Source organism: Kitasatospora sp. NPDC092286 (assembly GCF_044755565.1).
Lineage (GTDB): Bacteria > Actinomycetota > Actinomycetes > Streptomycetales > Streptomycetaceae > Kitasatospora.
In genome coordinates this window covers 1-109,388 of record NZ_JBIVRD010000012.1, presented here as the reverse complement: position 1 = coordinate 109,388, position 109,388 = coordinate 1, and the positions used below count along the sequence as shown (strand labels likewise).

Genomic DNA, 109,388 nt, shown 5'->3' with positions numbered 1-109,388 from the left:
ACCACCTCGACGAGGACGTCGTCCTGATCTGCCGCTCGGGCGCCCGCGCCACGCAGGCCGGGCGGGCCCTCGCCGAAGCCGGCCTCGCGAACCTGCGCGTGCTCGACGGCGGGATGACCGCCTGGGAGGCGACCGGCGGCCCGGTCAACCGCGGCCCGGCCCGCTGGGAACTGGAGCGCCAGGTCCGGCTCGTCGCCGGAACCATCGTCGCGGCCTCCGGCCTGGTGGGTCTGGCGGTGCCCGGCCTGCACCTGGTCGGTACCGCCGTCGGCGCGGGCCTGGTCTTCGCCGCGCTCACCAACAGCTGCGCCATGGGCACGATGCTCTCCAGGCTCCCGTACAACCGCGGGCCGCGGGTGGACGCCCGTACCGTCATCGCCGGTCTGCGCGAGCGCCCGTGACCTTGTGTCACCACCGGCGGCGCCCTGTTCGGCCGCTGCCGGTGGTGGCGTCCCCCGCCCCCGGGATGTACAGCGCCGAGGAGCCCCCTGCCCGCTGTTCCCGCGGTCGGCGCAGCGCCCCGAGCGGGACAGGGCCGCGCTGTAAGGTGGGCCGGATGGACGGTCTTCGGGGGAGCCGGGGCGTGCGGGCGGCCGCCGGCGCGGCCGCGGTGCTGACGGTGGCGGCCGGGCTCGGGGTGCGGGCGGTGGCGGGCGGCGAGGTCGCCAAGTACGCCGGGGACGCGCTGTACACGGTGCTGGTGTACGCCCTGGTGGTGCTCGCCGCGCCGCGGCTGCGGCCGGTGCGCGCGGGCGCGTGGGCGGCCGGTCTGAGCTGGGCGGTCGAGTTCTTCCAACTCACCGGTGTGCCGGACGATCTGGGCCACCGCAGTGCGCTCGCCCGGCTGGTGCTCGGCTCCACGTTCAACCCGCCGGACCTGGCCTGGTACCTGGTCGGCGCCGTGCTCGCCGGCGCGGCGCACACCGGCCTCGGCGCGGTGCGCGCGCCGTCGGCGAACCGCCGGCCGGCGCGAACGCGCTGAAGCCCGCGCACACCGGCCTGCCCCTCGACCCCCTCGACCCCCTCGATCCGCCCGGCCGGTCGCCCGCGTGGGCGGCCGCTCATCCGTCCCCCGGCGGCACCTTCCGCACCAGGGTGTCCGCCGGGGCGAGCGGGCGGCCGTCGGCGGCGTGCACCGCGAGCGGGCCCAGCGGGCGGTCGTCCCGGCGGTCGAGGAGTTCGGAGTGGGGCTCGTCGGGGTCGAAGAAGTGGCGCTCGCCCCACTGCCGGAGGGCGACGACGACGGGGAAGAGGTCCTCGCCCTTGGGGGTGAGCACGTACTCGCGGTAGGCGCTGCCGTCGGAGGCGGGGACGACGGCGAGCACACCGCCGTCGACCAGGGCCCGCAGCCGGGCGCTGAGGATGTTCTTGGCCACGCCGAGGCTGCGCTGGAACTCGCCGAACCGCTGGCTGCCGTCGAAGGCGTCGCGCACGATCAGCAGGGACCACCAGTCGCCGATCGCGTCGACCGAGCGGGCGACCGGGCACGAGCTGTCGTCGAAGCGGGTCCGTTTCACCATGGCTGCCTCCGGCGCTCACCCTTCCTGGTTGCAACATGCTACCGCAGCGGGCTACCGTGCGGCCATGAAGGTAGCAACTTGCAACCAGAGTCCGCCGCGGGCGCTGCCCCGGCACCTCACCCTGCTGTTCGCCCTCGCCTGCGGGGTCGCGGTGGCCAACGTGTACTTCGCCCAGCCCCTGCTGGTCGCCATCGCCGACGAACTCGCCATCGGCCGGGCCGCGGTGGGCGCCGTGGTGACCCTGACCCAGGTCGGCTACGGCCTGGGCCTGATCCTGCTGGTACCGCTCGGCGACCTGCTGGAACGCCGCCGCCTGGTCACCGCGCAGGCCGTGCTGCTGGCGCTCGCGCTGACCGTGGTGGCCACGGCCGGCAGCGCGCCCGTCCTGCTGGCCGGCCTCGCGGGCGTCGGGCTGCTCGCGGTGCTGACGCAGTCCCTGGTGGCGTTCGCCTCGGTGCTCGCCCCGGACGGCGAACGCGGGCGGGTGGTGGGCCTGGTGACCAGCGGTGTGGTCGTCGGCATCCTGCTGGCCCGGACGGTCGCCGGTCTGCTGGCCGGCCTCGCGGGGTGGCGGTCGGTGTACGCGTTCTCGGCCGTGCTCTCGCTGCTCGTCGCCGGGGCGCTGCGCCGTGCCCTGCCGCGCACCCTCCCGCGGCCGGACGCGGCCGGTTACCGGCCGGCGCTCCGCGCGCTCGTCCGGCTGCCGCTGCGCGAACCCGTCTTCCGACGGCGGGGGTTGATCACCATGCTGGTGTTCGCGTCCTTCAGCACGCTGTGGAGCTGCGTCGCGCTGCCGCTGAGCGAGGAGCCGCTGTCGCTGTCGCCCGCCGCGATCGGCGCGTTCGGCCTGGTCGGCGCGGCGGGCGCGCTGGCCGCGGCCCCGGCCGGACGGCTGTACGACCGGGGGCGCGGCCAGTGGACGGTCGGTCTCGGTCTCGGCCTGCTGGCGCTCTCCTGGCTGCCGCTGGCGCTCACCCGGCAGTCGCTCTGGGCGCTGGCGCTCGGCGCGATCCTGCTGGACCTCGCGGTGCAGGCCGTCCACGTCACCAACCAGACCATGGTGCTCGCCCTGGACCCGGCCGCCGGAGGCCGGCTGATCGGCGGCTACATGGTGTTCTACTCGGTCGGCAGCGCGGTCGGTGCCATCGCCTCCACGGCGGTGTACGCGGCGGCCGGCTGGCCGGGTGTCTGCCTGCTCGGCGCGGCGTTCAGCCTGCTCGCGCTCGCCGCCTGGTCCTGGACGCTGCGGCCCCGTGCCCGATCTGCCGATTCGAGCGGAGGGGCCGCCGCGCCGGGGTGCTGAAGGGCGCCCGAACGGGCGGCCGGCCGGGTGCCGCAAGGGTGGTCCGCGGCCCGACGGTCCGTCAGAGGGGGAGCAGTTCCGGTCGCTTCGCCTCGACGTGGTCGCCGGAGGACTCGCCGCGCAGCCGTCGGCCGACCCACGGCAGCAGGTACTCGCGGGCCCACTGGATGTTCTCCCGGCGCTGTTCGGCGGGGGACTGCGCGGGCACCGTCGGCCAGGGCGCCTCCGGGTCCTGCTCGGTACGCAGCCCCAGTGAGCGGGCGGCCAGCAGGGCGACCCGCTGGTGCCCCTCGCCGGACAGATGCAGCCGGTCCTCGCTCCAGGCCTGGCGGTCCTGCACGGCGCGCAGCGACCAGAGGTCGGCGACCTCGCAGCCGTTGCGGTCGGCGACGGCCCGCATGTGGCCGTTGTAGGTGGCGATCTTGCCGCGCAGGTGCTTCAGCAGCGGCACGCCCCGGGTGTCGAAGCCGGTGCAGATCAGCACCGTACCGGCGGAGGCGGCGAGTTGGACCACGGCCGCCTCGAAGCGCTCGGCCACCTCGTCGGGGTCGCTGCCCGGGCGCAGGATGTCGTTGCCGCCCGCGCAGAAGGTGACCAGGTCGGGCTGGATCCGGCGGACCTGCGGCACCTGCTCGGCCGTGATCTGGTCCAGCAGCCGGCCGCGCACCGCGAGGTTGGCGTAGCGGAACCCGCCCGGCGGCCGCCCTTCGGCGAGCAGGCCGGCGAGCCGGTCGGCCCAGCCGGCGAAGGCGCCGTCGGCGCCGGGGTCGTTCAGCCCCTCGGTGAAGCTGTCGCCGAGGGCGGCGTACGAACTGAGGTCAAGGGTCTCCTGGAGGTTCGGCATGAAGGAGATAGTTCACTGTCTCAAGTGACCTACGCCACCGTAGGTGGCTCGTCGCGGTACGTGAGATCGGCCACGTGGGCGCGGAGGGCGGTCCGGTCGGCTTCGCGGCGGTGCGCTGGTAGCGGGTCTCCCGCGGCGGTCCACCCAGCGCGCCCCCGCACCCCGTGCGCCGGGGGCCGCGCCGGTGCGCTGGGGGCTTGCGCCCACCGGGGGTGTCCGCGTGTGCGTGCGAACGGCCCGGCCTGGGCAGCCCGCCCTCTGGACCGTACTTCCGTACGAACGTCCTCCCGCACTCCGGACGGCGGAGGCTGCCGTATGCCGAACCGAACCCCCGACCGCACCGCCCGGCCGCGGCGCTATCTGATGTGCCGCCCGACGTACTTCACCGTCGGCTACGCGATCAACCCGTGGATGGACCCGGCGCGGCCGACCGACACCGCGCTGGCCGTGCGCCAGTGGGAGCGGCTGTACGCGCTGTACCGCGAACTCGGCCACACCGTCGAGCTGATCGACCCGCTGCCCGGCCTGCCCGACATGGTCTACGCCGCCAACGGCGCCACCGTGCTGGGCGGCCGGGCGCTGGTCGCCACCTTCCGGCACCCCGAGCGGGCCGGCGAGTCGGACGCCTACCACGCCTGGTTCCGGGCCCGCGGCTACCGGGAGGTGCGCCGTGCCGGGTACGTCAACGAGGGCGAGGGCGACCACCTGGTGGCCGGCCGCCTGGTGCTGGCCGGGACGGGTTTTCGCACCGACCGTGCCGCGCACGCCGAGGCCGGCGCGATGTTCGGCGTCCCGGTGCTCAGCCTGACCCTGGTGGATCCGCGCTTCTACCACCTGGACACCGCGCTCGCCGTGCTCGACGACGACCACATCATGTACTACCCCGGGGCCTTCGCCCCCGACAGCCGGGCCGCGCTGCGCGCGCTCTTCCCGGACGCGATCCTCGCCGACCGTGCGGACGCCGAGGTGTTCGGTCTCAACGCCGTCTCGGACGGCCGCCGGGTGCTGCTGCCGGAGGCCGCCGGGAGTCTGGCCGCCCGGCTGGCCGGGCACGGCTACGAGCCCGTCCCGGTGGACCTCTCCGAACTGCTCAAGGGCGGTGGCGGTGCCAAGTGCTGCACCCTGGAGCTCAGGCCGGAGTGACCAGCACGACCTCCAGGGTGCGCGGGCCGTGCACGCCCTCCACCCGGTCGAGTTCGATGTCGCTGGTGGCGGACGGGCCGGAGATCCAGGTCTGCGGCCGGGCCGGGTCGAGGCGCGGGAGCGCCCGGGGGACGGACGGGACGACCTGCCCGGGCGCCAGGACGACGCAGATGTGGTGGTCGGGGACGAGGGTGAGCAGCCGTCGGCCCTGGGCGGGGCCGGCGTCCAGGACCAGCGTGCCGGTCTCGGCGATCGCCAGGGCGCAGCCGGTGACCACGCTGTCCACGGTGTCGAGGCGGGCGGCGGTGAGGGTGCCGTCGTCCGGCAGCGGCCGTGCGGTGGCGGCGGAGAGCCAGGACGGCGGCAGGCCGGGCGGGGCGGCGACGGTCCGGGAGCCGCGCGCGGTGAGCAGCTCCGCGATCAGCGCCGGGAGCCGGTCGGTGGTGCAGCGGTGGACCAGGGCACGGTAGTCGGCCAGGTTGTGGTGCAGCAGGTCGAGCAGCGCCGCCGGGTCGTCCTCCGGGGTGTGGCTGCTCAGATAGTCGCGGGGCAGCGGCTGTTCGGGCGGCGGGGCGGGCTCGCCCAGTGCGGCACGGATCCGGCCGAGGATCAGCTCGCGGGAGTTCAAAGGTCCTCCGGTGGGCAGGGGTTCTCCGACGGTCACGGGCGGTTCCTCCGCCACCAGTCGCGGAAGGGTTCGGCGGGCAGCTCCGGCAGATCCCGGGTGTCGGTCCAGGCCCGGCCGGGCCCCGGCATCCGGCGCGGGTGCAGCCGGCGGGTGCGGGAGGCCAGCCGCTCGGCCGCCGCGAGCGCCGCCGGGTGGTCCAGCACGTACCCGGCGGCGGTCATCGCCGCCCGTTCCAGCCGGTGCCCGCCCTGTTCGGCGACCCGTTCGCGCAGATGCACCAGCACCTCGGGGATGTCGATCGCCACCGGGCAGACCTCGTAGCAGGCCCCGCAGAGCGAGGAGGCGTACGGCAGCGAGGCGTCCAGTTCGCTCGCGGTGCCGCGCAGTTGGGGCGTCAGGATGGCGCCGATCGGCCCCGGGTACACCGAGCCGTACGCGTGGCCGCCGGCCCGCTCGTACACCGGGCAGACGTTGAGGCAGGCCGAGCAGCGGATGCAGCGCAGTGCCTGGCGGCCGACCTGGTCGGCGAGCGCCGCCGTCCGGCCGTTGTCGAGCAGCACGAGGTGGACGTCGGACGGCCCGTCGCCGTCCGTGGTGCCGGTCCACAGCGAGGTGTACGGGTTCATCCGCTCGGCGGTGGACGACCGGGGCAGCAGCTGGAGGAAGACCTCCAGGTCCCGCCAGGTGGGCACCACCTTCTCGATCCCGACCACCGAGATCAGCGTGTCCGGCAGGGTGAGGCACATCCGGCCGTTGCCCTCGGACTCCACGACCACCAGCGTGCCCGTCTCGGCGACCATGAAGTTGGCCCCGGAGACCGCCACCCGGGCGCGGAGGAACTTCTCCCGCAGGTGCAGCCGGGCGGCCTCGGCCAGCTCGGCGGGGGAGTCGGTGAGGCCCTCGGGCGCGGGCCGGCCCCAGGCGGCCATCCGGTCGGCGAAGATCTCCCGGATCTCGGAGCGGTTGCGGTGGATCGCCGGGACGAGGATGTGCGAGGGCCGGTCGTCGCCCAACTGCACGATCAGCTCGGCGAGATCGGTCTCGTACGCGGTGATGCCCGCGGCGGCCAGCGCCTCGTTCAGCCCGATCTCCTGGGTGGCCATCGACTTGACCTTGACCACCTCGCGCTCGCCGGTCGCGCGGACCAGCCCGGTCACGATCCGGTTGGCCTCGTCGGCGTCGGCGGCCCAGTGCACGGTGCCGCCCGCCGCCGTCACCGCCTCCTCCAACTGGACCAGGTAGCGGTCGAGATGGCGCAGTGTGTGGTCCTTGACGGCCTTGCCCGCGGCGCGCAGCTGGGCCCAGTCGGCGAGTTCGGCGACGGCGCGGGCCCGTTTGTCGCGGATGGTGTGGGTGGCGTGCCGCAGGTTGGCGCGCAACCGCTCGTCCCGGACGGCGCGGGCGGCGGCCTGCGGGAAGGCGGGCATGCCGAGGAAGGTCCTGTCACCGGTGCCTCCGGCGGTGCTGCGGGCGCTGTTCATGCGGGCCTCCACGGGTGCTCCTCGGTGCTCGCCAGGATCTCGGCCAGGTGCAGCGGGCGCAGCGCGTCGCCGCGCCGGCGCAGCGTCCCGCCGAGATGGAGCAGACAGGAGTTGTCGGCTCCGCAGAGGACGTCGGCGCCGGTGCCGAGGGCGTGCCGCAGCTTGTCCTCGGCCATCGCCGCCGAGACCGCCGCGTTCTTCACCGCGAAGGTGCCGCCGAAGCCGCAGCACTCGTCCGCGCCCGGCAGCTCCACCAGCTCCAGTCCCTTGACGGCCCGTAGCAGCCGGGTGGGCCGCTCGCCCAGCCCCAGCATCCGCAGCCCGTGGCAGGACGGGTGGTAGGTCACCGTGTGCGGGAAGTGCGCGCCGACGTCCTCGACGCCCAGGACGTCCGTCAGGAACTCGGTCAGCTCCACCACCCGCGGGGCCAACGAGGTCGCGATGTCGGCGAGTTCGGTACCGCGCCCCTCGGCGGCCGCCTTGGCGCCGATCCGGGGGTAGCTGTCGCGGACCATCGCCACGCAGGAGCCGGACGGCGTCACCACGTGGTCGTAGCCGGCGAACGCCCGGGCCGTCCGCCGCACCAGCGGCTCGCAGGCCCGCCGGTAGCCGGTGTTGAACTGCGGCTGCCCGCAACAGCTCTGCTCCGGCGGGAAGTCGACGTCGACGCCGAGCCGTTCCAGCAGCCGGACGGTGGCGATCGCCGTGGACGGGTACAGCGCGTCGTTGACGCAGGTGGCGAAGAGCGCGACACGCATCGGTCCTCCCGACTGGTCCGCGGGGGCCGCCTGGCCGGCCCGCCCGTGATCGTACCGAGCGGACCGGCCTGGCGGCGGCTTCCACGCCGGGGGATCAGGCGTCCTGGCCGAGCCAGAGGTCCGGGCCGAACACCTCGTAGTGGATGTCCGCGGCCGGCACGCCCGCCGTGAGCAGCTGCGCCCGGACCGAGCGGAGGAAGGGCAGCGGCCCGCAGAGGTAGGCGGTGGTACCGGCCGGGACCGCGACCGCCGAGAGGTCGACCAGGCCGGTGCGCTCGGCGGGCCAGTCGCCGAGCGGCCGCTCGTAGAAGACGTGGGCGGTGGCGTCCGGCAGCTTGGCGGTGAGCTGGGCGAGGTCGGCGCGGAAGGCGTGCGAGAGCTGGTCGCGGTCGCCGTGGACGGAGACCACGCGCCGGGTCGAGCCGGTCGCGGCGAGGTGGGCGAGCATCGCGGTCATCGGGGTGTTGCCGATGCCCGCGGAGGCGAGCAGCACCGGCCCGTCGCCGTCGGCCGGCGCGACGTCGCCGAGCGGCGGGGTGAGCTCGATCGTCGTGCCGGCGTGCAGGTGCTCGTACAGGTGGTGGGAGACCTCGCCGTCCGGCGCGCCCGCGGTCCCGGCGGCCCGCTTGACCGAGAACTGGAGGGCGCCGTCCGGGCTGCCGGAGAGGCTGTACTGGCGGATCTGCCGGGCGCCGTCCGCCAGCACCGTCCGCACCGACACGTACTGGCCGGGGCGCGAGGGCGGCACCGGTCCGCCGTCCGCCGGGCGGACCAGGTACGTCGTCACCTCGTCGGTCTCCTGGTAGCGGGCGACCACCGTGTACGGGCGCCAGAGGCCGTCCTGGCCGTCCTGGCCGAGGGCGGTCTCGGCGCGCAGCCGGTCCTCGACGGCGATCAGCGCGTTGGCCATCAGCCAGTAGACCTCGTCCCAGGCGGCGGCGACCTCGGGGGTGACGGCCTCGCCGAGCACGTCGACGATGGCGGCGAACAGGTGCTCGTGGACGATCCGGTACTGGTCGTTGGTGATGCCCACCGAGACGTGCTTGTGCGCGATCCGGGCGAGCATCGCGTCCGGCCGCTGGTCGGGGTGGGCGATCAGGGCCGAGGCGAACGCGGCTATCGAGCCGGCCAGCGCCTGCCGCTGGCTGCCGTTGGCCTGGTTGCCCCGGTTGAACAGGTCGCGCAGCAGCTCCGGGTGGGCCGCGAACATCCGGTCGTAGAAGAGCGGCGTGATGTCGCCGATCGCACCGCCCACGACGGGCAGGGTGGCTTCGACGACCTCGGCGGACTTGGCGGACAGCATGGGGCTCGCTCCAAATTGGTATCTAAGAGTCGTATTTTAGGGCGTGCGGATGCACGGCCCGGGGTCTGCGGGTTCAGGGGGCTTCGGGCGGGATCGGGTCCGGGTTCAGGTGTGATCGGGTCTGCGGGAGAGGCTGAGCAGCAACGGTCCGGTCGGCGCGGTGACCAGGTCGTCGATGCAGAGCGGGTCGAGCGCCGCGAAGAACGCCTCCTGCGCCCCGCGCAGCGCGCCGCGCAACCGGCAGGCCGCCCGCAGCGGGCAGGGTGGCTCGTCCTCGCAGCCGACCACGTCGCCGACCCCCTCCAGCTCGCGCAGGAGCGGTCCGAGCGAACCGGTCCGCCCGGCGGAGGTGAGCACCAGGCCCCCGCCGCGCCCGCGCCGCGCCTCCACCACACCGAGGTGCTGCAGCCGGCTGACCACCTTGGCGGCGTGGGTGTACGGCACGCCCACCGCCTCGGCCACCTCGCGGGTGGTCGGGTTGGCGCCCTCGTCGAGGACGGCCAGCCGCATGGCGATGCGGAGGGCGATGTCGGTGCTCTTGGTCAGCCTCACGTTCGAAAGGCTAGCGAATGCGACTCTCAGACTCCAATTTTCTGCACACCGCTCGGCGCGCCCCGCCCGGCGGTGCCGAACCGTTACCGCCGAAGCGGTACCGGAAGCTGTCCATGCCGCGCCCCAACTGCTTTACTGTTCCGTCTTGTTGGCATGTCTTCTCCTCGGGGGACGCAATGGACGACAGGGTGCCGCCACCGCCGCTCTACCCGCCGCGACCACCCGGCAGCCCGCCCCGCGACCTCCGGGCGACGCTCGCGGCGACGCCGGAGAACCTGCACAACCAGGCCGGCCCCGTCCCGGGCGACGCGACCCGCTACCTCTGCGCGGCGGCCTGGCTGGACCGCGGCTTCCGTGCCGAGGTGATCGAGGAACTGGTCGAGCAGTCCTTCCGGATTCCGGCCCCCTCCCCGGGCACCGACCTGGTCCGGGTGCTGCACGAGGCGCTCACCGCCCGGCGCTGGGAGGCCTGGACCGGCGCGGCCTGCCTCGCCGTCCTCGCCGCCGGGTTCCCGCTCTTCGGCCCCGAGGCGGGGATCACGGCCGCGGTGGCGGCGCTGGTCCTCGGCGCGGCCGGCGGGTTCGGCGCGGACCGGATGGACCACCGGCTCGGGCTCTCGCTGGAGCGCCTGACCGTCGCCCGCGCCCCGCGCCGCCCCGGTCGCGGGCGCGCCAAGGGCGGCCTCTCCGGCACGCTCACCTTCCTCGTGGCGCTGTCCGCGCTCGCCGTGGCCTTCACCTACCTCCGGGACCAGGCCGGACGGCTGGACCCGGACACGGTGGCCAGGGCCGGGTACGCGGTCGCCGAACTGGTCCTGCTCTGGCTGATCGCGGCCGGGCTGCGCCTCGCGATCCGGCGCCGGCTCGCCGGACCGGCGATGCGCCCGGCGGGCCCGCCCCCGCAGCCGAACGGGAAGCGGGCCGCCTGGCTGTACCAGCGGCTGCGCGAACAGCAGAGCGGGCCGGAACTGCTCTACCGCCGCCGGGCGCCGCTGGTCGGCCTGGGCCTGCCGGGCCCGATCTGGCGGATGACGTTCGAACTGCAGCCCTCGGCCGCGCGGGTGGCCGAAGGGCGGCCGGCCGAGCCGATCGACGCCTCGGCCCTCTACCGGGCGGTCGCCGCGCGGGTCCGGGCGCTGGCCGAGGACACCCGCTACCCGGAGGACCCGCTGCGCGGGCTCTCGGTCACCGACCGGGTGTTCCGGCCCAGCCTGCGCGTCGACGATCCCCGGCACTGGCGCGGCCGGATGTCCGCCCACGCCGGCGACCGGATCCTGCTCGAACCGGCCTGGGCGGACCTGCTGAGCCGCTCCGGCCACGAGCGGCTGCGGCACTACCTGGCGATCAGGGTCGGCTCCTGGCAGGAGGAGGTGGTGGTCACCGTGCTGGTGCGCGCCACCACCCGGGGCGGGCTGCTCCACCTGGAATGGCTGCCGTACGTCCTGCCCCCGGTGGACCCGGCGTACCACGTGATCGACGCGCTCGGACGGCACTCCGGGCCCGCCGACGCCGCCAATGCGCTCGGCTGGGCCGCGCGCCGGCTGGGTGGCGACATCGCCGTCGCGGTCGGCCAGTTGGGCGAGGTGTGGTCCTCGCGCGGGCGTGCCGCGAGCCTGGCGCGACGTTACAGGCAGGTCACCTCCACGGGCTACGCCGTCGACTACGCGCCGAGGCTGAGCGTGCGCGAACTGGGCTCGGCGGCCGAGTACCAGAACATCTTCCAGTCGCACGACGTGCAGCGGTTCCTGGGCACCGTCACCCAGCGGGTCTTCAGCGCGGTGGGGGAGGAGCTGCGGGCGCGCGGCTACGACAGTGCCGCCTTCGAGAAGCAGTCGCAGAGCATCACCAACATCAACAACGGCGTCGTGGTCAGCGGCAGCACCGTGAACGGCCCGGTGGCCGGCGGTGCCGGGTCGTCGGTGCACCTCGAAGTCCCGAAGAGCTGAGACGGGGAAGCGAAGTGACGGACAGTCGGGAAGATCCGGGCGGGTCGGCGCCCGGCGCCGGCGCGAACAGCGGCGTCGTGGTGACCGGCGGCAGCACGGTGTACGGGCCCGTCGCCGGCGGCCGGGGCGCCACCGTCTGGATCGGCGCCGGGGCCGGCGCTCCCGCGGGCGGCCCGGCCGGTCCGGAGGGGCTGCTCACCGCGGCGCGGTCGTTGCGGGCCGCGCTCGCCCGGCTGCGGGACGAGCGGCCGGGCGCGGTGCCGGAGGAGGACGCGGCCGACGCGGATGCGGCCCTGGCCGAGATCCTGGAGGAGGCGGCCCTGGAACAGCCCCGGGAGAGCAGGCTCCGGCGCCGGGTGGGCGCCGTCGTGGACGCGCTCAGGACGGTCGCCCTGCTGGCGGCGGCGGTGGCCGGGCTGGAGAGCGCCTTCGCGGCGCTCGTCGCCCAGGGCTGAGCACCCCCGGACGCCCCGCGCCCGCCCCGGCCCCGCCATCGCGAGGCCGGGGCGGGCGCCTCTGGACGGAATGTCCAGCCCGGACGTACAGTCCAGAGGTGACCGAAGAGACCACCGACCCCCGCGTCCGGACCTGGTCGCCCGTCTGCCAGGCGGTGGCGCTGCTCCTCGGGCCGTACACCGAGGTGGTGCTGCACGACGCCGTCCGCGACCGGGTGCTCGCCATCTGGAACCCGATGACCGGCCGCGCCCCCGGCGACCCGTCGCTGCTCGGCGAACTGGACGCACTGGACCCGGCCGCGCCCGACGTCTACGGGCCGTACGAGAAACTGCTGCCCGACGGGCGGCGGCTCTCCTCGGTCAGCGCCGTGCTGCGCGACGCCGACGGGCGGCCCTCGGCGGTGCTCTGCGTCAACCTCGACCGAGGCCCGCTCGACCACGCCGCCGCCCTGCTGGCCGGCTTCGCCGCACCCACCGCCCCCCGGCCCGAACCGCTCTTCGAGCGCGACTGGACCGAGCGGATGAACGACGTCATCGGCGGCTACGTCCGCGCCCACGGCCGCCCACCGGAGCGGCTCGGCCGCGACGACCGGCTCGCCGTGCTGCGCGAACTCGACCGGGCCGGGGTGTTCGCGGTCCGCCGCGCCGTCCCGGCCGTCGCCACCGCGCTCAAGGTCTCGCGCTCCACCGTCTACACCCTGCTCGCCGAGCTCAGGGCCGAGCCCGCACCACCGGCACACCAGAGGACCGAGAGATGACCAAGCTCCCCGACTTCCGCCTGGAGACCTACTTCTCCCGCTGGGAGTTCACCGCCCGCCACCACCTCACCGCCTCGGACGCCCAGACCATGGCGATGTCCGAACTGCTCGCTCTGGCGGGCCCCGAGGACCGGCACGCCTGGGACACCCTCGCCCTCGGCTACACCGAGACCTTCGGCGACCCGGCCCTGCGGGAGGCGATCGCGGGCATGTACAGCCTGGTGGACGCCGACGACGTGATCTGCTTCGGCGGCGCGCAGGAGGCGCTCAACCTCGCCATGCAGGTGCTGCTCGGCCCCGGCGACCACGCCGTGGTGGTGACCCCCAACTACCAGTCCGCCGAGACCATTCCGCTCTCGCTCTGCGAGGTCACCGGCGTCCCCCTGGACGCCGACCGGGACTGGGCGCTCGACCTCGACCGGCTCACCGCCGCGCTGCGCCCCAACACCCGGGTCGTCTCGGTCAACTTCCCCAACAACCCCACCGGGAAGATCATCGACGCGGCCGACTTCGCCCGGCTCGCCGAACTCTGCGACGAACGCGGCATCCGCCTCTTCAGCGACGAGGTCTACCGCGGCCTGGAGCGCGACCCCGCCCGCACGCTGGCCCAGGCCGCCGACCTCTCCGAGCGCGCCCTCTCGCTCAACGTCACCTCCAAGTCGCTCGGCCTGCCCGGTCTGCGGATCGGCTGGATCGCCTGCCGCGACCGGGAGTTGCGCTCCCGGCTGGAGCGCGCCAAGCACTACACCACGATCTGCAACTCCGCCCCCAGCGAGATCCTGGCCCGGATCGCCATCAACGCCCGCGAGCAGATCCTGGCCCGCAACCGCGCGATCATCGACGCCAACCTGCCGGTCTTCGACCAGTTCTTCACCGAGTTCGCCGAGCTCTTCGACTGGCGGGCGCCGGACGGCGGCTGTGTCGCCTACCCCCGCTACCTGGGCGCGGACGGTGTCGAGGCGTTCTGCACCACGCTGGTCGAGCAGGCCGGCGTCCTGCTGCTGCCGGCGAGCATCTACCGCTCCGAGCTCACCCCCACGCCCGCCGACCGGTTCCGGATCGGCATCGGCCGCCGGGCCCCGGTGCCGGCCCTGGACGCCTTCGCCCGCTGGCTGCGGGACCGCCGGAAGGCCGTTCAGGAAAAATAGAGTCGCACACGCCGGGCGGGTTCGGGGAGGAGCTCGGCGCATGGTTGGCGCGGCCTCGGCCTGGGCGCGTGCCGTGAACTTCCCGAGTGGCGGCTGAGGGCGCCGGGGGAGGGGTGGTCGGCCCGGTCGGCGGTGTCACGAGGGGCGGGCCGGCCGCCGGTTGCGGACCCGGCGACCGGCCCTGGAGAGGGGGCGCGTGGCCCCGGCTCGTGGTGGATCCCCGTTGGGCCGAGGGGGATCAGAAGGGGTTGGTACAGGTGGTGACGCGCTGGGCCACGTCCAGCAGCGGGCCGCCGGTCGCGCAGACGATGGTGAGGTCGCTGGTGACCACCCGCGGCGTGACGGCCTTGGCGAACCCGGCCTGCACGGTGGTCGCGGAGGCGGCGGTCACCCAGGGTCCGCCCCAGGTGCGCTGCGTCCGCACCTCGACCTGAACCAGCGTCAGGTGCGCGGGGTCGGCCGCCGAGACCTGCGCGACCCCGACGACGCCCCCTCCGCCGTCCTTCTCCTGCCAGACGCACGGGTGGTTGGCCACGGCGGCGCAGGCCACCGCCCCGGTTTCGTCCGTCACCGTCGCCGCCGAGGCCGGGGCGGCCAGCCCTGCCGTGATCCCTGCCACCGTGACCATCAGGGCTGCGATTTGAGCGCGCATGATATGAACCTCCTTGGAAAGTAAGGGAATCTCACTCCGTGGGATGAGTCTTGCATAAATCATGGGCATGACATATGTGCGTTGCATCACACTCAAGGTGACCGTTCAACCACATGCAGCGACCAATTGGTGTGATGTTCAGCGGCCCGGCGAACGCCGTTCAGGGAGCCGGTGACAGCACCGTTCGCCAGCCCGCCGTCCACCCGGCAGCGCCTGCCCGACCGGCAACTCCTGCCCGCCGCCACCGCGTTCACTCGTACGAGTGGCGCAGCGGCGCGAGGCCGTTCGGGCCGCTAGGGTCGACCCGACCCATGGAGGTGGCTGCGTGGACACGGTCATCGTGCAACTGCCCGAACCCCGCCCGGGAGCCGCGCTCCGCGGCCGGCCCGAACTGCTGCGGATGGGCCCGGGGGAGGCCGCGGTCTTCGGCCGCGGCGAGCCCGGCCGGCCCGCCGTCATTCCCCTCGCCGACCAGGGCGTCTCCCGCCGTGCGGGGGAGGTCGTCGCCGCCGAGGACTACTGGCGGCTCTCCAACTTCAGCACCTCCGCGACGTACGTGGTGGAGAACCTGGAGGGCGCCGGCGAGCACGTCAAGGTGGCGCCCGGGCGGATCGGCGCGCCGGTGCCGTTCGAGTTCTCCCGGGTCCTGCTGCCGGCCCTCGGCGAACCGGCCGCCTTCAAGGTGTTCGCACCGCAACACGCCTACCTGGAGGCCGGGTCCGGGACCGGCGGCGGCGAGCGGACGGTCAGTCCGTTCGCCCTGGACCCGACCGCCAAGTACTTCCTCGTCCTGCTCGCCCTCTGCGAGCCGCGACTGCGCTCGCCGTCCGCCGCCGTCGTCCCCGGCGCCACCGACGTGGTGGCCCGGCTGCGCGCCCTGCCGTCCTGCCGGGGGCTGACCCGATCCGCCGTCAACTACCACATCGACTACCTGGTGGCCACCAAACTGCGGCTGCGCGAGGCGCCCGAGGACGACCCCGGGGCCGCCCGGGCCGGTGGAAAAAGGGAGGAACTCGTGGCACTGGCACTGAAGTTCGACCTCGTCCGGGAGGAGCATCTGGCGCTGCTCCCGCCCCGGCGCGGCTGCTGACCCCGTGGTGAGGCCCACCACCCGGTCCGACGAACCGCCGTTCGGCATCCCGCCCGGCTACCCCGTGGCCGGCTACCGCACCGGCGAACTCATCGGCGCGGGCGCCTGGGGCAGCGTCCACGCCGCCCGCGCGCCGGGCGGCCGCCCCGACGCCGCCGTCAAGTTCCTCCGCCCCGCCCGGCTCAGCCCGGGCCAGCGCCGGACCATGGCGCAGATAGCCCGCAGCGAGATGAGCTTCAGCCGCCGCGCCGACCACCCCAACCTGATCCGCACCCTCGCCGTGGTCACCATCGACGACCCCGCGCACCCCGACCTCGACGGGGCCGTCGCCCTGGTGATGGAACGCGCCGCCCACAGCCTCCAGGACGTCCTCGCCACCGCCCGCCCGGGCCTGCCCGTCCCCGGCGCCGAGCGCGTCCTCGCCGACGTCTGCGCCGGCCTCACCCATATGCACACCGCAGGCTGGGTGCACGGCGACCTCAAACCCGCCAACATCCTGCTGATGCCCGACGGCACCGCCAAGCTCGCCGACTTCGGCCTCACCGCCGAGCTGGAGGGAACCCACGCCTACGCCCCGCCACTCGGCTCGCCCGACCACGTCCCACCCGAGTGGTGGTCCCAGCGCACCGGCGCCCGCGGTGTCGCGCTGCGCCCGAGCGCCGACATCTGGGCCTTCGGGGTCATCGCCCACCAACTGCTCACCGGCGGCCTGCACCCCTTCCTCGGCGCCACCGCCCGGGCCCGCTCGCTCGCCGCCCAGGCGTACGCGCGCGGCGCGGCGCCGCTGCGGCTGGACGAGACGCTGCGCGAGCCGTGGCGGGCGGCCGTCACCGCCTGCCTCACCCCCGACCGGGCGGCACGGGCGCGGGTCGACCTCGCCGCCCTGCTCGCCGGTCCGCCGACCCGCCCGCCGGCCGCGCGCCGCCGGCCCGGCCTGCGAACCGGGGCGGGCCTGCTCTCCGCCGCCGCCGTCCTGGCCCTCACCGGCGCCCCCGAGCCGGCCGCACCGGACCTCCGCGCGCCGCCGCCCCCGCCGCGCGGCGCGATCCCGGCCGGCTCCGACGTCCCCGAGGCGCTCCGCGGCCCGATCGGGGACGCCGCCCGGCGCTGCCCCGAGCCCGAGATCACCCCGGTCCTGCTGGCCGCGATGATCAAGGGGGAGAGCGGTTTCGACCCGAAGGCCGCCCGCCCCGGGACCAACGAGTACGGCATCGCGATGTGGACGCCCGCGGTGTTCAACGCCTGGGCGCAGGACGGCGACCACGACGGCGTCAAGGACTACATGGACCCGGCCGACGCGATCGCCTCGATGGGCAACTACGTCTGCTGGCTGGACCAGCAGATAAAGCGCCGGGGCTTCACCACCGACCTGCCCGCCCTGGTCACGGCGGCCTACCGGACCAGCGACAAGACCGTGGCCGACGCGGGCGGCGTACCCGACCGGGTGAAGGCGCATGTGACGAAGGTGCTGGCGTACCTCGCCGAGTACGGCGGCTGAGCGGCCCGGGCGGCCGGGCCGTGCCACGGGCCCCGACGGCGGCTCAGCACGGCCCTCTGCGCGGCCCCGTGCGGCCCTTTGCGCGGCCCCGCGTGTCTCCGCGCGCCCCTGCCGTGACCCCGTGGCGGCCCGACACCGGCCGGGCCGCCACGGCGCCGTTGCCCGGCGACGGGGGGTCCGGTCTGGGATGCTCGGCCGCATGATCACGAAGCTCCGTGCAGTCACCGCGCAATGGACCGTCGTCGTTCCGGTGCTCTCCTTCGTCGCCCTCGTCCTGACCTGGCACCGCGACCTGCCCGGATGGGTGGTCGGCGTGGTGGCCTGCTTCCTCGCCGGCGCCGTGCTCGCCGCCGTGCACCACGCCGAGGTGATCGCCCACCGGGTGGGGGAGCCGTTCGGCTCCCTGGTGCTGGCGGTCGCCGTGACGGTCATCGAGGTGGCGCTGATCGTCACGCTGATGGCCGACGGCGGCGACAAGGCCGCCACCCTGGCCAGGGACACCGTGTTCGCCGCCGTGATGATCACCTGCAACGGCATCCTCGGCCTCTCCCTCCTGGTCGCCGCCGTCAAGTACCGGGTCGCGGTGTTCAACGCCGAGGGCACCGGCGCGGCGCTCGCCGGCATCGGCACCCTCGCCACGCTCAGCCTGGTGCTGCCGACCTTCACCACCAGCTCGCCGGGCCCGCAGTTCTCCTCCACCCAGCTGGTGTTCGCGGCGACCGCCTCGCTGGTGCTGTACGGGCTGTTCGTCGCCACCCTGACGGTCCGGCACCGGGACTACTTCCTGCCCGTCAGCGCCGAGGGCGCGGTCCTCGACGAGGAGGACCACGCCGACCCGCCGACCGCCCGGGCGGCGGCGATCAGCCTGCTGCTGCTGGCGCTCGGGCTGGTCGCGGTGGTCGGCCTGGCCAAGGGCGTCTCGCCGACCATCGAGTCCGCCGTCTACTCGGCCGGGCTGCCGTCCTCGGTGGTCGGTGTGGTGATCGCCCTGCTGGTGCTGCTGCCGGAGACCATCGCGGCGCTGCGCGCGGCCCTGCGCAACCGGGTGCAGACCAGCCTCAACCTGGCGCTCGGCTCGGCGCTGGCGAGCATCGGGCTGACCATCCCCGCGGTCGCGGTGGCCTCCGCCTGGCTCCCCGGACCACTGGTGCTGGGCCTCGGCCCGGCGCACCTGGTGCTGCTCACGCTCACCGTCGCGGTGGGCACGCTGACCATCATCCCGAACCGCGCCACCCCGCTCCAGGGCGGGGTGCACCTGGCGGTGCTGGCGGCGTACGTGGTGCTCGCGGTCAACCCCTGAGCCGCGCGCGCCTCCTGTGGCTCCCACGCCGCCGCGTGCGCCGCCTACCGCACCACCCCCTGCGCCCCGGTGGCCGGTAATGACCGGTCCTCGGGGCGGGTCAGCGTGTCGGGGCGCGGCACGGCCGTCGCTGTCCCTATCGTCTGAGACCGCTGAGTCCACAGCCGACCAGACCCGTGGGAGTGCGCGATGCCCGGCCCAGAGCAGCAGTTGTCCGGTAACGGCGGCGTCGGCCGCGCGGAGGACGGCGCGGACGTGATCGTGGTCGGCGCGGGCCCGGCGGGCTCCACCACCGCGTACCACCTGGCCCGGACCGGGCTCGACGTGCTGCTGCTGGAGAAGTCGGCCTTCCCCCGCGAGAAGGTCTGCGGGGACGGTCTGACGCCGCGCGTCGTCAAGCAGTTGACCGATCTCGGCATCGACGTCTCCGAGGAGGCCGGCTGGCTGCACAACCGCGGGCTGCGCCTGGTCTCCGGGCGGCGCCGGCTGGAGCTGGACTGGCCGGAGCTGTCGGCCTTCCCGGGGCACGGACTGGTCCGGCGGCGGGCCGACTTCGACGAACTGCTCGCCCGCCGCGCCGCCTCGGCCGGCGCCCGGCTGATCGAACGGGCCTCCGTGGCGGGCCCGTTGCTGGACGAGCGGACCGGCCGGATCATCGGGGTGACGGCCCGCCTCGGCGAGGAGCGGCGGCCCGTCTCCTACCACGCGCCCCTGGTGGTCGCCGCCGACGGCAACTCGACCCGGCTGTCGCTCGCGATGAAGCGCTACCGCCGCACCGACCGGGCGATGGGCGTCGCCTACCGGACGTACTTCACCACCCCCCGGCACGAGGACCGTTACCTGGAGGCCTGGCTGGACCTGCGCGACCCCAGGGACCCGGCCCGCCGCCTGCTGCCCGGCTACGCCTGGGTGTTCGGGATGGGCGACGGTACCGCCAACGTCGGCCTGGGCGTGCTGGACACGGGCGCCGTGGCCCGCGAGCTGGACTGGCGGGACCTGCTCCGGCGCTGGTGCGCCGAGCTGCCCCCCGAGTACGGCTACACCCCCGACGGCGTCACCGAGCCCGTCCGCGGCTCCGCCCTCCCGATGGGCCTCAACCGCCAACCCCACTACGCCGAAGGCCTGTTGCTGGTCGGCGACGCGGGCGGCACGGTCAGCCCGGCGACCGGCGAGGGCATCGCGTACGCGATGGAGTCCGGCCGCTACGCCGCCGAGACGATCGTCCAGGCGCTGGCCCGGCGCACCGACCGCGGCCGTGAACTCGCCCTGCGCGCCTACCCGCAGGCCCTGCGCTCCGCCTACGACGGCTACTTCGCGCTCGGCCGGGTCGTCGCCGACGTGCTGGGTCGCCCCCGGCTGCTCGGCGCGGCCGGTGCGCTCGGCCTCGGCCACCCGGCCCTGCTGAAGGTGGCCTTCCGGCTGATGGTCAACCTGACCGAGCCCAACTCCAGGGACGCCCTCGACCGGCTGCTGCACGCGCTCGGCAGGATCGCGCCCAGCAGTCGGTGACGGCGGACTTGCGTCCGAACGGGGCGCGCGCCCCGCGTGCGACCTTTCAGTTTCCACGCCCTGATGCAGTCCTGCACGCCGGTTGGCCGAAATCGGAGAATTCGACAGCCATATGGATCAGTCGTATTGACGAAGGATCATCTGATCCGATTGCCTAGGTGCCAGCTCGGACACGGAGGGTGACCAGCCGTCCTTCGATCCGCTCCCACGCTGATACGACGTCACTATGACGCCTTTACGACGGAGACATCGTGCGCCTTCGCCTTCGCCTGCTCGTCGCGCCGCTCGCCGCGGTCGTCGCCCTCCTCGCCCCGGGCGTCCCGGCGTCCGCTGCCGCGGCCGGCGCCACCCCGTCCAACGAGTGCTCGGCCGCCGACCACCACGGCGACCCGCGCCTCGGCCCCGAGGACCTGCCGATCACCGGCCCGGTCGGCCGCGAGCTGATCGGCTACAAGCGCACCGGCAACCTCTCCGAGGACAAGTTCCTCGCCACCTACTACAGCCCCACCGCCAACAACGGCAGCCCGGGCTGGATCTACCCGCCGGCCAACGGCTACGTCACGCTGCCCGACGGCACGCCGATCGAGTTCGAGCTCACCCTCTACCCGAACCAGAACATCGACCGCTACGGCAGCGAGTACGGCTCCTTCCTCGCCCCGGAGGGCCTGCCCTACGCCACCCGCTCGATCCCGCCGCAGAGCCTCGACAGCAACCCGGCGGCCACCTGCAACTACCACGACTACAAGGTGCTGAAGCCGTTCAAGGTGCACGCCGGCCCGATCGCCCCCTGGTTCGGCCAGCCCGGCTACGGCCTGCAGTACCAGCTCGACGCCGCCCTGGTGCCGGGCGGCCCGGCCAGGCTGAACGTGCTCTGGCTGGTCGACAACGGCTACCTCGCCCGGATCTGACGGGCTCCGCGCCCGCACCCGCGCCCGGTGGCGGCACGGCCTCACGGCCTGCCGCCACCGGGCGCCGCCGTGACCGCCCCGCGGGTGTCGCGCCGGGCGGTGAAAAACCGGTGGTGCGGGGGCTCGGGGCGGGGTAGGAAGGGCGGATGAACCCCGTGGAAACCACCGCCGACCACCGTCCCTTCGCCCCGGCCACGCTGGACCTGGGCGACCTCCTGCTGCGCCCGTGGAGCCGGGAGACGGACATCCCGGGCGGTGCGGTGGCCGGTGTGATCGCCGCGGCGGCCGATCCCGCGATAGCCCTGTGGAACCCGATCCGCGCCGCCGACCGGGCCGGGGCCGAGGCGTACCTCGACCGCTGGGCGACCGGCTGGGCGAACGGCACCACGGCCGCGTTCGCCGTCACCGACACCGCCGGCGGCGAACTGCTGGGCAATGTCGCCCTGCGGTGGATCGACCGCGCGGACGGGCTGGCGATGATCGGCTACTGGCTGCTGCCGGGCGCCCGGGGCCGCGGCGTCGCCACCCGGGCCACCCGGGCCGTCACCAGCTGGGGCATCGCCACGGCCGGCACCCGCCGGACAGAGATCGCCCACGCGGTGGGGAACGAGGAGTCCTGCCGGGTCGCCGAGCGCTGCGGCTACCCCGCCGAGGGCATTCTGCGCGCCTCCCACCGCTTCGGCGACGGCGAGTACCACGCCGAGCACCTGCACGCCCGGCTCGCCACCGACCCCGAGCCGGCCGCCCTGCCGGTCCGGTGACCGCCCGGCCCGGGCGGTGTGGTGCCGGGAGCGTCCGCGCCGGGCGCGGGCCGGGGGTAGGGGCCTAACCTGGAAGGGCGCGCCGGTGCGTGGTGCGGGAGCGGGGCCCGCGCGGGACGGAACGGGAACGGTGGGCCATGACGGTCATCTCGGCAGCACTCTTCGGAACCGACTGGTGTGACGCGCTGCCCGGTTCCGCCGAGCTGCTGCACGAGTGCGCCGCCCGTGGCTGGACGGTGGTGCTGACCGGGCCGGGCCCGGCCAGGGCGCCCGCCCTGACCGTGACCGACCCGGGCCGCGACCCCGTTCGCGCCGCCCTCGACCTGGTGGACGGCTCGCCGTCGCACGCCGTCTACCTGGCCGGGAGCGTGCGCGAAGTGTGGGCGGCGCGGCAGGCCGGGGTGATGTGCGTCGCGGTGGAGACCGGTGGTGACGGCGGTCCCGAGCTGCGGGCGGCCGGCGCGGCCGAGGTGCACCGCGACGCCGCCGCCCTGCTCCGGGTGCTGGACGACAGCCTGCTGGCCCGCCCCAGGGCCTTCGGTCCGACGACGGCTCCCGCCGCACCGGCCGGCCGGAGCGGTTAACGCACCACCGCACCGGGCAACCGCCCGGGTGTGAGGACGTCACCGGAAGTGTCGGAGGTGACCGAGATGGACGGACCCGCGTTGAGCGGACGGGAACGCCGGCTCCTCGAGGAGATCGAGTGCGACCTCCGCCAGGACACCCGTCTGGACCGGCGGTTGAGCACGATGGGCGCCAAGCAGTCCGGCCGCTTCCGGGGCGTGCTGCACGGCGCGCCGCACCGGGTGCCGCCTGCTGCGCTGCTGACCGCCCTGGTGATGTCGGCGATCTGCCTCAGCATCGGTGTGCGGACGCCGACCGTGCCGGTGCTGACGGCCCTCGGGGTGGTGTGGGCGGCGTCGGTGGCCGTCGCGGCCGCCGCGGCGGTGCTGCTGCGCCGTCGCACCGCGAGCCGTGACCGGCGCGAGGACGACGCGTACGGCCGGAGCGCCGGGCCCGGCGAGCGCCCGGAGCCCCCCGAACGCCGTCCCTGGGACCAACCGGAGGCGTGATGACCACCGACCTGTGGGAGTACCGTCCGGGCTCCCATCACGCTGCCGATCTGAGCCTGGCGGGCTACGAGGTGGAGGCGACCGACGGTCCGCTCGGCCGGGTGGAGAGCGATGCCGCCGACCACCTGCTGGTGGACACCGGGCCCTGGGTGCCCGGCGCCCGGGTGCTCGTCCCGGTCGGGCTGGTGTCCCGGATCGACCACCTGGAACTGGTGGTCCACCTCGACTGCCCGCGCGCCCGGATCCGCTCCGCCCCGCCGCCCTCGGCCGTCGAGCTGACCGCCCGCGGCCGCTCCGCGCTGGCCGAGCACTACACGGGGTGAACCCCGATGCCCCTGGTCACCCTCACCGGCCGGACGGTCGCCTTCCTGGTCGCGCCGAAAGGCGTCGAGCAGGTCGAACTGACCTCCCCCTGGCAGGCCGTGGCCGAGGCCGGAGGCACGCCGAGGCTGGTCTCCACCAAGCCCGGGCGGGTCCAGGCCTTCCGGCACCTGGACCGCGGCGACACCTTCCCGGTGGACGAGGTCGCCGCCGAGGCGGACCTCGTCCGCTACGACGGTCTCGTCCTGCCCGGCGGGGTCGCCAACCCCGACATCCTGCGGATGGATCCGGCCGCCGTCGCCTTCGTCCGCGCCTTCTGCGCGTCCGGCCGGCCGGTCGCGGTGATCTGCCACGGCCCGTGGACGCTGGTGGAGGCGGACGCCGTGCGCGGGCGGACGCTGACCTCCTGGCCGAGCATCCGGACCGATCTGGTCAACGCGGGCGCCCGGTGGGTGGACGAGGAGGTCCACGTCTGCCGGGCGGGCCCCGGCGTCCTGGTCTCCAGCCGCAAGCCGGCCGACCTCCCGGTGTTCAACGACACCCTGGTCACCGAGTTCGCGCACGCCGCCAGGGCCCGAAGACATTAGGCGTCCTCAGTCGCCCCGGAGCCGGACGAAGGCCGCCGTCGGCGGACGCCCGGGGGTGACGGTGACCTCGGCCCGCAGTGCCGCGGTCAGCGGCAGGATGCTCCCGTGGTCCGGGTCGCGCACCGGTGGGCCCAGCCGGCCGGCCGCCGCCTCCGTGACCCGGTGGGCCTGCACCGGGGTCAGCCGCGGGGCGGAGAGCAGGACCCGGCCGTCGTCGAGTTCCAGGACCAGCGCGAGCGGCCGGGCGGGCGTTCCCACGACGGCGCGCACCGTCGCGTCGACGGTGTCACCGCGCCGGTACTTCACCCAGAGCCGGCCGGCGCCGCGGGCACGGTAGCCGGAGCCGGCGGCTTTGCAGACCAGGCCTTCCACACCGGTGTCGGCCAGCCGCTCCATCCAGCTCATCGCCTCCGCCCGGTCGGTGGTCGCCAGCACCGGCTGGACCGGCGGCGGTACGTCGGCGAGCGCCGCGAGCAGCAGCCGGCGCCGGTCGGTGAGCGGCAGCCGTCGCACGTCGCGCCCGGGCAGGGCGAGGACGTCGAAGGCGATCAGGCCGAGGGCCACGTCGCCGGCCGTCCGGTCCTGCCGGGTGCGGAGCAGTTCCTCGAAGGCGAACCGGCCGTCGTGCCAGGCGACCAGCTCCGCGTCCAGCACCAGCCCGGCGGGCAGCCGGGCGACGGCGGCGGCGATCGAGGGGAAGTCGGGCGCGAGATCCCGCCCGGAGCGGGACTGGAGGTACGGCGGGCGCCGGCCGCGCGCGAAGGCCACACAGCGGAAGCCGTCCAGCTTGAGCTCGTACAGCACACCCGAGCCGCCCAGCCCGTCCTGCGGCGGGACGGCCGGCACGGCGGCCGGGCGCATCACCTCCACCGGCGGCTCCAGGACGACGGGACCGGCGGGCCGGGTGGCGCGAGCCCCGGCGGCCGCCGGGGCAGTGGGGGCCGTGCCAGCAGGGGGAGCCGGGGCAGGGGGAGCCGCCGACCGGGCGGCCGGCGGCAGCGGACGGGCTCGTGCCGGGTCGAGCAGCGGCGCGAGGAGATCCCCGTGCTCGGCCAGCCGCCCCGGCACCTCCGCGATGGTGAACACCAGCTCCTCCGCCGACCGTGCCCGCGCGAGCTCCGCCCAGGAGAGCGGTGCGGAGACCGTCGGGCGGGCCCGGGCCCGGACGGTGTAGGGCGCGGCGGTGGTCTTCCTGGCGGCGTTCTGCGACCAGTCCACCAGCACCCGCCCGGTGCGCCGGGCCTTCGCCATGGTGTGCACCACCAGGTCCGGACGCTCCGCCTCCAGCGCGGCGGCCAGCTGTTTGGCGTACCCGGAGACCCGTGCGCTCGGCGTCGGTTCCAGCGGCACCATCAGGTGCAGCCCCTTGGACCCGGAGGTCTTCACCCAGGCGTCGAGCCCGTCCGCCGCCAGCCGTTCACGCAGTAGCCCGGCCACCGTCCGGCAGGTCAGCACGGAGGCGCCCTCGCCCGGGTCGAGGTCCAGGACCAGCCGGTCGGCGAGCCCGGGCGCGGCGGCGTGCCACTGCGGCACGTGCAGCTCCAGACAGCCGAGGTTCGCCGCCCAGAGCAGGGCGGCGCCGTCGTCCAGGACCACCTGCCGAAGGTCTCCGCCGTCGCTCGGCACCTCCACCGTGCGCACCCAGCGCGGGGTCCCGGCGGGCGGGTTCCTGGCGATGAACACCTCGCCCTCCACCCCGTCCGGGCAGCGCAGGAAGGAGACCGGACGGTCGCGCAGGTGCGGCAGCAGAGCGGTGTGCACGGCCGCGTAGTAGCGCAGTACCTCGCCCTTGAGCGTGCCCGTCCGCGGGTAGTACACCTTGTCGAGGTGCGAGAGCGCGAGGGTGCGCCCGTCCACCACCATCTGCGGCATGGCCGCCTCCGAGCCTCCGCCGGGCCTCCGTTGCCAGTCTGCCCGGCGGGTCCCTACGGCGCGAGCAGGGCCCGGGCGGTCCGGACCAGTTCCTCGTCGGCCGCCGGGTCGCGCTCGCCCGCGATGCCGGAGCGGAACAGCGCCGCGCCCTCGACGAGCATCACGAACACCTGCGCCCGGGCCCGCCGCACCGGCTCCGGCAGCTCGGGCCGGCGCGCCGCGAGGAACGCCGCGACCTGGTCCCGGTACTCGGCGTAGAAGGCCCGGACGGCGCCCGCCACCGCCTCGTCGCGGGCCGCCAGCGCCCACAGTTCGGCGAACAGCCGGACCAGCCGGGCGTCGTCCTGCTCGGCCAGCAGCGCCCGGACCAGCTGGGCCTCCTCGGCCGGCTGCCCGAGCAGCGGCGCCAGCCGTTCCGCCGACCGTCCGAGCACCCGCTCCAGCACGGCGGCGACCAGCGCCGCGTACGTCGGGAAGTAGTACTGCAGATGCCCGAGCCGGACGCCCGCCGCCGCCGCGACCGCCCGCATCGACAGCTCGGTGCCGCCCGCGGTGGCCAGCAACTCCTCGGCCGCGTCCAGCAGTTGCGCCCGCCGCTGTTCGCCCTTGCCGCTCACGCGGCGGCCCCGGTCCGGCTGTCGGCGCCCGTCCGCGCGTCGGCGCGGACGGCGACGGTGACGCCGACCGCCGCGAGATCGGCCAGGACCTGGTCCGGCCGGGGCGTCTGCTCGGGGAACGCCACACCCACCGGCGGCGCGGCGCCGTCCGTGCCCAGGGCCCGGCGCAGGCCCAGCAGTGCGCCGACCGCCGTCAGATGGGCCTGCCCCGCGCGGTCCTCCACCACCGCGCTCAGCCCGTGTCCGCCGTGCCCGACGTCGATCCGCAGCCGGGCCACGCCGCCCGCGCCCGGTGAGTACAGCAGCGCGCGGCGGGCGGGCTCCCAGCGCTCGCCCCGGCCCCAGCGGAAGAGCCCGGCGTGCTTGGCGGCGAGCAGCGCCGTGGTGCTGGCCCGGGAGCTGAAGCCGATCCTGGTGGCGGCCGTGGTGGTGCCGAGGGTGAGCGGGAGGGTGAACTGCTCGGGGGTGTCGATCCCGGCGACCCGGGTGGGGGAGTCGCCGATCCGGACGGTGCGCGGGCCGCTGAGCGGGGCCACCGAACGGCGGCGGCCGTCCCGCACCACCTCGTAGTCGAGGCCGAGCCGGTCCATGAACTCCACCGAGTCGGCGCCGGCCCGGTCCGCGAGGTCCCACCGGATGGCGGTCTCGACCCGGTCGGCCCCGCCGAGCCGCTCCGCCAGGGCGGCCGTGACCAGGCTGGTCACCCCGCCCATCCAGGCGGAGGAGAGCAGCACCGGCGCCGTCGGGCGCAGCAGTGCCGCCACGGTGGCGGCCCGTTGCAGCCGAGCCGTCCAGCGGGTCACGTCGACGTAGGGGACGCCGGACCGGACGGCTGCGCGCAGCACCCGGTCGTCGGGGTCGTTGACCACGCTCGCCACGGCGCGGACGGCGGCGGTGAAGGGCGTCGGGTCGGTGAGGTCCCAGCGCCGGACCTCGGCGCCGCCGAGCTCCTGCGCGAGTGCGGCCCCGCGCTGTTCCGAGCGGCCGGTCAGCAGCAGCGGCCAGTGGGAGGCGGCGAGCCGCGCCAGTTCCGTGCCGACGGTGCCGTAGCCGCCGACCAGGAGGACGGGGCCGTCGGCGTCGAAGGTCAGGTCGTCGTGGACGTCCGTGAGGAGGTTCATGCGACAAAAATAGGTCATCCGACCTAAAGGAGCCGTCAGTGCCGCCCGGACCCGACGCCCCGCTCTGCCCGGCCGCCTCGCCGGACCGGGGCGGGGCGGGGTGCCGGGGTGTCGGGCAGGGCGTGGGAGCCGACGCGCGTAGCGTCGGTGCTCGGGCTGTTGCCGCCCCACCGGCGGGCTTGCGAGGAGCGGGGTATGTGGCGCGACCTGGTGATCATTCAGATGCCGGTCATCGAGAAGATCATTCGCACGGTCGCGGTCTACGCCCTGCTCGTGCTGCTGTTCCGACTGGCCGGAAAACGCGGCCTCGCCGGCCTCAACACCTTCGACTTCGTGGTCATCTTCCTGCTGTCGAACGTCGTGCAGAACGCCGTCATCGGCGCGGACAACAGCCTCCTCGGCGGTGTGGTCGGGGCGGTGACCCTGGTCGCCGTCAACTCCGCGGTGACCCGCTGGCTGGCCGGCGATCCGAGGGCGGCACGGCTGCTGGAGGGGACCGCGACCACCGTCGTCCGGGACGGCGCCCTGGTGCCCGGGGCGGTACGGCGCCTGGCGCTGCGCCCCTCGGAGATCAAACACGCCGTCCGCATGCAGAACGGCGACAGCATCAGCGATGTCCGCACCGGGCGGCTGGAGCCGGACGGACAGCTGGTCATCACGCTCAAGCCCGCGGAGCAGGGCGCCACCCGCGGTGACATCGCCGCGTTGCAGCGGCGGCTCACCGCGATCGAGGAACTGCTGTCGGCCCTCGCCGAGCACAGGGCCGATCCCGACGGCCCGCGGCCGTCGGGATCCTGACCCGGGGGGAGGGACGGCCGGACGCCCCTCAGGACACCTTCAGCCGTCGCGGCCCGGCCGCGCCGCCCTCGTCACGGGGCACGGCCGGCGGGTGGACGGCCTCCGGGAAGGCGGGCGGGCCGGCGGACGCGGCGACCTCGGGAGGAGGCGGCGGCGCGTGATGCGCCGACCGCAGCCAGCGCGCCAGGGTGTGGACGAACCCCGGGCCGAGCGCCGCCACGTGGTGGAGCTGCTGGAGGTCGCCCCTGCCGAGCGGCACGCCGGCCTGGGTGAGAGCGGCCAGGACGGGATGGACGAGGGCCCAGTTCGTCCGGGCTGCGGGAGGGTGGCCGGTATGCGCGGGGTCTGTCACGGTGGGAACAACCCGCGCCGGCCTCCGCTGGTCACGCTCCGCCGCCGATGGACCCGGCCGGGCACGCCCGAAGGTGTGAACCTTCAGTCCGGGTCGCCGTCCGTGACCGAGGCGCGCAACCGGGCGACCACCGCGGCGGCCGCCTCCCGGGTCACCGGGTCCGGATCGCGCAGGCGCTCCCCCAGGAGCTCGATGGCGGCGCCGATCACCGCCGCCGGAAGGACGACCTCCCGGAGCGCGAGCATCTGCGCGGCCGCCCGTTGCCCGGCACTCTCCGGGCCCTGCGGGGGAATCACGGCTGACCTCGTCGTCGAGGAACGGTCGCTCCCGTTGCTCATCGCGTACCTCCGTGTCGTTGTGCGGCCGGCCGTCGGCGGGCCGTGCGCGCCTGCGGGCCCCGCCGGGTCAGGACGGTGGCCTGCCGGCACCACCTGCACAACCGCTGTGGCCGCCGGTGGTTACGGCCGGGCCCGGCCGTAACCACCGGCGGTACCGAACCGGATTCCCGGGTAGGACAGCATTCTTCGAGTAAGACCTGAGGAGGTTTTCTGATGCGGATCGGATTCTCCGTTCCCCAGTTCGGCGTCTTCGCCGACCCGGATCTCGTCGTCGAGTCCAGCCGGGCACTGGAGGCCATGGGATACGACAGCCTGTGGGTCGGTGACCGGATCCTCGGGCCGGTCGAGCCCAGCGACCCGTACCCGGGCGGTGATCCCATGCCCGAGGAGTTCGCCACCAACCTGGACCCGCTGCTCACACTGACCCTGGCCGCCACCGCCACCGAGCGGGTACGGCTGGGCAGCAGCACCCTCAACGCCCTCTGGCAGCCGCCCGTTCTGCTCGCCCGGACCCTGACCACCCTGGACCTGCTGAGCCACGGGCGCCTGGATGTCGGCATCGGCCTGGGCTGGCTGCGCGACGAGTACACCGCGGCCGGCGTGCCCTGGCAGGGCCGGGGCGCCCGCCTGGAGGAGACGCTCGACCTCCTGGAGGCCATCTGGACGTCGGACGTGGTGGCGCACCGGGGGGCGCTGTTCGACGTCCCGGCGTCCCGGATCCCCCGCAAGCCCGCGCAGCGGCCACGGCCGCCGATCCTGCTGGGCGGGTTCGGCCCGGCGGCGTTGGAACGGGTCGGACGCCGGGGTGACGGCTGGCTGGCGGCGGCGATGCCGCTGCCCCATCTGACCGGTCTCTGGGGCCTGGCCCTGCGGGCGGCCGAAGAGGCGGACCGGGATCCGGCCCGGCTGCGCATGGTCGTACGGGCGAATCCGACCATCACCGCGTCCCCGGCCGATCCGGCGCACACCCACAAGCGGGGGACGGTCCGTCAGGTCTGCGACTATCTGCGTTCCGCCGTCGAGGCGGGGGCGGACGAGGTCTTCGTCGACGCCCAGCTGACCACCTCCACGGCGGACGAACTCCTGGATCTCGCCCAGGAGTTCATCACGGTCCTGCGCAAGGGCTAAGGACGATTCCCGGGGCGGTGCCGACCGCCGCCCTGCCGCCGCCCCGTGCCCGGGAAGCCCTGGGCGCGGGGCGGCGGTTTCCGGGGGCCGTCTTCACCCCCGGCCGGGAGCGCGGACGGCCGCCGGTCATCTGCGCGAGTGGCGGCCGAGGGACACGCCGCCGAAGACGAGCGCGACGACGAACAGCACGATGCCGATGATCATCAGCCAGAGCAGGCCCTTGACCAGGGCGCCGACGAAGCCGAAGACCACCGCGAGCAGCACGATGATCAGGAAGAGAATCATCGGGGACTCCTGTCGACGAGGGGACGGGGGGAGGGGGAGGGGGAAGCCGGCCCGGCGCCCGGCGGCGCCCTCGGCCCTGTCGTCCGGCCTGCGTACGATCGCCTCTTCTCACGGTCCGTGGCCGGACCGGAAGCCGACCCGGTGCTCCCGCTCCTTCCGAGCCTTGTCGTCCCCCGGGCCGCCTGCAACCGGAGGGGTGGAAGCGGGGCCCCGGGCGCGCGTACGCCCGCGCGCCCGTCCGGTCAGCCCCGGCCGGCCGCCGGAGGCCGCGGGGCGCCCGGGTAGGTGCCGAAGGACCAGTGGTTGCCCTCCGGATCGGCGGCGGCGAAGTCGCGCGAGCCGTAGTCGGTCTCGTGCGGCCCGGTGGTGATGCGGGCGCCGGCCGCGACCGCACGCGCGTGCACGCCGTCCGGGTCGGCCGTGACCACGTACGCCGTGAAGCCGCCCGTCCGGCCGGGCCAGGGGTGGCTGCCGTCCGGGGTCTCCTGGTCGGAGCCCAGCATCACACCGCCGCCCTCGGGCCAGGCGAGTTCGGCGTGCGCGACGAACTCGCCCTCGCCGTACGTGACGACCTCCTGGAAGCCGAAGGCGTCGACCAGGAAGCGGATCAGGGCCCGGGCGTCGCGGGCGTGCAGGCTGGGCCAGACCTGCGGAGCGGGAGTCGGAGTGTCCATGGCTGCGTGCCTCCTCGGAGCGGGGTCGCCTGGGGTGGGCGGGGCCGACGACTCCCGCCAGGCGGGCGAATCGTCGGACCCGCCCTACTCAGGCCGGGGTGACGGCTCCCACTCTGCCGCCGCCGTGCCCGCCCCGCCTTGGACGTTTCGGAACTTCGCCGCGTCCGGCCCCTCCGCGGCCAGCCAGGCGCTCGGCGCGCACCCGGCCAGCGCCCGGAACTCGCGGGCCAGATGGGCCTGGTCGAAGTAACCGCAGGAGACGGCCGGCTCCGCGAGCCGGGGCCGGGGCCCGGACGCGGCGAGCAGCCGGCGGGCCCGGTCGAAGCGGATCACCCGGGCGGCGGCCTTCGGCGTCAGCCCGGTCTCCTGGCGGAACCGGTCGCGCAGATGGCGGCCGCTCCACCCGGTCTCCCGCGCCAGCTCCGCCACCGGCAGCGTCCCGCCGCTGCGGCGGAGCGCCCGCCAGGCCCACCCGACCTCGGCCGGCACCCGTCCGGACGGGCGGGCGGCCCGCAGCAGCGCCCCGTCCAGCACGGCGAACCGCTCGGGCCAGCCGGCGGCGGTCCGCAGTTCCTCCTGGAGGCGCTCGCCGAACGGGCCGAGGACGTCCTCGGCCGGCAGGCTGATCCCGGCCAGCTCCCCGGCGGGCAGGCCGAACAGCGCCCGGGCGGCCAGCGGGTGGACGGCGAGCTGGACACCCGACTGGCGGCCGTCGTGAGTGATCAGCGCGGGGGAGGTGTGCAGCCCGCCGAGGAGGGTGGCGTAGACGGCGGGAGGCTGCGCGGGATCGGGGTGTCCGGCGATGGTGAGCGGCTCGTCCAGCGTGAGGATGAAGGTCAGGTACGGCGACGGCAGGCCCCGGTGCACGGCGGGCGCGATGCCGCGCCGGCGGTACCCGGAGTACCAGGTCACATACGGGCGCAGCGCCGTCGCGGGCCGGGCCCGCACGGCTTCGTCGACCACCTCGGCGAGATCCTGGGTCACGCCTCCAGTATCGGGCGGTGGGCTCGCGGGCCGCCAAAGTGTTGCTTATGGTGATCGCAGAGGTACACCGAGAGCTCGGGGGAGACCTGTGAAGGAGTCCCAGTGACCACTGCCCGAGACATCATGCACACCGGCGCCCAGTGCATCCGCGCCGACCAGACCCTCGCCGAAGCCGCCATGATGATGCGCGACATGCACGTCGGCGCCCTCCCGATCTGCGGCAACGACCAGAAGCTGAAGGGCATCATCACCGACCGCGACATCGTCGTCCGATGTATCGCGGAGGGCAAGGAACCGGCCGACATGACGGCCATGGAGCTGGCCGGGCACCTGCACTGTGTCCGTGCCGAGGACAGCATGGACGTGGTGCTGAAGAAGATGGAGCAGCACCAGATCCGCCGTATCCCGGTCATCGACGGGGAGCGCCTGGTCGGCATGATCAGCGAGGCTGACCTCGCCATGGGGCACCGCGAGGGACACCGGCTGACGGATCAGCAGATCATCGATTTCATGGACAGCGTCTACATGAAGCGGTAGTTCACCCGCCCGCCCAAGGCGGCCGGGAGCCCTCGCGCGGTGCTGCGCGAGGGCTCCCGGCCGTGGACGGCGGCACGGGCGTCGTCGTCACGCCGATGCCGGTGTGCCGACGGCCTCTGGTCATGCGGGGCGCGGCGGGAGGGGCAGGGGGAGCGCGGGGAGGCCGTCGATGCTGCTGCCGACGTACTCCTTGCCCTCGCAGTAGGTGTTGAACTCGTCCTCCGTCTTGCGGCCGAAGTACTGCTCGTGCAGGTCGCGGTCGGACCGGTAGTCCATCAGCGGGACGGCGAACCCGCAGGAGTCGCTGACCCGGTCGGCCCTCACCAGCACGATCGCACGCAGCCCGGAGCCGTCGGCGCCCTCGTCGAACCGGCCCAGCAGGCCGGCGAAGCGCGGGTCGTCGCGGAACACCGGCTCGCCCCGGCCGTGCACCCGCACCACGGTGGGCGGGCCGTCGAAGGCGCACCACATCAGGGTGATCCGGCCGTTCTCCCGCAGATGGGCGATGGTCTCGGCGGTCGAACCGCCGAAGTCGAGGTAGGCGACGGTGAGTTCGTCGATCACGGCGAGGGTGCCGGACCGGCCCTTCGGTGAGACGTTGACGTGTCCGTCGGCGGCGAGCGGCGCGGTGGCGACGAAGTAGACGGGCTGACTTTCGATGAACTTCCGCAGTCGGCCGTCGATGCGTTCGTAAGTCTTTCCCATGCGGATGATTGTGCCTCATCTCGCCTGCCAAGAAAACTGTTCTCACCTGTCGAGACAAGGCCGCTGCCCTATGATAGGTCGTGCGCATGCCAATCGGTGGGCCGACCATGGGAGTTGCGATGGACCTGGAACACGGGGCGATGGATGCGGAGTGCGAGATGGCGTACGGCGCACCGGCGGAGCCGCTCCGTCCGTACGTCCTCGGCTACCGGGGTTACGACATGACGCTCCGTCAGCCCAGGCGCCGGCTGGAGGTGCCGACCGACGTCGTCACCTTGGCGATCGGCTTCGAGGGCGCCATGCGGCTGACCGACGCGGTGGCCGCGACACCGCCGGAGTCGTTCGGCTCGGTGGCCGCCGGGCTGCGCCGCACGGCGACGATCGCCGAGCACGGCGGCCGGCTCTACGGCCTCACGGTCTCGCTCACGCCCCAGGGCGCCTTCCACCTCCTCGGGCCGGCGGCAGGCGAGTTGGGCGGCCAGTGGGCCGACGCCGGGGAGGTGCTGGGCAAGTCGCTGCGCGGCCTGGCCGGCCGACTGGCGGAGGCCCCCGGCTGGGGCGCGCGGTTCGCGCTCCTCGACGCCTTCTTCGCGTCCCGGCTGGTGGACGGACGGCCGTGGGAGCCCTCCGTCGCCTGGGCCTGGCACGAACTGCGCCGCTCCCACGGGCTGGTGCCGGTCAGGGCGCTGGTGGAGGGCACCGGCTGGAGCCGCCGACGCCTCGAACTGCGCTTCCGCGAGCACCTCGGGGTGCCGCCGAAACAGGTCGCGAAGATCATCCGCCTGCAGCGGACGCTGACGGTGCTGGAGCGGCGACCGGACTGGGACGGCGCCCGGATCGCCTCGCAGTGCGGGTTCTACGACCAGTCGCACCTCGACCGCACCTTCCGGGGGATGGTGGGCTGCTCCCCACGCGAGTTCCTCGCCTCCCGCCGGGCGGCCGTCCCGCCCGAACCGACGGACCGCTTGGCGGGACGGGTGACCAGCGCCGTCCTGGCGGCGGGCCGGCCCCGCCACCACGCGGGCTGACCCCCGGGCTCGTTCTCCGCGGGGGCGTCGTGCGGCCCGCCGCTCCGAAACTGCGCATTCGTACAAGACGACGATTGCGACCGTCCGCCATGCTCGGAGCGACCGGCCGGTACGGGGGACCGGCCGGGCATACGGCAGACGGGCCCGGCGGTCGGCGGCTGAGAGCCGCGCCGGCGGCTCCTGCCCGGCGCTACGCGGCTTCGGGGCGCACTCCGCCCCTGGTGGACGAAGTCCACCAGGGGCGGCATGAGCGGGGTGAGCGAGGTCCAGGGGGCGGAATCGTCCGGTTCCCCGTGGACCCGTCCGCTCGTGTCAGCAGCCGGTCCGGGGCGGGCCGGACGGCGCCTGGAGGCTGAGCAGGCCGATGACGTGGCCGTCGTGGTCCACCACCGGCCACGCGTCCAGGCCCCGGGAGCGCATGGCGGCGGCCGCGACCGTGGCGGGCATGTCGGCGGTGGCGAACGGGGCGCGGTCGTGCACGATGTCGCGGACCGGGGTGCGTTCGGTGTACCAGGACCGGGCCTGGAACGGCGCGAGATGCAGGCGGGTCAGCAGCCCGGCGCAGCGGCCCTCCTCGTCGCGGACCAGGGCGTGGTCGGCGCCGGAGCTCCGGAGGATGTCCATCGCCGTGTCGACCATGACATCGTCGCTGATCTGCAGCTCCGGGCGTGTCATGAGGTCGCCGACCGTGGCGGTGGCGGCGGTGGGGTGTTCGAGCATGACGGTCATGGGCGTGGCTCCTTCGCGTCGGTCCCGCCGATGACGGCGGCGATCAGGGCACTGGCGGGGAGAGCGTTCGACGGGGCCGCCAGCTTCGGCGTCCGGCGTCCGTCCTGCGGTCGTCGCGGGCCCGGCCCGCCGCGCGGGCCGGGCAGGTGCGGCGTCCTACGCGGCGAGGGCGACGCGCCTCGGCGCCCGGCGGCGGGAGCCGGCCGCGCCCTGCGGGTTACGGCCGGTGCCGGCGCTGGTGCCGGTGCCGGCGGCGGCGGGGCGGCTGCGGCGGCCGCGGTTGGCGGAGGCGCTGCGGCGGGGGCGTTCCACGACGGGGTCGGCGATCACGACCGGGATGCCGGTGGGGACGCGGGCGCCGGTGATGCGGGCGAGCTCCCCGTCGCTGGAGTGGACCCGGGTGGCGGTGGGGGTGATGCCCGCGGTGGCCATCATGCGGGCCGTTTCGCGGCGCTGGTTGGGCAGGACGAGAGTGACCACGGTGCCGGACTCGCCGGCCCGTGCGGTGCGGCCGCCGCGGTGCAGGTAGTCCTTGTGGTCGGCCGGCGGGTCGAGGTTGACGACCAGGTCCAGTCCGTCGATGTGGATGCCCCGGGCGGCGACGTTGGTGGCGATCAGCGCGGTGACCCGGCCGGAGCGGAACTGTTCGAGGGTGCGGGTGCGCTGGGGCTGGGACTTGCCGCCGTGCAGCGCGGCGGCCTTCACCCCGTTGGCGAGCAGGTCCTCGACCAGGCGGTCGGCGCCGTGCTTGGTGTCGATGAACATGATCACACCGCCCTCGCGGGAGGCGATGTGGGCGATCGTGGCGTTCTTGTCGTGGTTCTGCACATGGAGCACGTGGTGCTCCATGGTGCTGACCGTGGCGGCGGACGGGTCCACCGAGTGGGTGACGGGGTCGTTGAGGAAGCGGCGCACGAGCCGGTCGACGTTGCGGTCCAGGGTCGCGGAGAACAGCATCGTCTGACCGTCGGCGGCGACCTGGTCGAGCAGTTCGGTGACCTGCGGCAGGAAGCCCAGGTCGGCCATCTGGTCGGCCTCGTCGAGCACCGTGATGCCGACCTCGTCGAGCCGGCAGTCACCGCGCTGGATCAGGTCCTTGAGCCGGCCGGGGGTGGCGACGACGACCTCCGCGCCCCGGTTCAGCGCCTGGGCCTGGCGGCCGATCGACATCCCGCCGACCACGGTCGCCAGCCGCAGTCGCACCGAGTGGGCGTAGGGGGTGAGCGCCTCGGTGACCTGCTGGGCGAGCTCCCGGGTGGGGACGAGCACCAGGGCCAGCGGGCGGCGCGGCTCGGCGCGGCGGCCGGCCGTGCGGGCCAGCAGGGCGAGGCCGAACGCGATGGTCTTGCCGGAGCCCGTACGGCCTCGGCCGAGTACGTCGCGTCCGGCCAGCGAGTTGGGCAGCGTGGCGGCCTGGATCGGGAACGGCGAGGTAACGCCCTGGCGGGTCAGCGTCGAGAGCAGGGCCTTGGGCATGTCCAGCTCGCCGAAGGACTCGACGGCGGGCAGCGCCGGTGTGGTGCTGACCGGCATCGCGAACTCGCCCTGCGGCGATGAGCCCTGACGCCCGGTCGGGCCGGTGAAGCGCCGGCCGCCGCCCGAGCGGGACCGGGAGCCGCCGCCGGAGCGGGAGCCGGAGTTCTGGTGTGAGGAGCGACTGGAGCGGTTCATGCGGAAACCTTCCTCGGTGCGGCACGTCACGAGGAGGGCTCTGCGGCGCGGGTGCGGCAGAGATCGCAAGGAACGGGCCAGAAACTGTGACGAGCGGAGCGTGGACGGTGAAACCGTTGCGGCACGTCACCTACGGTCGGCGCTCACCGGACGTGCGGAGTGCGGGAGCGAAGAACCTCGAACCGTGAGATGTCACGGCGGGGCGCCGATCCGGACGCGGCGCTGTGCGTCTCGCGTGGGGATGGCCGCCGGTGGCGGAGCCAGGGGGCCTGAGTGGCCGGGGACCGGTCGTGGCGCAATGCCGAGGGGCCCGCACCGGGCATGTACGCGGTGCGGGCCCCTCGCTGCTAGGCGGGTGCCATGGCAGAAAAACTACAGCGGACGAATGTTCTCGGCCTGCGGGCCCTTCTGGCCCTGCGTGACGTCGAACTCGACCTTCTGGCCCTCGAGCAGCTCACGGAAGCCGTTGGCGTTGATGTTCGAGTAGTGGGCGAAGACGTCGGGGCCGCCACCCTCCTGCTCGATGAAGCCGAAGCCCTTTTCCGCGTTGAACCACTTCACAGTGCCATTAGCCATAAAAAATTCTCCTTCAAGGGCTGTCCGAAGCCCGCACTGTGCGGACTTCGAGTCGCCGCGATGATGACCCGCCCGGAAAAAGAGCCGGGAAACAAAAATGCACCTGCGAATACATCAGCAGGCGCACACAAAGTTCATGGGAACCACTACTGCAACTAAGTCGACTGTAGCAGGCCACAGCTCGCCGCGGTGGAATTATTTTTCCCCGGTGTCGCCGGACGGCGACGCGCCGGGCAGCACCAGGGCCCGGGGGAGCCCCCCGAGGAGGCGCCGCGGCGGCTGCCTTTTGCGTGAGTTTCGGCCGAGCCGCGGAGTGGGAAGTCGACGTGGCCGACTCCCCACTCCGCGTGGGCTGCGTCCTCGTGACCGGGCGGGGAGCCCGCCCGGTCACCCGGAGTCAGCGGAGGTCGAACGGGGCCTGTCTGTCACTTACTTCCGGACCTGAAGATCATCGGATCTGACCCCGGCCGCGTCGGCGCCGATGGGATGCGACAGGATCGCCGCCGGGGTGCGCGAACGCACCCCCTGATGCTTCATCACCATCTGATAGGGGGGCAGCTCGTGAAAAGGTTCCTACCGCTTGCCATGGCCGCGTTGCTCGGCGCGGCCGGCGGCGTGCTCGGCCTCGGATCCGGTGCCGCCACCGCCGCCCCGGCCGCCACCGCCCCGCCCGTGCTCAGGGTGATGCCGCTGGGCGACTCGATCACCCAGGGCTTCGGCAGCAGCGACTGGGGTGGCTACCGTGAGCCGCTGGCGGGCGACGTCGCCGCGCAGACCCGGTACACCGTGCACTTCGTCGGCTCCGGCTCGGACGGCCCGGCCACGTTCGGGGAGCGGAGCCACGAGGGGCACGGCGGCTGGCGGATCAACGACATCAGCGGCGGTGTCGACAGCTGGCTCGGCCTCCAGCGCCCGGACGTGGTCCTGCTGCACCTCGGGCTCAACGACCTGCAGAACAACGACGACCCGGCCCACGCCCCGGACCGTCTCAAGCAACTGCTCGACCGGATCTACACCGCCCGGCCGGGCATCACCGTCATTCTGCAGGGCCTGATACCGACCACCGCCTGCCCGGGCTGCCCGGCCGGCACCGCCCTGCCCGGTCTGATCCAGCAGTACAACTCCCGGATCAGCCAGTTCGAGCCGGCCCAGGCACAACTGGGCCGCCACTTCCGCTACGTGGACGCGCCCGCGCTGGATCCCACCACCGAGTTCGCGGGTGTCGGGGACCTGCACCCCAGGGACGCCGGCTACAAGCGGATGGCGGACGCCTTCTTCCCCGCACTCGACCAGGCCTTCAGCAGCGGCTGGCTGCCCGGCAACACCCCGGTGCCGGGCAGCGCACCCGAGGTGAGCAGCCATGTGCGCTGGGCGGACTTCGACGGTGACGGCCGGGCCGACTACCTCTACATCAACGCCGACGGATCGGTGACCGCGTACCGGAACAACGGCGGCGACACGGCGGCCGGGCCGGGCTGGCAGAGCCTCGGCAAGATCGCCACGGGCGTGGGCAGCGAGGGGTGAACCCCCGGTCGTGAACGGCCTGTTCCCTGAGGTCCTCTTGGGGCATCGGGACGGGCGCACGGGCTCGCGGCGCGCCTGCCGGGCGCGCCGCGAGCCCCCGGGGGCAGAGGCGTCAGGGCCGGGCGGGGGCCGGCAGGCTACGGGAAGTGGGAGACTCCGGCGGTGTCGAGCTGGGATCCCAGGGCGTCGACGGTCTCCTGTGGGACGTCGTCGATGCCACCGGCGCCGGGCGTCTCGCTGAGCTGGTTGGACTGCTGGAACTTGACCAGGGCGGCCTGCGTGCCCGGCCCGAAGATGCCGTCGAGACCGTTCGGGTCGAAGCCGAGCTTCTCCAGGGCGGTCTGCACGCCGACCGCCAGGTTCAGCGGGACGGGGAAGTTCCCCGAGCGCATGTTGGCGTCGAGCTTCTGCGCGGGGTCGTAGGCGAGTTGGGTGAAGTCGCCCGAGGTCGAGGCCTTCCAGCCGGCCAGGGTGAAGAGCAGCCCGTCGAGCACGTTCCGCGGGACCACCCCGGGGTTGTCGGTGTCGGTCATATGGCTCTCCCGCGCCATGGTGAGCCAGTCCACGGGGCCGGCCGAGGCCGCGGCCTCGAAGTTCGGGAAGTGGAAGAGCGGCCCGAGCGCCCACACCATGCTGAACAGACCGAGCTGGCCCTCGGCGGGCCAGTTGTCCAGATCGCTGAACGCTGCCCGTCCCTTCACCTGGCTCTCGAAGTCGGCCAGCTTGCTCGTGATCAGCCCGTCGATCGCCGCGTCGTCGATCCGCAGCGTGGTGACCGCCTCCTTCTGCGGCAGCAGGGCGTGGGAGGTGCCGCTGGACTTGACCGTCTGGTACTCCTGCTCGATGTCGGCATGCGCGGCCGAAGCGCCGGAGTTCTTGTCGACCCAGTTCAGGGTGAAGGCATCGGGCAGCAGATGCGCGTTGCTCCCGAGGTTCGAGGGATCGTCGGCGTCGAGCAGGTTGCCCACCCCGGTGGACACCAGGCTCTTGATGTCGAGATACATGAAGTGCACGCGGCCTTCAAGCGGTTCGGTGAACGGAATGAAGGCGTCTTGGACGCTCTGCTGCATCGTGACTCCTACGGGAGGAAGCCCCCCTTCGTGCACGCCCGCCGCCCCCGGGGCGGACAGGCCTTACCCGGTCCGCGCTCCGTGAATCGGTGACCATCGCTCAGTACAAAGCGCAGAGTCGGCAGTTCTGCCTTGCGAGCCCCGCCCGCAATCAGTTTCCGGCCGTTCCATGTGTGGTGCAACTCGGGAGGCGAAGGGTCGAGTCCGCCTGGCGTCCACAACTGCCAAGGATGAAAGCGGTGTTCACCGGAGGCACCCCGAGTTGCCGACTCCGGCAAGGCCGTTCAGGCTGTCGGTAGAGGAACATTTCCGAGCCTTGTACGCCTCCACCCAGGTCATCCCGGAGGGCGAGCGGTGAACAGCAGCCTCGATGAGATTCTCGACGGGCGCCGGTGGCGGCTGCGGGAGTATCCGTTCCGGCATCTCTGGGCCGAGCCGGTGTTCCGCCGCACCCGGTACGAGCAGATGGCCCTGGAGCTCCGACAGCTGCTGGCCGTCGACGGGACGGACGGCTTCCAGCGGAACATGCGCGGCTATGACGCGACCGGTCACAGCTTCCGACCAGGCTACCGTGGGGCGTTCGAGGCTTTCCTGTCCTCGGAGTTCCGCGATGCGCTGTCCCGCGTCTTCGACGTGCCGGTCACCTGCGACGTCAACGCCTCGCTGCACCACCACGAGGCCGGCGCCGCCAGCGGCCAGGTGCACAACGATCTCAACCCGGGCTGGTTCGTGGCGCGGCCGCACCCGGACGGGGTCAATCTCGCCGACTCCGGGCGGTGCAGCTACCGGTACGGCACCACGTCGGAGCCGGGCCTGGAGACCGTGGAACGGGTGCGGGCGGTGGCCGTCCTGTACTACCTGGACAACGGGCCGTGGTTTCCGGGGCGCGGCGGTGAGACCGGGCTGTACCTCGACCGGACCACCGCCGTCACCGAACCGACCGTGCTGGTGCCCCCGACGGACAACGGAATGCTCGCCTTCGAATGCACGCCCACCTCGTTCCACACCTATCTGGCGAGCACGACGCAGCGCAATTCGCTCGTTCTCTGGCTGCACCGGAGCAAGGAGGACGCCGTGGCCCGGTGGACGGACCGGGAGATCGTGCGCTGGGCCAGAGCGAGTGGGCGGTGATGCCGTGATGTCCGAGCCACGGGTGTGCCTGTTCCTGGGCGCCGGGGGCCGCCTGGGCGGAGCCTTTCTGCGTTCCCTGTCGTCGCGCTATCGCATCGCGGCGGTCTACCGGACCTGCCCCGCCGGGGCCGAGCGCCGGTACGAGCAGGTGGTCGACCCGCTGAACCAGGCCCCGCCGGTGCACGAGCGGCACACCACGTTCTATCCGATCGCCGCGGACCTGGCCGACCCGGGCAGCCCCGGGCGGATCGCCGAGCTGGCACTCGCCGCGTTCGGCCGGGTGGACCTGGTCGTCAACAGCGCCGTGCTGTACGACTGGGGGCCGGGGACCTCGCTCGATTTCCTGGAGCGTCTGCCACGGCAGTTCCTGGTCAACGTGGTGCGGCCGTTGCAGGTGGTCGCCGAGCTCTACGAGAAGTCGTGGCGGGCGATCCCCGAGGACAACCGGCTGCACCGTCGAAATGTCATCAACCTGTCGTCGGTGGCCGCCTCCAGAGCCTTCCCCGGCACCGGTCAGCTCGGATACAGCGCCTGCAAGGCCGCGCTCGACATCGCGAGCCGGCACCTGGCGGCGGAACTCGCCCCCGCCGGGGTCCGGGTCAACGTGGTCGCCCCCAACACCTTTCCGCGCATCGTGAGCGTCGAACGCGTCCTGGCGGCGCTGTACGAGCTGGATGCCGGCTCCGAGACCGGGCAGGTGCGGGTCATCGACCGGGAGCCGCGGCGGGTGCGGGACGAGAAGAGCGTCCCGATCCGGCGCTGAACAGCATCAGAAGAAATCGATGGAGAACGAGGTCACGGGAGCGTCGTATGTCGAATGGCAACACTTTCTTCCAAGTACCGGTCTCTGCGCCTGCGGACGCACAGTCGATACAGAACAGCCTGACCCAGTCGGGCCAGCTGGCGAACCAGATCCAGGCGGCCGTCAAACAGGCGGGCAGCCCTGCGGTGGGGGACATCGGCGCCGCGTTCGGCAACGTGGTGCAGGCCATTGCCAAAGGCAACTCCATGCAGGAGGTGCAGAACCAGGTCAACAACCTCAAGGATTCACTGTCCAAGCACGCCGGCGTGCTCGGCACGGTGGCCGGATCGGTCATCCAGCATGTGGTGGATGTGGAGACCACGTCCGCCAATGCCATCGATCTGATCGGCAGGATCAATCTCAGTGACGGATCGAGCATCGTCTCGGCGCTGAACGCGATAGCGAGCGTGTTCGCGGCGATCGGCCGTCTCGCCGGGGACATCGGAGCCGCGGTGGTGGCGCTGGGCGGCGGCCCGGTCGGGGTGGTGATCGGGGCCACCGCCACCCTGGCGGGAACGGCGGCTCAGACGGTCACCACCGCCGCGAACACGGTGTCGAGCGTGTCGTCCAGCGATCCGGGGGGACCTGGTGAGCCCGGTGAGCCCGGAGAGCCCGGGGAACCCGGGGAACCCGGGGAACCTGGGGAACCTGGTGGGCCCGGAGAGCCTGGTGAGCCTGGTGAGCCTGGTGAGCCTGGTGAGCCCGGGGAGCCTGGTGAGCCTGGTGAGCCTGGTGAGCCCGGGGAGCCTGGTGAGCCCGGTGAGCCCGGAGAGCCTGGAGAACCTGGTGGGCCCGGAGAGCCTGGAGAACCCGGTGGGCCCGGTGAACCTGGTGGGCCTGGAGAACCCGGTGGGCCCGGTGAACTCAAGCGATTGGAGGAGTAAGGCCGGCACGCCCGTGGCCCCCGCACCGGAGCTCTGGGGCGAGGGCCATCGCGAGGGAGACCGCCACGGTGCGCCGTTGTGGCTCATACCGGGAATCGGTGGCGGCCAACGGCTGGGTGGGGGTGGTTGAGCTTGTTGGTGGGGTAGAGAAAGGCGCCGCCGCCCCGGTTGGGGGCGGCGGCGCCAGGGTGTGGTGCGTTCAGGCGGGTCCGAAGTCGCCGGCGCGGACGGCGGTGACGAAGGACTGCCAGGCGTCGGCCGGGAAGACGAGGGCGGGGCCGTGCGGGTCCTTCGAGTCGCGGACCGGGACGATGGCGGGGTAGTCGTCGGCGACCTCGATGCACTCGCCGCCTTGACCGCTGTAGGTGCTCTTGCGCCAGTTTGCTTGTTCGAGCGTCATGTCGGCAGATCCTTCCGGGTTTGACGGATCATGTCCAAGAGCGCGGGTCACATCGTGTCTTCGACCTGGAATCGATCGTAGCGTCTGAGCGATGTCGCCACAGTGGTGCGATTGCGGCTGTGCGGGCGTGGTCGAACTTGGCAGCGGCGCCAGCAAGATTGCCGAGTGGTTCAGGCCGTTGCCTGTTCAGGCGTAATGTCTGGCATATGGCGAACGACCACCTTGGGGAGCGGCTACGTCGGTTGCGCCGCTTGGCCGACCTCACGCAGGAAGCCCTGGCGGAGAAGTCAGGCGTGTCCGTGGATGTGGTTCGGAAACTCGAACAGCAGCGCAAGCACTCGGCACGGCTGCCCACACTTCATGCGCTGGCCAAGGGACTTGGCGTCGAGCTGACTGCGTTGCTGGGTGATCCGCCGGCCGTTCCGTCGACGGGCGATGTGGAGCCGGCGGAACTGGTCTTTCTACGCCGCGCCATTATGCCGTCGTTGTTCACCCCGCTTCCCAGCCCGGACGGGGCAGAGTGGCTGTCACTTGCTCTGTTGAAGGCTGAGATCGCCGATGGGTGGACCCTCTACCACGCTGCAGACTTTGGCAGGCTCATGGAGATTCTGCCTGGCGTCATCGTGGACGCCAGGCGCGCCGCTGCTTCAAGCAAGGGGCGTGAGCGATTGGCAGGTCATCATGCTTTGGGGAAGGCTCTCCAGCTGGGTGGCCACCTTGCTATTCGGTTCGGCAAGACAGATCTCGGCGTCTCCAGTCTCGAACGAGCAATTTCGGCTGCCGATTCCGCCGAGGATCCCTTGCTGGCAGCGATGCTCTGCAACTCTGTGTCGTGGGCGTACCAGCGTCAGAACCGATTGGATGATTCTCGTACGCTGGCGGTTCACGCTGCCGATGGAGTCGAGCGCGAGCACACTTCCAGCGCGGAAGGGCTCCGCGTCTGGGGTGGGCTGATCATGGCAGGAGCGATCAGTACCAGTCTTGGTGGCGACTATGACGGTGCGTCCGAAATGATGGGGACTGCGGAGCGGGCGACTGTGCGGTTGGCGGAGATGCCGCCGCCTGAGGACAGTCGAATGGTCAGCGTCTTCAGCGAGTCGTCTGTTCGGATCAAGCGCGTGCGTCTTGCTGTTCAACATGGACGTTCTGACGAGGCGTTGACCCTCGCGCGAGGTGTTCGCTTTGGTGTGGAGATTCCGCCCTCGTGGCGGGCATGGCTCTTTCTCGACGTGGCGCGAGCGTACGCGGACCTTGGGAACGCCAGAGGGGCAGTGGCGGCACTGGAACGGCTCCAACGGACCGCCCCCGGCTGGATGCGTCACCATACGCTGGCGGTGGCGATCGTCTCTGACCTTTGGGCGGGATCCGCTAGGCCTCCGGGTCTTCGGAAGCTCGCAAGATTCCTTGGCCTGGCTGATTAGGAGTCAGAACTAGGACGTTTCATCCCTGGTAGCCGCAAGCCGGTGGCGAGAACCTCTTCATGCCAATACGGAGAGGAGTCACATCATGACAGGGGATGTCCGACTGGATGTCGCGCGGCCTCCGGCCCTCGGCGAGCCGACCACTAAATTGCACGGCTACGGGATCCGCTGGGATCCCGCCGTCCGGCTCTACCGGGTGCGAAACGAGATCACGGGGGAGTGGCTGCGCGACTCCTCCGGATCGCTGAGCGGCTTCTCCTCCTTCTCCGTCGCGGAGAAGGCCTGGCGGGGGTTCGAGTCGCACCGGGAGATGGTCTGATGAGGCCGATCCTCAACCGGGCGGCCGGCGAGCAGTGGCGGGAGGCCGCTTTGGAGTGATTGCGGCTGTGTGTAGGGTGGTTGGGCTTTGAGAGAAGTGTCGTCGCCCCGGTCAGGGTGGCGGCGCCTGGGTGTGGCGTGTTCAGGCGGGTCCGAAGTCGTCGGCGCGGACGGCGGTGACGAAGGACTGCCAGGCGTCAGCCGGGAAGATGAGGGTGGGGCCGTTCGGGTCCTTGCTGTCCCGAACAGGAATCACTCCGCTGAGGCCGTCGGCGACCTCGATGCACTGGCCTCCGTCGGAGCTGTAGGTGCTCTTGCGCCAGTTTGCTTGTTCGAGCGTCATGTCGGTTGATTCCTTCGGGCTTGACGGATCGTATCCAAAGGCATGAGGCGCATCGCGCCTTTGACCTGGAGCCGGTCATAGCGTCTGTGTCACGTCGCAACAGTGGTGCGATTGTGGCTGTGCGGTGCGGTTGAGAAGGCGCCGCCGCCCCGGTTGGAATGGCGGCGCCTGGGTGCGGTGTGTTCAGACGGCACCGAAGTCGTCGGCGCGGACGGCGGTGACGAAGGACTGCCAGGCGTCAGTGGGGAAGACGAGGGCGGGGCCGTGGGGGTCCTTCGAGTCGCGAACGGGCACGACGTTGAGGTAATCGGGTGCCACCTCGACGCACTGGCCTCCGTCGGTGCTGTGGGAGGACTTCACCCAGTGTGCGGATGACAGGTCGAGGCTGGAGGTCATGGTGCCAGTTCCTTCCGGAGTCTTCTGATCATGGCCAGGGATTCCGCCCGAGGAGGCGCGTCCACCTGGAGACGATCGTAGCGCCTGCGCCAAGTCATGACGGCGGTTCGGTCCCGCTCAAGGAAGCCGCGGTGGAGTGTTTCTGTGTAGGCCAGTTGGCCATTGTCACCAATGGTCAGCAAGGTGACGGCTGATGAGAAGGATCTGAGCACTCCCATGGTGAACGGCACCACCTGCAGCAGGATGTGAGGTTCCTCCGCTAGTTCTACGAGGTGCTCAAGTTGTTCGGCCATGACGTCCGGGCCGCCGAGCTGCCATCGCAGGGCGCTCTCATCCAGTGCGGCGTAGATGAGGGGTGGAGGGGTGCGAGTCAGAAGCTTCTGCCTGGCCAGCCGGAAGTTGAGCCGTTCCTCGGCCTGGTCGGCTGTGACCTCGCCCCGGTCCAACGCGCCCGCCAGCTCAGCCTCGGCGTATGCCGAGGTCTGGAACAAACCCGGGATGGCGCCGATCTCGAACAGCCTTATCTCGGTGGCCTGGGCCTCATGCCGCGTGAACTCCGTGAATCCCTCGGCGAGACCGGCCGAGTTGTTCGCCTGCTGCCACATGAGGGCCAAGGTGCCCTGTGTCCCCAGGGCCTGGTCAGCCGCACGAGCGAAGCGGAGCGAGGGTTGCTTCGTGCCAAGTTCGGCGAAGGAGACCGTTGAGTAGTGGAACCCGACACACGCGGCCAACTGCGCCTGCGTGAGCCCGGCTGTCTCGCGTGACCTGCGAAGTTGCACCCCAAAGGGCGCCCACCGGCCTGAGGATGGATCAAGCTCCTTGCGGTTAACCATGATTGCCCCAACTTGGACAGCCGGAAAGTCAAAACCAATTTCGCTTCCGATGGTAGCTGTCGACAGGCCACCATGGGCACAGAACGTGAAAGCTCGTAAGCGGAGGGTTCCCATGAACCATGCCCAGACTCAGCCCAGACCGGACGACCCGTCCACCAACCTCCACGGCTACGGGATCCGCTGGGATCCCGCCGCCCGGCTCTACCGGGTGCGAAACGAGATCACGGGGGAGGGGCTGAGAGACGGCGACGGATCGCTGAGCGGCTTCTCCTCCTTCTCCGTCGCGGAGAAGGCCTGGCGGGGGTTCGAGTCGCACCGGGAGATGGTCTGATGGGGCCGATCCTCAACCGGGCGACCGCCGAGCAGCGCCGCGAGGCCGCCTTCGCCGTCGAGGAGCTGACGGCCGTCCTCGCTCTCGGTGACGCCAAGTTGCCCTCCCTCGAAGTGGACTGGGACTACGGGCGGTTGACCGGTGCCTACCTGATCAACCTCGGCTCGGCCCGTACCTCCCAGGTCCTGCGGATCACCGAACTCCTGCGAAAGGGCCTGCTCCATGAGCGGCAAGCCGACCAGGACTGAGCTCCTCGCCGCCGCCCTCGTGCTCCTCGCCTCCTTCGGCATCGCCCACGGTGCTTCCGCCCTGGTCGACCCCGGGCAGCCGGCCGTTGCCCGCCTGGTCTGGTGGCTGTTCTTCGCCACCGCCCTCATGACCGGAATGAACGTGACCGAGGCCTGGGCCCGCCGACGGAGCCGCCGGAGTCGAACCCGCCGTCCCCACCCGAGAGCCAGCACCAGCACCAGAAGGTGACCCCCACCGTGCGCGACCCCCGACTCCTTGCCAAGCCGCCCGTCTGCCGGCTCGGCTGCCTCGTCCTCCTCCGCGACCCGCGCGGCCGCGTCCTCCTCATCGACCCGGACTTCATGGACGGCCTGATCCTCCCCGGCGGCAGCGCCCGCGCCAATGAATCCCCGCACGAAGCCGCCGCCCGCCACCTCCATGCCGAGACCGGCCTGAACCGCCGCCCCACCCACCTCCTCGCCGTCGACTTCACCCCCGCCGACCGCTACCTCGAACGCCTCAACCTCGTCTTCGACGGCGGCACCCTCAGCGACCACGAAGCCGCCCGCATCACCGTCCCGCCCCAGCACCGCAGCGGCCTGCTCGGCCACCGCTTCGTCGACCCCCGCCGCCTCCCCACCGTGATGAGCCCCGCCCAGGCCGCCCGCGTCCGGGAGGCCCTCACCACCGCACCGCGCCGCTTCCCCCTCCTCCTCCACGGCCAGCGAGCCGCCTGAAAGTGCCCCGGAAACGCCCCGGAAACGACACAACGCCGCCGCACCCGACCGGTTCGACTGAACGGTCGGGTGCGGCGGCGTCGTCGTGGCGCGGTGCGCCGAGGGCCTTACCTGCTCATACCGGCCTTGACGGAGCAGATCGGCCAGGCGCCCGGGCCCTGGGCGGCGAGGACCTTCTCCGCGATCGCGATCTGCTGGGCCTTGGTGGCCTGGTGGGCCTGCGAGGCGTACGCGGTACCGCCGAAGGCGGCCCAGGTGCTGGAGGTGAACTGCAGGCCGCCGTAGAAGCCGTTGCCCGAGTTGATGGCCCAGTTACCCGTCGCCTCGCACTGCGCGACCTTGTCCCAGACGGACGCCGGCGCGGCGGAGGCGCTGTTGGCCGTGACGAGGCCGGCCACCGGCAGGGCGGTCAGCGCCCCGGCCATCAGAGCCATCCGGACGCGGTTGCGACGCTTGGTGGCGGTGGTGGTGGCGGCAGTCTCGTTACGGAAGGTCATGGGGTTCCTTTCGGAGGGGGTCTGCGAGCGCGCGGAACCAGGCCCTCGGAAGGCCGTCGGTTTCGGGGATCACGTCACTCGCGTGGTTCGGCACCGTTCCGAACTCCGGGGCTGTGAGGCCCTCGGGAGCGTTTCGCTCGGTGCAACGAGTTCGAAGTTACGGGGGCCCCGGTGGAGGTTTCAAGGATTTACAGGTTTAGCCACGTCAGAGGGGTGTTACCGGGGGTATGGATCAAGGAAATGTACTGATTTGGACCGAAATGTCCCTATTTCGAAGATCAAACCTCCCCTGGAAGTGGCCTGCGTCACGTGCGAGTCGCTGTGAGGCCGCCCACATTGTCGACGCCGCGTGACGGGCTTCCGGCCGTCCGTGTGCGAATCGACCCTCCCGGCCAAGATCGACGGCCGCCAGGGGTGGCCCGCACCACAGCCCTCACCCGTCGTGCCCCGTCCCCTCACGTGCCGTGTCCGGAATAGCCTCGGGCCATGAGCAACGAGAGTGATGCAGGGGCCGTCGGCGGGGTCGAGGAGCCGGAGCAGGCGGTCGCGCCGGCCGGCTTCGAGCTGGGGACGGACGGGCCCAAGGTGATCATGGCCGGGCTGGACGGCTCGGACTCCTCCTGGCGTGCGACCGCCTATGCGGCCGGCCTCGCCCGGCGGCAGAACGCGATCCTCGCGGTGGCGTACGTCCAGCCCGTGCTCGGGGCGGCGACCGCCCTCGCGGGCGCGGTGGTGGAGGAGACCACCCAGGAGATCGCCGACGAACTGCTGGCCGCGCTGCGCGAGGCCGAGCACCGGCTGAGCCACGTCTGGCAGCTGGAGTGGCGCTTCCTGACCGTCCGCGGTGACCCGTACACCGGCCTCGCGCGGATGGCGGACGAGCTGCGGGCGGACGCCGTCGTCGTCGGCGCCTCCGAGCAGGCCGGGCACCGGGTGATCGGTTCGGTCGCCGTCCGCCTGGTGAAGGCGGGCCGCTGGCCGGTGACCGTGGTGCCGTAGCCCGCCCGCGACCGGACAGGACGGAAGGGCTGCGACCCCGGCGTCGATGCCGGGGTCGCAGCCCTTCGGGTTGCTGGGGGTTCTGGTCGGTGGAACGGGGTGCTTACCCGGCGGGTGGGCCGGGGGTGGGCCCTGGGCTTGGATCAGCTGTTGCCGCCGCTGCTCCCGCCGCCGTTGTTGCCCCCGCCGTTGTTCCCGCCGCCGTCGTTTCCGCCGCCGTTGTTGCCCCCGCCGTTGTTGCCCCCGCCGTCGTTTCCGCCGCCGTTGTTGCCCCCGCCGTTGTTGCCCCCGCCGTTGTTCCCGCCGCCGCCGTTGCCGCCTCCGCCGGCCGGGTTGAACAGGCCGATGATGTCGATGCTGTTGCCGCAGATGTTGATCGGGATGCTGATCGGGATCTGGATCTGGTTGCCGGACAGCACGCCCGGCGAACCCGCCGCGACACCGTTGGCGTGGGCGCCCTCCCCGATGTTGGCGCAGGTGGTGCCGGACGGGGCGAACCCCGAGTGGCCGTGGTCGTGGCCGTGGTGGCCGCCGCGCACGATGCCGTCGCCGGCGTAGGAGGGGCCGGCGCAGGTGATGGCCAGCGCGGCGCCGAGGCCGACGGCGGCGAGGTACTTCCTGGTGTTGGTCATGTCCGGAGACATAACAGGCAGCCCCTGAATCCAGTCATGAGCCTATTTAGCGACCACCTGATTGGCGTCCTAATCCGACCCCAATGCAGGAGCCGGACCGCTCGGGCCGTCATGCGGCTCCAGCTCCGAAGAGCCGCTACGTCGAACGCCTGATCAGTTTCGTTCGGGTCTCCAGGGCCAGCCGCTGTTGCCGCTCGACCAGCGTGGGTTCCGTGGCACCCAAACCGCGGAATACGGCCAGCGCCTCGTCCACGGCCGCCAGCGCTTCGGCCGACCGTGCTCCGGCGAGAAGCCGGGCCCTGGCGTACGCGAGCAGGGCGGCGCCGAAGTCGAGTTCGTGGGCGGCGGGGGCGGCGTCCCGGAGGCGGCGCCAGACCTCGACCGCCCGTTCGGTGGTCCCGGCGGCCTCGCCGTGCCGTCCGGCCCGGGCCAGGCAGAGGCCCAGGACCGGCAGTGCCCGCGCCAGGTCGGCCTCAAGGACGAGGGGGTCGGCCTCGGCCGGCGGGGTGAGCAGGGCGACGGCCTCCTGGGCGTACGTCAAGGCCTCCTCGGGCCACTCCGGTTCCTCCGCCAGGCACTGGGCGAGCCCGCTCAATGCCGAGGCCAGAATGGTCCGGTAGGGGGCGGGACCGGTCTCGGCGAGCGGTCGGGCGGCCCGCACCGCGCGTTCGAGGAGAGGCAGCGCGGCCGCCCGCTGTTCCAGCTCGGTCAGGATCACGCCGTGCACGCAGAGCGCGACGGACAGGAACGGGCCGTGTGCGGGATCGAGCCCGGCGAGAGCGTCACAGGCGTCCACCGACTCCTGGGCGGTCCTCACCGCCTCGTCCACCCGGCCCGCGCCGAAGAAGAGGAAGCCGAGCAGGACGAGGGCCAGGGCCGGGACGGGCTGGTGCGCCGTGCGGTCGGCTTCGGACAGTTCGCGCCAGAGACGGACGGCCTGCTTCATCGGGGGCAGCGCCTTGCCGCGCTGCCCGGCCTGCATCAGGTACTCGCCGAGGTTCCCCAACGACGCCGCGAGAGCGGCCCGGTGGGCCGGAGTGTCGGCGCGGGCCCGGATCCGGCGCCGGACGGTCACCGCCTTCCGGGCGGCGGCCAGCGCCTCGGCGTGCCGCTGGACCGATGCGAGCTGGCGTCCGAGCAGGTCGAGCGTCGCGGCCTGTTCCGGTTCGTGCGTCTGCGGATCGTCCTTCGCCAGCCGGTGGCGGAGCTTCGCGACCTCCTTGGTCACACCGGGCGCGTCGTGCCGTTGTCCCGCCAGGGTCAGCGCGCCGGAGAGCGAGCTGAGCCGGGAGGCCGACTCGGGCAGCCGGGCGAGGGGCGCGGCCGCGGCCACCTGCAACTCGACCGCCACCGCCTCCCGCACGATCGGCACGGCCTCCGGCAGCCGGCCCAAGTCCCGCAGGCACAGGACACGGTGGATCAGATACCGGGAGAGTGCGGGCCGGAACGCCCGGGGATTGGTACGGGCGAGACCGCGTGAGATCTCGACGGCCTCGGTGATCCCCGCCAGCGCCTCCTCGGCCCGGCCCAGTGCGCGAAGATGAACGCCGAGGTTGTTCAGGCACGCCGCGAGGTCGGGGCGGACGACCTCGGAGTACTTCGCCGGCCGCGACCGGTAGATCGTGACGGCCTCCTCGATCCTCTCCACGGCCTCCTGGTGTCGCCCGACGTCGTCCAACCGGCTTGCGAGTGTGGTCAGACCCATGGCCAGATCCATGGCGAAGACGCCGGGGGAGGCCTCGTCCAGTTCGCGGTAGATACCGGCCGCTTCCTCGGCCAGGGTGAGGGCGCCGTGCGGATCTCCGGTGTCCGCGAGCTGGTTGGCCTGCGTGTTCAGGCTCATGGCCAGCTCACCGCGGAACGCGTCGGGCTGGGCCTCGGCCAGGATCCGGTAACGTGCGACGGATTCGCGGCCCGCTTCGACGGCCTCGTCGTGGTGCCCGAGGGCCGCCAGGTCGATGGCGAGTGTGTTGAGGGTCATGGCCAGCCCGGGGCCGAACGCGTTGGGGCGCCCTTCGGCGAGCCGGCGGCGGATGGCGGTGCTCTGCCGGACCGCCTCCAGGGCCTCCTCCCATCTCCCCATCTCGGACAGGCAGTTGGATCTCGTGTTCAGGCCGACGGCCAGGGCGGGGCGGAAGGTGTCGGGGTGTTCCTCGGCCAGCGGCCGCAGGATCTCCAGCGCCCGGTCGATCGTCTCCAGCGCCTCTGCCCGCTGCCCGGTGTCCAGGCAGTGGATGGCGAGGTTGTTCAGATCCAGCGCGAGGTTCGCCCGGGCCCCTTCCGCCCCGGACCGGACCAGTCCCTCCCGGATCCCGACGGCTTCCCTGCCGGTTTCCAGTGCGCCCGGTGCGTCGCCCAGTTGCCGCTGGGTGTCGGACAGGCTGTTGAGGCTCTGTACGTGGTTCGACAGGATGGCGTCGGACGAGATCCCGGTCGCGGCCAGCCGCCGGTGGATGCCGACGGCCTCGGTCGCCGCGGCGAGGGCTTCCCGCCGCCGCCCCAGCGCGCGAAGGCAGACGCCGGCGTTGTTCCAGGCGGCGGCCAGTTCGGTGCGGGCGGCAGCGGTCCGGGGCGATGCCGCCCGGCTGAGCAGCCCGACGGCCTCCTCGGCCGCCGCCAGCGCCCGGTCCGGCTCTCCGACGTCCATCAGGCGCTTGGAGAGCTCGCGCAGTCTGGTGGCGAACGCGACCGTACGGTCGGAACCGTCCACGCCGGAGGCGCGCTGTGCGGCGACGATCCGCTCCAGGAGACGCACGGCCAGGGGAGCGAGGTGGTAGGAGGACAGCGGAACGCGGTCGGCCAGCGACTCGAGGTCCGACAACGGGGTGTCGGGGTCGTCGGACAGCCGGTGCAGTGCGGTGAGCAGCGGTTCGGGTGCCTCGACCTGCGTGGCGACGTCGACGGCGGGCGGGCCCAGCAGGGCCGGACTGCCGGTGCACAGGTCGGTGATCAGGCCGTCCAGCCGACCGCGGAGCGGCGGGTGTGCGCCGGCCCTGGTGAGCAGCGTCAGGAACCGGGCCGCCCGGGCCCGGTCCAGAGCGGGCACCAGACGGTGGGCGAGGGAGTGATCGGCCTGTACGCGCCGGCCCACGAGGTGCTCGGCGAGCCGGTCGGGCTGCAGGGCGCCCCAGGGGCCGGGGCCGGTCGGCGGGTAGGTCGCGGTGATCCACGACCGGACGGCCTCGCGGCGCTCCCCCTGGTCCGCGAGGCTCGGCACCCTCCGCAGGACGTCGGCCGCCTGCTCACGGTCGTCCGCTCCGACCAGCAGGGCCGCGGCCAGGGCGTCCTCGAGTGCCCCGTCCGTCAGCGGTGGCCGCAGCCGATGGGCGGTGGCGTTCCTCAGCCAGTACCGCCGCTCGTGCACGAGCATGCGCTCTTCGACGTCGGCCGCCTCCCCGGTCGTCGTCGGCGGCGCGGCATCAGGAGGGTCGTCGGCGGAGTCCCGGACGGTGTCCAGCAGGTCGGCCAGCGCGGTCATCTGCAGCGTCAGGGCGTTGTCGAACCCCGCGCGGTCGAGGACTGGGACGGGCAGGGCGCGGGCCAGGGCCGGCCAGTCGGGCCGTTGATGTCCGCTGACACCGGGCAGCGCCGCCGCGAACGCCTCGGCCGCCCGCCGGTACGTCCGCGGGCGGTCGGCCGGCGCGGCTTCCAGCGGGGGGAGCCCGACCACCGGAGCGCCGTCGAGCAGTTCCTCGGCGATGCGATGGGCGGCCTTCGCGTTGTTCCACCAGTCCCCGGCGGTGCGGGAGAGCAGGAGCAGCCTGAACGGCGCGGCGTGCTCCTCGGCGGCCGCCAGCAGGGCGGACAGCTCGTCGAGGCGGGTCTCCGCGTAGTCCAGCACCACCAGCAGGGGGCCGGTGACCTCCCACAGCGCGGCCAGGTCCGTCGGTGCCGCGTTCGCCCGCGGCCACAGCACCGTCCAGCCTTCCGGGAGCGGCCGCCGGGCCAGCCGGCGGGCGAGTTCGTGCGCCACGCGGGTCTTGCCCTGCCCGCCGGGGCCGTGGAGCAGCCAGGCGCCGAAACCCGCCTGCTCGCACCAGGCGGTCAACCGGTGCAGGAGCTCCTCACGGCCGTGGAAGTCCACGACCTGCCGTTCGGCCGTCAGCAGGGCCGCGGGAGAGGCCAGTCCGCCGGCCGGCCTCGGCGGCTCCTTCTCGACCAGGTCCTGGAACTCCACCAGCCCCAGCGCCGTCGAGCCGGCGCCGTGCTCGTCCAACGCGGCGCGGAAGGTCGCGTCGTGGTGCAGCACATAGGCCGGCACCGCCCTCAGCGCCGAGTGCCCGTAGTACGCCATGTCACTGGCGACGACCCCGATCAGCATCCCGCCGCAGAACAGCGCCGCTCCCGACAGCCCGGCCCAGGGTGAGAGCCCCGCGCCGGTCGGCTCGGGCGGGTGGTCGTCCAGCCTGACGACGTAGTGGTTGCCGACGAAGCCGCTGCCCGGGTTGATCCTTCCGGTCTGCTGCCCGGCCTCCGTCGCCCTGCCGGGGCGCTGGGCCACGGCAGGGGTGCCCCAGGTCTCGCACTTCTGCCGTGGGCGCGAGGTGGCCAGGCGCCCCCAGCGGACCTTCGCGCCGCCGGGCGGGTACCACCGCCCGTCGTCCACGAGCACCAGCGCGGCGTCGTCGCGCTCCCCGGGCGTACCGCACCACACCACCACGCCGTCGTACAGCGGTTCTTCGCCCGGGCGGTACAGCCGCACCGTCGTGGCCCGGCCGACGACGTGTGCGGAGGTGAGCACCAGCCGCGGGCCGACGACATAGCCCGATCCGGGCCCGTCCGGGCCCTCCACCGTCACCACACGCTCGCGTTCCACCCCGACCCCTCCACCTGCTCGTCGCGTCCGTGTCCGCCGGTGCGGGGTCAGCCAGGAATGCGCCCGCCCACCGGCCCGGGACCCTTGGGGCGCTGGGCGGACCCGCGGATGATCACGTCCTGGTCGTCGGCGGTGCGCGGCGTCAGCGTGAAGGACACCCGGTGGGTGCGGCCGCGGGAGACCCCGGCCTCCGCCTCCGCCGTCACCGCCCACACCCGGAAGCCTCCCCTGGCCTTCGCGTCCGCGCGCAGCTCGACCTCGAACTCCATCTCCACCGGCCCCACCGCGAACGCGATGTCCTGGCCGATCCCGCGCGCCGCGGCCTCCAGCAGCTCATCGCGCACGGCCGCCACCGCGTCTGCCAACCCGATCTCCACGAGCCCCACCCCTTCGGCGATCACGACATCCCGGCGGAGGGCCTGCGCGCAGGTCCCGCCTCGAGCCCAACTCTCCCGGGCGGGCGAGATGCTACCGGCGCGGACCGGCCCGGGGGGAGGAATAGCGCAGGATCGGAACACGGTCTCTGCCCGGCCGAGCCGGTCCGCGCCCCACGGCCCGTATCGGCCGGCGGCCGGTCACGACCCGCCCGGTAGGGTACGTGATCATGACGGACACCCCGGTCGGGCACCCCCGGACGCACACCCGCCCGACCGGCGGCACTCCCCGGACCGGCACCGCGCCCAGGGCCGCCACCGCGCGCAAGACCGGCAGCGACCTGCACCTCGAACTCGCCGCCGGGGGCCGCCGCGCCGCGCTGATGGCCGCCCTGCGCGAGGCGATCCGCAGCGGCCGGCTCACCCCCGGCACCCGGCTGCCGCCCTACCGCTCGCTCGCCGCCGACCTCGGCATCGCCCGCAACACCGCCGCCGACGCGTACGCCGAACTGGTCGCCGAGGGCTGGCTCACCGCCCGCCAGGGCTCCGGCACCACCGTCGCCGAGCGCGCCGAGCCCGTCACCCCGGCCCGGACCCGCCGGCCGTCGCCGCCGCCCCGGCCCGCCCACGACCTGCGCCAGGGCCAGCCCGACGCGGCCTCCTTCCCCCGGGCCGACTGGCTCGCCGCCGGGCGCCGGGCCCTCACCGCCGCGCCCAACGAGGCCTTCGGGCCGGGCGACCCACAGGGCCGCCGCGAGCTGCGCGCCGTCCTCGCCGACTACCTGGCCCGCGCCCGGGGCGTGCGCACCGACCCGGACCGCATCGTCGTCTGCTCGGGCTTCGCCCACGCGCTGCGACTGCTCTTCGACGGCGCGGGGGCCGTGCTGCCGGGGCGGGTCGACGGGCCGCTGGCCGTCGAGGCGTACGGGCTCTCCTTCCACCGGGCGCTGCTGACCGCCGCCGGGGTGGCCACCGTGCCGCTGTCGCTGGACGAGAACGGCGCACGGGTCGGTGAATTGACGAACCGTCAGGATGTCGGGACGGCGCTGCTCACCCCCGCCCACCAGTTCCCGACCGGCGGGCCGCTGCACGCGGCCCGGCGCGCGGCGGTGGTGGACTGGGCACGCGGGCGCGGCGGTCTCGTCCTGGAGGACGACTACGACGGCGAGTTCCGCTACGACCGCCAGCCCGTCGGCGCCGTCCAGGGGCTGGACCCGGAGCGGGTCGTCTACCTCGGCACCGTCAGCAAGAGCCTCACCCCCGCCCTGCGCCTCGGCTGGATGGTGCTGCCCGAGCACCTGGTGGACCGGGTGCTCGCCGCCAAGGGGGAACGGGAGGCCTGGGCCAGCGCGCTGGACCAGCTCACGCTCGCCGAGTTCATCGACTCGGGCGGGTACGACCGGCACGTCCGGCGGATGCGCCGGCGCTACCGGGACCGCCGCGACCAACTGGTCGCGGCCCTCGCCGCCCGGGCCCCGCACATCGAGGTCTCCGGGATCGCGGCCGGTCTGCACGCGGTGCTCCGGCTCGCGCCCGGCACCGAGCGGTCGGTGCTCAAGGCCGCCGCCTACCGGGGGCTGGCCGTGGACGGCCTCGCGGACTACCGCCACCCGCTGGCCGACCCGGACACCACGCCCGCCGCGGACGGCCTGGTCGTGGGCTACGCCACCCCGCCCGACCACGCCTACCCGGCCGCCCTCGCCGCGCTGTGCGACATCCTGCCGCCGCCCGTCTGAGCCGGGGCCGGGCGCCCGCCGGCCCGGGTGGCGGCAGCCGTCCGGGTAGAGGCGGAGGGTAGGCGTCCGGACGGCGCGGCGGGAGGGCGGAGCGTACGCAATGGCCCGCCGCGTCCGCTCCGCTGTCATATGCCAGTACGGGCCGAGGCGGAGGCGGGCGCCGCAGGCGGCACCGCGCCCTACGCTCCATGGTCATGCGCAGAACACATGTGAGCCGCTTCGGACTTGCCGCGATCCTGGCCCTCGTGGTCGGTCTGCTCTTCTCGGCCGCCCCGGCCCAGGCCGACACCCCGCTGCTCGCCGTCAGCGCCGACAGGGCGACGGCGACCCCGGGCTCCTCGGTCACCCTGACCCTGACCCTCACCAACCCCCACAACACCCCGGTGCAGTTCGTCTACCAGTCCATCCAGCCGACGTACGCGACCACCCAGCTCACCGGTCTCAAGTACGCGTTCTCGGCCTGCGGCGGCAACGTCAGCGCCTGTGACACCGGTGCCACCACCGGCATCGTCCACCACACCGTGCCCGTCGCGGCCGGCGGCAGCACCACCGTCACGCTGACCTACGCCATCGCCTCCGACTCGGCCTGCGGCTCCGGCGCACGGATCGACTTCTACACGTACATCTACTACGAGTACCAGTCCGGCGGTGCCAGCGACTCCGGCATCCTCAACGTCCCCGGCAACGAGGTCACCTGCTCCTGAGCCCCGCCCCCCTCGAACCCCCGTCAGGTGCCGGCCGCCCCCGTACCGGCACCTGACGGGCTGTCCGGGTGGATTGTCGGACCCGGATGGCAGGCTTGCGCCCATGGCCGAACCGCTGCTCACCGACCCCGCCGGGGCCCTGACGACCCCGATGCCGTACGCCGTGCACGCGGCGATCCGCGAGCGGGCCGACGAGCGGACCGCCCCGCTGGTGGACGGGCTGCTGCGACCCTCGCTCGCCCTGCACGCCGGTCCGCAGGGCCCCGAAGGCCCGCGGGCCGGGCACCTCGGCGGACGGCCCGTGCTGCCGGCGGGCACCGACTGGCCGGAGTCCGCCGGGCGGCCGATGCAACTGCTCGCCCGGCTCGACTGCGCCGCACTGGCCGAGGCCTTCCGCACCACCGGGCACGGCGGCCGGTGGCCGCTCCCCGCCGACGGGCTGCTGCTGTTCTTCCACGACGACCGCTTCGCCGACTTCAGCGGCCACGGCTGCCGCGTCCTGCGGGTGCCCGCCGACGCCCCGCCCGGGCCCGCCCCCGCGAGCGGGGCCGGCGCGTCCGTGCTGCCGGCCGTCGAGGTCCGGGCCCACTGGGCGCTCTCCGCGCCGTCCTACCAGGACCGCGAGCTGGAGAACCTCTTCCCGGACGACTTCATGATCGCCCTCGACCTCGCCGCCGACTTCCGCGACCACCTGCCCCGGCCCGACGTCCGGGTCCTCGGCTGGTGCGACACCGACACCGGCCGCCCCACCGGCCACCGCCCGCTGCTCCAGGTCGAGGGCTCGGCGGCGGGCGCGGACTGGGGCGAGACCGTCAACGTGTCGTTCTGGATCACCGACGAGGACCTGGCGGCGGGCCGCTTCGACCGCGTCCGGCAGGGCTTCGAGGTGGCCTGAGCGGCGACCGTCCGCGTCGCTGATCCGGCTGCGGTACGGGCGGCGTCCTACCCCCGGGCGAGCCCGCGGTACCGCTCACCAGGCCCGACCCATGTGCTCCTCAGCTGTACTCCTCAGCGTCTCTGGCCGGAACGGTCCAAGGACGCTTCCGTCCTCCCTGGGAGCCTTCCGCCTGCCCTGAGCGGCGACGAAGCTGGTAACAGCCGCCGGGGAGCAACACCCCGACGGCCCGCCGGACGAAGCGTCACCGCGGGACGCGAAGCCGGATCCGACTGCCCGTCGTGCCAGGGAAGGCCGTTCCATGCCTCGTACCGTCACCACCATGACCGCCGCGGTCGTCACCCCACTCCCCTCCGACGACATGATCTGGGGCTGACCACCCGCCCCCACCGTCACCGGCACACCGCCCGATCGGCTGCTCCTGCAGGGCAGCCGCCCAGCGCACCGGGACGACGCTCCGGAAGCCGCGTATCCGCAGACCGGGGACGGTCGGGCAGGCGTGCGGCGATCCCTGTCCGTCCCGTTTCGCGAGGGCTCTGACCCAGGTGGCGGCCACGACCGCGCCGCCGGCCCGACGGCACCCCCGAGCGTGTGCCCTGCACCACTTCAGTGCATGCACCCCTTTCAACCGCGTCCAGTCATGGAGACAACTGTGTCCGTTTCGCGTTCCACAGTCCGCGCCGCTTCCGTCCTGCTCGCCGCCGGCCTGTCCGTCCTCGCCCTCGGTGCCTCCCCGGTGAACGCCCAGCCGGGCCCGACGGCGGACACCACGCCCCCCGTCGTGGTCGACCACTACGACAAGGGCGGTGCCGGCCAGGGGCCGAGCACCCCGATCGAGGCTCAGAACTCGCTCATGGCCGCCGCTCCGGTTCTCACCCGCTCCCAGGTCCTCGCCCGCGCCGACACATGGGTCGGCAAGAACCTCGTCTACAACGGGAGCGGCGCTTTCCAGGGCTACCGCACGGACTGCTCCGGTTACGCCTCGATGGCCTGGAAGCTGGGCACTCCCGGCCTGGACACCACCAGCTTCGTCCCCGGTGGTGTCGCGTCCTGGCTCGGCAGCAAGAACGACCTCAAGCCGGGCGACGCCCTGCTGAACAACGCCGCGGGGCTTGCCGGACACATCGTCATCTTCGACCAGTGGGCCGACAGCGACCACAACTCCTACATCGGATACGAGTTCACCGGATCCGGCGTCCATCACCGGACCATCCCCTACCCCTACTTCTCCGGTCACGGCACGTTCGGCCCGGTCCGTAACAACAGTGTGATCGACGACCCGGTCGCCCCCACGACGCCGGTGTACAGCGGTGATGTGCCGGTGGCGGGGCGTTGGCCGGGGTCGTCGTCGACGACGGTGGGGGTGTTCCGGGACGGGGTGTGGGGGTTGCGGATCTCGAATTCGGCGGGGCCTGCGGATGGGACGGTGAGTTTCGGTCAGGCGGGGGATGTGCCGATCGTGGGTGACTGGGACGGTGTGGGTCATTCGCAGTTGGGTGTGTACCGTCCGTCGACGAACACGTTCGCGGTGCGTCATGACGATGGTGGTTCGACGTCGTTGGTGTTCGGTCAGGCGGGGGATGTGCCGGTGGTGGGGAACTGGGATGCGAACGGGCATGCGCAGATGGCGGTGTACCGTTCGTCGACGAACACGTTCACGGTTCGGCATGATGACGGTTCGGTGTCGTCGGCGGTGCTCGGTCAGGCGGGGGATGTGCCGGTGGTGGGTGACTGGGACGGTGTGGGTCACGCGCAGATGGGTGTGTACCGTCCGTCGACGAACACGTTCGCGTTGCGGCATGACGACGGTTCGGTGTCGTCGGCGGTGTTCGGTCAGGCGGGTGATCTGCCGATCGTGGGTGACTGGAGTGCCAAGGGGCGTAGTACGTACGGCATTTACCGTCCGTCGAGTGCGACGTTCGCGCTGAGTGGTGCGTATGCGGGGCAGGCGGACACGGTGTTCCCCTTCGGTAACGGCGGCACCTGGAGCTGACCGGAGGCAGGACCGGAGGAACCGACGGGCCGGGGCGTGTGCGAGTCGGCCGACAAGCGGCACCCGCACGCCCCGCTCCGTTCCCTGGCTGCCCCGACCCGTTGCTCCGTCGCGAGGTACGACGAACAGGCAACCCGGGACGGCCGGTTGCGGTCGCCTCATTCGAACAGCCGTCCTGGTTCGCCGGAGAGTCGGCGTTGGTCCGAGCGCCGCTCCGAGCGTCGGCCTGCGAGATGTGTGCATCTGTTCGAGAGTCGAACGAACGTTCCCTGGGTCCGTGGCCCCCCGTTGGGCCGCGGGCCTCGCCGTTTCGTCGTTCGAGCGGAAGGGGGCGTTCCGGCGCGCGGGCGATTCGCATGCACAGGGATTCGAAGATCTGTCTAGAGGAGGCCGAGGGATTCCAACCTCTTCATGGCCGATATTCACCCTATCGGGCGGCACCTTCTGCATGGACCGGTCCGGCGGGGCGTCTTTGATCTAGGGTTCCGGATGGGCCTTCGGAAACGGCGGCCACCCTGCGAATCTTCGCCAACTTCCCATTATCCACGCATATGTGACGACACGTCGCGGCTCGCGCCGGGGCGGGTCCGGCGCGACCTGACCAGATGAAGGAGAACCCTGCCGATGCCGGTGGACACCAGCTCGGAGTCACAGCAGGTGCCGCAGCAGTCGAGCCTCGCCACGGCCGCTGCCCGCAACCTCGCCACCACCACCAAGTCCGCACCCCAGATGCAGGAGATCACCTCCCGCTGGCTGCTCAAGGTGCTGCCCTGGGTGCAGGCCGCGGGTGGTGCCTACCGAGTGAACCGGCGGCTCACCTACACCGTCGGTGACGGCCGGATCGAGTTCATCAAGACCGGTTCCGAGGTCCGGGTCATCCCGCGCGAGCTGGGTGAACTCGCCCTGCTGCGCGGCTTCGAGGACGACGAGGTGCTGACCGCCCTCGCCGACCGCTGCGAGCAGCGGGACTTCGGGCCGGGCGAGGTGCTCGCCGAGGCGGGCGCGCCGGCCGACCGGATCTACCTCATCGCCCACGGCAAGATCAACAAGATCGGCACCGGCAAGTACGGCGACGACACCGTGGTCGGCGTCCTCGGTGACGGCGACCGCTTCGGCGAGACCGCGGTGCTCGACCCGGACGCCGTCTGGGAGTTCACCGCCAAGACCGTCACCGCCGGTACCGTCCTCTCGCTGCCCCGGCGGCAGTTCCAGACCGTTCGGGACGGCTCCACGGCGCTCCAGGAGCACCTGCGTGAGTTCCTGACCCTGCCGCAGCAGGCCCAGAACGAGCGCGGCGAGGCCGAGATCGCGCTGTCGGCGGGCCACCACGGCGAGTACGAGCTGCCCGGCGCCTTCGTGGACTACGAGCTGAAGCCGCGCGAGTACGAGCTGAGCGTCGCGCAGACCGTGCTCAAGGTGCACACCAGGGTCGCCGACCTCTACAACCAGCCGATGAACCAGATCGAGCACCAGCTCCGGCTGACCATCGAGGCGCTGCGCGAGCGCCAGGAGCACGAGATCGTCAACAACCCGGAGTTCGGCCTGCTCAACAACGCCGACTTCGACCAGCGGATCCAGACCCACTCCGGTCCGCCCACCCCGGACGACCTCGACGAGCTGCTCAACCGCCGCCGTGACCCTGACTACCTGCTCGCCCACCCGCGCACCATCGCCGCCATCGGCCGTGAGCTGAACTCGCGCGGGCTCTACCCCCACCATGTCGACCTCGGCGGGCAGCAGGTGCCGGCGTGGCGCGGGGTGCCGATCCTGCCGTGCAACAAGATCCCGATCACCAAGGAGAACACCAGCTCGATCCTGGTGATCCGGACGGGCGAGGACAACCAGGGCGTCATCGGCCTGCACCAGACCGGGATCCCGGACGAGTACCAGCCGAGCCTCTCGGTCCGCTTCATGGGGATCAGCGAGAAGGCGATCATCTCCTACCTGGTCAGCGCCTACTACTCGGCCGCGATCCTGGTGCCCGACGCCGTCGGCGTGCTGGAGAACGTCGAGATCGCGCACGGCCGCGCCTGAGCGAGGCCGCGCCCGGACGGCCCGCCCCCGGAGGCGGGCCGTCCGGCGTCGGCTCTCCCCGTACCGGCCGACCCTCCTGAGAACACGAGAGGTGTAGGGAGCCCATGCCGCAGCCCCAGCAGCCGACGGATACCGATGGACGGTCAGCCGTGACCCGAGAGCTGACCTTCGCGAGGAGCGGCGGCGCTGCCGTCGGCGCTCCCGGGCGCGGAGTCCGGGTGGCCGGGGCGGCGGCCGGGGTGGCCGCGCTCTGCGCGCTGCTGAGCGGCGCGGCCGCCGCCCGGCCCGCCGGGCACCACGGCGGGGGGCGCGCGCACGGTCCGGTCGTCGTCGAGACCTGTGTCTCCGCCGGGACGGACGTCTCGGTTTCGGTCGGCAAGGGCGGCGTGGGTGTCGAGGTGGACGTCGACGTGGAGGTGGGCGTCTCCGTCGACCTCTCCGGGGTCCTGCACCATCCGCAGCCGCACCACCCCAAGCCCGATCACTCCGGCGGACACCACCACCCGTGTCCGAGCCCGACGCCGACTGTGACGCCCAGCCCCACGCCCACGCCCACGCCCACGCCCGCGCCCACGCCGACGCCGAAGCCGACTGTGACGCCGACGCCGACACCCAGCTTCACGCCGACCCCGACTCCGACGCCGCCCCCCGTGCCGGTGCCGCCGCCCGCGCCCACACCCACGTCCGCACCCACCCCGCCGCCCGCGTCGCCCCGGCCGGAGCCCAAACCCGCGCCGACGCCGGACGTACGGCCGGCCGTACCGCCCCCGGCTCCCGCGCCCAAACCGCCCGCGCCGCCCAAACCGCCCGAACCGCCGGCGCCGACCGTCGCGCCGAGCCCGGCGGCCCCCAGCCCGGTGCGGGCGACACCCGCCGCGAAGCCGCTCCGGCTGCCGCCGGCCCCGCCCCCGCCCGCCCCGGAGCGTCGGCACGGCACGTCGCCCACCCGGACGATGCTGCTGGTCACCGTGCCGGCCGTGCTCGCGGCAGCGGTCCTGCGCCCGCGCGGCGGGTCCGGACGCGGCGGCTCCGGCCGGTCCTGAGGCGGGCTTCCCCTGAGGTCGGCAGCTCCTGAAGTCGGCCACTGCCGAGGCCGGTTGCCGCTGGGGCGGCCGGTCCCGAAGCCGGGTCCGCCCGCCCGTGGGCGGGCCCCCGGCCACGACGAGAGATCCACCCCCAAGAAGCAGGAAGGGAGTTCCCATGTCCGAGTGGTTGGCGCTGGCCATCGCCATGTCGGCGGCCTGCGCCGTCGTGGTGGCGGTGGTGCTGCTGAGGCACCGCAGGGTGCGCGAGGGCGACAGCTCCGACGAGACGCCGGACGTCATCGAGTACATGACGATGATGATCGGCGTGGTCTACGCGATCGTGCTCGGCCTCGCCATCGCGGGCGTCTGGGAGGCGCGCGGCGCCGCCCAGGACGACGCGCTGCGCGAGGCGCAGTCGCTGCACGAGGTGAGCGAGCGGGCGCAGGTCTACCCGGTCGAGTTCCGCGACAAGGTCCGGGCCGACGTGGACGCCTATGTCTCGTACGTGGTGGACGTCGAGTGGACGTACATGCGCGAGCACGGCGAGATCTCCGACCGGGGCACCGAACTGCTGGACAAGCTGCGGGCGGACGTCGCCACCCACGCCCCGGAGAGCGACCTGGAGTCCCAGGCCTACCAGCCGATCATGGACCGGATCAGCGCCGTCGACGAGGCCCGCAACGCCCGTGGCCAGAACGCCGGTCCGACCATGCCGGGCGTGGTCTGGTTCGGCCTGATCGTCGGGGCGCTGGTCACCGTCGGCATGGTGTTCGCGCTCCAGATCCGGCGTTCGGCCAGGGAGTTGGTCCTGGCGGGTGCGTTCAGCGCGTTGATCGCCTTCCTGCTCTTCCTGATCTGGGACTTCGACGACCCGTTCGGCCGCAGCGTCTCGGTGACCACCCAGCCGTTCACCGACCTCTTCCCGACCCTGGGCGGCGGCAGCGGCTGACCGCTGTTCGGGCGGCTGCGTAGCCGCCCGCGCCCTCGGATAATCTGACCGGGTCGTTGGGGGTCGGCCCCGGCGGAAGCACCGAAGGGATCATCCGTCGTGTCCTACCAGCAGCCCGGCCCCGGCGTCTCGTTCCCGCCGCAGCGCCCCCAGCGGGCCTGGTGGTGGCTGCCCGAGTCGGAGCGCCTCCGACGGCGGGAGCAGCGGCGGGCCTGGGAGGAGTACCGGCGCCGCAACGGCAAGCCGAAGAAGCGCGACAACGACTGCCTGGACGCCTGCGACTGCTGCGACCTCGCCGACCCCTGTCTGATCGCCCTCGTCCCGGTGATGATGGCCGCGGGCGTCCGGTTCGCCCTCGCCGGCGTCCGCGCCGGACGGCGGCCGGGCGGTGCGGGCGGTGCGGGCCCGGAGACCGGTGCGGACCGGGCGGCGCCCGTTTCCGAGGGCTTCGCGGCGGGCGCGCTGTACGGGGCGGTGCGGTACTACCGGACCGAGATCAGCCCGAAGCGCCCGGCCTGCTGCCCCTACACGCCGTCCTGCTCGACCTACGCCGTCCAGGCGCTGCACCGGCACGGTGCGCTGCGCGGCGCCCGGCTGACCGTCGGCCGGCTGCTGCGCTGCCGTCCGGGCGCGACCCCGCGCGGTGGAGCGGACCCGGTGCCGCGGAAGCGGTAGCGGCGGGCGGACACCCACGCCCGGACACCCCCGCCGGGCACACACGCCGGACACCACGCCGGACACACGCGGGGGCCGCGCGGATCACCTCGATCCGCGCGGCCCCTGGCCGTTCACTGACGGTGCGTCAGTGCAGGCTGCTGTTCATCGCGTTGAGCAGGGTGCCGGAGGCGTCGTCGTTCTCCAGGGAGAAGGCGAACATGCCGGCCAGGCCCTTGCTCTTGGCGTACGCCCCGCGCGCCTGGATGGCCTGCGGGGTGTCACCCGTCCAGAAGTTGGTGCCGTCGTAGACCCACGAGGTCTCGGTCACCGGGTCCCAGTGGGTGTTGGCCGCGGTGGGGGTCAGCTCCTTCCAGGCGGCCAGACCGGCCTCCTGGCTCAGCGGCTTGGCCGCGGTCGGGCCGGTCGCGCTCTGGTAGAGGCCGTAGTTGGAGCCGGCCGGGACGCCCGTCCAGCCGCGCCAGTAGAACGGGATGCCCAGCACCAGCTTGTTCGCCGGGAACCCGCCGGTGATGCCGTACTCCGGCAGGCCGGTGGTGTACGCGGCGAGCGTGGTGTCCACGTTGTACTTGCGGGTGCCCGGGGTGATCGGCGTGGTCGGGTCGGCCGGGCTGTCGTGCAGCGGGTCCTGGTGGTTGGTCGGGCCCTTGGCGTCCCAGGCGCCGTGCATGTCGTAGGTCATGATGTCGGCGTAGTCCAGGTACGCGCCGATCTTGTCGGTCTCCAGCAGCGCGATCTTGTCCTGGCCGCTCGGCAGTGCCGCCGTCAGCAGGAAGTGCTTGCCCTGCGCGGAGCCGAGGGCGTCCAGCTGGGTGCGGAACTCCTTCAGCAGCAGGGTGAAGTTCTGCTTGTCGGCGGGGGAGTAGTGGTTGCCGGTGTGACCGCCGGCCGAGCCCGGGTACTCCCAGTCGAGGTCCACGCCGTCGAAGAGGCCGGCCGCCGAGGCCTGCCCGCCCGAGGCGTCACCGGCGATGTTGGTCGGCAGGTTCCCCTTGAGGAACATGTCGACGCAGGAGGAGACGAAGGCCTTGCGGGAGGCGTCGGTCGCGGCCGCGTCCGAGAAGTACTTGGAGTACGTCCAGCCGCCGATCGAGATGGTGAACCGCAGGTTCGGGTACTTGGCCTTCAGCTGGCGCAGCTGGTTGAAGTTGCCCTTGAGCGGCTGCTCCCAGGTGTCGGTGGTGCCGTCCACGCTGTTGGCGCCGGTGTAGCTGTCCTGGTAGTCCGCGTAGGCGTCGCCCGCGCCGTCACCGGCGTTGGGGTTGTTCTCGTTGCCCGAGTCGGAGGCCTTCACCGCCTGGAAGCAGGTGTGCGAGGTGGGGTGGATGTTGGCGAAGGCGTAGTTGATGACGTCGAGCTTGCTCGCGGCGCCGCTGGTGTCGACGTTCTTCGGGTAGTACGCGTTCTCGTAGATGCCCCACTGGTCGAAGTAGGCCGACCGGAACGGGCTCGCCGCGGGCGCGGCGGAGGTGGTGGTGCTCACCGGCGAGGACTGGGCGGAGCCGTGGGTGCCGGAGTAGCCCTGGACGCTGAAGGTGTAGGCGGTGCCGGGCAGCAGCGAGCTGACGGCCACCGAGGTGCCCATCGAGGTCGCCACCAACTGGCCGCCGGAGTACACCTTGTAGGAGACCGGGCCGTCGCCGCTGGTCAGGGTGGACGGCTGCCAGCTGAGCACCACGGCGTTGCTGGTGACCTTGCTGACGGTCACCCCGGTGGGCGTGGTCACCTTGCCGTCGCCGGCCGGGCCGGTGGCCGTGGCGGTCGCGGTGGGGCTGGCGCTGCCGGTCGGGCTGTTGGAGGCCGTCGGGCTGTTCGACGCGGTCGGGCTGCTGGACGAGGTCGGACTGCTCGACGCCGTCGGGCTGCTGGACGCGGTGGGGCTGGTGCTGCTGGTCGGCCCGCCCGGGCCGGTCAGGCTGAGGTCGTCCGCGCGGTAGGTGCCGGTGCCGTACCAGCCGTGGGTGAAGACCGTCACCGAGGTGGTGCTCGCACCGGTGGTGAAGGTGGTGCTCAGCTGCGTCCAGCCGGTCGCGTTGGGCGCCCAGGTGGAGGCGTTGACGCCGGTGCCGGTCGCGCCGAGGTAGACGTAGCTGCCCTGGACCCAGCCGGCCAGGGTGTACGTGGTGTTGGGCTGGACGGTGACCGTCTGCTGGCACTGCGCGGTGTCGGAGGCGGAGGCGGCGGCGCTGAGCGCGTAACTCCCGCCGTGCACCGGGGTGGTGACGGCCGACCCGTTGGCGCAGGTCCAGCCGGCCAGGGTGCCGGTCTCGAAGTCGGCGTTGGTCAGCAGGTTGACCGCGGCGGCCGAGGCCGTGTTGAGCGACAGGGCGAGGGCGGCGCTGCCGGTGGTGAGGGTGGCCGCGAGGGCCAGCGCGGTGGCGCGCCGGCGGGGCGCGGTGGACCGGCGGGTGGCAGGGCGTGCGGGCAGGACTCTGTCGTGCATGCGATGTCCTCCGGATGAGTGGGGGTTTCCGGCGGTGCGACGGCCCGGGGCGGGCCGCAGGGGAGCCGAACCGAGCGCTGTGGGGGCGCGCGGGGACGGGTGACACGAACTGGGCGTACGGTGCCGCGGCACGGCCGGCCCGGAGGCCACCGTGTCACGACATCACAGATTGGACTGGACCAATATTCGCCGTCAAGGGTGCCCGCCCGATGGATGGTTGGCGGACTCCAGGACGGACCTCCGGAGCTGTCCCCGGGACGGACCTCCGGATCGGGCCGACCGCCCCGGCGCCGCGACGGAGCGTCGGCGGTCCCGGCGGCGTGCGGGGGTTCCCCGGCCCGCCGCCAGTACCGTGACCGTACGAAGCGGACCCGCCGAACGAAGGACGAGCCATGGACAGCCAGGACTGGGACGACCGGTACGCCGCGAGCGAGCTGGTCTGGGGCGCCGAACCCAACCGCTGGGTGGTCCGCGAACTGACCGGGCACACCCCCGGCCGCGCCCTGGACGTCGCCGCCGGGGAGGGCCGCAACAGCATCTGGCTGGCCCGCCAGGGCTGGCAGGTCACCGGCCTCGACTACTCCGCGGTCGCCGTCGAACGGGCCGAACGGCTCACCGCCGCCCTGCCCGACGAGGTCGCCGACCGGCTCACCTGGCGGCACGGCGACGCCCGCACCTTCGAACTCCCGGCCGACGGCTACGACCTGGTCCTGGTCGCCTACCTCCACCTGCCGGCCGCCGAACGCCGGGCGGCGCTGCGCCGCGCCGCCGCCGCGCTCGCCCCCGGCGGCACCCTGCTGGTGGTCGGCCACGACACCACCAACCTCACCGAGGGCATCGGCGGCCCGCAGGACCCGCGCGTCCTGTTCACCCCGGACGACGTGCTCGCCGACCTCGCGTCCACCGGCCTGCGCACCGTCCGGGCGGAACGCGTCCGCCGCCCGGTGACCGCCGAAGCCGGTCACCGGCGGACACCCGACGCAGACCCGGTCCACCCGGTGGCCGCCGAGGCCGTCGACGCCCTGGTCCGGCTGGAGCGCGGGTAGCGGGCGCATCCTGGCCGACCGGCGACAGCGCCCCGGGCCCGGCCCGGTGGGCGCGCCCACCGTCGGCGCAACGGGGGCCCTGCGGCGGGGCCGGACGACGCTGGGCCGGGTGAGCAACGGGAGATCCGACGAGAAGAGCCCGCACCGGCTGATCGCCCTGACACCGCTGGTGCTCGGCATCAAGGTCCCCACCGGACTGGACGCGGCCGGGTTCCGCAACGCCGTGCACGACGCACTGCCGCAGCTCGGAGCCTGCGCGCCGAGCTTCGCCATCCTCGCCGGCCACTGGCGTGACCACCGCCGGATCCTGCGACTGCCGCCACGCAATTCCTGCCTGCCGGGAGCTCTTCAGCCCTGTCCGTGGATCACCTGAAGCTGCTCTGCGGGCCCTCCGTTCTCACGCGCCGGAGTTCCAGCGGCGGTCTCCGCCGGAGGTCGCCGACCGGCGCCCTGTGTGCAGGACTTCGTCGCTCTCGGGGTCCGCCACCTCCCAGCCGAGCAGAGCGGCCATCCTCGCCGCCAGTGCCTGTGCGGCTTCGTAGCGAGTCCAGGCACTCCACCAGCACAGACGCCGGGGTGCTCTCGCTGTAGCGACAGTCCGAGCGAACGGTCAGATACCTGTACATTCCCGCATCCTCGCATCCGCCCGAAGGGGCAAGCGAGGGCGGAACGAGAGAGCTCCGGGCGTAGTCCCTGGCGCGCCCGCCGGGAACCGGCCGCCGGCCAACGGCGGGGGAGCAGGGTTCGGTGCCTGGCGGCAGGCCGGGGGCTGAACCGGGAACCGGGAACCAGGAACCGGGGCCCGCCCCCGGTTCCCGGTCCAGCCCCGCCGGGTCAGTCCCCGGCGGGCTCCAGCGCACCCGTGAGGTGGTCCCAGGCGACGTTGACGTGCAGCCGGACACCGGTGACCAGAGTGTCGTCGTCGGCGTAGAAGTGCGGGTTGTGGTTGACCGCCACCCCGCGCCCGCCTGGCACCGGGACGACCGTGCCCTCGGCGGTGCGCTCGGTGTCCTGCACGCCGAGCATCACGTACAGCCCGCCGAACGCGTTGACGAACTCCGAGACGTCGTCGTACCCGAGCGAGGGCTGCACCTCGGCGACCCGGTCCGCGCCCACCACCCGACGGAAGGTCGGCAGCGCCGCCGCCACCCACTCCGGCCGGTTGTGCAGGGCGGGTACCGGCTGGAGATAGTCCACCCGCGCCGTGCAGTTGTACGCCAGGGCGGTGTGCTCGGCCAGCGTCGCCAGGCGCTTCTCCACCTCGGCCATCTCCGACTCGACGGCGCACCGGATGGTGCCCCAGAGGGTGACCTGCTCGCCGATGATGTTGAACCGGCCGACGTCCTCCAGGTGCCCGATGGTGACCGCGACCGGGTCGTAGGCCGAGCGCTGCCGGTAGAGCTGGCCGATCCCGGTGAGCACGGCCCCGGCGGCGGGCATCGGGTCCTCGCCCCGCCAGGGCGAGGACCCGTGCGTCTGCCGGCCGGTGATCACGATCCGGACCAGCCGGGAGGCGCTCAGCTGGTAGCCCGCGTGGTAGCCGACGTGCCCCTTCGGGTCCGATGTGACGTGCAGGCCGAACACCATGGACGGCGCGGGGTCGGCGAGCGCACCCTCGGCGAGCATCACGCGCGCCCCGCCCGGCTCGTCCACCGGCGGGCCCTCCTCGGCGGGCTGGAAGACGAACAGCACCGTGCCCGGAAGCTCCCCCCGGACGCCGGCCAGGACGGTGGCCGCGCCCAGCAGGATCGCGACGTGGCAGTCGTGGCCGCAGGCGTGCGAGACGGGGAACGGGCCGCCAGGGTAGTCGGCGTCCACGACCGTGGAGGCGAAGTCGGTGCCGCAGCGGTCCGGCACCGGCAGCGCGTCGGTGTCGGCGCGCAGCGCGATCACCCTCGTACCCGGGCGGCCGCCGCGCAGCACGCCGACCACGCCGTGGCCGGCGATGCCGGTGCGCACCTCGTCCAGGCCGAGCGCGCGCAGGTGGTCGGCGATCAGCGCGGCGGTGCCGGCCTCGCGGTTGGGGAGCTCGGGGTGGGCGTGCAGATGGCGGCGCCAGCGGATCACCTGGTCGGCGATCTCGGCCGCGCGGCGGTCCAGTTCGGCGTGGAGCGGGTCGACGGGTGCGGCGGCGGGTGGGCCGTCGGCCGTGCTGCCGGTGCTGCCGGTGGTGCCGGTGGTGCTGTCGGACGTGGCGCGGTCCGTGTCGTGGTGCGTGTCGGTCATCGCGTACCCCTCCCGGTGCCAGGATCGTGTGGTGATGATCGTAGAAGCGGGGTACGGGGTTTCCCAGAGGCGACTCGTGCGGACCCGGCCGCTCTACAGTGCTGTAGATTCAGGGTGCGCAGGCGGAGGAACGAGGAGGGCGCGATGAGCGTTTCGCTGGCCAAGGGGCAGAAGCTGAGCCTGGAGAAGCCGGGCGGTGGTCGGTTGGGCGTGGTGCGGATGGGTCTCGGCTGGCGGGCCGTCCAGCGCAAGGGGTTCTTCGCCAAGCTGCTGGCCTCGCAGGAGATTGACCTGGACGCCTCGGCCGTGCTGTTCTCCGAGGGCAAGCCGGTGGACGTGGTGTTCTTCCAGCACCTCACCAGCAACGACGGTTCGGTGCGGCACAGCGGCGACAACCTGACCGGCGGCGCGGGCGACGCCACCGACGACGAGTCGATCACGGTGGACCTGACCCAGGTCCCGGCCGTGGTCGACCAGATCCTCTTCACCGTCAACTCCTTCACCGGGCAGACCTTCCAGGAGGTCGAGAACGCCTTCTGCCGCCTGGTGGACGAGCAGACCGGCGCCGAGCTGGCCCGCTACACGCTGACCGGCGGCGGTCCGTACACCGCCCAGATCATGGCCAAGGTGCAGCGCACGCCCGCCGGTTGGCAGATGGCCGCGATCGGCCAGCCGGCCAGCGGCCGTACCTTCCAGGACCTGATGCCGGAGCTGGTCAAGTACCTGTGACGGCGACGCCGCGGGGCCCGTCCGGGACGAACCGGACGGGCCCCGCGGGCTGTTCACCGGCCCCGGGCGCCGTGGGCCGGGTGAGCCGGGTGGGTCAGGTGAGTTCCAGGTCGCGCCGCTTGAACCCGGCCAGGCCGAGGGCGAGCAGGGCGGCCGCGACCAGGGTGAGTGCGGCGAGCGGCGTCCAGTCCATCCCGGCCGCCGGGAGCCGGGGCACCTGGCCGAACGGCGAGAGCCGGTTCAGCGCGTCCGGCAGCTTCAGCAGCGGGCCGAGGTAGCCGATCACGAAGGCGTACGCCGGGACGAGCCAGGCCAGCGGCGCGGCCCTGGGCAGCCAGCCGTACACGGCCGCGGCGAAACCCACCGTCACCCACTGGGCGGGCGCGAACGCCAGGGCCGCGCCGGTCAGCCGTAGGAACGCGCCCCCGTCGCCGGTGGAGACCGCGCCCGCGAGGCCGAAGCCGAGACCGGTCGCCAGCATCAGCGCGGTGGATCCGAGCAGCGCGACCGTCAGATGGCCGCCCAGCCAGCGGGTGCGGGAGAGGCCGGTGGCGAGCACCGGTTCGGCCCGCCCGGCGGCCTCCTCCGCGCGCGGGCGCAGCGTGGCCAGCACCGCGTAGACGGCGCCCACCACGGCGACGACCAGCATGGTCATGGCGGCGAAGGAGTCGGCGAGGGAATGGCCGCCGAGCCGCGCCAGGGCGTCCCTGAGCTGTTCGACGTCCTTCAGCATCGAGTCGGCGCCGCCGAGCAGTGAGCCGTACATCGCGCCGAGCAGCACCAGCGCCACCGCGAAGCCGCCCAGCAGGCCGCGGTGGAGCCGCAGCGGGAAGCCGAGCGCGGTGCCGAGCGCGGGGCTGCCGACGGGCGGGCCGGGGCGGGTGGCGCGCAGCCCGGCGCCGACATCGCGCCGGGTGCTGAGCGCGAACGCCGCCGCGCCGGTGGTGGCGGCGAGGGCGAGCACCGGCGGCAGCGGCCACCAGCGGTCGTCGACGAAGACGTAGGTGCGCTGGAGCCAGCCGACCGGGGAGGCCCAGGACAGTCCGTTGCCACCGGCGTCCCCGGCCGCGCGCAGGGCGTAGGCGGCGCCCAGTACGGCGAGGGCCAGGCCGGAGGCGGTCCGGGTGTGCGCGGTGAACTGGACGGCGACGGCGGCCACGGCGGCGAACAGCAGTCCGGCGGCGGCGTGTGCCGCTCCGTACAGCAGGGCGCCGCCGGCGGTGATGCCGGGGACGCCGAGGGCGGGCAGCCCGGCGGCGAGCAGCAGGGCGAGCGCGAGGTTGGCGACGGCGGCGGTGGCGAGCGCGGCTGTGAGCTGGGCGTGGCGGCCGACCGCGGTGGAGCGGACGAGTTCGGCGCGGCCGCTCTCCTCCTCGGCCCGGGTGTGCCGGGTGATGATCAGGATGCTCATCAGACCGGCCAGGACGGTCATCAGACCCAGCATCCGGTGCCCGAGCATGGCGCCGTAGGTGTAGTCGCCCAGGTAGTGGGCGGGCCCGGTCAGGGCGAGCACCGCCGGGCTGTCGGAGGCCCGGGCGATCGAGGCGCGGTCGGCGGCGGTCGGGTAGACGGTGTGGAGGCTGTTCGCGGTGGAGAGCGTCAGCAGGCCCAGGCCGAGCACCCAGGCCGGGAGGCGGAGGCGGTCCCGCCGCAGGTCGAAACGGAGCAGCGCGCCGGTGCCGGCCAGCACGCCACCGGGAGGCCGGGGGCGGCCGGCCGCCGTGCCGGCGGAGGCGGCGGTGGTGGCGGTCATCGCGGGGCCCCGCCGTCGCGCTCGTCGCCGGTGCCGCGGTGGCCGTTCGCGGCCAGCTCGTCGCCGTAGTGGCGCAGCATCAGCTCCTCCAGCGTGGGCGGGTGGCTGACCAGGCTGCGCAGTCCGGCCGCGCCGAGCCGCTGGACGGCGGCGTCCAACCGGGCGCCGTCCACGGCGAAGTGGACCCGGTTGCCGTCGGTGCGGACGCCGTGGACGCCGGGCAGGTCCGCCAGGTCGGTGACCGGCCGCTGGGTCTCGGCCTCGATGGTGGTCCGGGTGAGGTGGCGCAGTTCGCCGAGGGTGCCGCTCTGCACCACCCGGCCCCGGCGGATGATGCTGACCCGGTCGCCGAGCTTCTCCACCTGGGCCAGGATGTGGCTGGAGAGCAGGATGGTCCGCCCCTGCCGTTTGGCCTGGAGGACGACGTCCTGGAAGACGACCTCCATCAGCGGGTCGAGGCCCGCGGTCGGCTCGTCGAGCAGCAGCAGCTCGGCGTCGGAGGCCAGCGCGGCGACGATGGCGACCTTCTGCCGGTTGCCCTTGGAGTAGGCGCGGCCCTTCTTGGCCGGGTCGAGGTCGAAGCGTTCGACCAGTTCGTCGCGGCGGCGGCGGTCGTGGTTGCCGTGCAGCCGGGCGAGCAGGTCGATGGCCTCGCCGCCGGTGAGGTTCGGCCAGAGTTCGACGTCGCCGGGGACGTAGGCGAGGCGGCGGTGCAGCTCGACGGCGTCGTTCCACGGGTCCTTGCCGAGCAGCCTGGCGGTGCCGCCGTCGGCCCGCAGCAGGCCCAGCAGCACCCGGATGGTGGTGGACTTCCCGGCGCCGTTGGGCCCGAGGAAGCCGTGCACCTCGCCGGTCTCGACCGTGAGGTCGAGGCCGTCCAGCGCGGTGGTCCGGCCGAAGGACTTGCGGAGGCCGGACAGGGCGATTGCCTTCGTCATGCTCCTGAAGATACCGTAGTTTCAGAAAAACGTGAATATTGGGAAGGCGCTAAAGTCGGGGCGGACGCGGATGTGGCGCTTGGAGGAAGGTGTGCGGGTGAAGCGGGAAGAGCGGGACGCCGGGGCGGTCTCGGAGTTCGTCGAGCGGTTCGCGGCCGAGCTGACGGTGGCCGGGTTTCCCCGGATGCCGGCCCGGGTCTTCTCCTGCCTGATGGCCGAGGACAGCGGCGTGCTCACCTCCGCCGAGCTCTCCGAGCGGCTGCGGATCAGCCCGGCGGCCGTCTCCGGGGCGATGCGCTATCTCAGCCAGACGGGCCTGGTCTCCAAGGAGCGCGAGCCCGGTTCGCGCCGCGACCGCTACCGGGTGTTCGACGACGTCTGGTTCGCCTCCCTGGCCCGGCGTGACGAACTGCTGGTGCGCTGGGTGCGGGTGCTGAGGGACGGTGAGTCCACGCTCGGTCCGGACAGTGTCGCCGGTGAACGGCTGGCCGAGAGCGCCGAGTTCTTCGAGTTCATGATCGGCGAGCTGGACGGTCTGCTGGACCGCTGGCGCGCCCACCGCGCCGCCCTGGCGGGCTGAGGCCCGCGGCGGAAGGCCGCGGTCGGGGTCGCCGCCGCGTTCTTCCGTCTTCGGCGCCGGATTGGCTGGACGCTATATGTAGATCAACGATATATATGACTGCGTGACAGGACGCTTCATGCGAGAGCCGACCCCGCTTCGGGGCACCGCCCTCGCCGGTGCCCCGGGCACGGCTGCGTGCCCGGGCGGTCAGGTGGCGGACGCCGCCCGCCCACCGGCGTGGCAGGGAGCGAGCGAACACAGCGTGCGAGTCGTCGGCGCCGACCGCGCCCGGCCCGACCGAGCCTCCGGGGGAGGCGAGCCGGGCCGGCGCCCGACGGTCCCTCAGGGATTCCCGGGTCGGGTGGACTTCGGTGAACGGGCTGCGGTCCGCCGACGGCGTCCGCTAACACTGGCGGCATGGATGATGACGCTGTGCAGTTGCCGGACCACCTCACCGTTCGGATCGCCCACACCGACGACCCGGTCTCCGCGGTGGCGGGCCTGGAAGCCTGGGCGGCCCGCGAGCGGTACCCGAATCTGCTGATGATGCCACCCGTCTTCGGCTGCCTGGAACGCACCGAGGAGGGGGCCTGGCGGATCCTCGGGTTCCGCTCGACCACCCCGCAGACGGCCCGGGACGACCTCGGCCATGTCTTCCGCTGCTGGGCGCTCGCCGAGCCCGGCCAGTGGGGCGCCGCCACCTGGGAGATCACCGACGAGGAACGGGCCGCCTACACCGCCGGGTACCAGCGGCTGGAGTGGGAGCGACTCGACGAACTGGCCGTCGCCGGGCGACAGTACCGGATCTTCCGCGCGGAACAGGTCCTGCGCGGGGGCCCCGAGGGCGTCGAACCGCCGCGTCCCACCGATCCGGACCCAGCCCCGGTCGGCCAGGGGTACAAGGCGCTCTCCCGCGTCAACGGGTTCGTCATCGACCCGGCCGCCGACGTCACGCTGGTGGACGGCATCCTCCGGCTGGACATGATGTCCCTGGTGCCGACCGGCCACGGCATTCCCGAGGACGTCCGGGCCGAGGCCCGGCTCGCCTCGTACCTGTACCCCAATGTGTTCGTGCTGCCGGTGCACTGCGCCGTCGCCGAGTACGAGGACGGCCGCTGGGGGCCGATGACCAACGCCTGCGAGACCCCGCAGGCCGCCCGCGACAGCCTCGCCGCCTATCTGCGCGAGTTCGCGCCGAGCCTGCTGCCGCACCTGACGGAGGACGAGCGCGCCCGGTACGCCGAGGCGGCCGACCGCCTCGACGCCGAACGCGGGAACAGCGTCGAGGCCGCCGACCGCCGGTTCCAGCTGGTCCGCGTCGAACCGGTCGTCCGCCTCGGCCCTGACGGACCCGAACTGCCCCGCACCTCGGACTGGGACCCGGACGTCCCGTTCAAGGTGCAGGAGCAGCAGGAGCGGGAGGCCGGCCTCTGCTACGACGACGAGGACGACGAGGTGGAGGCGGACGGCTGAGGCGGCGCCGGCGGGGTCAGCGGGCGGTGGGCGAGGGGGAGAGCCCGGCGGTCGGGGTGGCGGCGGCCGTCGGCGCGGACGTGGTCGCGGAGGGCGAGGAGGTCGGCTCGGGGGTGGCGGTCGCGCAGCCGGGAGCGGTGGGCGTCGCGGTGGCCGAGGCGGACGCCGACGGGCTCGGGCCCGTGGTCGGGGTGCCGGAGGGGGCCGCCGTGGGCGTGGTGGTGGGGCACTCGGTCGGGGTGCCGGTGGGCGTCGCCGTGGGTGTGGCGGTGGGCGTCGCGCTCGGGGTCGGGGTCGCCGTGGCGGACGGCGAGGGCGACCCGGTGGGCGTGGGCGTCCCGGTCGGCGTCCCCGTCGGCGTGGTGCCGGGGGTCGTGGTGGGCACCGTCGTGGGAGTTGTGGTGGGGGACGGGCTTCCGGACGGCGACGGCTGGGTGACCGGCGGCTCGGCGCTCGACGAGGGCTTCGGCAGAGGCTGCACCGGCGTCGGCGTGGTCGTCGGGGCGGTCGTCGGCGGGGTGGCGGCGGCCGGGAGGTCCGGGGTGGTGGTCGTGGTGCCGCTGCCGAAGTGGGCCATCCAGTTCTTGACGGTCCGAAGGTACTCGCCCGAGTTGTTGTAGCTGAGGATGGCCCGGTCGAGCTGCGCCGGGTCGGAGAGGTTCCGCCCGCCGGCGCAGAGGTAGCGCCCGGCGGCCTCGGCGGCGTCGAAGATGTTGTTGGGGTCGGCCTTGCCGTCACCGTTGGCGTCCACGCCCCAGACCGCCCAGGTGGAGGGGATGAACTGCATCGGGCCGACGGCCCGGTCCCAGCGGCTGTCGCCGTCGTAGCGGCCGCCGTCGGTGTCGGCGATCGCGGCGAAGCCGTTGCCGTCGAGCACCGGGCCGAGGATGGCGCGGTAGGTCGTCCCGGCGGCGTCCACCCGGCCCCGGTCGGCCTGGCCGGACTCGACCTCGCCGATCGCGGCCAGCAGTTGCCACGGCAGGTGGCAGCCGGGCGAGCGCTGCGCGAGCGCGGCCTCGGCCTTGTGGTAGGCGGCGGAGACGGTCTCCGGCAGCGCGGGCCCGGTACGGAACGGCCCGGCGGACGGGTCGCCCGGCAGGGTGGTGGGCGGCTGCGGCAGGGCCAGCGGGCCGCCGCCGTCCACCGGGCCGCCGGTGCCGGGCGTGCCGAACGCCGTGGGCAGCACGGTGCCGGGCGGCACGGGGAAGGAGGAGCCCCGCGTGGCCGGGTCGGTGACGGGCGGCACGGCGTCGGCGGCCGCGACCGGGACGAGCCCGAGGCCCGTCACCTGAGAACCGGTCAGCGCGGCGAGCGCCGTGAACGCCGCTGCCGTCCCTGTCACCCGCTTGCCCAGTCGCAGCCTGCGGCCGCCCTGTCCGCTGCCGAACCTCGCCATCATGCGGTGCCCCTCCCCGTTGCCGTCCGGACTCCCCGAGAACGGACAGGCTGTCAACATCGTGCCTGCCAGTGCATGACAGAGCTCGTTTCCGGAATGATTAGTATCACGACGATCTGACGCGGACAGGGTGGCCGATGGCGGTCCGGGGCCCCACGGTTCGGTGAACGGGCAGTTCACGGTGGTCGGTCCGGGCAACCGGCGCAGGGCCGGCGGCCCGCGCCCGGTCAGGAGGTGAGCGAAACCGCGAGCGTCGTCGCCAGCGCGGCCTCGGCGAGGGTCTCCGCGGGCGCGTTGACGTCGTCGCCCGGACCGCGGTCCTTGACCACCGCGACGGAGTAGGTGTGACCGCCCGCCACCAGGTACAGCATCGGCCGGGTGCCGTCCTTCTTCCACGCGGTGGCGACGGCCTCCTGGCCGATCCCCGGCACGGTGGTGACCGCGAGGTCGCTGTCGGCCCTGACCCGCGCGAGCGTGTCGGGCGCGGTCTCCTTGATGGCGGCGTACGACTGGTGGGATCCCCAGGTGCAGCCCCAGACCGCGCTGCCGTCGCTCGCCGGGTCGGGGTGGGTGCCCCTGAACGGTCCGGCGGTCCCGACGACGGCGACGACCTGGGCGGACGTCAGCATCGTGCAGGCGTCGGCGGGCCGCTTGCCGGCCGGTGCGGCGGTCGGTGCGGGGTTCGCCGCTCCGGCGGCGGGTGTGGCGGGCGTGACGGGTGCGGAGGCCGTGGTCGCGGGTGGGGTGGACACCGGTGCGGACGCGGCCGCCGCACCACCGCCGCCCGAGGAGGAACACCCCGCCACCGCGACCGCCGCGAGTGCCAGCGCGGGCAGCCAGCCGTACCGGCGGCCTTCCTGGATCGATGAGTTGACCTGCATGGGGACTCCTTCCGGTGGCGCCCGCCGCTTCGGCGGACTGCGACGGTCAGGATGCTACTGGTTGCCGTCGGCCGGTATTTTCCGTTCCTGCAACGGGAGTTGCCCGGGCGCGTAACGGACGTGAACCGGGCGTGCCCGGGGGCGGAACGGGCGGTTCGGGGCACGGGGGTGGTACAGACCTGCCCGCCCGGGCTCCCCGGCGGCGCCTGCGGCCGCCAGCCCTGACCTGGCCCGATGCGCCGCCCTGAACCCGCCGTGCACGGTCAGGACGGGTGTGCGGGCGGCCGGTTCTACACCATCGCCTCCCCGGGCGGGTGACGTTCTGGTGAAAGTGGTCATGCCAGGAATCGCGGCCCGGCATGCTGTGCCCGTTGACCATGCGGATGGAGGCCCTGACAGTGAGCACGAACCTGCCGGAGACCGTCGCCGAGGGGCCTGCCGTCCTGCCGGCGCCACCTCGGGTGATCGACGACCTGGCCCGCGACCTGACCCATGCCGCGGCCGCCGTCCGGGCGGTGTCCCGCGTCGGCCGGAGCGGCGGGGACGTGTCGGTCGCGGCGTACACGGCGGTGGTGTGCACCGGTCGTTCGGCCGCCCGCGCGCTGGAGGAGGCCGCCGCCTGGTGCCGCCAGGCCCCGGAGGCCGAGGTCCACTCACTCGCCTGGGCCCGCGTCCCGGGCCACCGGGACGACGTCTTCGAGTACCGCGTCACCCTGGCCGTCAGCTTCCCCGACCACGAGACCGGTGAGCATGTCGGCGACACCCATCACGCACCCCACTGACCGCGGTCGGGCCGCCCCGAGTGCCCGGGGCGGGACCGGCACTCGTCGGTCCCGCCCGCGGGCAGCGGCTCCGTCCGGTCTCAGGCACCTTGCGGCGACGGGCAGATGAGGTCACGGGCCGGGGTGCGGCCGGTCAGCAGATAGCCGTCGACGAGGTCCCGCACGCAGGAGTCGGGCCCGGGCGGTCAGGGGATCAGCAGGCCCCAGTAGAGCGCCCAGGGGACGAACACCACGGCGGCGACGGCCAGCAGGCCCAGCCGGACCCGCTCGGCGCGGGCGGGTACGGACGCGCCCGCGGCCGGTCCGCCGCCGGCGCCGCGGATGCGCCGGCGGCGGACGGCGAGCGTGGCGGCGAACCTGACGGCGAGCGCGGTGGCGGCCACCACCGCGGTGACGGCGGCGAGTTGGAGCAGGAGCCAGGGCAGCGGTCGGCCGAGCAGGACCGGGCCGGGGAGGGCGCCCGCCGTGACGACCATGAAGAGGAGGTAGAGCGGGCCGCCGGCCAGGGCCGTCAGCCCGGCGCCGGCCAGCCAGCGGGCGGGGCGGGCCGACGGGGTGCGCGGGGCGTCGGCCCGCCCTCCGGGCCGGAGGCGGCGGACCAGCGCCGTCAGCGGATAGCCGGCGAAGCCGACGCCGCACACCAGGACGGCCGCGAGCTGGAGCCACGGCCCCTCGTAGCCGGCGAGCGGGGTGAGCGCCGTGCTCCGGTACTCCTGCGGCGGCATCGCGTCGACGCTGATCGCGGGCGGCCCGTCGGCCAGGTGGTGGATCCAGTCGGACTCGGCGTCGGCGTAGTCCGGCGGGAGGTCGGACGGGCGGTCGAAGCCGTCGTCGGCGGTGCGGTTGAGGTTGTGCCGGACGCCGGGGACGGCGCGCAGGGTGTAGTGGGTGTTGCCGCCCCGGTCGAGCGCGTCCCGGATGATCGCCGCGCTCTCCTGGGGCGCGGCCTCCCGGTCGAGCGTGCCCCATTCGGCCAGCACCGGCTGGCGCACCCCGGTCCAGGCGGGCACCGGGTCGTAGTCCGCCTCGGGGAAGAGCCCGGCGCCCGCCACCACCCGGGCGGCGGTCCGCTGCATGGCCGGGAGCAGCGACCCGTGCACGCCGTGGTGGCGCAGGTAGCCGCCGTACGCCCAGGCCTGCTGGCGCAGCGGGCTGAGGCCGACCGCCCCGGCGGTGACCACGAACGCGACGTCCGACGAGCGGCCGGCGGCCAGCGAGACCACCCAGGCACCCTCCGACAGCCCCCACACCCCGGTCCGCGACCGGTCGACGCCGGGCCGCTCGCGCAGCGCGGCGAGTGCGGCGAGGGCGTCGTCGGCGAGCTGGGAGTAGTCGCGGTGGGTCATCGAGTACCCGTCGGTGCGCTTGTCGTAGACCAGCGTGACGATGCCGTGCCGCGCGTAGGCCTCGGCGGCGGGGCGCAGTTCCTCCCGGCCGCCGGGTCCGGCCCCGGGCACCATCACCAGCGCGGGCCCCGGTGCGCCGCCCGTGCCGCCGGGGGCGAGCACGGTGCCGTGCAGGGTGACGCCGTCGGCGCCGGTGAACCGGACGTCGGTGGCGGTCACGTCCGCCGTCGCGTTCCCGGTGCCGGCCGAGGCGGGTGGCTGTCCGAAGGCGGCGGACGGTGCCAGGAGCAGCACCGACAGTGCGGCGAGGAGGGCGGCCCGCAGCAGGCCGGCCCGGGCGGTCCGGCCCGGTGGCCGCTCGCGCGTCCGCTTCGGTGGACGAGGCATGGTGGTTCCCCCGTGAGGTCGGGCCGTCTCCCGGCGGCGGTGGATCTCCGGCGGGTCCAGCCTGGCCCGCCGGCCACCCGACGGACCATCAGGAGGTCCCCCGTCCGGGGGTGGGGGCAGCCCCCGGGCCTCAGTACGCCACCGTGAAGCGGGTGCGGGTGGACGGGGTGCTCGGCCTCGTCGAGGAGGGCGACGGCGAGGTCCTCCATGGAAATGCCCTCGGTGTCCACCACGAGTACGTCACGGCCGAGCCGGTAGCGGCCGGTGCGCTCGCCGGGGGTGAGGAGGGCTGAGCCGGGCGGTGCGGGGTTCAGGCGGGCTCGGCCAGGCGGGCCGGTGCGGGCGCGTCGGCTGCCGCAGGGGCCGGTGCGGGGGTCGGTGCGGGGCGCGGGCGCTGGGTCTGGGCGGCGACCAGTGAACCGAGCACGATCAGCGCGCCGAGGGCCTGGACGGGTGAGAGGTCCTGGCCGAGGGCGAGCCAGCCGAGGGCGGTGGCGACCACCGGGCTGAGCAGCCCGAGGAAGGTCACGGAGGTCGGCGGCAGGGCCCGGATGCCCCGGAACCAGAGCGCGTACGCCACGGCCGCGCCGATCAGGCCGAGGTAGCCGTAGCCGAGCAGGTTGGCGCCGGTGAGGTGGGAGGGCGGGGCACCCTCCACGGCGAGGGCGACGGGGAGCAGCAGCAGGCCGCCCGCGGTGAGCTGCCAGCCGGTGGTGGCGAGCAGCGGCGCCGGTGACGTCCACCGCTTGGCGAGGACCACGCCGGTGGCCATCACCACCGCGCCGCCGAGCGCGGCGGCGACCCCGAGGGTGTCGAGCCGGGCGCCGGCCCGCAGCACCAGCAGGCTGACCCCGGCCACTCCGGCGATGCCGGACAGGACGGTTCGCAGCGAGAGCCGTTCGCCGAGCAGCCCGGCGGAGAGTCCGGCGGCGAGCAGCGGCTGGACGGCGCCGACGGTGGCCGCGACCCCGCCGGGCAGGCGGTAGGCGGCGATGAAGAGCAGTGCGAAGAACGCGCCGATGTTGAGCGCGCCCAGTATCAGTGAGCGCCACCACCAACTGCCCTTCGGCAGGCGGCGGGTGACGGCGACGAGCAGCAGCCCGGCGGGCAGGGCCCGGAGCACGCCGGCGAGCAGCGGGCGGTCGGGCGGCAGCAGTTCGGTGGTGACGAGGTAGGTCGAGCCCCAGATGACGGGGGCGAGGGCGGTCAGCAGGACGGTTCCGAGTCGATTCCTTAGCACTAAGCCAATGTATCTCAGCGCTAAGGCACATCTGGGTCCAATCGGGTGGTGTGAGGTATCTCACCGCTAAGGAATCCTCTAGGCTGAAGTGGTGGCAGATCACGTGGACCGAGTGGTGAAGCAGTGGGGCGCGGAGCGCCCGGACCTGGACGTCTCCCCGATGGAGGTGATCGGCCGGCTCAAGCGGCTCTACCGGCTGGTGGACGCGGAGCTGAAGCGGAACTTCGCCGACTACGACCTGGACGCGGCCTCCTTCGACGTCCTCGCCACGCTGCGCCGCAGCGGCCCGCCCTACCGGCTGACCCCCACCGGCCTGATGCGGTCCGCGATGGTCACCTCCGGTGCCATCACCCAGCGGCTCGACCGGCTGGAGGCCCGGGGTCTGGTCACCCGTACGCCCAGCGGCTCGGACGGCCGCAGCCGGGACGTCGCCCTCACCCCCGAGGGCCACGCCCTGGTCGACCGGGCGCTGCCGGCCCATCTCGCCGCCGAACGCCGCGTCCTGGCCGGTCTGGACGCGGCGCGGACCGACGCGCTGGTGGACGCGCTGCGGACGCTGCTCGCGGCGCTGGGGGACGACGCGCACTGACCCGGCCCCGGCCCGGGCGGCCCGTCACTGGGACGGCGTGGTGGTTTCCAGGGCGGCGGTCAGGAGGGTGTGGACGGCCGCGGCGGCGGCCCGGGTGACCGGGTCCGGGTCGTCGAGGCGGTCGGCGATGAGCTCGGCGGCGGCCGCGACGACCGGGGCGGGCAGGGTGGTCTCGCGCAGGTGGAGCAGCTGGGCGGCGGCCCGGTCACCGGCACTGCTGGTCCGGCCGGTGGGGATCAGGGAGGTCAGGCCGCGCGGCTGCTGCTGAGGGCTCGTCATGCGGCCATTCTTCCGGCTGTCGCGCCGCCCGCCGGTCACCCGCCCGTCGCCGCGCGGGTGGCGCCGTCCGTACCGGTGAGGGCGGGTCGGCGGCGCCCCGCGTCCGAACCGTGCGGGGACGGCGACGGGCGCCCGCGCGGGGGAGTCCCCGCACGGGCGCCCGTCCGGACGGCGCGCCCCGCCCGTTGCCGGGGCGTGAGGATCACGGCGTGAGGACCAGCCGGATCGGATTGCCCTCCTTCTTCTCCAGCGCCTCGACGGCCTTGGCGGCGTCGGAGAGGGGGAAGGTCGCGCTCACCGAGCGGGAGAACTCCAGCCGCCCGCCGCGCACCAGGTCGACCAGGTCGACGACGTCCTCGGGTGCCGAGCCGTAGTGGCCGCGGATCTGCTGCTTGAGGTAGCTCAGCAGGGTGCCGTTGGTGACCGTCAGCGGCTTGTCGGTGAGGCCCACCAGCACCAGCCGTCCGTTCGCCCCCAGCGAGGCCATGGCCTGCTCGCGCACCGGTGCCACCCCGGCGAAGTCGAACGCCGCGGCCAGGCCCCGACCGCCCGTGGCGGTGCGCACGGTGGCGGCGAAGTCCGGGTCGGCCGGGTCGAGGGCGAGGTCGGCGCCGAATTCCAGGGCCCGGTCGCGGGCGGCCGGCAGCGGGTCGACGGCGATGATCGGGTACGCGCCGATGGCCCGCAGCGACTGGACGCCGTGGGCGCCGAGGCCGCCCACGCCCCAGACGCCGACGGCCTCGGCGGGGCGCACCGCGCCGGTGCCGGTGATGGCGGCCCAGGGGGTGGAGACCGCGTCGGGGATGAAGCACGCCTGCTCGAACGGCAGGTCGTCCGGGATGGGGACGAGGGTGCCGACGGTCGCCAGTGCGTACTCGGCCCAGCCGCCGTCGTAGTCGACGCCGCGGGTGTGGACGGCGCCGTCGCGGGTCTCGCCGGCCTGGAGCAGCACCCGGTCGCCGACCCGGGCCTCGGTGACGCCCTCGCCGAGGAGGTGGACGGTGCCGGCCACCTCGTGGCCGAGGGTGACCTTGTCGCCCTTGAGGAAGAGGGGCTTGAGCATGCCCTCGATCAGGTGGACGTCGGACAGGCAGACGCCGGCGGCCTCGACCTTGATCAGGACCTCGCCCGGGCCCGGAGTGGGGACGGGGACCTCTTCGAGGGCGAAGGCGCCCTGGGCGACGTCGAGCCGTCCGGCGAGCATCGTTGCGGTGGCGGTCATCCGGATCTCCCTTCCGACGGGGCGGCGGCAGGGGGGTCGCCGACCCGCAGACTTACTTGTTGTTCAACAAGCAAGTTCGACTCTATCATGGGGGTATGGACAATCACGGGGAGCCCTCGGCGGCTCGGACCGCACCGACCGGGTCCGCGGCCGGCCCGATGACCGGCCCGATGGCCGGCCCGCAGACCGGTTCGGCGGCGCGCGAGGCGTCGGGGCAGTCCGGTCGGCGGACCCAGGCGCAGCGTCGGGCCGCGGCCGAGTCGGCGCTGCTCGCCGCGGCCGCCCGGCTGATCGCGGAGCACGGCAGCGCCGGGGTGACGCTGGCGCGGGTGGGCGAGGCCGCGGGCTTCAGCCGGGGCCTGGCCACCCACTACTTCGGCTCGAAGGCCGTCCTGCTGGCCCGGCTGCAGGAGGTGGTGCTCGCCGACGCGACGGCCTCGGCCGTGCCCGAGCGGGCGGGCGGCGGCGCGGTCGAGGAGCTGTTGCGCTTCACGGAGACCTGGCTGGAGGTGGCCCGGCACCCGACCGACCTCCAGCGGGCGCTGCTGGTGCTGGGTGCCGAGGCACTGGCGGGCGCGTCGGAGCTGGCCCCCGCGGTGGCCGAACTCGACGCGCGGATGCGGCTCTGGGTGGCCTCGGTGGTGCGCCAGGGCGCGGCGGCCGGGGAGGTGCGGGCCGGAGTGGACCCGGAGGCGTTCGCGGTGGTCGCGGTCGCCGTGCTCAAGGGCCTGGTCGTGCAGGCCGCGGCGGCGCCCGGAGAGCTGGAGCTGACGGCGGCGGGCGCCGAGGCCCGGCGGTGGATCGCGGGCGCGCTCGCGCCGTGAGGCCCGCCCGGCCGGCGGCGCCGGGGCGATGTCGCCGGTTTTCCTCCGGAATCGTCCGCATGGCCGTGGCGATCCGGGGCAGGCGCCTGCTGGGCGGGCACTCGGCCCGCCCGGCACGGAGAGGAGTCGCCGCGATGGGTACGGACGACAAGCTGCACAACGCCGCGGAGAAGGCCCGGGGCAAGGCCAAGGAGGTCGCGGGCAAGGTCACCGGTGACCGGACCAAGGAGGCCGAGGGCAAGGGCACCCAGGTGAAGAGCGACCTCAAGCAGGCGGCCGAGAAGGTCAAGGACGCGACGAAGCACTGAGCCCGGCCGGGCGGACCGTCGTACGCGCCGAGTCCCGCGCGTACGGCGGTCCGCCCGGCACGGGCCGCCCCCGTCAGGGCCGCACGGCGACCGCCTTGAAGAAGGTGTAGTGGAACGTCCCGCCGGGCTCCGCCGTCCGGCGCAGATCGGCCAGCCCCCGGTCGAACGCGGCGGCCGTGGTGAGACCGGCGGCGAGCGCGTCGGCGCGTACCGACTCGACCATGGCGATGAAGGTCCGCCGGGTGAAGCCCTCGACCAGCGCCGGGCGGCTCCCGTCGGCGCACACGGTACGCGGCTCGACGGCGACGTCCCGGAAGCCCGCGTCCGCCAGCAGCGGGTGCAGCCGCCGGCCGAGCAGAGCGTCACCGCCGGCCGCCGCCTGCAGCCGGACCAGCTGGTCCACGACCGCCCGGGCGGGGGCGCTGTCCGGGTGGAAGAAGGCCGAACCGTGGTCGCCCTCGACCACCGTGATCGTGCCGCCCGGCCGCAGCACCCGCCGCAGCGCGGCCAGTGCGGCCTGCGGCCGCGCCAGGTGTTCCAGCACGAAGCAGACGAAGACGTGGTCGAAGGAGCCGTCCGCGAACGGCAGGTCGTGCAGGTCCCCGTGGTGCCAGTCCACCCGGGCGCCGGGCGCGTGGGCCGCCACCGCTTCGCGCGCCCGGGCGAGCGACTCGGCCGAGAGGTCCGCCGCCGTCAGCCGCACGCCCGGGCTGGACGCCAGCAGGTGCACCGTCTGCGCACCGACGCCGCAGCCCGCCTCCAGCACCCGGCCGCCCGCCGGGTACGCCGTACCGGCGTGCAGCAACTCCGCCAGGGTGTCGGCCTGTTCGCCGAGCCGCCGCGCCTCGGTGACCGAATACCCGTGCACATAGCCGGGACGGTGGTCCTGAACGTCCTCGTGCACCGCCGTGCGGTGCGTCGTCTCCGTGGTCATGCCCCCACCCTGGCCGCACAATGGACCGGTGAACAGGTCCAATGAGAGCGCCGTTGACAGGTCCAAAAGGGCCGGCGCCTCCGACTTCCTCCAGCTCGACACCGCCGACGCCCCGCCCGGCGGGCTCGCCGACTGGCTGGCCCGGCGGCTGCGGGAGGCGATCGCCGACGGCCGCCTCCCGGTCGGCACCCGGCTGCCCGCCGGCCGGGTACTGGCCGGAGAGCTGCGGGTCTCCCGGGGGGTCGTCACCGACGCCTACCGGCGCCTCGCCGAGGAGGGCCAGGTCGCCGGCCGGGGGAGGGGCGGCACCGTCGTGGTCGGCGCGCCCGCCCCGCCCCGGCCCGCCCCGACGGACGCCGCGGACCCGCCGCCACCCGGGCGGTCGTGGCACCCGGGCGAACCCGCCGCACTGTTCGACGCCGACCCCGTCCCCGAGACCTTCGACGCGCTGCGCGCCGCCCCCGCCCGGATCGACCTCTCGCCCGGCGTGCCCGACCTCGCCGCCTTCCCCCGCGCCGCCTGGCTGCGCGCCGAGCGCGCCGTCCTCGACGACCTCCGCCCCCGCGACCTCGGCTACGGCGACCCGTGCGGCACCCCCGCGCTGCGCCGGGCCGTTGCCCACTGGCTGGCCCGCAACCGCGGCATCCGGGCCGACCCCGACGAGGTGCTGATCGTCGCCGGCACCGCCCAGGCGCTCGGTCTGCTCGGCCAGGTGCTCGGCGGCAGCGGCATCACCGAGATCGCGGTCGAGGACCCGGGCTCGCTCGGCACCCGCCAGCACCTCGGCCACTGGCTCACCGCCACCCCGCCCGTACCGGTGGACGCCGAAGGCCTCCGGGTGGACGCGCTGCGCGCCACCGGCGCCCCCGCCGTCGTGGTCACCCCGGCCCACCAGTACCCGACCGGCGTGGTGCTCGGCGGCGGGCGGCGGCGCGAACTGATCCGCTGGGCCGGCGAGGGCGGCCTGGTCGTCGAGGACGACTACGACGCCGAGCACCGCTACGACCGGCCCCCGGTGCCCGCGCTGCGCGCCGTCCTCCCCGACCGGGTCTGCTACGCGGGCAGCGTCTCCAAACTGCTCGCGCCCGCCCTGCGCACCGGCTGGCTGCTCGTCCCGCCCCGGTACCGGGAGGCCGTCGTCGCGGCCAAGCGGTTCGCGGACCTCGGCAACGCCGTCCTGCCGCAGCTGGTCCTGGCCCGGCTGATGGACTCCGGCGAGCTGGAACGGCACCTGCGGCTGCTGCGCCGGCGCCACCGCCGCCGCCGGGACGCGATGATCGCGGCGATCGGCGCCCACCTGCCGGGCGCGGTCGTCCACGGCGCGGCGGCCGGGCTGCATCTGATGCTCACCTTTCCGGCGGGCCTCCGCTGCTCCGACACCGAACTCGCCGCGGCGGCCCTCGCCCACGGGGTGAAGGTGCAGCCGCTGTCCTGGCACGCCCGGCTGCCGCACCCGCCCGGGCTGGTCCTCGGCTACGCGGCGGGCGCACCGGGCGGGATCGAGGACGGCATCGCGGTGCTCGGCCGGCTGCTGCGCCGGATGGGGTGAGGCGGGGGCGGCGGGTGGGGTGACGCGGGGCGCCGACGGGCGCGTTGCGCGGCCCGGGGCCGGACCGGTCTCGGTACCGTGACGCACCGACCCCCCACCCCCACCCCCGGGAGGCCCGATGCCGTCGCTCCGGCGGACCGTCCGTGCCGCGGCGCTCGCGGTGCTGCTCACCGCCCTGCTCCCGGTCCTGGCCGGGTCGGCGTGGACACCCCATCGGGCGGCCCGGTGGTCGCCCGCCCCGACCGAGAGGGCGACGCCCATGTCCACACCGGAGTCCCGGCTGCTCGCCGGCCGGCGGATCGTCTACTCCTACCCCGGCCCGGTCCCGCCGCCCGCCCTGCTCCGGGCCATCCGCGAGGGCCGGGCGGCCGGGGTGATCCTGTTCGGCGAGAACATCACCGGAACCGAACAACTCCACTCCGCCGTCGACCAGTTGAAGCGGGCCGCGGCGGAGTCCCCGGGGTCCGCGCCGCTGCTGCTGATGACCGACCAGGAGGGCGGAAAGATCCGCCGGCTGCCCGGGGCGCCCGAACTCTCCGCCCGCCGGACCGGCCTGGCGCCGGACCCGCTCGCCGAGGCCGCCCGCTCGGGCACCGGGGCCGGGAGCAACCTCGCGGGCGCCGGTCTGAACGTCAACCTCGCACCCGTCCTCGACGTCTACGACACCGCCGACGACTTCATCGACCACTTCGAGCGCTCCTACGGCCAGGACCCCGCCACCGTCGGCGAGTTGGGAAGCGCCTTCCTCGCCGCCCAGCAGAGTCTGCGGATCGCCGCCACGGCCAAGCACTTCCCCGGCCTCGGCTCCGCCGCCCGCGACCAGAACACCGACGAGCGGCCCGTCACCCTCCCCGTCCCGCTCGCCGACCTCCGCGCCCGCGGTGAGGAGCCGTACCGGGCCGCGATCGCCGCCGGGGTGCGGCTGGTGATGGCCTCCTGGGCCGTCTACCCGGCGCTGGACGGGGAGCGCCCGGCCGGCCTGTCGCCGGTCGTGGTCCAGGGCGAGCTGCGCGAACGCCTCGGCTTCCGGGGCGTCACCGTCACCGACGCCCTGGAGGCCGGCGCCCTCGCCCCGTACGGCGACACCGGCGCCCGGGCGATCGCCGCCGCCGAGGCCGGGATGGACCTGCTGCTCTGCTCGGCCCGGGACGTCCAGCAGGGCGACGACGCGGCGGCCGCGCTCGCCGAGGCGCTGGACGGCGGCCGGCTCGACCGCGCCGCCTTCACCGGGGCGGTCCACCGGATCGGCGAACTCCGGTCGGCCGTACGGTAGTCCGCCCCGTCGGGGCCGCCGGACGGGCGCTCCGCCCGCCCCGGCGGTCCCGACGGCACCCGGTCAGCTGCCGCTGTGGCGGAGCATGTCCTCCCGCTCGACGACCTTGACGCGCTCGCGGTCCTCCGCCGCGCCCAGGGCCCGCTCGTGGGCGTCGAGCCGGTACCAGCCGTCCCGGGTGGTGTAGCGGACGCCGCGCTCCTCCAGGAAGGCCGTGACGGCGTCCGGCTCCGGTGCGGTGGCGCCGGGGAGGCGGCCGGCGGTGTGGTCGTCGAGCAGGCAGGCGACGGTCTCGTTGGCGTCGCCCTTGGTGTGGCCGATGAGCCCGACGGGGCCGCGCTTGATCCAGCCGGTGACGTAGACGGCGGTCTCGTGGCTGCTGTCGGCGGCCAGCACCCGGCCGGCCTGGTTGGGGACGGTGCCGGAGGCCAGGTCGAAGGGCAGCTTGGGCAGCTCGTCCGAGTAGTAGCCGACCGCCCGGTAGACGGCCTGGACGTCCCAGTCGGTGAAACGGCCGGTGCCGCGGACGTTGCCGGTGCCGTCGAGCTCGGTGCGTTCGGTCCGCAGCCCGACCACGCGCCCGTCCTCGCCGAGGATCTCCTCGGGGGACTCGAAGAAGTGCAGGTGGACCCGGTGGGGGCGGGTGCCGGTGTCGCGGATGGCCCACTTCTCCAGGGTGGAGGCGACCATGTCGGCGTGCCGGTTGCCGCGGCGTTCGGCGATGGAGCCCTCGTCGTACTCGATGTCCTCGGGGTCGACGATGACCTCGATGTTCGGGGAGTGGTCGAGTTCCCGCAGCTCCATCGGGCTGAACTTGGCCTGCGCGGGGCCGCGGCGGCCGAAGACGTGGACCTCGACGGCCTTGTTCCGCCGCAGGCCCGCGTGGACGTTCGGCGGTATCTCGGTGGGCAGGAGCTCGTCGGCGGTCTTGGCCAGGATCCGGGCGACGTCCAGGGCCACGTTGCCCACGCCCAGGACGGCGACCTTCTCGGCCTCCAGGGGCCAGGTCCGCGGGACGTCCGGGTGGCCGTCGTACCAGGAGACGAAGTCCGCGGCGCCGAAGGAGCCGTCCAGGTTGATCCCGGGGACGTCCAGGGCCCGGTCGGCCATCGCGCCCGTGGCGAAGACCACCGCGTCGTAGAAGCGGTGCAGGTCGTCCAGGGTGATGTCGCCCGGGTAGTCCACATTGCCGAAGAGCCGTACCTGCGGCTTGTCCAGCACCTGGTGCAGCGCGGTGACGATGCCCTTGATCCGCGGGTGGTCGGGCGCCACGCCGTAGCGGATCAGCCCGAACGGCGCGGGCATCCGTTCGAACAGGTCGACGGACACCCCCGGGTCCTGCGCGGCGTCGGACTTCAGCAGCGCGTCAGCGGCGTAGATGCCGGCCGGACCGGCGCCGACTATTGCGACACGGATGGGACGAGGCATGCGAGACGTTCCTCCAGGCAGCGCGGACAGACGGATCGAGACAAGCCCACCCGGTGGGCCCGCGGTAGTCGGTGGCGGTCTATGGGCCCATAGCTCCAAGCTATGACCGGCGTGTCCCGGCCGACCCGCGTGCTCCTGACGGCATCAATGTCACCGGCCCCGCCGAGAGCCGGGCAGTCATGTCACCCAGAAGCATATGGCACCAGGTGACAGAATCCTCGGGCAGCCCTCGGGCGGCCCTCGACCCGCCACCACCGGTACGCAGTCCCGCCCAGGAGGAACCCCGCATGCACCCGAGCCCGGCAGGCCGCACCGCCGCCTCCACCGGACTGCGCGACCGCAAGAAGCTCAGGACCCGCGACGCGCTCCGCCACGCCGCCCTCGACCTGTTCGGCTCCCGGGGCTTCGAGGGCACCACCCTGGACGACATCGCGGCCGCGGTCGACGTCTCCAAACGCACGGTGCTGCGCTATTTCACCGGCAAGGAGGACGTCCTGCTCGCCGTGTTCCGGGAGATGGCCGCACTGACCGCGCACGAACTCGTGCGCAGACCCGCCGGTGAGGCCCCGCTGACCGCGCTGCGCGAAGCCACCCGCCATGCCCTGTGCGAGGTGGCCCGGGCCCTTCCCGACCACCGCGGCACGCCGACGTGCGTCGCCGTCCTGGAACTGGTCGCGCGCACGCCGGGTCTGCTCGGCTCCCTCCACCACGCCCTCCTGGCCCACCAGGACGCGCTCGCCACGATCCTCGCCGCGCGTGAGCACCTCGGGGACCCGGCCGACCCGCGCCCCCAGCTCCTGGTCTCCGTGCACGCCGCGGCCATGACGGTCGCCGTCCGCTCCTGGCAGGCGAGCGGCACCCGGGACCTGGACACCCTGCTCGGCACCGTCGACGCCTGCTTCGGCAGCCTCGGCTCCGCGATCGCCGGCCGCTGGTCGGAGGCCGGCTGATCCGCCCGGCCGCCGCCGCTCAGGTGTCGAGCAGGGTGCGCAGATCCACCGGTCCGGTAGCCGCGGGCGTGGACGGCGTCGATGACCAGGGGCAGCGCCTCGGCGTCCAGACAGGTGCCCGGGCCGTTCTCCTCCGGTGTGCCGACGTGGAGCTGGAGGATGGCGCCGAGCCCGTGCCCGGCGGCGGCCATCGTCCGGACGGCGGACGGGTGCCGGTCGGCGAACTCCCCGGTGGGGAAGAAGGTGGCCGGCGCCGTCCGCTCCCGCGGCACCGCCAGGGTGGTGTCCAGGCCGGTGTCGTTCCAGGCCGCGTTGAAGGTCGGCGCCAGCACCCGGTCCTCGGTCGTGATCCGCCGGACCTCGGTGCCGAGCAGCCGCGCGGGCGGGGTGGCCGCCGCGACCAGGGCGAGGACGGCGGCGAGGGCGGCCACGGCGGTGGGGATGTGTTTCACGCTCCGTCCAACGCGCCGGCCCCCGCCGGGACACGCGCGGCCCCGGGCACGCTGGGATCTCGCCATCGAAGGTCAACTTTTAGCCTGTTGCACGGTTTCCTGTGCAGAACTTGACCCAGGCATTGGAAACCCATGAGAAGGTCACGTCATGGCACATGTGAAATGTCACATGTGCCATGACGTTGTGTCCACCAGATGAACAAGATGAACGTCAGGAGACTTCGATGAACCGAATCGCCAAGATCGCGGCGGGCGCCGCCGGTGCGGTCGCCCTGCTCGCCGTTCCGGTCCAGGCCGGCGCGGCCACCACCGGTGCGACCACCCTCACCACCACCACGACCTGTGGTGCCTGGGGGCTGCAGTCCGGACTGGGGACCACCCTGTGTGCCGACGTCACCGGTGACAGCGTCCAGCTCTACGGCCAGATCAGCCTGGCGGGCCCGCCCAGCCCGGGCAGCCCGGAGCTGCCGACCCGTCAGCTGCTCACCAGCGTCTCCGGCCAGGTGGTCGGCGGCGCCTCGCTCGGCACGGTCAGCGGCGGCACGCTGTTCAGGGCCACCACCGTCCGGGTGAACGGCTTCAGCGGCACCGTGCCGTGCGGCTCCACCGTCCACGGCAGCTTCAGCGTGGTCGACTTCGGGTGGGGCCCGTCCCCGGTCACCGTGGACGTCCCGGTCGTCTGCTGACCGCCGACCACAGCGGCTGACGGGTCCGGGGCTGCCAGCCCCGGACCCGTCGGTCGTTTCCGGGTGTCTCCTGCCCCGGCGGCGCGGGCCGGGCCCGGCCTTCCCCGGTGGCCGTCGACGGTGACAACTTGAAGAAATCTTCATCCATAAGGATGATGCTTCCTGGCCGTGTGCGCCCCGCGTGCGAGGCCCGGGTGCCCAGCCCGGCTGTCCACCCACGCGAGGCACAGCCACCCGGGCACCACCCGCCCGGGCAGCAACCACCCGAGCACCAGGGAGAGAGCGGACGATGGCGGTCCCGCTGTACCAGGCCAAGGCGGAGTTCTTCCGCACCCTCGGGCATCCCGTCCGGATCCGCGTCCTGGAACTGCTCCAGGACGGGCCGCGCCCGGTGCGCGAACTGCTGGCCGAGATCGGGATCGAGCCGTCCAACCTCTCCCAGCAGCTCGCGGTGCTGCGCCGGACCCAGCTGGTCACGGCCACCCGGGAGGGCAACACCGTGGTCTACGCGCTGAGCACCCCGGACGTCGCCGACCTGCTGCGCGCCGCCCGCCGCATCCTCACCGAGCTGATCACCGACCAGGGCACGCTGCTCACGGAGCTGCGGGCGCCCGCAGCCCAGCTGAGGAGCGGCTGAGCGCCGGGTGGCCCCGCCCCGGCCGGGCCACCCGACAGCCGCGCCCGCCGCACCCGACCCACCGAAGGAGAACCCGGCCATGGCCGACGGCACCAGCGACGAGAAGAGCAGGCGCAAGGCCATGCTCATCCGCGCGGGCATCTACATCTTCGCCACGCACCTGTTCGCCGGCTTCGTGCTGCTGCTGTTCACCCTCGGCGACCGTCACTGAGGTAGCGGCGGCTGGTACTGGTCCAGGCGTAGACGCCGTCGACCAGTTCCCGGGTGCCGTTGAGGTACCAGAGGCCCGCCGGGTGCCGGCGCAGCAGCCGGCGGCGCAGGGTCTCGCTCTCCTCCCTCAGGTCCGAGATCCGGGCGCGGACCTCCAGGACGGCCTCGCGGCGGGTACAGCCGCGGACCCGTTGCAGGGTCAGGACGGTGTTGAAGGCGGTCGCCGTCTGGCGCTCCTCCCGTTCCAGTGAGAACAAGTCGTTGATCAGCGTCGCGGCGTCGGCGGTGTGCGCGCGCAACCGGTGCAGCGCGGGCTCGGCGTGCAGCCCGTCCGGCGCGTCGGCGCCCTGGACCCGTTCCAGTATGTTCATGAACGGGTAGAGGCAACTGGCGTGGCGGCGCAGGCCCATGGTCTCGGGGAGGCCGGGGGCGGTGCCCTTGGCCCGGTGCGCGGACTCGGTGAGGAAGGTCTCCAGACAGGTCCGCCATTCGCGGGCGGCCCGGTCCCGCCAGGCGGGCGACATGGGACCGCCCTGGCGGTGCCAGAGTTCCCGCCAGGCGTACAGGAGCTGGGCGCCCACCGAGGTCGGGGTCGGGTCGTCTCCGGCCAGGACGGCGAGCAGCGGGTCGATGATCGCGTGGGCCTCGGCCGGGTGGCGGCCGGGGGTGCCGTCGAAGCGGTCGTCGAGGATGGTGAACCAGCCGAGCAGGTCCACCAGCAGGTCGAGTTCGGCGCCCCCGGCACGGGGGTACGCGTGGCCGATCAGCTTGGGCAGCCCGTAGGCCTGGTAGCGGGGCAGGCCGCTCAGGGGAAGCAGGCCGTGGTCCAGCACCCAGTCGGCGTGCCGTGCGGTGGTGGCCCGTAGCTCGCCGGAGGCCTGCGACCCCTCGGGGGTGCGCAGTTCGGCGGGGATGCGGGCGGGCATGAGGACGGCGGCCGGGCAGACGGTGGCGGGCGGATGGGCGGTCAGGGCCGGCTGAACCGCCGAGGCCGGCCGTGGCACGGCGGCGGTGCGCGGCACCGGGGCGGCGGTGCGTGCCGCCGGGACGGTCCGTGCCGCCTGGGCGGCCGGCGACAGCGGTGCCGCCCGCGGGCCCGGGATCAGGCACGGGCTCGGGGCCTCACCGTCACCGGGGGCCGCGCCGTCCTGCGGGGTGGCGGCGCCGCCGGGGCGGGAACGGGACGCGTGACCGTTGCGCGGGGTCAGCCGGATGCGCAGCCCCTGGGCCTGGACGGTCGTCCAGACCACCTCGCGGGCCCTGGTCCCCGCGACGGCCACCGGCCGCCACCGGCGCAGAATCGCGGCGGCGGCCACGGTCAGCTCGGCCCAGGCGAAGGCCTCGCCGATGCACTTGTGCTTGCCCGCCCCGAACGGCAGGAACGCCTGCCGCCCGGCACCGGCCGCGTCGCCGCCCTCACGCCAGCGCTCGGGCCGGAACCGCAGCGGCTCGGGGTAGAGCGCCGGGTCGCGGTGCAGGGCGGTGAGGCTGTACAGCAGCTCGGTGCCGGCCGGGATCAGGTACGGGCCGAGCTCGACCGGGACGGCGGCGGTCCGCATCAGGAAGGCGTTCGGCGCGTGCAGCCGCACCACCTCCTGGGTGACGCTGCGGGTGTACGTGAGCTTCGCGAGCGTGTCGGGGGTGGGCACGGCGCCGGCCGGGAGGTGCTCGTCCAGCTCGGCGAGGACGCGGGTCTCCACCTCGGGGTGCCGCAGCAGTTCGTCGAGCAGCCAGGTGAGCGTGGTGGAGACGGTCTCGGTGCCCGCGCCGAACATGGTGATCGCCTCGGAGCGTACGTCCGCCTCGGTGAGCGGCCGTTCGGTGGCCGGGTCGGTGGCGGCGCGCAGCAGCGCGGGCAGGGTGCCGTTCGTGCCGCCGGACCGGGCGCCGCCGCTGACGGCCTGGTCGACCACCCGGTTGAGCACCCGGACGGCGTTCTCGAAGCGACGGTTGACCGGCAGCGGTAGCCGGGCGAGCTTCGGGTGCGGGTAGAGCGACTGGACGATCTGGCCCTTGACCAGGTCCGGCAGCGCTCGGTGGAAGTCGACGGTGGCGTCCTCGCTCAGCCGCGCGTCGAACAGCGCCCTGGTGACGATCTCCAGCGCGAGGTGGTTCATCTCCTTCGCCACGTCCAGTTCCTGGCCCGGTCGCCAGTGTCCGGCCCGCTCCTCGGTGACCTGGTGCATCACCGCGAGGTAGTCGGCCATCCGGTCCGGCCCGAAAACGGGCTGGATCAGCCGGCGGCGGTCCCGGTGGGCCTTCCCCCCGGACATCAGCAGACCGTCGCCGAACGCCGTTTTGAGAGTGTCCTGGACGGCGCCGCGTGGGCAGTCGTAGGCGAGGGCGACGAGCAGGGTGTGGACGAGACTCGCGTCGGTGACCACGCAGACCGTCCGTGGGCCCAGCCGGACCTGCACCACACCGCCGTGGCGGGAGAGCGAGCCGAGGAAGCCGAGCGGGTCGCGTAGCAGGGCCGGGGCGTGGCCGAGGCCCGGTACGGCGCCGGGCGCCGACGGGGGAGCGGTCGAGGGGGTTTTCGCGGGAGCCGTTCCGGGCGGAACGGCTCGTCTACGCGTCTCGGTCGTCAGGATCATGGCATCACCTCTCACCAGATGGGCCGACGCGGCGGTACTGCCGGAGCCGGAGCCGCGAGAGCCGGGAGACGAGGGTCCCTCCAGCGCGGACCCCCGCGCGCGCCGCTCCCGGAGGGCGCACTCAATAGAGAACGCGCCGTTCGATCAGGCGTTGCGCCAAATGCCCGTGGATCACCCCATTGGTGGATCGGCCGCGCGCACTCGGGCGGAATTCCGGCTCCGGGCGGGCCGGACGGCGGTTCGGGGGGTGGCGCGGACGGCTCAGAACCGGCGGCCGGGGCCGGCCGGTTCCTCCTCCGGGCGGGCGGGCGACAGCCGGCGCGGATGGCCCGGTTCCAGCGGGATCGTCTCTTCCACGGGCGGAGTCTGGCCCGGTCGCCCCCGTGCCCGCAACTGACCCATCGGCCGATCGAGCGGACGCGCCGGCGCGGGTCGTCCGGCAGGCCCTTCCGCGGCCCCGGCCGACCTGCGCGGACCAGGCCGGAGCGGGGGGAGGACCGTTGCCCGGCAGGCAGGGTCTTTCGGCCCTCGGCCGGAGGCCCTCCGCAGGTCCAGCATGGTCCGGAACCAAGGAGGATCCTGATGACCCGTCTGCGCCACCGGCCCGCTCTCGACGTGCGGGTGGAGATCCGAGGCGAACTCCACCGCGACGACGCCGAGTACGCGCGCGCCCGGGCGTTGGAGCTGACGGCGGCGCTCGGACCGGACGCGCACGCGGCCCGTATCAGGCTCACCCACACCCGCTGCCGGGAGGTGTCCAGGCCCGCCGTGGCCCAGGCCGAGATCGAACTGGACGGCGTCGGCACGGTCCGGGCGCAACTGGCCGCCGGGACCATGCGCGAGGCGGTGGACCTGGCGCTCGGCACGCTCGGCGGCCGGGCCGCGCGGCTGCGCGAGCAGGGGGACATAGGGCTCGCCGCGGCGCACGACAGCGCTTATCGGCCGCAGTACGCCCCGCGCCCGCTCGCCGAACGACGGATCGCCCGCCGGAAACCGGTCGTTCTCGCCCGCCGCGCGCCGGACGAGGCCGTGCGCGAGATGCTCGCCCTGGACCGCCGCTTCCATCTCTTCTCCGACGCGCTCACCGGCCAGGACAGCCTGGTCCACCGCCGGCCGGGGGGAGACGGCTTCCGGCTGGTCCGGGCCCATTCGACCGCCCGGTTCGGCGGCTCCGCGCTGCCCCTGACCGAGAGCCCGCACCCCGCGCCGCGGCTCGACCTGTCCGAGGCGGCCCGCCAACTCTGGCTCACCTGCTGGCCCTTCGTCTTCTACGCCGACCCCGGGGACGGCCGCGGCCGGGTGCTGTACCGCCGCTACGACGGCCACTACGGCTTGATCACGCCGGTAGCGGAGGCCCACTGATGGGCAGGAACTGATCGCCACCGGCTGACGGGTACGCGACGACGGCCGGTGCGGCACGGCGGCCACGACACGGCCGGCGTGGGCACGACAGGCGTTGGCACGACAGGGCGTTCACGACCGACGGGCACCTCCACAAGACGGGAACTGGGACCATGGACTGCGAAGAAGTCATGCTGACCGTCCGGATCACCGCCGCCGAGCGGGGGCTGCTGCGCGAGCTGGCGCGTGGTCACGGCAGCGACGTCTCCGAGGTGGCGGCGGACGGTCTGCTGGACGTCATCCCCGCCCTGCACGGCGACGCGGGCGTGCTGCGCCTGCTGCGCGTCCTCTCCCGCCCCGCGCCCTGCGCCGTGACGCTCTGGCTGCCCGCGCCGCTCGCCGACCTCCTCCCGCTGGTCGGTGACCGGGTCACCCGGGCGAGCGGACTGCACATCGGGCCGGCCAGCGCCGCCCTGGCCGCCGCCCTCCGGCTCTGGCTGGCCGAGGACCCGGACCAGCTGGCCGCCTCCCTCTCCCGGCTGCACGCGCACGGCCAGCCGGTGGGCGTCGTGCCCGTGGTCCGGTCGCCCGCGCTGGGCGCCCGGGTCGCGGCCTGACGGGGCCTCGACCGGTCTCCGGCCGGTCTCCGGCAGCGTGCGGGAGTGGGGTGGGTGACACCTGTTCGGACCTGGGGCCGACGCGGCCCGGGTGGCATGTCCGGGGCGGGAAATCGGCTGGTCAGGGCTCTGGCCACGGACCCCCGGCGGGTCTAGCATTCCGGTCACGGCCGCCGGTGTCCGAGCCTGTGGACGACCGGCCGGGTGGCCGCCACCACCCCATGCCGGGGAGCGCACACCCCCCGAGTGCGCTCCCCGGCGCCGCTGCCCGCTGCCCGCTGCCCGCTGCCTGTTGCCTGTTGCCGCCACGACCGCCGGAACCATCGCTCCTGAACCATCGTCCCCACTGTCACCGGCCGCCACCCGAGGCGTCCGGCCGACCGCAAGGGAGCGTCCGCGTTGAAGAAAGTTCTGATCACCGGCGGCGCGGGATACATCGGCAGCACCGTGGCCTCCGCGCTGCTCGACCAGGGCATCACGCCGGTCGTCCTCGACGACCTCTCCAAGGGCCGGGCCGAGTTCGTCGAGGGCCGCGTCTTCTACCGGGGCGACATCGCCGACGCGGCCCTCCTCGACCGCATCTTCGCGGAGCACCCCGACATCGACGCCGCCCTGCACTGCGCCGCGCGGATCGTCGTCCCGGAGTCCGTCTCCCAACCCCTGTACTACTACCGCGAGAACGTCGCCAAGACCGTCGAACTGCTGGAGTCCCTCCAGCGCAACGGCTGTACCCGCGTCGTCTTCAGCAGCTCCGCCTCGATCTACGCGCCCACCCCGGACGCCCGGGTCGACGAGAGCTGCCCGGTCGACGCCAACAGCCCGTACGCCCGCACCAAGCAGATGATGGAACAGGTCCTCCAGGACTGGACCCGCGGCCATGGCGCCGAGGAGGTCCGCGTCATCACCCTGCGCTACTTCAACCCGATCGGCGCCGACCCGCGGCTGCGCACCGGTCTGCAGGACCTCCACCCGACGCACGCCCTCGGCAAGCTGATCGAGGCCCACGCCACCGGCACGCCGTTCACCATCACCGGCGTCGACTGGGCGACCCGCGACGGCTCCGGCATCCGCGACTACATCCACGTCCAGGACGTCGCCGAGGCCCACGCCGCCGCGCTCACCCGCTTCGACGAGGTCATCAAGCCCGCCGCCGACGACCGCTACCGGGTCATCAACATCGGCACCGGCGAGGGCACCACCGTCCGGGAACTGGTCACCGCCTTCGAGCGCGCCGTCGGCACCACCCTCGGCACCCGCGAGGCGGACCCCCGCCCCGGCGACGTCATCGGCTGCTACGCCGGCATCGACACCGCCCGCGACCTCCTCGGCTGGACCCCTCGCCGCACCATCGACGAAGCCGTCACCGACGCCCTCGCCTGGCGCACCAAGTGGTCCACCCACCTGGCCGCCTCCTGACCTTCCCACCGCGTCCTCCGGTGGGCCCGCGCGTCGCGAACGCGCGGGCCCACCGGTCGTTGTGCGGACCGCGGCGTGATCCACCGCGGCAGACCACGGCCGGCGGCTGATCCACGTGATCGGGGGCGGCGGCGGCCAGTCGGCTGAAGTGGGCTTTGGTCAACCGGATTTGACGGCGGTGGCGGACTTCTGCCAGTTGTCGTGGAGACGGTCGAGGTAGGACTGGGCCTGGGAGCCGGGCTTGATGCCGCGGGCGAAGGCGGACATGTTGCCGGCGCCGGTGTTGTAGCCGAGGGCGAGGAGTTCGTCGCGGGTGAGGGAGGTGGCGGGGCGGGCGGGGAGCTGGGCGGCGAGGTCGTGGAGGTGCCAGGCGGCGGCCTCGATGGCGAGGTCGCGGTCGTCGGGGAGCTCCTCCCAGCGGCGGTCGGCGAAGTCCCGGCCCTGCTTGGTGTCGTCGAAGGCGGCGCGGTGCATGTTGGCGATGCCGAAGGAGGCGTCGGGTTTGGTCCGCTGCCAGGCGCGTTCGAGGTCGGGGTCGTGGGGTTTGTACGACTCGTTGTAGAGGATCGCCATCAGCAGCTGGGGGTTGATGCCCGCTCGGGCGGCGTGGGTGCGGACCGGGGCCGCGTAGTCGGCGGGGTCGTAGCGGCCGGAGGGGCGGGAGGGCGACGGGGCGGACGCGGCCGGGGCGGTGGTGGTGCCGGCGGACGGGGGCGAGGGGGAGGCGGCGGAGTCGGCGGGGGCCGGGTGGCCGCCGCCGCGGATGATGCCCCAGCCGGCCGCCGCCAGGACGGCGGCGGCCAGCCAGCGGCCCCAGCGGGGGCCCGTCCGGTCTTTCGTCACTGCCGCCCGCCCGTCCGTTCGTTGATCCCGATGGCCCGTTGGTGGTTCCGGCGGCAGTGCCGCGCCGGGGTGTTACTCCGTCGGCTTCTTGTCGTCGTCCAGGTTGCGGATGAAGTCCTTGGCCTTCTCGACACCGGTGTCGATCTGGCTCGCGTACTTTCCGTCGGTCTTGTCGTCGATCACGTCGCCGACCTTCTCCAGCCCCTGGCCTATGACGCCGCTGTGCTCGCGGGCGAGGTCGGTGGCCTTGTCCGCAAGGTTCTTCAGGTTCTCGAACATGGTGACGCGCTGCTCCTCTGATGCGTTCCTGATGGGTGCCGACGGGTGGGGATCACGCCCATCCTAACGAGGCCCCACCTGGCGGTTCCGCCGCAGCCGGGAGGGCGGCGGGTGACGCGGCGGGGGCGGGTTTGTATGCTCCAGCCGAGTTCTACAACAGTGTAGAAGTTCGGGAACCGTCATCCGGACGGTTCGCGTCCCGGTACGCAGGACGGCGCGCCGGTGCCGTGGCAGCCGAGTTGACGAGGGGTGTGTGGATGGCCGGGCAACGGGCGAGAACGCCGGACCGGGGCGCGCGATCGCGACCGGGGGCGCATCCCGGGGAGTCCGGCGTTCCTGCGCAGCGCTCGGGCGCGGCGGGCCGTGGTGCCGACGACGGGGGCGCCCGGGACGACGGTGCGCGGGGTGGCGGCGGTGAGGCCACGCCGAGGGCGGTCGCGGCGCGGCGGCGGGAGGCCCCGCGGCGCGGTGGCCTGCCGGTGGTGCTGGTGGCCGTCGGGCTGCCGGTGCTGGGCGCGGTGGCGGACGAGCTGAACGGACCGGGCACCGGGCTGCTGTTCGCGGTCGGCGCGGTGCTGGGCACGGCCGCCGCGGTGGTGCTGTGCAGCCGGCCGGGGCGCTGGTGGGTGGTCACGGCCGCACCGGTGGTGGTGCTGGCGGTCCGGGCGGGCGTCGAGTACCTCGCCCGCCGGGAGGACTACCAGGGCAAGGCGCTCGCCTCGGGGGCGCTGCGCTGGGTGGTGGGGGCGTTCCCCGTGATGGCCGAGGCGGTGGCGGCCGCACTGCTGGTGATCGCCGTCCAGACCGTGCTCGGCAGGAGCGGGAGCAGGAGCGGGAGCAGGGGCGGGAGAGGACGCGGCACCGGGGGCGGTAGCGGGAACAGGGGCGGGAACGCCAGGAGCCGAGGGAGTCGTCGTGGCTGACCGGAAGAACACCAGGGCGCGGGCCCCGCGCCGCACCGCGCCGCTGACCGTCGCCGGGCGGGGCCTGGCCTGCACCGTGTCGGCGGCCGTGCTGGGGGCCAGCGGCTTCACCTGGTACGAGTACCGCAGCCTGGACAGCGGCATAGTCAAGTCGGCGGCGCTGGCGGAGGCGAAGAAGAACGCGCCGCCGCACCTCGACAAGTCGGTGAACCTGCTGCTCATCGGTCTCGACAGCCGCAAGGACATGGACGGCAACGACCTGCCCAAGGAGTTCGTCGAGGACGAACTGCACGCGGGCTCCAGCGAGATCGGCGGGTACAACACCAACGCCCTGATCGTCCTGCACATCCCGGCCAACGGCGGCAAGGTGGCCGCGCTCTCCGTCCCGCGGGACGACTACGTCCAGACCGTGGGCGCGGACGGAAAGATGCACAAGATCAAGGAGGCGTACGGGATCGCCAAGGACGCCGCCGAGCAGAAGCTGGCCGGCAAGGGGCTGTCCAAGCCGGAACTGGAGCGCCAGAGCAGGGAGGCCGGCCGCTCGGCCACCATCCAGACCGTGCAGGCGTTCCTGAACATCCCGATCGACCACTTCGCCGAGGTCAATCTGATCGGCTTCTACGACATCGCCAAGGCGGTGGAACCGATCCAGGTCTGCCTCAACCACCCGGTCGACGATCCGATCGTCGCCCGCACCGCGACCCGCGAGGGCGGCGGCACCGGGCTGAAACTCCCGGCCGGGATCAGCTCCCTCAACGCGGCGCAGGCGCTCTCCTTCGTCCGCCAGCGCCACAACCTCCCCAACGGCGACCTCGACCGCACCCACCGCCAGCAGGCGTTCATCTCCTCGGTCGAGTACCAGCTCAAACAGCAGGGCATCCTCAACGACTTCGGGAAGCTCCAGCGGCTGTTCGACGTGGTGAAGAAGGACGTCGTCATCGACAACGAGTGGAACATCCTGGACTTCGCGCAGCAGGCCCCCAACCTGACCGGTGGCAACGTCGAGTTCAACACCCTGCCGATCACCGGGTTCAAGACCATCGGGGGCCAGGAGGTCAACACCGTCAACCCGGACCTGATCAAGCGGATCGTGCAGCAGCTGTTCAACCACGATCCGGCGCCCGCCGCCCCGGCCGGGGGCGGCGACACCGCTGCGCCCGGGGCGACCGACCCGACCACCCCGGCCGCGTCGAGTCCGGCCAGGGAGCGGGCCACCGTGGACGTGTACGGCGGGTCCGCCGCCGGCGAGTCCAAGGCGCTGGCCGAACTCGGTTACCAGGCCGGCAAGGTGGGTGAGGCCGCGGGCCGGCCCAAGGCCACCACCGTCACCTACGGCAGCGGGGCCAAGGCCGACGCCCAGCAGATCGCCGCCCATTACGGGGTCACGGCGGTGGCCGCCGCCGGTGCGCCCGCCGGCCATGTCGTGGTGACCCTGGGCAGTACGTTCAGCGCCTCGCCCACGACGCCGTCCCCGGCGGGCTCCGGGCCGCAGCCCGCCGACGCCGCCCCGGACCCGGCCGCCGGCCTCCCCATGCAGGGCCCCGCGGTGAAGGCCGGCGGGATCCCCTGCGTGGACTGACGGGCGGCGCGGCCTGCCCGCGCGGCCCGGCGCCGGTCCGAGCCCGAGCCCGAGCCCGAAGCCCGAGCCCGAGCCCGAAGCCGGCGCCCCCGGAACCGGACCCGGCCGCTCCGCGTCTTCAGCCGGAGCGGCCGGACGACCGGGCGCCGCAGGGGTGGCGAGAATGACGGGTGGGGAACCGCGTGCGTAGCAGATCGGGCAACAGGACGGCGAGCGGCCGGGGTTGGTGGCGCCGGACCCGGACGGCCCTGGTGGTGCTCTGCGTGGTCGGGCTGCTGCTCTCGGCGGCCCTGGTCGTGGTGCGGCTGGCGGGCTGGGACGACGGGACGTCGCTGGCCCTGCCGATGGTGCTGCTGCCGTACGCGGCCCTGACCACCGTCCTGGCCCTGGGCGTCCTGCTGGTGCTCCGCTCGTGGTGGGCGGTGGGTCTGGCCGGACTGCTCACGCTGGTCCAACTGATCTGGCTGGTACCGCGTTTCGTGCCGGACGGCGGCTCGGTGGCGGCCGACGCGCCCCGGCTCCGGCTGGCCACCAGCAACGCGTACATGGGGCAGGTGGACGTCGCCGCACTGGTCCGCCTGGTGCGTGAACAGCGGGTGGACGTCCTCGCGGTGGAGGAGCTGAGCGGCTCCGCCGCCGCCGCCCTGGACCGGGCGGGCATCGCGGAGCTGCTGCCGTACCGGGAACTGCCGGCCGGCCAGGACACCGCGCTCTACTCGCGACTGTCGCTGACCCCACTGGCCGTCTCCGCCTCGGCGCAGGTGGCGGCCGAGGTGTCGGTCGGCGGCCGGACGGTGCGGCTGACCGCCGTGCACACCTACTACCCGCTGGGCGACGCCCGGCGCTGGTCGGAGGACTTCGACGGCCTGCGGGCCGCGGCGGCCGACAGCACCCGCAACGCCGTGTTCTTCGGCGACTTCAACGCGACCCTCGACCACGCGCCGATGCGCGACCTGCTCGCCACCGGACTGGCGGACACCCACGCCGAACTGGGCCGCGGCGGTGCGCCGACCTGGCCGGAGGACAACGCCGACTTCCCCTTTCTGCCGCCGGTGATCCAGATCGACCACGTCCTGCACGGCGACGCGCTGAGCGCGGTGTCGGTGGCCGAGCACACCGTGCCGGGCGCCGACCACCGGGCGGTGGTCGCCGAACTCGCCGTCACCGGCTGAGGGTTCGGCGGTCTGAGCGGACTTCCGGCCGCCCCGGGGTGTCCGGCCGCGTGGCGCTGCCACCGCCGAGAGGTGAACGGCGGTGGCAGCGGGGGGTGGTGGGTGATCAGGAGGTCCGGGAGTCGGCCGTCGGCAGGGTGACGACCTCCGCGCCCCCGTCGGCGGGCGCCGGGAGGTGCGCCGCCGGAGCGGGACCGCCCCGCCGACGGGCGAGGGCCAACAGGCAGGCGCCCGCCGCGACACCGCAGAGCAGCACGACCGCGCCGACGGAGGCCGCGTGGCCGACGGCGTCCGTGAACGCCTGCGCCACGTCCTGCGGGCGGGGCCGGCCGAGCGCGCCGAGGCGCTCCTCGAACCGGGTGGTCATCAGGGTGCCGAGGACGCTGGTGCCGAGCACCGCGCCGACCTGGCGGGCGGCGTTGACCGTCCCGGCCGCCGCGCCCTCCTTGCCGCGCGGTACGTGCCCGACCGCCAGTGCGGTGGAGGGGGCGTTGGCCAGGCCGCAGCCGAAGCCGAAGACCACCAGGGAGAGGGCGTACCCGCCGAACGCGTCCGTCGGCTCGACGGTGGCGAACAGCGCGGCGCCCGCCGCCGCCAGCAGCAGCCCGACGACGATCAACGGCGCGGCCCCGAACCGCCGTCCGAGGATCCCGGCGACCACCGAGGCGAGAATGAACGTGCCGAACTCCGCCAGGAGTTGGACGCCCACCTGAAGGGCGGTCAGTCCGCGCACCTGCTGCAGCCAGAGCACCTGGAGCAGCGAGAGCCCGACGAAGCCGAACAGCACGGTGGCGGCCAGCAGCAGGGCTGCGCTGTACGACGGGTCGCGCATCAGCCGCAGATCGAGCAGCGGGTGGTCGCGGCGCAGTTCGACCACCGCGAAGACGGCGAGCAGGACGGCCGCGCCGACGGCCGCGGCCAGCGGCAGACCGCCGACGTAGCTGTGGTGCCCACCGTCGATCAGCCAGTAGATCAGCAGCGCCAGCCCGGCCGTGACGAGGAACTGTCCCGGCCAGTCCAGCCGCCCGCCCTCGACCCGCGACTCCGGCACGCCGAGCAGCGCGGCGACGGCGGCGAGGGCGGCGATCACCGGGCCGAGCCAGAACGCCGTGTGCCAGGTGGACCAGCGCAGGGCCAGCCCGGCCGTGATCGGTCCGAGGGCGAGCCCGAGCCCCGACGTGGCCGCCCAGGCGGAGATCGCGCCGGCCCGGCGGCGCGGGTCGGGGAAGGCGTTGGTGATGAGGGCGAGCGAGCTGGGCGTGATCAGCGCGCCGCCGAGCCCGGCGATCGCCTGGCCGGCCAGCACGGCGGACAGGCTCCCGGCGAACACCAGGACCACCCCGCCGACGGCCATCGCGAGGGCGCCGAGCAGGAAGATCCGCCGCCGCCCCCACCGGTCGGCGAACGCGCCGGCGCCCAGGACGACGGAGGCGACGACCAGGGTGTACATGCTCGGGACCCAGACCAGGTCGGCGGAGTCGAGGCCGAGGTCCTCGCGGACCGCGCCCAGGGTGCCGATGGTCTGGGTGGTCTGGACGAAGACCGTGAACAGGCCGAGGCAGGCGGCCAGCAGAACGAGTCCGCTGCGGTCAGTGCGCGACATCGGACACCCCCGGGTGGGTCGTGGCGGTCGCGGGGGCGCTCGCTGCGAGGGCCGCGGTGCCGGCTCCCGTGCTGGTCCCGTTGCTGGGGCGGACGGGGGCGGGCCCTGGATCCGCGCCGGCTGTGGTGGCCGGTGCGGTACGGCGGGCGAGTTTCACTGGGCTCTCCATGGCTGGGGTGCGTGGGGTGCGTGGGGTTGTGCGGAAGGGGGCGTGCCGGAGCGCGCCGGGCCGGGCCGGCGGGGTTCGCGGGACGCGCCTCAACGGGGCAGGTGGGGGGCGGCCGGATCTCAAGCCGCTCCGCCAGGGCCGCCGACTGCCCGGGGAGGGAGGGGGACCGGCGGCTGGTGGGCGACGGGGCGACGGGGGTGCCCAGGGTGCGGACGGGCCGGTCGGGGCCGGTCTGCGGCGGAGGTCTCCGCCGGTGGACTGTGCACGCTCGTCGTCCCCTCGTCGCCGGTTGGTTGGAATCTGAAACTCACCCTAGCCTGGCGAGTTTGATAATCCAACTTAAATGGTGGCGTGGGGACGGTTCGACCGGTCAGCTCGGTGAACGGCCCGGGGCGGCGGTGCCGGTCGGGGGCAGGACCGTGGTCGGGCCGGTCGCCGGATTCGTCGCGGTCGTCGCGGTGGACGGCGCGCCGGTCGCGGAGGACGGGCCGGACGACCTCGGTGCCGACGGAGGCCCGGACGACCCAGGGGTGGACGACGGCCCGGACGATTCGGGCGCCGACGAGGTGGACGACGTGGGCGAGGACCCGCCCGAGGAGGTGCCCGGCGCCGAGGACGGCCCGGACGGCTTACCGGACGAGCTCGACGCCGAGGCCGAGCCGGACGAAGGCCCGGTCGAGGAGGAGGTTGCTTCAGAGGTCGAAGCCGACGACGAGCCGGACGGCGAGCCCGAGTAAGAGCCGGACGACGCGCCCGGGGACGAGGCAGAGGTCGAAGCCGAGGTGGCCCCGGAGACGGACGCCGAGGGCGACGACGGCTTCATCGGCGCGGCCGGCGGAATGCCCACCGCCAGCGGCCCGCTGGGCCCCGGAACGGGCCGGTCGATCACCTCGATCCGCCCGGTGGCCCGGGCGAAGAAGGTGCCCGTGTCGACGTTCACCAGCACGATCTCCGTCACCGGCTGGGGCGCCGGCACCACGACGACCAGCGTGGTCGGCCGGAAGCCCGGCCAGGCCTTGCCGGTGTACTCGGCGTCGCTCACCAGCACCGGGGGCTTGAGCGGGTTGCCGCAGGCGCACCGCACCCGCGGCACGCCCTGGGCGTCCACCAGGACGGCGGTGCCGGCCTGCAGCACGGACTGGTAGCCGGTCACGGCGCCGCTCTTGTAACCGTGGTTGGTCACCCGGGTGTCCACCCGCAGGTAGGCCGAGGTCAGCGAGCGCAGATAGCCCGGGATGGCGGACTGGCTGATGCCCTGCGCGGAGGCCCAGGCGCGGCCGACGTCCCCGGAGGACGTCATGGTGATCAGGCGCTCCACGTCGCAGCTCGGCTTGGACATCGACCCCGCGTAGAGCCCGGGGGACGTCCCCTCCACGCTGTGGATGCCCGCCGCCGACGCGGCGGTGGTCCGGGTCCCGCTGGGCCGACCGGTCGGCTGGGCCGGCGGGGACGCGGGTGCCGGGGCCGTCACGCCGGCCGTTTCCACCGACTGGGTGAACGGGGCCTGACCCGGATCGGAGGGCTGCTGGAGCGCGACCTCGTTGGCGGTCGGGACGGCATCGTTGTGCTGGTTGCTGACGATCAGCACCGTGGCCACCGCCGCCAGCACCACTGCGCCCGCGACCAGCGTCAGCTTCCGCCCCGAGCGCCACCAGGGCGTCCGGGGCCCGCGGGAAGCACCGCCCGGCCCGCCAGGCCCACCCGGCGCCCCCGGTCCTGGAGGGCCCGAGGGGCCGGACGGGGGAGCGGTCGGCGGGCCCGCGCCGCCGTCGGACGGGGGCCCGGACGCCGGGGGCCCGGACGGCGGGCCGGAGGGAGGGCCGGGCGGCGGGCCCGGCGGCGGCCCCGGCGGCGGCCCCGGCGGCGGCCCCGGCGGCGGCCCCGGCGGCGGGCCGGCTGGGGGGCCGGGCGGGGGTGGTTGGGCACTCATCGAGGCTCCGTTTCGCAGGCGGCCGGCGAACACGGCCGGCACAGGAAGCTCCTGCCACTGGCTTCCATTTCTGCCCGGCTTCCCAACCCCCGCAACAGCGGGTCTCCGAGGGTGTGCAGCGCGCGGCGGCCGCTCCTGGGTGAATCTGGAGTCAGACGCGAGGGGGGCACCCGAGTCCACCAGGAGCCCGCATGCACCAGGAGCCGCACCCCGTGCCGCCCGGCCCGCCCGGCGCCCTGCGGGGCTGGCTGGACGCCTTGGCCGTGGTGGTCGCCGGACTCGCCGCGATGGCGGCGGTGGCCGCGCTCGGTCTCTGGCTGGCGGGCGCCAACGGCCTTCCGGACGGTGGATTCCCCTCCGTGCTGGCCGGCACGCTGGCCCTCGCGGTCGGCGGTTCCGTCCAACTGGACGGCGGCGCGGGCTTCTTCGCCAAGGTCGATGCCGGGATCACCGCCATGCCGCTCTCCGTCGGCCTGGTCGGCGCGCTGGTGATGGCCGAGGTGTTCCTGCGCCAGCTGCGCTTCCGGGCGGTCGCCGGGGGAGGGGAACTGCTCGGCCGGGTGGCCCGTACGGCGGTGCTCTGGGTGGTGGCGCTGGTGCTGCTCACCCTCGGTGCCCGGCACACCTTCGTGGTCCCGTTGGGCGGCGGCCTCGCCGATGTCCTCGGCGGCGCCCTGGGCCTGACCCCCGAGGTCGGCTTCCACGCGGACCCGCCGAGCACCGTCGGTCTCGGGCTGCTCTGGCTGCTGGTGGTGCTGGCGGCGGCCTTCGCGGTGTCCCGCCGGGCGCCGCTGCCGCGCGGCCTGGTGCCGTTCCAGCAGGCGGTCCGGCCGGCCGCGTTCGCGATGCTGCTGGTCCTGCTGGCGTATGTGGTGATCGGGGTGGTGGCCGGCGCCGTGACGGCCGTCGTGCACGGCAACGCGCGCGAGACCATGGCCGTCGTCCTGCTGGCGCTGCCCAACCTGGTCTGGCTCGCCTTCGGGGTCGGGCTCGGCGCCGAGTGGCACGGGCACCTCGTCGGCGCGGTCGGCCTGCCGGTGCCGAACGCGCTGGCCGAGGTGCTGCGGGCGCCGAACGGACAGGACGCCACCGTCGGCCTCGGCACGCTCGCCGACCACGACGCCCGCGCCTGGTGGCTGCTGCCGCTGGCCGCCGTCCTGCTGCTGGCGGCGGGCTTCCTCGCGGCCTACCGCTCGCCGCGCGGCGTCCGGCTCTGGCAGCACGCGGTACGGCTCGGCGTGGCGGCGGCCGTCACCGTGCTGCTGGTCGGCGTCTGGTCGCGGGTCTCGGCCGACTACGGCCTCTCGGTGCTGGGCGTGGGCGTCGGTGAGGGCGGCCTCGGCGACCTGCTCGGCGCCGTTCTCGGCGGCGGCAATCCCCTGGCCGGGCTGGGCGGCGGCACCCTGGCGCTGCGCCCCGACCTCTGGGTGGCGGTGCCGCTGGCGGCCGGCTGGGGGCTGGTCACCGGCTGGCTGGGGGGCCTGCTGGCGGCTCATGTGGGTAGGCGCGGTGAGGTCGAGACGGGGCAGCCGGCGGTGAACGGCCCGGTCCCGCCGGGATAGCGGCCCGGAGACGCGGACCGGGCTAGGGCGCGTATTCGGTCGTGATCAATCTGTGTGATTCACCTTCGCGGCGGGTCCTGATCCGGTAGACCGTGGTGTGTGACGCGAGCGCAACTG

The 109,388-nt window shown here is 73.8% G+C and carries 109 protein-coding genes and 4 pseudogenes (1 of these 113 running past the window's edge); 64 read left to right on the top strand and 49 right to left on the bottom strand.

Annotation, left to right across the window (positions count from 1 at the left end):
- Together ACIQIB_RS14900 and ACIQIB_RS14895 are read left to right on the top strand one after the other, a co-directional pair.
- On the top strand, window positions 1–401 hold the 3' portion of the coding sequence (locus tag ACIQIB_RS14900) for a rhodanese-like domain-containing protein (protein WP_400758215.1). Its footprint begins 184 nt before the window's first position; the window shows 401 of its 585 coding nt (coding positions 185–585); its start codon lies beyond the left edge, outside the window; its stop codon occupies window positions 399–401.
- A gap of 155 nt (window positions 402–556) precedes the next feature.
- Entirely contained in the window at window positions 557–982 is a 426-nt protein-coding gene (locus ACIQIB_RS14895; protein ID WP_363606185.1) for a DUF2809 domain-containing protein, read from the top strand.
- Between the two features lie 79 nt (window positions 983–1,061).
- Here the strand turns inward: ACIQIB_RS14895 and ACIQIB_RS14890 are convergent, their stop codons facing one another.
- On the bottom strand, window positions 1,062–1,520 hold the full coding sequence (locus ACIQIB_RS14890; protein ID WP_400758213.1) for a winged helix-turn-helix transcriptional regulator: 459 nt from the start codon (window positions 1,518–1,520) through the stop codon (window positions 1,062–1,064).
- Window positions 1,521–1,584: 64 nt separating this feature from the next.
- Between ACIQIB_RS14890 and ACIQIB_RS14885 the strand changes: the two genes are divergently transcribed.
- Window positions 1,585–2,823, top strand: coding sequence for an MFS transporter (locus ACIQIB_RS14885; protein WP_363606181.1), 1,239 nt, complete (start codon window positions 1,585–1,587; stop codon window positions 2,821–2,823).
- A gap of 61 nt (window positions 2,824–2,884) precedes the next feature.
- Here the strand turns inward: ACIQIB_RS14885 and ACIQIB_RS14880 are convergent, their stop codons facing one another.
- Complete coding sequence (locus ACIQIB_RS14880) at window positions 2,885–3,667, bottom strand: SGNH/GDSL hydrolase family protein (RefSeq protein ID WP_400758210.1); 783 nt, start codon at window positions 3,665–3,667, stop codon at window positions 2,885–2,887.
- A gap of 315 nt (window positions 3,668–3,982) precedes the next feature.
- On the opposite strand from ACIQIB_RS14880, the gene ddaH reads away from it, so the two are divergent.
- Entirely contained in the window at window positions 3,983–4,810 is an 828-nt protein-coding gene (gene ddaH / locus ACIQIB_RS14875; protein WP_363606179.1) for a dimethylargininase, read from the top strand.
- Here ddaH and ACIQIB_RS14870 read toward each other — a convergent pair.
- The 5 genes from ACIQIB_RS14870 to ACIQIB_RS14850 form a co-directional block, all read right to left on the bottom strand.
- Window positions 4,797–5,438 (bottom strand): LUD domain-containing protein, encoded by a 642-nt coding sequence (locus ACIQIB_RS14870; RefSeq protein ID WP_363606322.1) that lies wholly within the window; start codon window positions 5,436–5,438, stop codon window positions 4,797–4,799. The two genes, ddaH and ACIQIB_RS14870, sit on opposite strands and share 14 nt — an antisense overlap.
- Before the next feature lie 32 nt (window positions 5,439–5,470).
- Entirely contained in the window at window positions 5,471–6,919 is a 1,449-nt protein-coding gene (locus ACIQIB_RS14865; protein ID WP_400651733.1) for a lactate utilization protein B, read from the bottom strand.
- Window positions 6,916–7,677 carry a (Fe-S)-binding protein gene (locus tag ACIQIB_RS14860; protein ID WP_363606177.1) on the bottom strand — a complete coding sequence of 254 codons (762 nt, stop codon included), beginning with the start codon at window positions 7,675–7,677 and terminating at the stop codon, window positions 6,916–6,918. Before ACIQIB_RS14860 ends, ACIQIB_RS14865 begins: the two co-directional genes overlap by 4 nt.
- A 94-nt stretch (window positions 7,678–7,771) precedes the next feature.
- Window positions 7,772–8,980 carry a globin domain-containing protein gene (locus tag ACIQIB_RS14855; RefSeq protein WP_400758207.1) on the bottom strand — a complete coding sequence of 403 codons (1,209 nt, stop codon included), beginning with the start codon at window positions 8,978–8,980 and terminating at the stop codon, window positions 7,772–7,774.
- 105 nt (window positions 8,981–9,085) lie between these two features.
- Window positions 9,086–9,532 (bottom strand): Rrf2 family transcriptional regulator, encoded by a 447-nt coding sequence (locus tag ACIQIB_RS14850; protein ID WP_363606175.1) that lies wholly within the window; start codon window positions 9,530–9,532, stop codon window positions 9,086–9,088.
- A gap of 176 nt (window positions 9,533–9,708) precedes the next feature.
- On the opposite strand from ACIQIB_RS14850, the gene ACIQIB_RS14845 reads away from it, so the two are divergent.
- From ACIQIB_RS14845 to ACIQIB_RS14830, 4 genes are all read left to right on the top strand, one after another.
- Window positions 9,709–11,478 (top strand): hypothetical protein, encoded by a 1,770-nt coding sequence (locus ACIQIB_RS14845; protein ID WP_363606173.1) that lies wholly within the window; start codon window positions 9,709–9,711, stop codon window positions 11,476–11,478.
- Between the two features lie 14 nt (window positions 11,479–11,492).
- Window positions 11,493–11,933 (top strand): hypothetical protein, encoded by a 441-nt coding sequence (locus ACIQIB_RS14840; RefSeq protein WP_400758204.1) that lies wholly within the window; start codon window positions 11,493–11,495, stop codon window positions 11,931–11,933.
- A 98-nt stretch (window positions 11,934–12,031) separates the two neighbouring features.
- Window positions 12,032–12,691, top strand: coding sequence for a transcriptional regulator (locus tag ACIQIB_RS14835; protein WP_400651748.1), 660 nt, complete (start codon window positions 12,032–12,034; stop codon window positions 12,689–12,691).
- Window positions 12,688–13,839, top strand: a complete 1,152-nt coding sequence (locus ACIQIB_RS14830) for an aminotransferase class I/II-fold pyridoxal phosphate-dependent enzyme (protein WP_400758202.1) — start codon at window positions 12,688–12,690, stop codon at window positions 13,837–13,839. The genes ACIQIB_RS14835 and ACIQIB_RS14830 overlap by 4 nt, the downstream gene beginning before the upstream one ends.
- Window positions 13,840–14,077: 238 nt before the next feature.
- Here the strand turns inward: ACIQIB_RS14830 and ACIQIB_RS14825 are convergent, their stop codons facing one another.
- Entirely contained in the window at window positions 14,078–14,491 is a 414-nt protein-coding gene (locus tag ACIQIB_RS14825) for a hypothetical protein (RefSeq protein WP_400758200.1), read from the bottom strand.
- Window positions 14,492–14,816: 325 nt separating this feature from the next.
- Between ACIQIB_RS14825 and ACIQIB_RS14820 the strand changes: the two genes are divergently transcribed.
- From ACIQIB_RS14820 to ACIQIB_RS14775, 10 genes are all read left to right on the top strand, one after another.
- Window positions 14,817–15,581: a serine/threonine protein kinase gene (locus ACIQIB_RS14820; RefSeq protein WP_363606166.1), complete on the top strand. Its 765-nt coding sequence runs from the start codon at window positions 14,817–14,819 to the stop codon at window positions 15,579–15,581.
- Window positions 15,582–15,585: 4 nt separating this feature from the next.
- Window positions 15,586–17,079, top strand: a complete 1,494-nt coding sequence (locus ACIQIB_RS14815) for a serine/threonine-protein kinase (RefSeq protein WP_400758197.1) — start codon at window positions 15,586–15,588, stop codon at window positions 17,077–17,079.
- Between the two features lie 199 nt (window positions 17,080–17,278).
- Complete coding sequence (locus tag ACIQIB_RS14810; RefSeq protein WP_363606164.1) at window positions 17,279–18,379, top strand: ionic transporter y4hA; 1,101 nt, start codon at window positions 17,279–17,281, stop codon at window positions 18,377–18,379.
- A 189-nt stretch (window positions 18,380–18,568) separates the two neighbouring features.
- Window positions 18,569–19,888 carry a geranylgeranyl reductase family protein gene (locus ACIQIB_RS14805; RefSeq protein ID WP_363606163.1) on the top strand — a complete coding sequence of 440 codons (1,320 nt, stop codon included), beginning with the start codon at window positions 18,569–18,571 and terminating at the stop codon, window positions 19,886–19,888.
- A 251-nt stretch (window positions 19,889–20,139) separates the two neighbouring features.
- On the top strand, window positions 20,140–20,796 hold the full coding sequence (locus ACIQIB_RS14800) for a TNT domain-containing protein (RefSeq protein WP_400758195.1): 657 nt from the start codon (window positions 20,140–20,142) through the stop codon (window positions 20,794–20,796).
- 146 nt (window positions 20,797–20,942) lie between these two features.
- On the top strand, window positions 20,943–21,557 hold the full coding sequence (locus ACIQIB_RS14795; protein ID WP_400651764.1) for a GNAT family N-acetyltransferase: 615 nt from the start codon (window positions 20,943–20,945) through the stop codon (window positions 21,555–21,557).
- Between the two features lie 137 nt (window positions 21,558–21,694).
- Entirely contained in the window at window positions 21,695–22,141 is a 447-nt protein-coding gene (locus ACIQIB_RS14790) for an HAD family hydrolase (protein WP_400758193.1), read from the top strand.
- Window positions 22,142–22,207: 66 nt separating this feature from the next.
- Window positions 22,208–22,630, top strand: coding sequence for a hypothetical protein (locus ACIQIB_RS14785; protein WP_400651769.1), 423 nt, complete (start codon window positions 22,208–22,210; stop codon window positions 22,628–22,630).
- Complete coding sequence (locus ACIQIB_RS14780; protein WP_400651771.1) at window positions 22,630–22,953, top strand: PRC-barrel domain containing protein; 324 nt, start codon at window positions 22,630–22,632, stop codon at window positions 22,951–22,953. Before ACIQIB_RS14785 ends, ACIQIB_RS14780 begins: the two co-directional genes overlap by 1 nt.
- 6 nt (window positions 22,954–22,959) lie before the next feature.
- Window positions 22,960–23,538 (top strand): type 1 glutamine amidotransferase domain-containing protein, encoded by a 579-nt coding sequence (locus ACIQIB_RS14775; protein ID WP_400651773.1) that lies wholly within the window; start codon window positions 22,960–22,962, stop codon window positions 23,536–23,538.
- Between the two features lie 6 nt (window positions 23,539–23,544).
- Here the strand turns inward: ACIQIB_RS14775 and ACIQIB_RS14770 are convergent, their stop codons facing one another.
- From ACIQIB_RS14770 to ACIQIB_RS14755, 4 genes and pseudogenes are all read right to left on the bottom strand, one after another.
- Window positions 23,545–24,399 carry a DNA ligase gene (locus ACIQIB_RS14770; RefSeq protein ID WP_400758332.1) on the bottom strand — a complete coding sequence of 285 codons (855 nt, stop codon included), beginning with the start codon at window positions 24,397–24,399 and terminating at the stop codon, window positions 23,545–23,547.
- A 132-nt stretch (window positions 24,400–24,531) separates the two neighbouring features.
- A pseudogene (ligD, locus tag ACIQIB_RS14765) lies at window positions 24,532–25,410 on the bottom strand (non-homologous end-joining DNA ligase); the annotation flags it as partial.
- 53 nt (window positions 25,411–25,463) lie between these two features.
- Entirely contained in the window at window positions 25,464–26,027 is a 564-nt protein-coding gene (locus ACIQIB_RS14760) for a TetR family transcriptional regulator (RefSeq protein ID WP_363606152.1), read from the bottom strand.
- Window positions 26,024–27,148, bottom strand: coding sequence for a saccharopine dehydrogenase (locus ACIQIB_RS14755; RefSeq protein WP_400758191.1), 1,125 nt, complete (start codon window positions 27,146–27,148; stop codon window positions 26,024–26,026). Before ACIQIB_RS14755 ends, ACIQIB_RS14760 begins: the two co-directional genes overlap by 4 nt.
- Before the next feature lie 195 nt (window positions 27,149–27,343).
- Between ACIQIB_RS14755 and ACIQIB_RS14750 the strand changes: the two genes are divergently transcribed.
- On the top strand, window positions 27,344–27,946 hold the full coding sequence (locus ACIQIB_RS14750; RefSeq protein WP_400651777.1) for a DUF421 domain-containing protein: 603 nt from the start codon (window positions 27,344–27,346) through the stop codon (window positions 27,944–27,946).
- Between the two features lie 28 nt (window positions 27,947–27,974).
- Here ACIQIB_RS14750 and ACIQIB_RS14745 read toward each other — a convergent pair whose 3' ends face one another.
- Complete coding sequence (locus tag ACIQIB_RS14745) at window positions 27,975–28,298, bottom strand: hypothetical protein (protein ID WP_400758189.1); 324 nt, start codon at window positions 28,296–28,298, stop codon at window positions 27,975–27,977.
- Between the two features lie 83 nt (window positions 28,299–28,381).
- Complete coding sequence (locus ACIQIB_RS14740; protein ID WP_363606146.1) at window positions 28,382–28,636, bottom strand: hypothetical protein; 255 nt, start codon at window positions 28,634–28,636, stop codon at window positions 28,382–28,384.
- Between the two features lie 213 nt (window positions 28,637–28,849).
- Here ACIQIB_RS14740 and ACIQIB_RS14735 point away from each other — a divergent pair, with 213 nt between their 5' ends.
- Window positions 28,850–29,764, top strand: a complete 915-nt coding sequence (locus tag ACIQIB_RS14735; protein WP_363606145.1) for a TIGR03619 family F420-dependent LLM class oxidoreductase — start codon at window positions 28,850–28,852, stop codon at window positions 29,762–29,764.
- A gap of 126 nt (window positions 29,765–29,890) precedes the next feature.
- Here ACIQIB_RS14735 and ACIQIB_RS14730 read toward each other — a convergent pair whose 3' ends face one another.
- The 3 genes from ACIQIB_RS14730 to ACIQIB_RS14720 form a co-directional block, all read right to left on the bottom strand.
- Entirely contained in the window at window positions 29,891–30,049 is a 159-nt protein-coding gene (locus tag ACIQIB_RS14730) for a hypothetical protein (protein WP_363606144.1), read from the bottom strand.
- Window positions 30,050–30,291: 242 nt separating this feature from the next.
- Entirely contained in the window at window positions 30,292–30,723 is a 432-nt protein-coding gene (locus ACIQIB_RS14725) for a VOC family protein (protein WP_400758187.1), read from the bottom strand.
- An 84-nt stretch (window positions 30,724–30,807) separates the two neighbouring features.
- Complete coding sequence (locus tag ACIQIB_RS14720; protein WP_400758185.1) at window positions 30,808–31,707, bottom strand: helix-turn-helix domain-containing protein; 900 nt, start codon at window positions 31,705–31,707, stop codon at window positions 30,808–30,810.
- A 102-nt stretch (window positions 31,708–31,809) separates the two neighbouring features.
- Here ACIQIB_RS14720 and ACIQIB_RS14715 point away from each other — a divergent pair, with 102 nt between their 5' ends.
- Entirely contained in the window at window positions 31,810–32,244 is a 435-nt protein-coding gene (locus tag ACIQIB_RS14715) for a CBS domain-containing protein (RefSeq protein ID WP_363606140.1), read from the top strand.
- Window positions 32,245–32,364: 120 nt separating this feature from the next.
- Here ACIQIB_RS14715 and ACIQIB_RS14710 read toward each other — a convergent pair whose 3' ends face one another.
- Complete coding sequence (locus ACIQIB_RS14710) at window positions 32,365–32,949, bottom strand: pyridoxamine 5'-phosphate oxidase family protein (RefSeq protein WP_400651788.1); 585 nt, start codon at window positions 32,947–32,949, stop codon at window positions 32,365–32,367.
- Between the two features lie 119 nt (window positions 32,950–33,068).
- Between ACIQIB_RS14710 and ACIQIB_RS14705 the strand changes: the two genes are divergently transcribed.
- Window positions 33,069–33,977, top strand: a complete 909-nt coding sequence (locus ACIQIB_RS14705; RefSeq protein ID WP_363606137.1) for a helix-turn-helix domain-containing protein — start codon at window positions 33,069–33,071, stop codon at window positions 33,975–33,977.
- A gap of 312 nt (window positions 33,978–34,289) precedes the next feature.
- Here the strand turns inward: ACIQIB_RS14705 and ACIQIB_RS14700 are convergent, their stop codons facing one another.
- From ACIQIB_RS14700 to ACIQIB_RS14690, 3 genes are all read right to left on the bottom strand, one after another.
- Window positions 34,290–34,706, bottom strand: a complete 417-nt coding sequence (locus ACIQIB_RS14700) for an HPP family protein (protein ID WP_400758183.1) — start codon at window positions 34,704–34,706, stop codon at window positions 34,290–34,292.
- A 156-nt stretch (window positions 34,707–34,862) separates the two neighbouring features.
- On the bottom strand, window positions 34,863–36,377 hold the full coding sequence (locus ACIQIB_RS14695) for a DEAD/DEAH box helicase (protein WP_400758181.1): 1,515 nt from the start codon (window positions 36,375–36,377) through the stop codon (window positions 34,863–34,865).
- A 372-nt stretch (window positions 36,378–36,749) separates the two neighbouring features.
- Entirely contained in the window at window positions 36,750–36,953 is a 204-nt protein-coding gene (locus ACIQIB_RS14690; RefSeq protein ID WP_030918248.1) for a cold-shock protein, read from the bottom strand.
- A 585-nt stretch (window positions 36,954–37,538) separates the two neighbouring features.
- Between ACIQIB_RS14690 and ACIQIB_RS14685 the strand changes: the two genes are divergently transcribed.
- Window positions 37,539–38,477, top strand: coding sequence for a GDSL-type esterase/lipase family protein (locus tag ACIQIB_RS14685; RefSeq protein WP_400758179.1), 939 nt, complete (start codon window positions 37,539–37,541; stop codon window positions 38,475–38,477).
- 137 nt (window positions 38,478–38,614) lie between these two features.
- Here ACIQIB_RS14685 and ACIQIB_RS14680 read toward each other — a convergent pair whose 3' ends face one another.
- Window positions 38,615–39,547: a peptidoglycan-binding protein gene (locus tag ACIQIB_RS14680; RefSeq protein WP_363606132.1), complete on the bottom strand. Its 933-nt coding sequence runs from the start codon at window positions 39,545–39,547 to the stop codon at window positions 38,615–38,617.
- Between the two features lie 354 nt (window positions 39,548–39,901).
- On the opposite strand from ACIQIB_RS14680, the gene ACIQIB_RS14675 reads away from it, so the two are divergent.
- Genes ACIQIB_RS14675 through ACIQIB_RS14665 form a run of 3 tightly spaced genes read left to right on the top strand, consistent with a single transcriptional unit; the run spans window position 39,902 to window position 42,364 of the window.
- Window positions 39,902–40,678, top strand: coding sequence for a 2OG-Fe(II) oxygenase (locus tag ACIQIB_RS14675; protein WP_400758177.1), 777 nt, complete (start codon window positions 39,902–39,904; stop codon window positions 40,676–40,678).
- 7 nt (window positions 40,679–40,685) lie between these two features.
- The gene (locus ACIQIB_RS14670; RefSeq protein ID WP_400758175.1) at window positions 40,686–41,441 is read left to right on the top strand and encodes an SDR family NAD(P)-dependent oxidoreductase; all 756 of its coding nucleotides are present in this window, start codon (window positions 40,686–40,688) and stop codon (window positions 41,439–41,441) included.
- Between the two features lie 47 nt (window positions 41,442–41,488).
- Complete coding sequence (locus tag ACIQIB_RS14665; RefSeq protein WP_400758173.1) at window positions 41,489–42,364, top strand: hypothetical protein; 876 nt, start codon at window positions 41,489–41,491, stop codon at window positions 42,362–42,364.
- A gap of 199 nt (window positions 42,365–42,563) precedes the next feature.
- On the opposite strand, the gene ACIQIB_RS14660 is transcribed toward ACIQIB_RS14665, so the two are convergent.
- Window positions 42,564–42,764: a DUF397 domain-containing protein gene (locus ACIQIB_RS14660; protein WP_400758172.1), complete on the bottom strand. Its 201-nt coding sequence runs from the start codon at window positions 42,762–42,764 to the stop codon at window positions 42,564–42,566.
- A 206-nt stretch (window positions 42,765–42,970) separates the two neighbouring features.
- On the opposite strand from ACIQIB_RS14660, the gene ACIQIB_RS14655 reads away from it, so the two are divergent.
- Together ACIQIB_RS14655 and ACIQIB_RS14650 are read left to right on the top strand one after the other, a co-directional pair.
- Window positions 42,971–44,185 (top strand): helix-turn-helix domain-containing protein, encoded by a 1,215-nt coding sequence (locus ACIQIB_RS14655; protein WP_400758170.1) that lies wholly within the window; start codon window positions 42,971–42,973, stop codon window positions 44,183–44,185.
- 148 nt (window positions 44,186–44,333) lie between these two features.
- Entirely contained in the window at window positions 44,334–44,504 is a 171-nt protein-coding gene (locus ACIQIB_RS14650; protein WP_363615310.1) for a hypothetical protein, read from the top strand.
- 141 nt (window positions 44,505–44,645) lie between these two features.
- Here ACIQIB_RS14650 and ACIQIB_RS14645 read toward each other — a convergent pair whose 3' ends face one another.
- From ACIQIB_RS14645 to ACIQIB_RS14635, 3 genes are all read right to left on the bottom strand, one after another.
- On the bottom strand, window positions 44,646–44,846 hold the full coding sequence (locus ACIQIB_RS14645; RefSeq protein ID WP_400758168.1) for a DUF397 domain-containing protein: 201 nt from the start codon (window positions 44,844–44,846) through the stop codon (window positions 44,646–44,648).
- Between the two features lie 183 nt (window positions 44,847–45,029).
- Complete coding sequence (locus ACIQIB_RS14640; RefSeq protein WP_400758166.1) at window positions 45,030–45,242, bottom strand: DUF397 domain-containing protein; 213 nt, start codon at window positions 45,240–45,242, stop codon at window positions 45,030–45,032.
- On the bottom strand, window positions 45,239–46,075 hold the full coding sequence (locus ACIQIB_RS14635; RefSeq protein ID WP_400758164.1) for a helix-turn-helix domain-containing protein: 837 nt from the start codon (window positions 46,073–46,075) through the stop codon (window positions 45,239–45,241). The genes ACIQIB_RS14640 and ACIQIB_RS14635 overlap by 4 nt, the downstream gene beginning before the upstream one ends.
- Window positions 46,076–46,187: 112 nt before the next feature.
- Between ACIQIB_RS14635 and ACIQIB_RS14630 the strand changes: the two genes are divergently transcribed.
- From ACIQIB_RS14630 to ACIQIB_RS14615, 4 genes are read left to right on the top strand one after another with little or no spacing between them, the layout of a single operon-like run.
- A complete protein-coding gene (locus tag ACIQIB_RS14630) occupies window positions 46,188–46,406 on the top strand; it encodes a hypothetical protein (protein WP_363615304.1) in 219 nt (72 codons plus the stop codon).
- Complete coding sequence (locus tag ACIQIB_RS14625; protein ID WP_400651811.1) at window positions 46,406–46,654, top strand: hypothetical protein; 249 nt, start codon at window positions 46,406–46,408, stop codon at window positions 46,652–46,654. The genes ACIQIB_RS14630 and ACIQIB_RS14625 overlap by 1 nt, the downstream gene beginning before the upstream one ends.
- Window positions 46,629–46,883, top strand: coding sequence for a hypothetical protein (locus tag ACIQIB_RS14620; RefSeq protein ID WP_363614512.1), 255 nt, complete (start codon window positions 46,629–46,631; stop codon window positions 46,881–46,883). Before ACIQIB_RS14625 ends, ACIQIB_RS14620 begins: the two co-directional genes overlap by 26 nt.
- Before the next feature lie 8 nt (window positions 46,884–46,891).
- Window positions 46,892–47,371: an NUDIX domain-containing protein gene (locus ACIQIB_RS14615; protein WP_400651815.1), complete on the top strand. Its 480-nt coding sequence runs from the start codon at window positions 46,892–46,894 to the stop codon at window positions 47,369–47,371.
- 110 nt (window positions 47,372–47,481) lie between these two features.
- On the opposite strand, the pseudogene ACIQIB_RS14610 reads toward ACIQIB_RS14615, so the two are convergent.
- A pseudogene (locus ACIQIB_RS14610) lies at window positions 47,482–47,868 on the bottom strand (transglycosylase family protein); the annotation flags it as partial.
- A gap of 591 nt (window positions 47,869–48,459) precedes the next feature.
- Here ACIQIB_RS14610 and ACIQIB_RS14605 point away from each other — a divergent pair.
- A complete protein-coding gene (locus ACIQIB_RS14605; protein ID WP_363614516.1) occupies window positions 48,460–48,867 on the top strand; it encodes a universal stress protein in 408 nt (135 codons plus the stop codon).
- Window positions 48,868–49,010: 143 nt separating this feature from the next.
- Here the strand turns inward: ACIQIB_RS14605 and ACIQIB_RS14600 are convergent, their stop codons facing one another.
- The 3 genes from ACIQIB_RS14600 to ACIQIB_RS14590 all read right to left on the bottom strand — a co-directional run bounded on the left by ACIQIB_RS14600 (window position 49,011) and on the right by ACIQIB_RS14590 (window position 54,680).
- The gene (locus ACIQIB_RS14600) at window positions 49,011–49,499 is read right to left on the bottom strand and encodes a chaplin (RefSeq protein WP_400758163.1); all 489 of its coding nucleotides are present in this window, start codon (window positions 49,497–49,499) and stop codon (window positions 49,011–49,013) included.
- 136 nt (window positions 49,500–49,635) lie between these two features.
- Window positions 49,636–54,315: a tetratricopeptide repeat protein gene (locus tag ACIQIB_RS14595; RefSeq protein ID WP_400758161.1), complete on the bottom strand. Its 4,680-nt coding sequence runs from the start codon at window positions 54,313–54,315 to the stop codon at window positions 49,636–49,638.
- Between the two features lie 47 nt (window positions 54,316–54,362).
- Window positions 54,363–54,680, bottom strand: a complete 318-nt coding sequence (locus ACIQIB_RS14590; RefSeq protein ID WP_400651824.1) for a trypco2 family protein — start codon at window positions 54,678–54,680, stop codon at window positions 54,363–54,365.
- A 239-nt stretch (window positions 54,681–54,919) separates the two neighbouring features.
- On the opposite strand from ACIQIB_RS14590, the gene ACIQIB_RS14585 reads away from it, so the two are divergent.
- The 8 genes from ACIQIB_RS14585 (at window position 54,920) to yidD (ending at window position 64,700) form a co-directional block, all read left to right on the top strand.
- Entirely contained in the window at window positions 54,920–56,425 is a 1,506-nt protein-coding gene (locus tag ACIQIB_RS14585; RefSeq protein WP_400758159.1) for a PLP-dependent aminotransferase family protein, read from the top strand.
- 194 nt (window positions 56,426–56,619) lie between these two features.
- Complete coding sequence (locus ACIQIB_RS14580; protein WP_363614500.1) at window positions 56,620–57,129, top strand: hypothetical protein; 510 nt, start codon at window positions 56,620–56,622, stop codon at window positions 57,127–57,129.
- 103 nt (window positions 57,130–57,232) lie between these two features.
- Window positions 57,233–58,024 carry a DUF1963 domain-containing protein gene (locus ACIQIB_RS14575; RefSeq protein WP_363614498.1) on the top strand — a complete coding sequence of 264 codons (792 nt, stop codon included), beginning with the start codon at window positions 57,233–57,235 and terminating at the stop codon, window positions 58,022–58,024.
- A gap of 652 nt (window positions 58,025–58,676) precedes the next feature.
- A complete protein-coding gene (locus tag ACIQIB_RS14570; RefSeq protein ID WP_400758157.1) occupies window positions 58,677–60,017 on the top strand; it encodes a hypothetical protein in 1,341 nt (446 codons plus the stop codon).
- A gap of 624 nt (window positions 60,018–60,641) precedes the next feature.
- Complete coding sequence (locus tag ACIQIB_RS14565; protein ID WP_363614494.1) at window positions 60,642–62,051, top strand: family 2B encapsulin nanocompartment shell protein; 1,410 nt, start codon at window positions 60,642–60,644, stop codon at window positions 62,049–62,051.
- Window positions 62,052–62,200: 149 nt separating this feature from the next.
- Window positions 62,201–63,094, top strand: coding sequence for a hypothetical protein (locus ACIQIB_RS14560; RefSeq protein WP_400758155.1), 894 nt, complete (start codon window positions 62,201–62,203; stop codon window positions 63,092–63,094).
- Between the two features lie 157 nt (window positions 63,095–63,251).
- Window positions 63,252–64,025 carry a hypothetical protein gene (locus ACIQIB_RS14555; RefSeq protein WP_400651836.1) on the top strand — a complete coding sequence of 258 codons (774 nt, stop codon included), beginning with the start codon at window positions 63,252–63,254 and terminating at the stop codon, window positions 64,023–64,025.
- 99 nt (window positions 64,026–64,124) lie between these two features.
- Window positions 64,125–64,700: a membrane protein insertion efficiency factor YidD gene (yidD, locus tag ACIQIB_RS14550; RefSeq protein WP_400758153.1), complete on the top strand. Its 576-nt coding sequence runs from the start codon at window positions 64,125–64,127 to the stop codon at window positions 64,698–64,700.
- A 127-nt stretch (window positions 64,701–64,827) separates the two neighbouring features.
- Here the strand turns inward: yidD and ACIQIB_RS14545 are convergent, their stop codons facing one another.
- Entirely contained in the window at window positions 64,828–67,143 is a 2,316-nt protein-coding gene (locus ACIQIB_RS14545) for a glycosyl hydrolase family 18 protein (protein ID WP_400758151.1), read from the bottom strand.
- Between the two features lie 392 nt (window positions 67,144–67,535).
- Between ACIQIB_RS14545 and ACIQIB_RS14540 the strand changes: the two genes are divergently transcribed.
- A complete protein-coding gene (locus ACIQIB_RS14540; RefSeq protein WP_363614484.1) occupies window positions 67,536–68,189 on the top strand; it encodes a class I SAM-dependent methyltransferase in 654 nt (217 codons plus the stop codon).
- A gap of 109 nt (window positions 68,190–68,298) precedes the next feature.
- Window positions 68,299–68,562, top strand: coding sequence for a TMEM175 family protein (locus ACIQIB_RS14535; protein ID WP_363614482.1), 264 nt, complete (start codon window positions 68,299–68,301; stop codon window positions 68,560–68,562).
- Window positions 68,563–69,023: 461 nt separating this feature from the next.
- Here ACIQIB_RS14535 and ACIQIB_RS14530 read toward each other — a convergent pair whose 3' ends face one another.
- Window positions 69,024–70,415, bottom strand: a complete 1,392-nt coding sequence (locus tag ACIQIB_RS14530) for an amidohydrolase (protein WP_363614478.1) — start codon at window positions 70,413–70,415, stop codon at window positions 69,024–69,026.
- A gap of 144 nt (window positions 70,416–70,559) precedes the next feature.
- Here ACIQIB_RS14530 and ACIQIB_RS14525 point away from each other — a divergent pair, with 144 nt between their 5' ends.
- Window positions 70,560–71,144, top strand: coding sequence for a TerD family protein (locus tag ACIQIB_RS14525; RefSeq protein ID WP_363614475.1), 585 nt, complete (start codon window positions 70,560–70,562; stop codon window positions 71,142–71,144).
- 94 nt (window positions 71,145–71,238) lie between these two features.
- On the opposite strand, the gene ACIQIB_RS14520 is transcribed toward ACIQIB_RS14525, so the two are convergent.
- A complete protein-coding gene (locus ACIQIB_RS14520) occupies window positions 71,239–72,897 on the bottom strand; it encodes an ABC transporter permease (RefSeq protein ID WP_363614473.1) in 1,659 nt (552 codons plus the stop codon).
- Window positions 72,894–73,835 carry an ABC transporter ATP-binding protein gene (locus ACIQIB_RS14515; RefSeq protein ID WP_363614470.1) on the bottom strand — a complete coding sequence of 314 codons (942 nt, stop codon included), beginning with the start codon at window positions 73,833–73,835 and terminating at the stop codon, window positions 72,894–72,896. The genes ACIQIB_RS14520 and ACIQIB_RS14515 overlap by 4 nt, the downstream gene beginning before the upstream one ends.
- Before the next feature lie 70 nt (window positions 73,836–73,905).
- Here ACIQIB_RS14515 and ACIQIB_RS14510 point away from each other — a divergent pair, with 70 nt between their 5' ends.
- Complete coding sequence (locus tag ACIQIB_RS14510) at window positions 73,906–74,415, top strand: GbsR/MarR family transcriptional regulator (protein ID WP_400651855.1); 510 nt, start codon at window positions 73,906–73,908, stop codon at window positions 74,413–74,415.
- A 399-nt stretch (window positions 74,416–74,814) separates the two neighbouring features.
- Window positions 74,815–75,870, top strand: a complete 1,056-nt coding sequence (locus ACIQIB_RS14505; RefSeq protein WP_363610266.1) for a DUF5954 family protein — start codon at window positions 74,815–74,817, stop codon at window positions 75,868–75,870.
- A 16-nt stretch (window positions 75,871–75,886) separates the two neighbouring features.
- On the opposite strand, the gene ACIQIB_RS14500 is transcribed toward ACIQIB_RS14505, so the two are convergent.
- Both ACIQIB_RS14500 and ACIQIB_RS14495 read right to left on the bottom strand, forming a co-directional pair.
- On the bottom strand, window positions 75,887–77,269 hold the full coding sequence (locus ACIQIB_RS14500) for a lytic transglycosylase domain-containing protein (RefSeq protein ID WP_400758147.1): 1,383 nt from the start codon (window positions 77,267–77,269) through the stop codon (window positions 75,887–75,889).
- Window positions 77,270–77,493: 224 nt separating this feature from the next.
- The gene (locus ACIQIB_RS14495; protein ID WP_400758145.1) at window positions 77,494–78,147 is read right to left on the bottom strand and encodes a hypothetical protein; all 654 of its coding nucleotides are present in this window, start codon (window positions 78,145–78,147) and stop codon (window positions 77,494–77,496) included.
- 398 nt (window positions 78,148–78,545) lie between these two features.
- On the opposite strand from ACIQIB_RS14495, the gene ACIQIB_RS14490 reads away from it, so the two are divergent.
- Window positions 78,546–78,929 carry a hypothetical protein gene (locus tag ACIQIB_RS14490; protein WP_363610263.1) on the top strand — a complete coding sequence of 128 codons (384 nt, stop codon included), beginning with the start codon at window positions 78,546–78,548 and terminating at the stop codon, window positions 78,927–78,929.
- Between the two features lie 80 nt (window positions 78,930–79,009).
- Here the strand turns inward: ACIQIB_RS14490 and ACIQIB_RS14485 are convergent.
- A pseudogene (locus ACIQIB_RS14485) lies at window positions 79,010–79,096 on the bottom strand (hypothetical protein); the annotation flags it as partial.
- Window positions 79,097–79,114: 18 nt separating this feature from the next.
- Window positions 79,115–80,662, bottom strand: a complete 1,548-nt coding sequence (locus ACIQIB_RS14480; RefSeq protein WP_400758143.1) for an alpha/beta hydrolase family protein — start codon at window positions 80,660–80,662, stop codon at window positions 79,115–79,117.
- Window positions 80,663–80,772: 110 nt separating this feature from the next.
- On the opposite strand from ACIQIB_RS14480, the gene ACIQIB_RS14475 reads away from it, so the two are divergent.
- Window positions 80,773–80,955 carry a hypothetical protein gene (locus tag ACIQIB_RS14475; RefSeq protein WP_363610259.1) on the top strand — a complete coding sequence of 61 codons (183 nt, stop codon included), beginning with the start codon at window positions 80,773–80,775 and terminating at the stop codon, window positions 80,953–80,955.
- Window positions 80,956–80,972: 17 nt separating this feature from the next.
- On the opposite strand, the gene ACIQIB_RS14470 is transcribed toward ACIQIB_RS14475, so the two are convergent.
- The gene (locus ACIQIB_RS14470) at window positions 80,973–81,902 is read right to left on the bottom strand and encodes an EamA family transporter (protein ID WP_400758140.1); all 930 of its coding nucleotides are present in this window, start codon (window positions 81,900–81,902) and stop codon (window positions 80,973–80,975) included.
- 91 nt (window positions 81,903–81,993) lie between these two features.
- Here ACIQIB_RS14470 and ACIQIB_RS14465 point away from each other — a divergent pair, with 91 nt between their 5' ends.
- Window positions 81,994–82,491 carry a MarR family winged helix-turn-helix transcriptional regulator gene (locus ACIQIB_RS14465; protein ID WP_400758138.1) on the top strand — a complete coding sequence of 166 codons (498 nt, stop codon included), beginning with the start codon at window positions 81,994–81,996 and terminating at the stop codon, window positions 82,489–82,491.
- Window positions 82,492–82,515: 24 nt separating this feature from the next.
- Here ACIQIB_RS14465 and ACIQIB_RS14460 read toward each other — a convergent pair whose 3' ends face one another.
- Window positions 82,516–82,770, bottom strand: a complete 255-nt coding sequence (locus ACIQIB_RS14460) for a hypothetical protein (RefSeq protein ID WP_363610253.1) — start codon at window positions 82,768–82,770, stop codon at window positions 82,516–82,518.
- Window positions 82,771–82,972: 202 nt separating this feature from the next.
- The gene (locus ACIQIB_RS14455) at window positions 82,973–83,992 is read right to left on the bottom strand and encodes a zinc-binding dehydrogenase (protein ID WP_400758137.1); all 1,020 of its coding nucleotides are present in this window, start codon (window positions 83,990–83,992) and stop codon (window positions 82,973–82,975) included.
- Between the two features lie 95 nt (window positions 83,993–84,087).
- On the opposite strand from ACIQIB_RS14455, the gene ACIQIB_RS14450 reads away from it, so the two are divergent.
- A complete protein-coding gene (locus tag ACIQIB_RS14450) occupies window positions 84,088–84,816 on the top strand; it encodes a TetR/AcrR family transcriptional regulator (RefSeq protein WP_400758135.1) in 729 nt (242 codons plus the stop codon).
- A 134-nt stretch (window positions 84,817–84,950) separates the two neighbouring features.
- Window positions 84,951–85,124, top strand: coding sequence for a CsbD family protein (locus ACIQIB_RS14445; RefSeq protein ID WP_363610247.1), 174 nt, complete (start codon window positions 84,951–84,953; stop codon window positions 85,122–85,124).
- A 73-nt stretch (window positions 85,125–85,197) separates the two neighbouring features.
- Here the strand turns inward: ACIQIB_RS14445 and ACIQIB_RS14440 are convergent, their stop codons facing one another.
- Window positions 85,198–86,058 (bottom strand): methyltransferase domain-containing protein, encoded by an 861-nt coding sequence (locus ACIQIB_RS14440; RefSeq protein WP_363610245.1) that lies wholly within the window; start codon window positions 86,056–86,058, stop codon window positions 85,198–85,200.
- A 28-nt stretch (window positions 86,059–86,086) separates the two neighbouring features.
- Here ACIQIB_RS14440 and ACIQIB_RS14435 point away from each other — a divergent pair, with 28 nt between their 5' ends.
- Entirely contained in the window at window positions 86,087–87,607 is a 1,521-nt protein-coding gene (locus ACIQIB_RS14435) for a PLP-dependent aminotransferase family protein (protein WP_400758133.1), read from the top strand.
- A 118-nt stretch (window positions 87,608–87,725) separates the two neighbouring features.
- Window positions 87,726–88,880, top strand: coding sequence for a glycoside hydrolase family 3 N-terminal domain-containing protein (locus tag ACIQIB_RS14430; protein WP_363610241.1), 1,155 nt, complete (start codon window positions 87,726–87,728; stop codon window positions 88,878–88,880).
- A 63-nt stretch (window positions 88,881–88,943) separates the two neighbouring features.
- On the opposite strand, the gene ACIQIB_RS14425 is transcribed toward ACIQIB_RS14430, so the two are convergent.
- The gene (locus tag ACIQIB_RS14425; protein WP_400758130.1) at window positions 88,944–90,308 is read right to left on the bottom strand and encodes an FAD-dependent oxidoreductase; all 1,365 of its coding nucleotides are present in this window, start codon (window positions 90,306–90,308) and stop codon (window positions 88,944–88,946) included.
- A 287-nt stretch (window positions 90,309–90,595) separates the two neighbouring features.
- On the opposite strand from ACIQIB_RS14425, the gene ACIQIB_RS14420 reads away from it, so the two are divergent.
- A complete protein-coding gene (locus ACIQIB_RS14420; protein ID WP_400758128.1) occupies window positions 90,596–91,258 on the top strand; it encodes a TetR/AcrR family transcriptional regulator in 663 nt (220 codons plus the stop codon).
- A gap of 176 nt (window positions 91,259–91,434) precedes the next feature.
- Here ACIQIB_RS14420 and ACIQIB_RS14415 read toward each other — a convergent pair.
- A pseudogene (locus ACIQIB_RS14415) lies at window positions 91,435–91,776 on the bottom strand (polysaccharide deacetylase family protein); the annotation flags it as partial.
- Between the two features lie 158 nt (window positions 91,777–91,934).
- Between ACIQIB_RS14415 and ACIQIB_RS14410 the strand changes: the two are divergent.
- The 3 genes from ACIQIB_RS14410 to ACIQIB_RS14400 all read left to right on the top strand — a co-directional run bounded on the left by ACIQIB_RS14410 (window position 91,935) and on the right by ACIQIB_RS14400 (window position 93,244).
- Window positions 91,935–92,396: a hypothetical protein gene (locus tag ACIQIB_RS14410; protein WP_400654825.1), complete on the top strand. Its 462-nt coding sequence runs from the start codon at window positions 91,935–91,937 to the stop codon at window positions 92,394–92,396.
- 289 nt (window positions 92,397–92,685) lie between these two features.
- The gene (locus ACIQIB_RS14405; RefSeq protein ID WP_363610231.1) at window positions 92,686–93,033 is read left to right on the top strand and encodes a metalloregulator ArsR/SmtB family transcription factor; all 348 of its coding nucleotides are present in this window, start codon (window positions 92,686–92,688) and stop codon (window positions 93,031–93,033) included.
- Between the two features lie 79 nt (window positions 93,034–93,112).
- Window positions 93,113–93,244: a DUF6126 family protein gene (locus tag ACIQIB_RS14400; protein WP_400758126.1), complete on the top strand. Its 132-nt coding sequence runs from the start codon at window positions 93,113–93,115 to the stop codon at window positions 93,242–93,244.
- On the opposite strand, the gene ACIQIB_RS14395 is transcribed toward ACIQIB_RS14400, so the two are convergent.
- Window positions 93,222–95,837, bottom strand: a complete 2,616-nt coding sequence (locus tag ACIQIB_RS14395) for a cytochrome P450 (protein WP_400758124.1) — start codon at window positions 95,835–95,837, stop codon at window positions 93,222–93,224. The two genes, ACIQIB_RS14400 and ACIQIB_RS14395, sit on opposite strands and share 23 nt — an antisense overlap.
- Before the next feature lie 582 nt (window positions 95,838–96,419).
- On the opposite strand from ACIQIB_RS14395, the gene ACIQIB_RS14390 reads away from it, so the two are divergent.
- From ACIQIB_RS14390 to galE, 3 genes are all read left to right on the top strand, one after another.
- Window positions 96,420–97,199 carry a sigma 54 modulation/S30EA ribosomal C-terminal domain-containing protein gene (locus tag ACIQIB_RS14390; RefSeq protein WP_363610225.1) on the top strand — a complete coding sequence of 260 codons (780 nt, stop codon included), beginning with the start codon at window positions 96,420–96,422 and terminating at the stop codon, window positions 97,197–97,199.
- A gap of 152 nt (window positions 97,200–97,351) precedes the next feature.
- Complete coding sequence (locus ACIQIB_RS14385) at window positions 97,352–97,795, top strand: hypothetical protein (protein WP_400758122.1); 444 nt, start codon at window positions 97,352–97,354, stop codon at window positions 97,793–97,795.
- A 399-nt stretch (window positions 97,796–98,194) separates the two neighbouring features.
- Window positions 98,195–99,211 (top strand): UDP-glucose 4-epimerase GalE, encoded by a 1,017-nt coding sequence (gene galE / locus ACIQIB_RS14380; RefSeq protein WP_400758120.1) that lies wholly within the window; start codon window positions 98,195–98,197, stop codon window positions 99,209–99,211.
- A 159-nt stretch (window positions 99,212–99,370) separates the two neighbouring features.
- On the opposite strand, the gene ACIQIB_RS14375 is transcribed toward galE, so the two are convergent.
- Both ACIQIB_RS14375 and ACIQIB_RS14370 read right to left on the bottom strand, forming a co-directional pair.
- On the bottom strand, window positions 99,371–100,054 hold the full coding sequence (locus ACIQIB_RS14375; RefSeq protein WP_400654833.1) for a transglycosylase SLT domain-containing protein: 684 nt from the start codon (window positions 100,052–100,054) through the stop codon (window positions 99,371–99,373).
- 72 nt (window positions 100,055–100,126) lie between these two features.
- Complete coding sequence (locus tag ACIQIB_RS14370; protein ID WP_363610219.1) at window positions 100,127–100,333, bottom strand: antitoxin; 207 nt, start codon at window positions 100,331–100,333, stop codon at window positions 100,127–100,129.
- Window positions 100,334–100,812: 479 nt separating this feature from the next.
- Between ACIQIB_RS14370 and ACIQIB_RS14365 the strand changes: the two genes are divergently transcribed.
- From ACIQIB_RS14365 to ACIQIB_RS14355, 3 genes are all read left to right on the top strand, one after another.
- A complete protein-coding gene (locus tag ACIQIB_RS14365; protein ID WP_400758118.1) occupies window positions 100,813–101,256 on the top strand; it encodes a DUF6542 domain-containing protein in 444 nt (147 codons plus the stop codon).
- Window positions 101,249–102,835: an LCP family protein gene (locus ACIQIB_RS14360; RefSeq protein WP_400758117.1), complete on the top strand. Its 1,587-nt coding sequence runs from the start codon at window positions 101,249–101,251 to the stop codon at window positions 102,833–102,835. Before ACIQIB_RS14365 ends, ACIQIB_RS14360 begins: the two co-directional genes overlap by 8 nt.
- Before the next feature lie 182 nt (window positions 102,836–103,017).
- On the top strand, window positions 103,018–104,007 hold the full coding sequence (locus tag ACIQIB_RS14355) for an endonuclease/exonuclease/phosphatase family protein (RefSeq protein WP_400758115.1): 990 nt from the start codon (window positions 103,018–103,020) through the stop codon (window positions 104,005–104,007).
- 106 nt (window positions 104,008–104,113) lie between these two features.
- Here the strand turns inward: ACIQIB_RS14355 and ACIQIB_RS14350 are convergent, their stop codons facing one another.
- Together ACIQIB_RS14350 and ACIQIB_RS14345 are read right to left on the bottom strand one after the other, a co-directional pair.
- Window positions 104,114–105,610, bottom strand: coding sequence for an MFS transporter (locus ACIQIB_RS14350; RefSeq protein ID WP_400758113.1), 1,497 nt, complete (start codon window positions 105,608–105,610; stop codon window positions 104,114–104,116).
- Window positions 105,611–106,149: 539 nt separating this feature from the next.
- Entirely contained in the window at window positions 106,150–107,376 is a 1,227-nt protein-coding gene (locus ACIQIB_RS14345; protein WP_400758111.1) for a DUF6777 domain-containing protein, read from the bottom strand.
- 524 nt (window positions 107,377–107,900) lie between these two features.
- Here ACIQIB_RS14345 and ACIQIB_RS14340 point away from each other — a divergent pair.
- The gene (locus ACIQIB_RS14340) at window positions 107,901–109,271 is read left to right on the top strand and encodes a streptophobe family protein (protein WP_400654840.1); all 1,371 of its coding nucleotides are present in this window, start codon (window positions 107,901–107,903) and stop codon (window positions 109,269–109,271) included.
- Window positions 109,272–109,388: the final 117 nt, after the last annotated feature.

Coding starts and splice junctions, on each gene's coding strand:
- ACIQIB_RS14895 (WP_363606185.1), top strand. CDS start 557: ATGGACGGTCTTCGGGGGAGCCGGGGCGTGCGGGCGGCCGCCGGCGCG.
- ACIQIB_RS14890 (WP_400758213.1), bottom strand. CDS start 1,520: ATGGTGAAACGGACCCGCTTCGACGACAGCTCGTGCCCGGTCGCCCGC.
- ACIQIB_RS14885 (WP_363606181.1), top strand. CDS start 1,585: ATGAAGGTAGCAACTTGCAACCAGAGTCCGCCGCGGGCGCTGCCCCGG.
- ACIQIB_RS14880 (WP_400758210.1), bottom strand. CDS start 3,667: ATGCCGAACCTCCAGGAGACCCTTGACCTCAGTTCGTACGCCGCCCTC.
- ddaH (WP_363606179.1), top strand. CDS start 3,983: ATGCCGAACCGAACCCCCGACCGCACCGCCCGGCCGCGGCGCTATCTG.
- ACIQIB_RS14865 (WP_400651733.1), bottom strand. CDS start 6,919: ATGAACAGCGCCCGCAGCACCGCCGGAGGCACCGGTGACAGGACCTTC.
- ACIQIB_RS14860 (WP_363606177.1), bottom strand. CDS start 7,677: ATGCGTGTCGCGCTCTTCGCCACCTGCGTCAACGACGCGCTGTACCCG.
- ACIQIB_RS14855 (WP_400758207.1), bottom strand. CDS start 8,980: ATGCTGTCCGCCAAGTCCGCCGAGGTCGTCGAAGCCACCCTGCCCGTC.
- ACIQIB_RS14845 (WP_363606173.1), top strand. CDS start 9,709: ATGGACGACAGGGTGCCGCCACCGCCGCTCTACCCGCCGCGACCACCC.
- ACIQIB_RS14830 (WP_400758202.1), top strand. CDS start 12,688: ATGACCAAGCTCCCCGACTTCCGCCTGGAGACCTACTTCTCCCGCTGG.
- ACIQIB_RS14825 (WP_400758200.1), bottom strand. CDS start 14,491: ATGCGCGCTCAAATCGCAGCCCTGATGGTCACGGTGGCAGGGATCACG.
- ACIQIB_RS14810 (WP_363606164.1), top strand. CDS start 17,279: ATGATCACGAAGCTCCGTGCAGTCACCGCGCAATGGACCGTCGTCGTT.
- ACIQIB_RS14805 (WP_363606163.1), top strand. CDS start 18,569: ATGCCCGGCCCAGAGCAGCAGTTGTCCGGTAACGGCGGCGTCGGCCGC.
- ACIQIB_RS14795 (WP_400651764.1), top strand. CDS start 20,943: ATGAACCCCGTGGAAACCACCGCCGACCACCGTCCCTTCGCCCCGGCC.
- ACIQIB_RS14790 (WP_400758193.1), top strand. CDS start 21,695: ATGACGGTCATCTCGGCAGCACTCTTCGGAACCGACTGGTGTGACGCG.
- ACIQIB_RS14785 (WP_400651769.1), top strand. CDS start 22,208: ATGGACGGACCCGCGTTGAGCGGACGGGAACGCCGGCTCCTCGAGGAG.
- ACIQIB_RS14780 (WP_400651771.1), top strand. CDS start 22,630: ATGACCACCGACCTGTGGGAGTACCGTCCGGGCTCCCATCACGCTGCC.
- ACIQIB_RS14775 (WP_400651773.1), top strand. CDS start 22,960: ATGCCCCTGGTCACCCTCACCGGCCGGACGGTCGCCTTCCTGGTCGCG.
- ACIQIB_RS14770 (WP_400758332.1), bottom strand. CDS start 24,399: ATGCGCCCGGCCGCCGTGCCGGCCGTCCCGCCGCAGGACGGGCTGGGC.
- ACIQIB_RS14755 (WP_400758191.1), bottom strand. CDS start 27,148: ATGAACCTCCTCACGGACGTCCACGACGACCTGACCTTCGACGCCGAC.
- ACIQIB_RS14750 (WP_400651777.1), top strand. CDS start 27,344: ATGTGGCGCGACCTGGTGATCATTCAGATGCCGGTCATCGAGAAGATC.
- ACIQIB_RS14740 (WP_363606146.1), bottom strand. CDS start 28,636: ATGAGCAACGGGAGCGACCGTTCCTCGACGACGAGGTCAGCCGTGATT.
- ACIQIB_RS14735 (WP_363606145.1), top strand. CDS start 28,850: ATGCGGATCGGATTCTCCGTTCCCCAGTTCGGCGTCTTCGCCGACCCG.
- ACIQIB_RS14730 (WP_363606144.1), bottom strand. CDS start 30,049: ATGATTCTCTTCCTGATCATCGTGCTGCTCGCGGTGGTCTTCGGCTTC.
- ACIQIB_RS14725 (WP_400758187.1), bottom strand. CDS start 30,723: ATGGACACTCCGACTCCCGCTCCGCAGGTCTGGCCCAGCCTGCACGCC.
- ACIQIB_RS14710 (WP_400651788.1), bottom strand. CDS start 32,949: ATGGGAAAGACTTACGAACGCATCGACGGCCGACTGCGGAAGTTCATC.
- ACIQIB_RS14705 (WP_363606137.1), top strand. CDS start 33,069: ATGGACCTGGAACACGGGGCGATGGATGCGGAGTGCGAGATGGCGTAC.
- ACIQIB_RS14700 (WP_400758183.1), bottom strand. CDS start 34,706: ATGACCGTCATGCTCGAACACCCCACCGCCGCCACCGCCACGGTCGGC.
- ACIQIB_RS14695 (WP_400758181.1), bottom strand. CDS start 36,377: ATGAACCGCTCCAGTCGCTCCTCACACCAGAACTCCGGCTCCCGCTCC.
- ACIQIB_RS14690 (WP_030918248.1), bottom strand. CDS start 36,953: ATGGCTAATGGCACTGTGAAGTGGTTCAACGCGGAAAAGGGCTTCGGC.
- ACIQIB_RS14685 (WP_400758179.1), top strand. CDS start 37,539: ATGGCCGCGTTGCTCGGCGCGGCCGGCGGCGTGCTCGGCCTCGGATCC.
- ACIQIB_RS14680 (WP_363606132.1), bottom strand. CDS start 39,547: ATGCAGCAGAGCGTCCAAGACGCCTTCATTCCGTTCACCGAACCGCTT.
- ACIQIB_RS14670 (WP_400758175.1), top strand. CDS start 40,686: ATGTCCGAGCCACGGGTGTGCCTGTTCCTGGGCGCCGGGGGCCGCCTG.
- ACIQIB_RS14665 (WP_400758173.1), top strand. CDS start 41,489: ATGTCGAATGGCAACACTTTCTTCCAAGTACCGGTCTCTGCGCCTGCG.
- ACIQIB_RS14660 (WP_400758172.1), bottom strand. CDS start 42,764: ATGACGCTCGAACAAGCAAACTGGCGCAAGAGCACCTACAGCGGTCAA.
- ACIQIB_RS14655 (WP_400758170.1), top strand. CDS start 42,971: ATGGCGAACGACCACCTTGGGGAGCGGCTACGTCGGTTGCGCCGCTTG.
- ACIQIB_RS14645 (WP_400758168.1), bottom strand. CDS start 44,846: ATGACGCTCGAACAAGCAAACTGGCGCAAGAGCACCTACAGCTCCGAC.
- ACIQIB_RS14640 (WP_400758166.1), bottom strand. CDS start 45,242: ATGACCTCCAGCCTCGACCTGTCATCCGCACACTGGGTGAAGTCCTCC.
- ACIQIB_RS14635 (WP_400758164.1), bottom strand. CDS start 46,075: ATGGTTAACCGCAAGGAGCTTGATCCATCCTCAGGCCGGTGGGCGCCC.
- ACIQIB_RS14630 (WP_363615304.1), top strand. CDS start 46,188: ATGAACCATGCCCAGACTCAGCCCAGACCGGACGACCCGTCCACCAAC.
- ACIQIB_RS14625 (WP_400651811.1), top strand. CDS start 46,406: ATGGGGCCGATCCTCAACCGGGCGACCGCCGAGCAGCGCCGCGAGGCC.
- ACIQIB_RS14620 (WP_363614512.1), top strand. CDS start 46,629: ATGAGCGGCAAGCCGACCAGGACTGAGCTCCTCGCCGCCGCCCTCGTG.
- ACIQIB_RS14605 (WP_363614516.1), top strand. CDS start 48,460: ATGGCCGGGCTGGACGGCTCGGACTCCTCCTGGCGTGCGACCGCCTAT.
- ACIQIB_RS14600 (WP_400758163.1), bottom strand. CDS start 49,499: ATGACCAACACCAGGAAGTACCTCGCCGCCGTCGGCCTCGGCGCCGCG.
- ACIQIB_RS14585 (WP_400758159.1), top strand. CDS start 54,920: ATGACGGACACCCCGGTCGGGCACCCCCGGACGCACACCCGCCCGACC.
- ACIQIB_RS14580 (WP_363614500.1), top strand. CDS start 56,620: ATGCGCAGAACACATGTGAGCCGCTTCGGACTTGCCGCGATCCTGGCC.
- ACIQIB_RS14575 (WP_363614498.1), top strand. CDS start 57,233: ATGGCCGAACCGCTGCTCACCGACCCCGCCGGGGCCCTGACGACCCCG.
- ACIQIB_RS14565 (WP_363614494.1), top strand. CDS start 60,642: ATGCCGGTGGACACCAGCTCGGAGTCACAGCAGGTGCCGCAGCAGTCG.
- ACIQIB_RS14555 (WP_400651836.1), top strand. CDS start 63,252: ATGTCCGAGTGGTTGGCGCTGGCCATCGCCATGTCGGCGGCCTGCGCC.
- ACIQIB_RS14545 (WP_400758151.1), bottom strand. CDS start 67,143: ATGCACGACAGAGTCCTGCCCGCACGCCCTGCCACCCGCCGGTCCACC.
- ACIQIB_RS14540 (WP_363614484.1), top strand. CDS start 67,536: ATGGACAGCCAGGACTGGGACGACCGGTACGCCGCGAGCGAGCTGGTC.
- ACIQIB_RS14530 (WP_363614478.1), bottom strand. CDS start 70,415: ATGACCGACACGCACCACGACACGGACCGCGCCACGTCCGACAGCACC.
- ACIQIB_RS14525 (WP_363614475.1), top strand. CDS start 70,560: ATGAGCGTTTCGCTGGCCAAGGGGCAGAAGCTGAGCCTGGAGAAGCCG.
- ACIQIB_RS14520 (WP_363614473.1), bottom strand. CDS start 72,897: ATGACCGCCACCACCGCCGCCTCCGCCGGCACGGCGGCCGGCCGCCCC.
- ACIQIB_RS14515 (WP_363614470.1), bottom strand. CDS start 73,835: ATGACGAAGGCAATCGCCCTGTCCGGCCTCCGCAAGTCCTTCGGCCGG.
- ACIQIB_RS14510 (WP_400651855.1), top strand. CDS start 73,906: ATGTGGCGCTTGGAGGAAGGTGTGCGGGTGAAGCGGGAAGAGCGGGAC.
- ACIQIB_RS14505 (WP_363610266.1), top strand. CDS start 74,815: ATGGATGATGACGCTGTGCAGTTGCCGGACCACCTCACCGTTCGGATC.
- ACIQIB_RS14500 (WP_400758147.1), bottom strand. CDS start 77,269: ATGATGGCGAGGTTCGGCAGCGGACAGGGCGGCCGCAGGCTGCGACTG.
- ACIQIB_RS14495 (WP_400758145.1), bottom strand. CDS start 78,147: ATGCAGGTCAACTCATCGATCCAGGAAGGCCGCCGGTACGGCTGGCTG.
- ACIQIB_RS14480 (WP_400758143.1), bottom strand. CDS start 80,662: ATGCCTCGTCCACCGAAGCGGACGCGCGAGCGGCCACCGGGCCGGACC.
- ACIQIB_RS14460 (WP_363610253.1), bottom strand. CDS start 82,770: ATGACGAGCCCTCAGCAGCAGCCGCGCGGCCTGACCTCCCTGATCCCC.
- ACIQIB_RS14455 (WP_400758137.1), bottom strand. CDS start 83,992: ATGACCGCCACCGCAACGATGCTCGCCGGACGGCTCGACGTCGCCCAG.
- ACIQIB_RS14450 (WP_400758135.1), top strand. CDS start 84,088: ATGGACAATCACGGGGAGCCCTCGGCGGCTCGGACCGCACCGACCGGG.
- ACIQIB_RS14445 (WP_363610247.1), top strand. CDS start 84,951: ATGGGTACGGACGACAAGCTGCACAACGCCGCGGAGAAGGCCCGGGGC.
- ACIQIB_RS14440 (WP_363610245.1), bottom strand. CDS start 86,058: ATGACCACGGAGACGACGCACCGCACGGCGGTGCACGAGGACGTTCAG.
- ACIQIB_RS14430 (WP_363610241.1), top strand. CDS start 87,726: ATGCCGTCGCTCCGGCGGACCGTCCGTGCCGCGGCGCTCGCGGTGCTG.
- ACIQIB_RS14425 (WP_400758130.1), bottom strand. CDS start 90,308: ATGCCTCGTCCCATCCGTGTCGCAATAGTCGGCGCCGGTCCGGCCGGC.
- ACIQIB_RS14420 (WP_400758128.1), top strand. CDS start 90,596: ATGCACCCGAGCCCGGCAGGCCGCACCGCCGCCTCCACCGGACTGCGC.
- ACIQIB_RS14410 (WP_400654825.1), top strand. CDS start 91,935: ATGAACCGAATCGCCAAGATCGCGGCGGGCGCCGCCGGTGCGGTCGCC.
- ACIQIB_RS14405 (WP_363610231.1), top strand. CDS start 92,686: ATGGCGGTCCCGCTGTACCAGGCCAAGGCGGAGTTCTTCCGCACCCTC.
- ACIQIB_RS14400 (WP_400758126.1), top strand. CDS start 93,113: ATGGCCGACGGCACCAGCGACGAGAAGAGCAGGCGCAAGGCCATGCTC.
- ACIQIB_RS14395 (WP_400758124.1), bottom strand. CDS start 95,837: ATGATCCTGACGACCGAGACGCGTAGACGAGCCGTTCCGCCCGGAACG.
- ACIQIB_RS14390 (WP_363610225.1), top strand. CDS start 96,420: ATGACCCGTCTGCGCCACCGGCCCGCTCTCGACGTGCGGGTGGAGATC.
- ACIQIB_RS14385 (WP_400758122.1), top strand. CDS start 97,352: ATGGACTGCGAAGAAGTCATGCTGACCGTCCGGATCACCGCCGCCGAG.
- ACIQIB_RS14370 (WP_363610219.1), bottom strand. CDS start 100,333: ATGTTCGAGAACCTGAAGAACCTTGCGGACAAGGCCACCGACCTCGCC.
- ACIQIB_RS14350 (WP_400758113.1), bottom strand. CDS start 105,610: ATGTCGCGCACTGACCGCAGCGGACTCGTTCTGCTGGCCGCCTGCCTC.
- ACIQIB_RS14340 (WP_400654840.1), top strand. CDS start 107,901: ATGCACCAGGAGCCGCACCCCGTGCCGCCCGGCCCGCCCGGCGCCCTG.